This is a genomic window from Glycomyces endophyticus (genome assembly GCF_039531525.1).
Lineage (GTDB): Bacteria > Actinomycetota > Actinomycetes > Mycobacteriales > Micromonosporaceae > Glycomyces > Glycomyces endophyticus.
Genome location: NZ_BAAAQF010000015.1, coordinates 55740 through 170594 on the forward strand (window position 1 = coordinate 55740; position 114855 = coordinate 170594).

Genomic DNA, 114855 nt, shown 5'->3' on the forward strand with positions numbered 1-114855 from the left:
CTTGTCTGCGTCTACGGGGCGATCACCCGTTCGAAGGCGGCCTTAGTCTCGGCGAAGACCTCGGGGCCGGGGCGGGCCCACAGGGCGTCGTTGAAGAGTTCGACCTCGATGGGGCCGGTGAAGCCGGTGGCGTCGACCTCGGCGAGGTAGCGCCTGAAGTCGATGCAGCCGTCGCCGAGTTGGCCGCGGCCGGTGAGGACGCCGGCGGGGAGGGGGGTGACCCAGTCGGCGAACTGGAAGGAGGCGATGCGGCCTTCGGCGCCGGCGCGGGCGATGCCCTGCCAGACCTGGGGATCCCACCAGATGTGGTAGGTGTCGACCACGACGCCGACCGCTTCGGCGGGGAACGGGGCGGCGAGGTCGAGGGCTTCGGCCAGGGTCGCCACCACGCAGCGGTCGCTCGCGAACATGGGGTGGAGCGGTTCGATCGCGAGGGTGACGCCGCGTTCGAGGGCGTAGGGGGCGAGGAGCGACAGGGCCTCCGCGACGCCTTCCCGGGCCGAGTCGATCGTGCCGCCTGCGGGGATGCCGCCGGAGACGAGGACCAGCGTCGGGGCCCCCACGGTCGCGGCCTCGTCGATCGCCCGCCGGTTGTCGGCGATCGACTCGGGGGTCGGGTCGGTGAAGAAGCCCGCCCGGCAGAGGCTCGTGACCTCGACGCCGGCGTCCTTGACGAGTTTCGCGGTGGCGTCGACGCCCGCCTCCTGCAGCGGCTCCCGCCACAGGCCGATGCCGGCGCCGGCCCGCGCGCACGCCTCGACGGCTTCGCGCTGGTCCCAGAACTTCGCGGTGGCATGGTTGAAGGAGAAGCGGTTGAAAGAGGAGCGGTCGCGGCTTTTCATGCGAGGGTCCGGGGAGGCTGGCCCGCGGTCTTGAGGAGCGCGTTGAAGCGGTCGATCGCGAGGGGCTCGTCGGGGAAGAGCCCGACCTCCAGGGCCAGGTCGACGATCTGTCCGAAGTGCTCGATGGAGCGGGCCGACTCGAGGCCGCCGACCATCTTGAAGTGGTCCTGGTACCCCGAGAGCCACGCGAGGAACACGACGCCGGTCTTGTAGTTGAACGTCGGAGCCTCGAAGACCTTGCGCGCCAAGGGCACCGTCGGGTCGAGGATCGCGTGGAAGCCGGCCACGTCGCCCTCGTCGAGGCGCTTGGCGGCCTGCGAGGCGAGGGGGGCGAGCGGGTCGAAGACGCCCAGGAGGGCGTCGGAGTGGCCGAACTCGTCGCCCGCGATGAGTCGCGGGTAGTTGAAGTCGTCGCCGGTGTAGCAGCGGACGCCTTCGGGGAGCCTGCGGCGCAGCGCGATCTCGGCCTCGGCGTCGAGGAGGCTCATCTTGATGCCGTCGACTTTGGACGCGTTCTCGGCGATGATCTCGACGAACACGTCCGCGGCCTCGTCGAGGTCCGGAGTGCCCCAGTACCCTTCGAGCGCCGGGTCGAACATGGGGCCGAGCCAGTGCAGGATCGCCTTGCCGCTGACCTCGCCGAGCAGCTCGGCGTAGAGGGCCTTGTACTCGTCCGGGCCCTTCGCCGAGGCGGCCAGGGCCCTGGAGCACATGAGGATCGTGCCCGCGCCGGCGTCCTCGACCACCGCGAGCTGCTCGAGGTAGGCCGCGCGGATGTCCTCGATCGCGGCGGGGGCCGCGCCGATCTGGTCGGTGCCGACGCCGCACGCGAGGAGGTCGTCCGCGCCGGCGGCCGCGGCCGAGCGGCGGATGAGCTGCTTGGTGGCCTCCCAGTCGAGGCCCATGCCGCGCTGGGCGGTGTCCATGGCGTCGGCGACGCCGAGGCCGAGGTCCCACAGGTGGCGGCGGAACGCGATGGTGGCATCCCAGTCCACGGCCGCCGGGCGGCCCGGGCCGTTGTCGGCGAGGGGGTCCGCGACGACGTGCGCGGCGGAGTAGATGACGCGGGAGGTGAACTCGCGGGTCACAGGACCAGCTCCTCAAGCTCGATGCGGCGGCCCTCGCGCGCGGACCGGTAGCCGGCCTCGGCGAGCTGGACGCCGCGGGCGGCGGCCATGAAGTCATGGTGCCACGGCTCGTCGTCCACCACGTGGCGGAGGAACTCCTCCCACTGGAGTTTGAAGCCGTTGTCGAACACCTCGTTGTCGGGGACCTCGTGCCACTGCTGCCGGAAGGGGATCGGCTGGTCGATGTCGGGGTTCCAGACCGGCTTGGGGGTGTGCGCGCGGTGCTGGGCGCGGGCCTTGCGCAGGCCGGCGATGGCGGAGCCCTCGGTGCCGTCGACGTGGAACTCCACGAGCTCCTCGCGGTCGACGCGGGTGGCCCAGGAGGAGTTCATCTGGACGACGGTGCCGTCGACGAGCTCGAAGATCGCGTACGCGGCGTCGTCGGCGGTCGCGGCGTACGCCTTGCCGTGCTCGTCGAAGCGCTCGGGGATGTGGGTCGTGACGTGGGCGGTCACCGACTTGATCGGGGAGCCGAAGGTGCCTTCGAGCAGGTAGGACCAGTGCGGGAACATGTCCAGGACCATGCCGCCGCCGTCCTCGGCGCGGTAGTTCCAGGAGGGCCGCTGGGCCTCCTGCCAGTCGCCCTCGAAGACCCAGTAGCCGAACTCGCCGCGCACGGACAGGACCCGCCCGAAGAAGCGGGAGTCGACGAGGCGCTTGAGCTTGCGCAGGCCGGGCAGGTAGAGCTTGTCGGCGACGGCGCCGTTCTTAACGCCGGCGTCGCGGGCGGTGCGGGCGAGGGAGAGCGCGTCCTCGAGGCTGGTCGCGATCGGCTTCTCGGTGTACACGTGCTTGCCGGCCTTGATGGCGGCGTTGACGGCGGCGAGGCGGTGCCGGGTGGTGAGGGCGTCGAAGTAGACGTCGATCGACTCGTCGTTCAGGGCCTCGTCGAGGCTGGTCGTGACCTTGTCGAGGCCGTGGCGGCCGGCGACCGCGGCGAGCTTGTCGGCGCTGCGGCCGACCAGCGTCAGCTCGGGCCAGATGACGCTGCCGTCGGCGCGCTCGACGCCGCCCTGCTCGCGGATCGCCAGGAGCGAGCGCACGAGGTGCTGGCGGTACCCCATGCGCCCGGTCACCCCGTTGAGGGCGATGCCGACGGTGATTCTCTCTGCCATAGGGATGTGCTCCAGACGATAAGGCAAGCGCTTTCAAAGAGTCTTGTGAAGCATACAGCAAACCCGGTCGAATTTGAAAGCGGTCTCTACACAGATTTACACAAGTCGATACACCGCGTCCAGGCCCCGAGGCCCTGGACGGCAAGGGAGCCCGGTCCGTCCGGACCGGGCTCCCGCGCGTCGTGTCGAGGCGTGCCGCCTACAGGTACTGCTCGCTGATGTCGGTGACCTCTTCGGCCGGGGCCCAGATCTGGTACACCCCGTTGTCGTAGGGCTCCAGGCCCAGGGAGCGCGCCGTGTCGGCCCGCCCGCCCCGGTACTCGAGCCGGTACCAGTCGCCGGAGGCCCCGAGCAGCAGGAACGGCTCCCCGCGCCAGGTGCAGACCGTGCGCACGTAGAAGAAGTCCTCGAGCTCGCCGATCGGCACGCCGCGGCGGTACCGGCCCTCGGCGACCTGCACGAACCCGTCGCCGCCGGTCGGCGAGTAGAGCCGCACGTGGGCCCCGTCGGGGCTGGAGTCGTACTCGGCGCCCTTCCAGCGGGCGATGTAGCCGTCGCGCATCAGGCGTCCTTCCATTCACCGGTGCGGTGGTCGAGGACGGACGCGGCCCGGTCCTCGGGTGCGGGCCGCACCAGGTCGTAGTGGCCGTCGGCGTCGCCCCAGGCCTCGCCGAGGGCGCTGTCGTAGCCGCCCGCGGCGCTGTACCCGAAGGACTCGCCCATCGGGCCGGACGGCGGCGGGCCGACCGGGGGCGCGGGCGGCAGGGCCGGGGGCGCCTCGATGGCGGCCGGGCCGCCGAAGGCGCCGTCGACCGGCGTCCACTCGCGGGTGTCGGAGTCGTACAGGGCCAGCTCGGTGACCTCGCCGCGCGAGTCGATCCGGTAGATCTTGGCGCCGTGCGGGAGCCGCACCGAGTCGACCTTGTGCTCGGGGATGCGCTCGTCGGGCGACTCCGAGGGCGCGAAGCCGTCGCCGCGGAACGGGCCGGCCTCGACGACCGTGCCGCCGCGGGCCTCCGCGGTGGCGAAGTCGTTGCCGCCGATGGCGGTCGGGTACAGGTCGGTGCGGTACCCGGTCCAGCGGAGCACGTGCACCGAGTCGTCGGTGGGGCTGAAGTCCTCGCTGGAGCGGATGAGGCCCAGCGCGAGGTACAGCTGCGCGGGCGTGCGCAGGTGGTCCACGGCCGCCGCCGGGTGCACGAAGCCGCCGACGCGGTCGTAGCCGCGTTCGAGGTAGAACGGCACCTGGTGGTGCGGGATGGTCTTCTGCCACAGGACCGGCTGCACGCGGTGCGCGGGCGAGGCCGCGCGCGCGGCGGCGGCGTGGCGCTGCTCCATCTCGCGGGCGAACACGAGCAGGTCCTTGGCCTCGGCCCACTTCAGCAGCGGCTCGATCTCGGGACCGGACATGTTGGCGCCGACCTCGGTGCCGGGGTTGACGTACAGCGCGTAGTCCTGGCCCGGCCAGTGCTGGATGAGCCAGCCGAACGGGACGGTGGTGTGCGGGGTGTCCTCGCCCGAGCGCTCGGCCATGCGGGCCTCGGTGGTGTACACCGTGATCCCGATGTTGCCGTCGACGACGTCGCTGGCCCACCGGAACGCCGGGTCGCCCACGCGGATGTGGGCGGCGGCCGGGTCGCCGACGGGGAGGACCACGGCGGCGCACAGCAGGGTCTGGAGGAATCCGGCGGTGTCGCCGGTCGAGGCGGCCTCGGCCAGGAGCGGCTCGGCGGTCTCGCCGGTGAGCTCCACGGGGCGCGCGGCCGACTTCGCCTGCGGCGCGGGCTCGGCGGCGCCGCGGCGTCCGAACGCGCTCGACATCGACGCGAACGACTCGGCGGTGCGGGGCTCCTCCTCGGCGGCGGGCGTGCCGAACGCGTCGCCCGAGGAGTACGACTCCGCGTAGTCGACGGGCGCGGGCGCGCGGGTCGGCAGCGCCGCCGGCTCCGGCTGCTGGTCGCGCAGCCAGTCGGGGGCGTCGGGCCACTGGTCCTGCGGCGAGGGCCAGTTCGGCTCGGCCGGGAAGGCCTCGCCGCGCGGCTGCGAGGCGTAGCCCTGCGGCTGCGAGGACGCGAAGCCCTGCGGGGGCTGGGACGTCGCGAAGCCCTGCGGCTGCGACGGCTGGTAGCCCTGCTGGGGGGCGGCGAAGTCCTGCGGCTGGGAGCCGATGCCCTGGGGCTGCGAGAAGCCCTGCGGCTGCGAGAAGCTCCGCGGCTGGGACCCGAAGCTCCGCGGCTGCGAGCCGAAGCCCTGCTGCTGCGGCGTGAGGTCCTGCGGCGGCTGGAGCGGCGGCGCGGGCGGCTGCGACTGGAACTGGTCGCCGAAGCCCTGCGGCTCGACGTCCTCGCGCGGCGGCTGGCGCAGCGGCAGGCCGGCCTGGGTGGTCCCGCCGACCGTGGACCCGGAGGAGCCGTTCAGGTCCGAGGACCGGCGCGGCGCGGGCGGGACGTCGGGGACCGGCGGCGGCGGGGGCATGAAGCTCTCGCGCTGCGGGGGCGCGGCGGGCGCCAGCGGGTTCGCGAAGGGGTCCTGCCCCTCGGCGAACGGGTCGCTGCGCGTCGCGGCCGCGAAGCGGTCGTCGCGGTACGGCTCGGCGGCCGCCGGCTCCGGGTCGGCCGGGACGGTCGTCATCCCCTGGGCGACCTGGGAGACGAACCACGCCGGGAGGTATCCCTCGATCGGGAGGCCCGGGTTGACCGCGAGCCACCACTCGTCGTCCGGCCACGCCTCGGCGAGCGACTGGAACGTCACGCGCCGTGACGATCCGGCGTTGTCGCGCAAGCACACCTGGAGCGCGGACTCCGACGTGAAGGCGAGGATATGGGTGCGATCGTCCGTCGTCCACGTGGCCCACGTGTCCGCGCCCGTGCCGTTCACTCCCTCATAGGACAGTGGGAGCACGAGTTCGATCTGTGCCAGGATGCGGAAGTATCCGTCCTGGTCCTCGGCTCGCAGCGCTTCTCGGAGGCGGTGCTCGATCTCGTTACTGGGTTCCCACATCGATCCCACTCAGCCCTTCCCCCCTACCGGTCTTGGATGGGGCGGTGTCGAGCGAACGCGGCGTCCCCTCGCGATGGTCACCGTAACGCGAGGGCGTTGTCAAGCTTCGTTCAGTAGGCTGACAATAACGAAATCATAAAGGCGAACGCGTGTCATTCCCACGCTGTGGGCCTGTCGCTGTGTAACGATCCGGCTCTGATGGGGAACCGCGCTGCTCGATACACGATGGCCTGCGTCTGCTCGACGCTGTTGGCGCTCTTGCTGTCCGCTCCCACGGAGGCCGCCTCGCCGGTCCCGTGGCAGGTGTCGGCGGCGGGCGCGCCGCCGGCGTGGCCGGTCGCGGCCGGGGCGGGGGTGGTCGTCGCCGTGATCGACTCCGGCGTCGACGCCGACCATCCCGACCTCGCCGGCGCCGTCCTCCCCGGCCGCAGCTACGTCGACGCCGACCCCGGGACCGAGCCCCGGCTCCTGGCGCTCGGCTCCGACGGGGACCCGGTCTACGAGCGGGCCTTCGGGCAGGCCGACCCGGTCGGCCACGGCACCGCCGTCGCGAGCCTCATCGCGGGCCGCCCCGGCGGCGGCAGCCCGGGCATCGCCCCCGAGGCGGAGATCCTCCCGGTGCGCGTCCTGGACGACGAGAACCGGTACCACGACTCGGCGATGGTCGGCGCGGCCGTGCGCTGGGCCGTCGACAACGGCGCCGACGTCGTCAACCTGTCCCTCGGCGGCCACTACGACTCCGCGCCGTTCGCCGAGGCCCTCGCCTACGCCGAGCACCACGACGTGGTCGTGGTGGCCTGCACCGGGAACCGCAAGCGCGACGACGCGGATGAAGAGGTGTGGTTCCCCGCCCGCGTCGACACGGTGCTCGCCGTGACCGGCACCGACCGGGACGGCGAGCCCTGGCGCACCGCCGTCACCGGGGAGGGCACCGACCTGGCCGCGCCGGGCGCGGAGCTGACGGCCGCCGACGCCGCGGGCGGGCACCGGACCGTGACCGGCACGTCGTTCGCGTCGGCGATCGTCTCCGGCGCCGCGGCGCTGGTCCGCTCGGCGCACCCGGACTGGTCCGCCGCGCAGGTGCGCCGGGCCCTGGTGTCGACCGCGGCCCCCGGAGACGCCGACCTCGGGGCGGGGGTCGTCGACGCGGGCGCGGCCGTGCGCGCGGACGCGCCGGCGATCGAGGCCCCCGAGACCGTGCCGACGGTCTGGAGCGCCGCGGCCACGGCCGCGGGCGGCGGCCTGCTGGGACTGGGCGCGCTGCTCCTGCGAGGCCGCAGGCGCATCGCGGTGCGCCCGCGTACCATGGCGGGGTGACCGCCGCCGACGCCCGCTGGACGAACTGATGGCCCGCACCGCCCGCCGGGAAGGCGCCGAGAGCGGCCTCGCCAAGAAGCGCCGGGCCCGCAAGGTCGACCGCCTCCTCGCCGCGGCCCACCCGGACGCGCACTGCGAGCTCGACTACGCGAACCCGCTCCAGCTGGCGGTCGCCACGATCCTCTCGGCCCAGTGCACCGACGTCCGCGTCAACCTCACCACCCCGGCCCTGTTCGCGAAGTACCGCGACGCCGGCGACTACGCCGAGGCGAACCCCGAGGACGTCGAGGAGCTCATCCGCCCGACCGGGTTCTACCGCAACAAGACCCGCTCGATCATCGGCCTCGGCAAGGCCCTCGTGGCCGACCACGGCGGGGTCCTCCCGCAGGGCATGGACGAGCTCGTGCGACTCCCCGGGATCGGCCGCAAGACCGCGAACGTCATCCGCGGCAACGCCTTCGGCGTCCCGGGCATCACCGTCGACACCCACATGATCCGGATCACCAACCGGCTCAAGCTGGTCGACGGCAAGGACCCCGTGAAGCTCGAGTTCCAGCTCCAGAAGCTCATCGAGCCCCGGGAGTGGACCATGTTCTCCCACCGCATCATCTTCCACGGCCGCCGCGTCTGCATCGCCCGCAAACCCGCGTGCGGGGCGTGCACGCTCGCGGCGTACTGCCCGTCCTTCGGCGAAGGCCCCACCGACCCGGCCGAGGCCGCGAAGCTCCTCAAGGGCGACAACGTCGACGAGCTGATGCGGCTCGCGGGCGTCGAGCGCGCGGTCGGCGCGTGAGGCGGCTCCTCGCGGTCCTGCCGCTGCTGCTCCTCGCCGCCTGCACCGGCGCGCCCGCCGACTCCGGGCCCTCCGGCCCCGACGAGGCGGACTGGTCCGTGGCCTGCGCGCCCGGCGACGTCCCGATCGCCGGCATCGGCGAGCTCGAACTCGACTGCCTCGGCGACGGCGCCGCGACCGCCGTCGGCACCGCCGGGAGGCCCCTCGTGGTCGTCCTGTGGGCCAGCTGGTGCCTGCCGTGCCAGGACGAGGCCCCCGAGATCGAGGCGTTCTACCAGGCCAACCGCGACCAGGTCGACGTCCTCGGCGTCGACACCGCCGACACCGACTCCCGCGGCCGCTGGTTCGCCCACGACTTCGGCATGACCTACCCGTCCGTGGCCGACCCCGACGAGGCGCTCCGCACCGGCCTCGGCGTCCCGGCCCTCCCCGGCATCGCCCTCGTCGCCCCCGACGGCACGGTCGAGCGGCTCATCGTCGAGCCCGGCACCACCGCCGCGGGCCTCGCCGAGGCCGCCGGGGCCGCGTTCGGGCTGGAGCTGGCGTGACCGACTCCCCCGCCTGGTGGGGCCCGCTCCTCAAGGCCGCCGCCGAAGCCCAGGGCCCCGCGGCCGAGCGCGTCATCGCCGGCCACCTGCGCCCCTACGACGAGGAGGATGCCCGGACCGCCGCCGTCCTGGTCCTCCTGGACGACACCGGCGCCGGCCCCTCGGTCCTGCTCCAGCAGCGCGCCGCGACCCTGCGCCACCACCCCGGCGAGGTCGCGTTCCCCGGCGGCGCGGCCGACCCCGGCGACGCCGACGCGGCCGCCACGGCCCTCCGCGAGGCCGCCGAGGAACTCGCCGTCGACCCGGCCTCGGTCGCCGTGGGCGCGACCCTCCCGCCGCTGTGGATCCCCGTGTCCGGCTTCGCCGTCACGCCCGTGCTCGCCCTCTGGCGCCGCCCGCACACCGTCGCGCCCCAGGCCGCCTCCGAGGTCGCCGCCGCCCACCAGGTCCCTCTCGAAGTCCTCGCCGACCCCGCCTCGCGCGGCACCGTCGGCTACCCCTCGGGCCGCAGCGGCCCCGGCTTCCAGGTCGCTGGCGTGCCACTGATTTGGGGGTTCACCGCCGGGGTACTGTCGTGGCTACTGGACCTGGGCGGCTGGTCCCGCCCCTGGGACCGCAGCCGCACGATGGAACTCGAACGGCGCTAGCGGCTTTCGAGCGATTGCGGGGGTGGGGATGAGCGCGAGCGGCGCGGGGCTCCTGGTCGACGTCGTCATCGTGCTGCTGGCGCTCCTGTTCGCCATCAACGGCTTCCGGCAGGGGTTCATCCTCTCGGCCGCGACGTTCCTCGGCTTCCTCGGCGGCGCGGTCCTCGGCATCAACATCGCCCCGTGGGCCGCCGACTTCTACCGCGAGCCGATCGCGAAGCTCGTGGTCGCCCTCGTCGTCGTCTTCGCGCTCGCCCTCGGCGGGCAGGCCCTCATGACCGCCATCGGCTACCGCCTCCGCAAGAAGCTGCGGTCGAACGGCTCCCGGCGGCTCGACCACTACCTCGGCCCGGTCATCTCCGTCGTCGCGGTCCTGCTGGTGACGTGGATGGCCGCCGCGCCCCTGGCGAGCCTGCCGCTCCCGGCGATCTCGGCCGCGGTCCGCAACTCCAGCATCGTCGGCGGCATCGACGACAACATGCCCGAGGCCGTGCGCGGCGTCTACGACCGCCTCCGCGAGGAGCTGAACACCTCGGGGATGCCGAACATCTTCTACGGCATCGACCCGACCCAGGTCCGCGACGTCGACCCGCCCGACCCCGAGCTCGCCGCCTCCGAGGTCGTCGTGAACGCCGAGGACTCCGTCCTCAAGGTCCACGGCTCGGCCGGCTCCTGCGACCGCCAGATCGAGGGCTCCAGCTTCGTCTACGACGACGAGCTCGTCGTCACCAACGCGCACGTGGTCGCCGGGACCGACGACGTCCGCGTCGAGTCCGACGGCGACCTCCTCGAGGCCGAGGTGATCGTCTTCGAGCCCGAGAAGGACCTCGCGATCCTCCACGTCCCCGACCTCGACGCCGACCCGCTCCCGATCGAGTCCGCGACCGCGGCCTCCGGCGACGACGCGATCGTCCTCGGCTACCCCGGCGGCGGCCCCTACACGGCCACCGCCGCCCGCGTCCGCGAGGCGCGCATCGTGACCGGCCCCGACATCTACGACGACGGCACCGTCACCCGCGAGGTCTACCAGCTGTACGCCGAGATCATCGGCGGCAACTCCGGCGGCCCGCTCCTCAACCCCGAGGGCGAGGTGATCGGCGTGATCTTCGCGGCCGCCGTCGACGACCCCGAGACGGGGTACGCGCTCACGATGGACGAGTCGGCGGCCGTGCTCGACGCGGGCCGCTCCGCGAGCGGATCGGTGGGGACCGGTTCATGCACGTGACATGTGCGATCTTGGGGAATTTCGTCCTTGCCTGATGTTGGGCGTGACGTCACAATGCGGGTAGGCTATGTCGGTCGCCGTCGACGCATTCCGTTCATCGGAAGGATTCCCCTGCTGAAACGGCGAGGCGAGTCTCACCCGGTGACGCTCGGAACGGACGGAACGCATTCATTCGGGTACGAATGTCGATTCCGGCGGCACGGTGCGCATGTGGATTTACGGGGGTCTCGCTCCCGCAATGCGGACAAGAGGCATAGACTCAGTACTTGCACTAGCGGTGCGTTGAAGAAAGGTGCGAACGGACATGGAAGACGTATTGGCGAGAGCCGCCCTCTTCAAGGGGGTCGACCCTGAAGCTGTCGAGTCGCTCATCAAGGAGATGGAGTACGTCGACATCAACAAGGGCCAGACCGTCTTCACCGAGAACGAGCCGGGCGACAGTCTGTACATCGTCATGTCCGGGAAGGTGAAGCTCGGGCGCCGCTCCGCCGACGGCCGCCAGAACCTGATCGCGGTCATGGGCCCGTCCGACATGGTCGGCGAGCTCGCGCTCTTCGACCCCGGACCCCGCACCGCCACCGCCACCGCACTGACCGACACTCGCATGGCCCGCCTGTCCAAGACCGCGCTGCGGCCCTGGCTCGCGAACCGCCCCGAGATCGCCGAGCAGCTGCTCAGGGTGATAGCACGCCGGCTGCGTCGCACCAACGACTCCATGGCGGACCTCATCTTCACCGACGTGCCCGGCCGCGTGGCCAAGGCCCTGCTGCACATGGCGAGCCGCTTCGGCACCCGCGACGGCGGCGTCCTGCGCGTCACCCACGACCTCACCCAGGAGGAGCTGGCCCAGCTCGTCGGCGCCTCCCGCGAGACCGTGAACAAGGCCCTCGCCGACTTCGCCGGCCGCGGCTGGCTGCGCCTGGACGGCAAGAGCGTCATCATCATGGACCCGGAGCGCCTCGCGCGGCGGGCCCGCGTGTAACGCTTCCGGTCGAACTTCGGGGCCTCCGGCATCGCCGGGGGCCTTCGTCGTCCTCCAGGTAGTGCCCCTCATCACCTCCGGTAGCGCCCTTGGGCGAATGGACGCCCGCAGGTCCAGCCGTTTAGACTTCCCTAAACCATCCCGGAGTCTGACTGAAGGAGCGTTGTGGCAGGGCAACTGAACGTCGAAGTCGTGGCAGTCGACTCGAAGGTGTGGTCGGGCACGGCCAAGGCCGTCTACGCGCGCACCACCGAAGGCGAACTGGGCATCCTGCCCGGTCACCAGCCGCTCCTGGGCGAGCTGCGCCTCGACAGCACCGTCCGCGTCCAGCCGGTCGACGGCGGCGAGCTCGCCTGGAAGATCGAAGGCGGCTTCCTGTCGGTCACCACCGACGGCGTCACCATCCTCGCCGAGACCGCCGACGCGGTCGCCCCCGCTTCGGCATAGCCATGCTGAAGGCACTGCTGATCGTCGCCGCGCTGGCGGCGGCCGTCGCGGTGTTCCTGGTGCTGACGTACGTCCGGCGCTCGATCTTCTCCCGCTCCGGCTCGGTCGCCATGGCCGCCCGCCTCTCCAAGCACATGGAGGGCCGCGGCTGGGCCCCCGGCTTCGCGGTCTACGAGCGCGGCACGCTCCGCTGGTACCGGATGTTCTCCCTGGCGTTCGGGCCGCGCTACGCGCTCTCGCGCCACGACCTCCAGATCGCCGACCGCCGCGTGCCGGCCGGCCCGGAGGCGCAGATCTTCCCCCCGGAGGTCGCCATCCTCCGGTGCAAGAACTCCTCCGGCGAGGTCGAGCTCGCGATGACGACCTCGGCCGTCACCGGCTTCCTCAGCTGGCTCGAAGCCGCTCCCCCGGGGGCGGCTTTTTACAGCAAGAGCGACTGACGAGCGCCCGCCCCGGTCCCCCAGGGCGGGCGCTTCGCATCAGACCGGCTGCACCGACTGGGTGAACTGCGACTCGCCGTCGATGTCCTTGAGCGACACCGTCAGGACCTCGGTCTCGGCGTCGATGCGGACCTCGCCGAAGAACTGGTAGCCCACCGCCGGCGACGTGTTCGCGGCCGGCGGGGCCTTGACGAAGACCGCCTCGGGGCCGAACGTCGCGTCGAGCTGGTTGGGCCCGAACGCGCCCGCGTTCAGCGGCCCGGACACGAACTCCCAGAACGGGTCGAAGTCCTGGAACACGGCCCGGTCGGGGCTGTAGTGGTGCGCGGCGGTGTAGTGGACGTCCGCGGTCAGCCACACCATGTTCGCCACCTCCTCGCGCCTGCAGTACGACAGGAGGTCGGCGATCTCGGTCTCGCGGCCCATCGGCGCAGTACCAGTGCCCTCGGCGACGCCCTCCCACGCGCCCGCGCCGTCGCCGACGAGGAGCCCGATGGGGAGGTCCGCCGCGATCGCCTTCCACGTGGCCTTGGAGCGGCGCAGCTCGCGCTTGAGCCACGCGAGCTGCCGCTCGCCGAGGACCTGCCCGGTGGCGCCGTCGGCGTCGGGGTTGGCGCTCTTGTGGGTCCGCATGTCGAGCACGAACAGGTCCAGCAGGGGCCCGTACTCGATCTTGCGGTAGATGCGGCCCTCGGCGTCGAAGCCGCCGGGCGTGTACTCGGCGAACGCCTGGCGGGCCCGCGCGGCGAGCACGTCGACGTTCTTCTCGGTGTACTGCGGCAGGTCGAGGATCTCGCCGGGGTACCAGTTGTTGGTGACCTCGTGGTCGTCCCACTGGTTCACCATGGGCACGGTCGCGAGGTACGCGCGCAGGTTGTCGTCGAGGAGGTTGTACTTGAACTGGCCGCGGTACTCGTCGAGGGTCTCGGCGACCTTCGCCTTCTCCTCGACGACGGTGTTGCGCCAGGTGGTGCCGTCCGGCAGCGCCACGGTCTCCACCAGCGGCCCGTCCGCGTACACGAAGTCGCCCGAGCACAGGAAGAAGTCGGGCTCGGCGTCGGCCATGGCCTGGAAGATCCGGTAGCCGCCGAACTCGGGGTTGATCCCCCAGCCCTGCCCGGCGAGGTCGCCCGACCACTGGAAGACGACGTCGCGGCACTCGTCCGACGCGGTGGTGAACGACCCTTCGAGGGCCTCGGACGCACGCTCGCCCTCGGCGCGGACCCGGTAGTGGTACGTCGTCCCCGGCGCGAGCCCGCTCAGGCGCAGCTTCCCGGTGTAGTCGGAGGCCGAGGTGAGCGCGGGGCCCCGGAGCTCGCGGGCGTGCTTGAAGTCGGGGCGGGCGGCGAGTTCGACGCGCATCCGCGAGCCGCGGTCGGCCCGGGTCCACAGGACCGCGCCGCGCCCGGTCACGTCGCCGGACTGGACGCCGTGCGTGAGCCGCGGGCGGGACGACGCGTACGAGATGCCGGGCGTGCCCAGGAGGACGGCGCCTCCGGCTCCGGCGGCGAGCAGTTTCCTTCGGTCGATCGGCACGGGGGCCTCCAGTGTGCAAGGGGGTGTCGGCAGTCGACCCTCACGCTCGCAGACGCCGGTGGCACCGGAGTGGCCCGGAAGTGAACATCAGGGCCCCGCGCTCCGGACGGCCGCTGGGGCCGGGGTGTCTCCGGAGCGCGGGGCGGGAGGCCCTTCCGTCAGGCGCTGATGCGCGGGAAGGGCTTGGTGGAGAAGACCACTTCGACGGACACCTCGAAGTACTCGGCGAGCTTCAGCGCCAGGTACAGGCTGGGGCTGTACTCGCCCCGCTCGAGGTAGCCCACGGTCTGGTAGTGCACGCCGAGGGCCTCCGCGAGCTGGCGGCGCGAGACGCCCCGCTCCGCGCGCAGCATCGCGATCCGGTTGTAGACCTCGTCCCCGGCCATCGCGCGCTCACCAGTCCCTCTGCATGTCGGCGCGGCGTGCCGCCACCGCCGATCCCGACTCGCGCCGCGACATCCGCCGAAGCAGCCTGGGGGCCAGGGCCATCGAGACCACGGCCCAGAGCGCGAGCACGGCGAACATGGTAACGGTCCGCCACTCACCGCCGATCTCCACGGCCGCCATGGCGTCCGGGAGCAGCGCGTGCCGCATCCCCAGGCCCATCCAGTACATCGGGAAGACCTGCCCGACTCCCTGGAGCCAGCCCGGCAGCGCGGTGATCGGGTAGAAGATCCCCGAGATCGCGACCATGCCCATGATCGGGAACATCACCAGGCCCATGTTCTTGGGGTTGTCGAGCAGCGCCCCGAGGACCGCGCCGATCGGCAGGGTCGCGACGATGCCCATGAGCAGCACGGCGAGGAAGATCAGCCACCGGTCGGGGCTGCCGAACTCCAGCCCGTCGAACAGCGGCAGGCCGACGGCGAGCAGCGCGATCGCGGTGACGGCGATGAACATCGCGGTCGAGACGAGGTGGCCGACCAGGTAGCCGGTCATGCCGCCGGGCATCGACTTGGCGCGCAGGAGCGTGCCGTTGGTGCGGTCCATGGCGAGCGCGCCGACCATGCCGACGATCCCGCCGAAGACGACGTTCATGCCGATGAGGCTCGGCATGTTCATGGAGCCCAGGGAGACCGGGGCGCCCTCGAAGTCGGCCCGCTGCATGAACAGCAGGACGACGATGGCGATCGCGGTGGGCATGACGAAGCCCATCAGGTCGCCGATGCTGGTGAGCGAGACGCGGGTCTCGATGAGGGCCCGCTTCCAGCCGGTCCGGTACTCGTGGAGGGTGGTGCTGCCGCTCATCGGGTGGCCTCCTTGAAGGTGTCGACCGCGGTGTCCGCGTCGCCGGCCTCGAACCGGGCGACCAGCTCGAGGTAGGCGTCCTCCAGGCTCGCGCGGTGGATCTCCAGTTCGGAGACCGCGCCGTCGTCGGTGGCGAGGAGCTTGCGGACGAAGTCGGTGGCGTCGTCGGTCGGGTGGATCTGGAGGGCGCCGTCCTGGATCCACTTCACCTCGGCGGTGGTGGAGGCGGCGCGGGCGAGCTGGTCGGGCGAGCCGTCGGCGATGATGCGCCCGCCGGCGAGGATGAGGATGCGCTCGGCGAGCTTCTCGGCCTCGTCGAGGTCGTGGGTGGTGAGCAGGATGGTGGTGCCGTCGAGGTCGGTGAGCCGGTGGATGAGCTCGTGGAACTCGCGGCGGGCGTGCGGGTCGAACCCGGTGGTCGGCTCGTCGAGGAACAGGAGCTCGGGCCGGCCGATGATGCCGAGGGCGACGTCGAGGCGGCGGCGCTGGCCGCCGGAGAGCGTCCTGATGCGCTGGCCGGCCTGCTCGGCGAGGCCCACGAGCTCGAGGAGCTCGTCGGGGCCGTACGGCTCGGAGTAGGGCCGGTAGTAGTCGGCGAAGTGGGTGACGGCGTCGCGGACCTTCCACTTGCCGTTGTCGCGCCACTCCTGGAGGACGACGCCGAGCTTGGCCCGCCAGGCCTCGCCGCCGGTGGCGGGGTCGACGCCGAGGACCTCGACGCGGCCGTCGGAGCGGCCGCGGAAGCCCTCGAGGATCTCGATGGTGGTGGTCTTGCCGGCGCCGTTGGGGCCGAGCAGGGCGGTGACCCCGCCCGGGTGGACGGTGAGGTCGAGCCCCTTGAGCACGTCCTTGTCGCCGTAGCGCATCCGCAGGTCGGACACGGCGATCGCGGGCCCGTCGTGAGCCGGGGGGTGTCCCATGGTCATCTCCGTCGTAGTGTTCCCTTATCTGATAGCACTCATGCTACATCTCGTCGGAGACCTCCGCCAACCCGTATAAGACGAGGGGCCGTTCACAGCGTTGTGAACGGCCCCTCTGGTGCGAAGAGTGGAGTCTAGGTGCGCCGCTTCTCGCCGGAGCGGGCGAGGACGCGCTGGAGCAGGATGAACGCGAGCAGGAGCACGCCGACGACGATCTTGGCCCACCAGGAGTTGAGGTTCCCCTGGAAGGCGATGATCGTGGAGAGCAGGCCCATGACCATGACGCCGGCGACGGTGCCGAGCACGAAGCCCGCGCCGCCGGTGAGGAGCGTCCCGCCGATGACGACGGCCGCGATGGCGTCGAGTTCGAGCCCGACGCCGCGGAGCGGGTCGGCGCTCTTGGTGTAGAACGCCGAGACGACGCCGGCGAGGGCCGCGCAGAAGCCGCTGATCGCGTAGACCCCGACCTTGGTGCGCGCCACCGGCAGGCCCATGAGGAGCGCGGACTGCTCGTTGCCGCCGACGGCGTACACGCCGCGGCCGAACCGCGTGTAGTGCAGGACCACGAAGGCGATCGCGACGACGGCGAGGGCCAGGAACGACAGGTACGGGAGGCTGAAGCCGCCCTCGCGCGGGCTGCCGCCGAACTCGACGCGGGTCATGCCCCAGTCGAAGAACGCGACGTCGCGCATGGAGACGTCCTCGGCGGAGATCTGGAGCGTCAGGCCGCGGTACAGGAACAGCCCCACGAGGGTCGCGATGAACGGCTGCACGTCGAAGTAGTGGATGACGATCCCGGTGAGCGTCCCCGAGACCACGCCGAGCGCGAGGACGAGGCCGACGGCGAGGGGCGCGGAGACGCCCGCGTCGACGGTGAGCCAGGCGCACGCCATCGTCGAGAACGCCATGACCGAGCCGACGGACAGGTCGATGCCGCCGGAGAGGATCACGAACGTCATGCCGACGCCGATGATGAGCAGCCCGGCGTTGCCGATGAACAGGTCGGGGATGAGCTGCGGGTTGTCGAAGTTGCGGTAGTTCCCGAGGCCGCCGAGGTACATGAGCGCGAGGAGCGCGACGGTGGCGCCGATGGGGACGTAGCGGCCGAGGCCGTCGAGGGCGGCGGCCCTGGAAGGCCGCGCGGTCAGGGTCGGCGTGCTCATTTCGCGGCCTCCTGGACGGCGGCGGCGGGGGTGCGCCGCCGGAAGGGTTGCAGGGTGAAGGCCCGGAACTCGGGGCTCTGGAGGAGCGCGACGGCGAGGACCACGATGGCCTTGGCCGTGAACTGCCACTGGCTGGAGAGGCCCACGTTGATGATGGTCACCTCGAGGGTGCCGATGATGACGACGCCGATGGTGGTGCCCAGCAGGAAGAACCGGCCCCCGATGAGGGCGGTGCCGCCGATGACGACGGCGAGGATCGCGTCGAGCTCGATCCACAGGCCGCCGTTGTTGGCGTCGGCGCTGCCGAGGTTGGCGGCGCCGATGATGCCGGCGAGGCCGGCGCAGAGGCCGCACACGAGGTACACGAGGATCGTGATCCCCTTGGCGCGGATGCCGGCGAGGCGGCTGGCCTCGGGGTTGCCGCCGACGGACTCCAGGAGCAGCCCGAGGGCGGTCCGGCGGGTGAGGACCGCGAACGCGGCGAGGACGGCCGCGGCGATGACGATCGGCACGGGGATGGTGAGGATCGCGCCGCGGCCGAGCTCCACGAAGGGGCTGGTGTCGTTGACGTCGGGGATCTGGCCGCCGGTGATGAGCTGGGCGATGCCGCGCCCGGCGATCATGAGGATGAGGGTGGCGACGATCGGCTGGATGCCGAAGGCGGCCACCATGGTCCCGTTCCAGGCGCCGATGACGGCGGCGACCGCGAGGGCCGCGGCGACGGCGATGAGGACGGTCCCGAGGGCGTTCTCGTTCGGGCCGGAGATCCACTGGCAGGCGATGGCCGCGCCGATGGCGTAGACGGCGCCGACGGAGAGGTCGATGCCCTTGGTCGCGATGACGAGGGTCATGCCGAGCGCGATGACGAGCAGCGGCGCGCTGCGGCGCAGGATGTTCACGAACGCGCCGTTGAGGCGCCCGTCCTGGACGCCAGGGACGAGGAAGTCGAACCCGGTGATCGCCACGTTGACGACGATGAGGAGCACGAGGACGGCGAGCGGCCAGATCAGCCGCTTCAGGTACGGGCTCGCCCACCCGTCGCCCGCCGCCGCCCGAACTCGAGTGAGCACTGTGTTCATCGTTCTCCGCCCGCCACGATGGTGTCGACGATCCGCTCGGTGGTCATGTCGGCCTCGGCTTCCAGGGTGGCGATGAGGGCGCGGTCGCGCAGGACCGCGATCCGGTCGGAGAGGCGCGTGACCTCGTCGAGCTCGGCGGACACGAACACCACGGCCATGCCGCCGCCGGAGAGCTCGGCGACGAGGCGCTGGATGTCGGCCTTGGCGCCGACGTCGATGCCGCGGGTGGGCTCGTCGAGGATGAGGAGTTTCGGCTCGATGAGCATCCAGCGGGCGAGGAGCACCTTCTGCTGGTTGCCGCCGGAGAGGTGCTTGACGGGCATGTCGGGGTCGGCGGGGCGGATGCCGAGCTTGTCGATGAACTCGGCGACGAGCCGGGTCCGCTGCGCGGCCGGGATCGAGCGGACCCACCCGCGGGACGCCTGCATCGCCAGGATCATGTTCTCGGCGACGGTGAGCTCGCCGACGAGCCCTTCGGTCTTGCGGTTCTCGGGGCAGAACGCGATGCCGCGCCCGGCGGCGGTGCGCGGGTTGTGCCCGCCGACCCTGGCGCCCTCGAAGTCGAGCTCGCCGGCGTCGGCGCGGTCGGCCCCGGCGAGGAGCCGGGCGGTCTCGGTCCGGCCCGAGCCGAGGAGCCCGGCGAGGCCGACGACCTCGCCGCGGCGGACGGTGAGGTCGAACGGGGCGATGGAGCCCTTGCGGCCCAGGCCCTTCGCGTCGACCAGCGGGGCCTCGTCGGCCACGTGGTGCGCGGCGGCGGCCCGCTCGATCTGCTCCAGGGTCGCGGCCTCGCGGCCGAGCATGTGGCCGATGAGCTCGCTCTCGCCGAGGTCGGCCGTGGCCCACTCGCCGACGAGCCTCCCGTTGCGCAGCACGGTCATCCGGTCGCAGATCTCGTAGACCTGGTCGAGGAAGTGGGAGATGAACACCATGGCGGTGCCCTTCTCGGCGGCGAGCCGCCGCATGAGGCCGAGGAGCACGGCGACCTCGTCCCGGTCGAGCGAGGAGGTGGGCTCGTCGAGGATGAGGACCTTCGCGTCGATGTTCACGGCCCGGGCGATCGCCACCAGCTGCTGCATCGCGATCGAGTAGGCCGACAGGGGCGCGGCGACGTTGAGCTCGATCCCGAGGTCGTCCAGGAGGGCCTCGGCCCTGCGGCGCATGGCCCTGAAGTCGATGAACGGCCCGAGGCGCGGCTCGCGCCCGGCGAGGAGGTTCTCGGCCACCGACAGGTTCTCGGCGAGGTTGACCTCCTGGTAGACCGTGGAGATCCCGGCGGCCTGGGCGGCCTTCGGCCCGGAGAACCGCACGGCCCTGCCGTCGAGGAGGATCTCGCCGGCGTCGTGGCCGTGCACGCCGGTCAGCACTTTGATCAATGTGGACTTTCCGGCGCCGTTCTCCCCCATCACGGCGTGGATCTCGCCGGGTCTGAGGGTGAAGTCGACGCCGTCGAGGGCGCGGACGCCGGTGAAGTCCTTCACGATGCCGGTCATCGTCACCAGCGGCGCGCCGGGCGGAGCGGTGGACATGGGGGCTCGTCCTTCGTTCGGGGTGGGGACGGCGCCGCCGCCCGGGCCGCGCGGGCCCGGGCGGGAGGCACCGGTCTGGGGGCTAGAACTGGCGGTTCGGGAGCTCGGCCTCGAACTGGCTGGCGTCGAAGACGCCCTCCTCGACCGGCGTGAACTTCTCGACGGACTCGCCGTCGGCGACCTGGACGATGACGTCCATGAGCTGCTCGCCGAAGGCGGGGTTGCACTCGACGATGTAGTTGACCTTGCCGTCGACGCCGGCCTGGAACCCGGCCTTGGAGCCGTCGACGATGATGATCTGGATGTCGGTGCCGGGGGCCTTGCCGGCCTCCTCGATCGCCTGGATCGCGCCGAGGCCCATCTCGTCGTTGTGGGCGTAGAGGAGGTCGATGTCCTCCAGGCCGTAGGTGCTGATGAACGTCTCCATCACCGCCTTCCCCTCCTCCTTCGTGAAGTTCCCCGTCTGGGAGTCCACGATGGTGTAGGCCACGCCCTGCGTGTCGAGCTCGTCGAAGAACCCGGCCTTGCGGTCGTTGGCGGGCGCCGAACCGGTGGTGCCCTGGAGCTCCAGGATCCGGAAGTCGGTGTCGGCGGCGAAGGTGGTGGCCGCCCACGCGCCGGCGCTGTGGCCCTCGGCCACGAAGTCCGAGCCGAGGCGGGTGACGTACAGGTCCTCGTCCGCCTCCTCGATGCCGCGGTCCGCCAGGATCACCGGGATGCCGGCCTGCTCGGCCTCCTCGAGGACCTCGGTCCAGCCGGTCTCGACCACGGGTGCCAGGACGATGACGTCGACCTTCTGGGTGATGAAGGTGCGGATCGCGTCGATCTGCTTCTCCTGCTCCTGCTGCGCGTCGACGAACTTGAGCTCGGCGATGCGCTCGTCCGCGTCGGCCGCGGCCTTCACGGAGTCGGAGTTGGCGGTGCGCCAGGCGGACTCGGCGCCGACCTGGGCGAAGCCGACGAGCAGGCCGTCGCCGCCGCCGTCCCCGCCGGAGTCGTCACCGTCGCCGCACGCGGCGAGGGGGAGGAGGAAGACACCGGCACCGATGCCGGCAAGGGTCCTTCTTTTCACAGCGGGGGTCGCCTTTCGAACGGGGTGAACACGAGGCTTGTCGATATTTGCGCGCGTGCATGTTACCGCTCATATCCTGACTCGTGTTATCGCTCTCGTCAAGCACGTCACACCCCGTCGCGCCGTAACGATTTCACAACACGCCGCGAGTGCCCGCTCGGTAACCCCTGCGAGCCCCGCGGCGCCCAGAGCACGTCGCCGCCCGGATTCGCCTTGCGCGCCAGCACGAACAGCAGGTCCGAGAGCCGGTTCAGATAGGTCACGGGCACCGCGTGCGTCACGTCCGGTTCGGACTCCAGCAGCGCCCACACCGAGCGCTCCGCCCGCCGCGCGACCGTGCACGCCTGGTGCAGCAGCGCCGCACCCGGCGTCCCGCCCCGCAGGATGAACGACCGGAGGTGCTCCAGATCGGCGTTGCACTCGTCGATCCAGCCCTCCAGACGCACCACATAGGACTCGTCGATCCGCAGCGGCGGGTACTTCGGGTCCGCGGCCACCGGCGTCGACAGGTCCGCCCCGACGTCGAACAGGTCGTTCTGGACCGCGAGCAGGATCTCGGCCTCCCGCTCGCCGATCTCCCCGGTGTGGAGCGCGAGCGCCGACCCGATCACGGCGTTGGCCTCGTCCACGTCGCCGTACGCGGCGAGCCGCACATGGGTCTTGGGGACGCGGGTGAAGTCGGCGAGCCCGGTCGTGCCGTCGTCGCCCGTCTTGGTGTAGATCCTGGTGAGATTGACCGCCATACCCACGACCATATAGCCTCCCCCCATGACACAAGTCGCGGTAATCGGTTCAGGACTCATGGGTTCCGGGATCGCACAGGTCACAAGCCTCGGCGGTTCCGACGTCACGTTGATCGACACGGACGAGGGGGCGCTCGACCGGGCGCTGGCGGCGATCCGCTCCTCCCTCGACCGCTTCGTCGCCAAGGAGAAGACCACCGCGGAGGCCGCCGACGCGGCGCTCGCGCGGATCACGACCGCCACCGGCCTCGAGGCCGCCGCGGGCGCCGAGATCGCCGTCGAGGCGGTCTTCGAGCGCCTCCCGGTCAAGCAGGAGGTCTTCCGGCGCCTCTCCGGGATCGTCGCGCCCGAGACGGTGCTCGCCACGAACACCTCGGCCATCCCGATCACGGAGATCGCCGCGGCCGCGACCCACCCCGAGCGCGTGGTCGGCACCCACTTCTTCTCGCCGGTCCCGATGATGCAGCTGTGCGAGCTCGTGCGCGGCATCCACACGAGCGACGAGGCCCTCGCGAAGGCCCGCGCCTTCGCCGAGGCCGCGGGGAAGACCTGCGTGGTCGTCAACCGGGACGTCGCGGGCTTCGCGACCACCCGCCTGATCTGCGCGCTCATCAACGAGGCGGCCCGGCTCGTGGAGAACGGCGTCATCTCCGCCGAGGACCTCGACACGGCCTGCCGGCTCGGCTTCGGCCACCCGATGGGGCCGCTCGCCACCGCCGACCTCACCGGGATCGACGTCATCGCGCACGCCACCGAGAACATCTACGAGGACACCGCGGACCCGCAGTTCTTCCCGCCGGCGCTGCTGCGCCGGATGGTCGCCGCGGGCGAGATCGGCCGCAAGAGCGGCAAGGGGTTCTTCGACTACGAGGGGTTATCCACAGGGCTGTGGACGACCGCGGCCCGGTCCCTAGGACGCGGTCAGCGTCGCGCGGGCGGGTGCCAGCACCCGCTCGCCGGCGCTGGTCGCGGTGATCGCCAGCTCGACGGCACCGTCGGCGGCCTTCCGGACCTTGCCCTCGACCTCGACGGCCGTCCCGCCCGCGGGCACGACGACGGGCTTGGCGAAGCGGGCGGTGAAGTCGGTGAGGCGGGCGTCGATCCCGGCGTCGGCGACCCATTCGAGGATCGCGCGCGAGACGAGGCCCATCGTGTACATGCCGTGGGCGATCACGTCGGGGAGCCCGGCGGCCTTGGCCGCGGCCTCGTCGAGGTGGATCGGGTTGCGGTCGCCGGAGGCCTCGGCGTACGCGGCGAGGTTGGCGCGCTCCACGGGGTAGGAGGCGGTGAACACGGTCTCGCCGACGGCGAGGTCTGCGAGGCTCACTGGGGGTCTCCGGCGGGGTCGTCGGTCGCGGCGGCGACGAACAGGGTGGTCCACACCTCGGCGGCGAGGCCGTCCTGGGAGTCGACGGCGGTGCGGAGGGAGAGGAGGTCGTTCCCGGCGACGGTCTTGATCGACTCGATGGTCACCGTCACGGTGAGCACGTCACCGGCGCGGAGCTCCCGGTGGTACGCGAAACGCTGCTCGCGATGGAGGACGCGGCCCCAGTCGAGCCCGAAGTCGGGGTCGTCGATGAGCCGGTCCGCCGCGGGCAGCGTCAGCGAGATCAGGTAGGTAGGGGGTATCGCACCGGTGTCGGGGAGGCCGAGGGCCTCCGCGAAGCGGGTCACCGACGCGGCGGTGACCGCCACCGGTTCGGTGGTCGGCAAGGACCGGCCCACATACGAAGCGTCGAGCATGTACCGGGGCGGGGAAGACTAGCGGGTCTCTTTGTGGACCTGCGAGGTCTTGCAGCGCGGGCAGTACTTCTTGAGCTCGAGCCGGTCGGGGTTGTTCCGCCGGTTCTTCTTCGTGATGTAGTTGCGCTCCTTGCACTCCACGCACGCCATGGTGATCTTGGGGCGAACGTCGGTAGCCTTGGCCACGATGAGTGCCTTCCTCTAGCGGAACCCGCCGGTCGGCGGGTTCTCCCTGCAAAACAAAACGGCGACCAGCGTAACGCAGTGGTCGCCGATTGCCAAAAGTAGCGATGGGCAGGATCGAACTGCCGACACAACGATTATGAGTCGTTTGCTCTACCACTGAGCTACACCGCCGTGTGCTCACTGCCGCCAGATGGCTCTGGGTGAGCAGTACAACACCAGTCCGCTCTCGCTTCGAGGTGTTTCCGAGCCCCCTTACGGAATCGAACCGTAGACCTTCTCCTTACCATGGAGACGCTCTGCCGACTGAGCTAAGGGGGCGTTCGCGAGGCTTCCCTCGCGGCCTTGACAAGAGTACATGACGGCGCCCGAACCGCGGTACCGGGGCCCGCGTTGCGGTGCGGGCCACAGCGCCGGCTCAGACGACCCGCAGGCGTGCCTGGCCGCGGGTCCACCCCTGGCCGTCGAGCCACGCGGCGAAGCGGTCCGGCGGCAGCGGGCGGGAGAAGTAGTACCCCTGGCCGGCCTCGCAGTGGAGCTCGCGGAGCTGCTCGACGGTCTGGTGCGACTCGATGCCCTCGGCGACCACGTCGATCGCGAAGTGCCTCGCGAGGCCGAGGACGGCCTCCACGATCGCCTTGTCGTCGTCGTCGGTCGCCATGCCCTGGACGAAGCGGAGGTCGATCTTGATCTCCTGGACGGGCAGCCGCCGCAGGTACGCGAGCGAGGAGTACCCGGCGCCGAAGTCGTCCACGGACAGGCGCACGCCCATCTCGTGAAGCCGGTCGAGGGCGGGCGTGAGCCGCGGCTCGCCCGAGACCACGTCGTCCTCGGTGATCTCGAACGTCAGGCGCTCGGGCGGCACGCCGTGGCGCTCCAGGAGCGCCGCGACCCGGTCGGGGAACGCGGCGTCGGCGAGCGTGCGCGGCGACAGGTTGACCGACATCGGCAGCGGCCCGTCCTCCCCGGCCCACTCGGCCGAGCGGCGCAGGGCCTCGTCCAGGACGGTGTCGGTGAGCTGGCCGAGCTGCCCGGTGGACGCGGCGATCGGGATGAACTCCTCGGGCGCGACGGTCCCGTAGGTCGGGTGCGGCCACCGCACGAGCGCCTCGGCGCCGACGACGGCCCCGCCCGCGTCGAAGTCTCGGTCGAGCCGGACCTTCGGCTGGAAGTGCACTTCGAGCCGGCCGCGGTCGAGGGCCCGGCGCAGGTCGGCCGCGAGGCCGATGCGGCGGAGGCTCTCGGACTCGAGCCCGGCGTGGTAGAGCTGGACGCCGTCCGCGGCGGTCTTCGCCTGCCTGGTGGCGCCGTCGACGCGCTTGAGGAGCTCATCGGCGTCGGCCGCGAAGTCCGGGTGCGTGACCACGCCCACGGCCGCCGAGAGGCTGACGGCGACGCCGCCGACCTCGAACGGGCCCTGGATGCCGGCCCGCAGCCGCCGCGCGGTCTCCACCGCGGCCTCGGTCGACGCGAGGCGGGTCTGGAGGATGAACTCGTCGGAGTCGATCCGCCCGATGAACGACGCCGCCGGGGCCTGGTCCTTGAGGCGCCGCGCGATCTCGCGCAGCGCGGTGTCGCCGGCCTCGTGCCCGAGCGCGTCGTTGATCTCGTGGAGCGAGTCCACATCGAACATGAACACGGCCACGACCTCGTTCGGGACCGTGATCGACAGGGCCTCCTGGAGGGCCTGGAGCGAGCGCCTGCGGCTCGGCAGGCCCGTGAGCGGGTCGTGGTAGGCGTCGTACCGGAGCTGGTCGAGGAGCCGCTCGTTCTGGACGGCGATGCCGACGTTCGCGGCGATGGTCTCCATGAGCTGGAGGTCGACGGGGACGAAGTGCGAGATCTCGCCGCCGATGCGGTCGGACACCGAGAGGCAGCCGTAGACCTCGTCGCCCGAGCGGAGCGGCACCAGCATGGCCCCGCGCAGCCCGGCCTCCTCCAGCGCCGCCTTCTGCGCCTTGGTGCCGTTCCGGGAGCTCAGCAGCACCCCGGTCCCCGACTCCATGACGCCCCGCTGGAGGACGCTGGGGATCGGGTCGAGGTCGGTGAGGCCGGCGTCGTCGAGCCGGGAGGTGAGCCGGATCTCGGGGTACCGGCCCGACTTCGGCACCCACACGGTCGCGGACTCGGCGGTGAGGATGTCGCGCAGGCGGCCGAGCATCGCGTCGATGAGCCGGTTGGAGCTGACGGAGTCGACGACGAGCTGCGTGAAGTCGTTGAGCTCGCGCAGGACCTGCCGCTGGCGCCGCAGCGCCATGTAGCTGCGCGCCAGGTAGACGAAGCCGAGGACGACCAGCCCGATGAGCACCGCGGACCACAGGGTCGCGTCGAGCAGCACCACGAAGAGCACGCCGATGCAGGCCGCGAGCAGGGGCCCGATGAGGGTCACGAAGAACGCGATCCACGCCTTCGCCACGCTGTCCCAGCCGGAGAGCGAGTACAGCAGCGCGGAGATGAGGAGGGTGGTGAAGAGGCCGACCGTGACGATCGCGCCGAGCAGCACCAGCCAGGTGTACGGGTCGACCGGGTCGCCGACGCCGAGGACCTGGACGAAGATCACCGCGACCGCGGTGCCGGAGGTCGTGAGCCCGACGTTGAACAGCGGCTTGAGCACGCCGATGTCCTCGCGGAGGTACCGGCCCATGTAGTGCACGATCGAGACCGCGCACCGGGCGGCGATGACCCAGAACGGGTCGAGGTACATCAGGGCGACGACCAGCGGCACGTCGGTGAGGTTGAACGAGATCCGCAGTCCGCGCGCGTGGTGCTGGATCAGCAGGGTCTGCGAGATCCAGAACGCGGGGACGAAGACCAGGAGCTTGAGGATCGGGAAGTCGGGCGGGGGGCCGTACCACAGGAGTGATCCGGCCCCGAACGCCAGTACCAGGCTGGTGATGATCCACGGCAGGACGCGGTACAGCCCCGCGAACCGTGTCCTCGTCACCGCCGGGCTCCCGTCAGGAGACCGCCGAGGCGGCGCTCGTCACGCCACCTCGCCGGAGCTGCGGGTGGACATGAGCGGCTCGCCGTCGATGCCGGGGGACCCGACCTCGCCGGAGCTGCCGCCGTTCGAGGGGGAGACGAAGCCGACTTCGCCGGAGCTGCCGCCGCCGTTGGCGATGGTGACGGAGCCGACTTCGCCGGAGCTGCCGCCGTTCGCGCTGCCGACCTCGCCGGAGCTGCCTCCCGCGGCGGCGGCCGTGCCGGCCATCAGGCCCAGCAGGATGAGACCCGTGGCGACGGCGGCGCCGAGTTTCTTGAAGATGTGGGCCGGTTTCACAGGGCCTCCCGTGAGTGGTGGGTACGTGCTGTCAAGGGGACCAGTTGAGCCCATGGTGCCACAGTCGCGTCGCAGTAGGGAAGGCTTGCGACCGTGATTCTCGCGCTCTTTCCGGTTCAGCCCTACGTGCGAGTAGGGCCGGAGGCCATTGTCTCCGATGACCCGGGGGCGTTCGCTGACGGGTCGGCCGTTCGCAGCCCATGACACGGTGGACCGGTATAGGTTAGGCTTGCCTTACTCTCGAAGACGACCACATCTTGATAAGGAATGACGCCCATGTCTGCTGACACCGCCTCCGCGATGTCGTTCTCGGCCCGGATCCGCGAGGCATCGTGGTCGCGCCACCAGGGGCTCGACCCCTCCGCCGAAGCGGACGGCAAGCGCGAGCCGGGGCTGTTCGACCGCCTCTTCGACGGTTCGCTGTCCGAAGCGGACTACACCCGCTGGCACGCGCAGCAGTTCTTCGTCTACGAGGCGATCGAGGCCGCGGGCGACCGGCTCGCGGACGACCCGGTCGCGGGGCCGTTCGTCTTCGACGAACTCGCCCGCCTGGCGTCGATCGAGGCGGACCTGAAGTTCCTGATGGGGCCCAAGTGGCGCTCGGGGATCGAACCGCTCTCCTCCACCCGCGACTATGTGGACCGCATCACCGAGGCCGCCGCCGAGCCCGGCGGGTACATCGCCCACGCCTACACCCGCTACCTCGGCGACCTCTCCGGCGGCCAGGCGTTCGGGAAGGCCGCGCGCCGCAACTACGGCTTCGAGGACGACGGCGCGTCCTTCTACGTCTTCTCCGGCATCAAGGGCCCCAAGGCCTTCAAGGACGAGTACCGGTCCCGCCTCGACGCGGTCGACCTGCCCGAGGACGCCAAGGCCGCGCTCGTGGACGAGATCCTCCGCGCCTACGACCACAACGGCGCGGTCCTCTCGGAGCTGAGCGCGAACCTCGGGAGGAACCCGTTCGACCCCAAGGTCGTCGCCGCGATCTGCCACCACATGAACCACGACCACGCCGAGGACACGCTGGTCATCTGCCGCGGCGCCGGCGGGCGGCCGGAGGCGGCCTCGGCCCGCATGACCGGCTTCGACGGCGAGGGCGCGGACTTCGCGGCCGCCGTCGACGGCGGCGAGGTCGCGATCCGCGTCGCGTGGGCCCGCCCGCTCACCGAGCGCGCCGAGGTCCGCCCCGAGATCGTGCGGATCTTCACCGAATCGAAGGAACGGCTCGAGGCCTGACCCCTACCGTTTCCCTATTGTCCTGATTGTCGCGACACGCCGGGCGGTGACGAATCTCCCCCGCCCGGCGTCCGCGGCGCTACCGTGGGCCGGTTGCCAAGCTCACGGACGGCCCCCCGGAGCCCGCGCCAGACCGCGGCCCGCCGCCCCGCCCGATGAGTCAGTCCACGACCCGGGAGATTCGTTGTCCGACACCGGACCGGTGACCGCCGTGCCGATCAGGCGCCACGCCGCCCGGCCGCACCGCACGAGGGGCCAGCACCGCGCCTCGTGGGCCGCCGAACTCTCCCCGCTCCTGGCGGGGACCCAGCGCCGCTACACCGCCGTCGTCGGCTCGGCCGTCGCCGGCGCCTCCATCGTCGCGATGGCGACCGCCTCCGGGATGCCGTCGGGCGACGAGCCCGCCCCGTCGCGGGCCGTGAACGACATCGCCGCCCTCGCGGCCGAGGCGAGCGTCCCCGAGGGGACCGCCTCCGGCTCGGTCGAGGGCGCCGCCGCGTCCCCCGCGGCCGCGACCGCCGACGACGCCGCGCAGTCCTCGCGCGCGACCCCCGTGACCGCGCAGGACGCGCAGATCCAGTGGCGGCCGATGCTCGACCAGATCACCATCACGTCGCTGTTCGGCCAGCGCTGGGGCCGCAACCACAACGGGGTCGACTTCGACGCCGAGACCGGCGACGCGGTCTACGCCGCGTACCCCGGCACCGTCAAGCACGCGGGCTGGGAGTCCGGCTTCGGGAACCTCGTGATCATCGACCACGGGGACGGCGTCGAGACGTACTACGCCCACAACTCCGCGATCAGCGTCGGCCCCGGCGAGTGGGTCGACGCGGGGACCCACATCGCCGACGCCGGGAACACCGGCTTCTCGTTCGGCTCCCACGTCCACTTCGAGGTGCACGTGGACGGGCGGCCGGTCGAGCCGCTGAACTACCTCTCCGAGGCCGGGCTCGACCTCCGCTAGAGCTTCGTGACCGGCGCCAGCCGCAGGATCACCCATTTGGGCTCGCCGTCGCCGAAGTCGATGCGCGCCTGGGCCCGCGGGCCCGAGCCCTTGAGCTCGACCACCCGGCCGAGCCCGTACTTGTCGTGGGTGACCCGGTCGCCGACGTCGAGCACCGGCACGTCGCCGGAGTTGCGCATGACGATCGGCTGCCCGAACGAGGGCGACTTCGACTTGACGACGCGCGCGGGCGGCGGCGCGGACTCCGACCACTCGATGAGGTCGCCGGGGATCTCGGCGAGGAACCGGCTGGCGGCGTAGTACTCGGGCTGCCCGAACACGTTCCGGGTGCCGGCCCGCGTCAGGTGCAGGTGCTTGCGGGCGCGGGTGAGCCCCACGTACGCGAGGCGCCGCTCCTCCTCCAGGTCGCCCGGCTTGTTCATGGACCGCTCGTGCGGGAACAGGCCGTCGTCGAGGCCGGTGAGGAACACGGTGTCGAACTCCAGGCCCTTCGCGGTGTGCAGGGTCATGAGGGTGACGACCCCGCCCTCCTGCGACTCCGGGTCGGGGATCGAGTCGGCGTCGGAGACGAGCGCGACGTGCTCCAGGAAGGACGGCACGTCGGCCTCGAGGTCGGCCTCGTCGTCGTCGACGGTGCCGCGCACGACCTGCTCGGTGAACTCGTGGGCGACGGCGACGAGCTCCTGGAGGTTCTCGATGCGCCCCTCGTCCTGCGGGTCCTTGGACTGCTCGAGCCCTTCGAGGTACCCGGTGTCGGCGATGAGCCGGTCGAGGACCTCCTCGGGCGGCGCGGTCTTGGCGAGTTCGGTGGCGGCGTCGATGATCTCGCAGAACCGCCTGATCCCGGGCCGGGCCCGGGAGGAGATCCCGGCGGACTCGTCGGCGCGGTGGAGCGCCTCGGGGAACGAGATCCGCAGCCGCGCCGCGAGCGCCTCCACCTCGGCGACGGCGCGGTCGCCGACGCCGCGCTTGGGGTTGTTGACCACGCGCATCGCCGAGACGGTGTCGTCGGGGTTCGCGGTGAGCTTGAGGTACGCGAGCATGTCGCGGACCTCCTTGCGCTCGTAGAACCGGACGCCGCCGACGACCTTGTACGGGATGCCGCGGCGCACGAAGACCTCTTCGAACGCGCGGGACTGGGCGTTGGTGCGGTAGAAGATCGCGGTGTCGCCGAAGCTGGTGTCGCCGGCGTCGACGAGCTCGTCGATCCGCCCGGCGACCCAGGCCGCCTCGTCGTGCTCGTTGTCGCCGGTGTGGCCGAGGATGCGCCCGCCGGGGCCCTCGTCGCTCCACAGGCGCTTCTCGCGGCCGCGCTCGGTGTTGTTGCGGATGACCCCGTTGGCGGCGTCGAGGATCGTCTGCGTGGAGCGGTAGTTCTGCTCCAGCAGGATCGTCTTGGCGTCGGGGAAGTCCCGCTCGAACTCGATGATGTTGCGGATGGTGGCGCCGCGGAACGCGTAGATCGACTGGTCGGCGTCGCCGACGACGCACAGCTCGGCCCGGTCGTCGCCGGTGCCGACGAGTTCGCGCACGAGGGTGTACTGGGCGTGGTTGGTGTCCTGGTACTCGTCGACCATGACGTGCCGGAAGCGCATCCGGTACGACTTGGCGACCTCGGGGAAGGCCCGGAACAGGTGCACGGTGGACCCGATGATGTCGTCGAAGTCGACGGCCTGGGCGAGGCGCAGGCGCTCGTCGTACTGGGCGTACACGTCGGCGACGAGCTTGGTGCGGGCGTCGTCGGCGCTGGAGGCGGCCTGGTCGGGGCCGATGAGCTCGTTCTTGAGCCGGGAGATCTCGGCGGCGAGCCAGCGCGGGGAGTGCTTCTTGGAGTCGAGGCCGAGCTCCTTGACGATCTGGGTGAGCAGCCGGCGGGCGTCGTCGGTGTCGTAGATCGTGAAGCTCTGCTTCCAGCCGAGCCGGTGGGCCTCGCGGCGGAGGATGCGCAGGCATGCGGAGTGGAACGTGAGGACCCACATGGCGCGCGAGCGCGGGCCGATGAGGGCGTCGACGCGTTCGCGCATCTCGGCGGCGGCCTTGTTCGTGAAGGTGATCGCGAGGATCTCGCCGGGGTGCGCGCCGCGCTCGCCCAGGAGGTACGCGATGCGATGGGTGAGGACGCGCGTCTTGCCCGAACCGGCGCCCGCGACGATGAGCAGCGGGGACCCCGCGTGCTCGACGGCTTGGCGCTGCGGTTCGTTGAGGCCGGTCAGGAGGTCGTTCATCGCCGTCAATTATGCCGCGCCGGGTATGACACTCTTCGGCGCGGCCGTCACCCGTCCGTGTGCGCTAGAGCGGTCCGCGGCCGGCGCGGAGGACGAGCATGGCGATCTGGACGCCGTCCTCGCCGAGGGCGGTGCGGTACTTCTCGAGGATGGCGCGCTCGCGGTCGAGGACGAGGCGGGTGCCGCCGTTCGCCATGCGGATCTCGCCGATGCGCTTGGAGACGGCCGCGCGGCGGTTCCAGATGCGGATGAGCTCGTCGTCGAGCGTGTTGATCTCGGTGCGCAGGGCTTCGAGCTCGTCGGTCGTCACTTCGGTCTTGGCGGTCATCAGGGTCTCCTTGCGAGCGGATTCGGGTTCCGGTCCGGGCGGTCGGCCCTGAGCGTCAAAAAGGCCCCGGGCGGTTGTTCCGCCCGGGGCCTGTAGGTCTGTGTTCAGCGCGACGACCTACGGCTCGGACGGTTCCGGCCGTAGTAAAAGTAAAATCGCGCGCTCTGAGTCACGCCGCAAGTATGCCACACGCCCGCCGGTCGGACCAGCGGGCGTGTGGTGGTTATCGCAGTGTTCGCCTGGTGTTTAGGCGTCCGAGCCCCAGTCGGCGCGGGCGGCGCGGCGGCGCATGAGCACCATCGCGACGACGCCGGCGACCAGGACCGCGCCGCCGATGGAGGCGACGTAGGTCAGGCTGGAGCCGGTGACGGGGAGCTGCGGCTTGGGGGACTCGCTGGGGACCTCTTCGACGACGATCTCGAACTCGAGCTCGGCGGCGTACTCGGAGGTGTGCTCCTCGGCGAGGATGAGGCGCTGGCCCTCGACGTCGGCGCCCTCGGCGTCGACCGGCACGAAGGTGCGGCCGGCGGGGGTGGTCCAGGTGATCGTGTCGGTGGTCAGCGTGACCGTGCTGGAGGCCGCCTCGTCGAACTCGACGTAGAAGCCCTGGCCGTCGGCGAAGGAGGTGACGGCGTCGCCGTTCTCGTCGACGACGGTGGCGCCCTCGGGCTGGGAGAACTCCACGGAGGTGAAGTTGGTGGAGACGGTGAAGGGGCCGACCACGGTGCCGTCGGTGACGGCCTCGGAGTCGTCGACCTCGAAGTAGGGCTCGAAGTCGGGCTCCTCGACGGGCTCGGAGTTCGCGATCAGGTAGTCGTGGACCGCGAGGACCGCGGTGTCGACGCCGGCGTCGCCCTCAGTGGGGTCGGCGGCGGTGATCTCCCAGCCGTCGGTCAGCTCCCAGATGGCGGCCTGGGTGCCGGCGTAGGCGACCTGGTCGGCCGTGAACGGGTCGATGTTCTCGGCGGCGACGCCGGCGGCCTCGAGCAGTTCGGCGGCGTTGGCGCCGTTGTAGCCGTTGAGGAGGACGCCGAGCACGAGCGGGAGGTCCTCGACCGGGATGTCCTCCCAGGGGCGCTCCTCGTGGATCAGGCTGTCCTCGAGGCCCACCGTGATCTGGATGCAGTAGACGGTGCGGGTCTCGCCGTCACCGAGGTCCAGGCCGAGCATGACGGCGGTGGGGTCCTGGGTCTCGCCGTGCAGGCGGATCCCCGGCTCCTCGACGACGGTCCCGGAGGCTCCCGACGGGGTGGGTTCCTCGTCCTGCGCTTGGGCCGCGGCGACGCCGCTGAGTCCGAGCATGACGCCCGCCGCAGCGGCGACCGTCCCTTTCAGGGCTTTGCTCATCATTCGTTGAAGTCCCTTTGCTTTTCCGAGGGATTGACGCGTTGAATCTTCCTCACGACACGTTAGCGGCCCTCCGCCGGTTGCATCAGGGGGCACCACGTCGTTGAACTGGGGACCGGTTGCGGGGCAACGAAAGCGGCGCGACCTCGGAGAGGCGCGCCACTATAACGATTCGGTATCGACTGATGCGGTGCGGTGGGGACGGTGACGGGATCGCACTGCCGTGACACGAGTGGCCGGAACCGGGGCGGATCGCTTGCCCCGGTTCCGGCCGCACCATGCGCCGGGCGTGTTGCAGAACCGCGGAGCGCGCCCGGTCCGGACCGGCGAATCGGTCCGGAACGCTCCTGCGGCAGCGGGCGGGCCCGAGCCCGCCCGCGTCCGTGAGGTCTAGTGGGTCGTGCCGCTGCGGCGCTTGGCGAACGCGGTGGCGGTGAGGCCGCCGACGAGGAGCGCCAGGCCGGCCGCGAACGCGACGGTGAGGTTCGCGCCGGTCTCGGGGAGCTGCGCGCCGCCGCCGGACTCGGAGGGCCGGTCGGTGGGGGCGTCGAGCGCGAACTTCCACTCGGCGGGCACCTCGCCCTCGCGCGGCTCGGCGAGGATGAGCTTCTGGGAGTCGCCGGAGATCACCCGGTTGGCGGCGTCGCCCGAGAGGGACGCCTCGGTGGTGGCCAGGAAGACCCGTCCGACCGGGAGGTCGTACGCGGCCGTGCCGGTCACCGTGATCTCGCTGCTGTCCTCCTCCAGGACGATCCAGAACTCGTCGCCGTCCTCGAGGGACTCGACGGGGTCGCCGTTCGCCTGCTCCAGGCGGCCGCCCTCGGCTTCGAGCGCGACGGGCCCGGCGTTGGAGCGGACCGTGTACGGGCCGAACCGGCCGTCCTCGTAGCCCGCGTCCTCCTCGCCTTCGAGGTCGACGACGAACTCGGACGGGTCGGGCACGCGCCCGGTGTCCTCGGTGAGATGCTCGTAGACCTTGAGGACCGCCTCGTCCTCGCCGTCGTTGCCGCCCTTGACCGGGTTGTCGGTCAGCAGCTCCCAGTCGTCGGTGAAGTGCCAGACGGCGGCCTGGGTGCCCGCGTAGGCGACCTCGGCCGTCTCGGCGTCGGTCCAGTCCGGGTTCACCTCGCCGCCGGAGGCCTCGATGAGGTCCGCGGCGCCGATGTTCGGGTAGCCGTTGAACAGGACCCAGCGGACCGACTCGAGGTTCGCGACGCCCGACTCCTCCCAGTCGCCTTCGGCGTAAGGGCTCTCGGTGTCGAGCGGGGTGCGGATGTCGATGCAGTAGACCGTGTACGTCTCCTCGGAGCCGTCCGGCGTGAGTCCGAGGAGGTTGGCCCACACGTCGAAACGCTCCCCGTCGAGGCGGCCGCGGAGCTCCAGGCCCGGCTCGGCGGAGGGGACGCCCGTGATCGGCTCGGCCTCCTCCTGCGCGAACACCGGTCCTCCTGTGAGGACGGCTGCGAGCACCGCGGTCGCGGCGAGCGGAGTGCGGATCGTCTTGAGACTCATCGTGATTCGGTCCCCCTGGGAGTGGATGTGAGGTGTGAGGCCGCGGGAGGCTTCCTGACAAGAGGGGAAACGAGGGCCGCCCGCGCGGGGGCTCGGGCTCTCCCCCGAACGATGTGGAGAATCCTCCGAAAGTACGATCCCAAATCAGGGCAAGGGTCGCTTCCGGCACTCGCGCAACACGCGAGCGCGAGCCGGGACCACTCGCGGCGCGCTCTATAGTCGGAGTCATGCCGATCTCGAAAGCCGCCGCTCGCGGCATCACCGACGAATTCGCCCGGCGGAGGGGCCCCAAGACCGGGCTGGTCGTGGGCGCGTCCTGGGGGAACCCGGTGCTGACGGCCGCCCTCGAAGCGCTCATGCCCGCCGACCGGCTCACCGTCGTCGCCGACTCGCACTCCATTGAGGACCTTCGGGCGTCGCTCGCCGCCGAGGGCTCCTGGACCGCCGGCGGGGTCACCGCCGTCGCGTCCCTCCAGGAGGCCGCGCCCGCCGAGGAGGTCATGCTCGCCGGCCCCGTCACCGTCGAGGCCGAGGCGTTCATCGACGACATCGCGCTCCTGCGCGAGAAGGTCGCGCCCGGCGGGGTCCTCTCCTTCGCCGCCACCCTCACCGCGCCCGCCCGCGAGGAGATCGCCGAACTGGTCGCCGACTACGGCATCGGCACCGACCTGATCGTGCGCTCCCTGCCGCCCGTGCGCATCCACAAGCTCCGCATCGGCTCCGCCTCCAAGCACGAGGGCGAGCCGCGCGCGATCGCGCCCGCCGAGGACCTCGCCCCCGCCTGGCGCGCCTCCTCGGTCGCGGTCACCCCGAACCTGCACCTCGACTCCAACGGCGTCATCGCCGCCGGGCTCCTCTTCGGGACCGCCTGGGCCGCCAGGAAGATCCGGCCCTCCTCGAAGGCGTGGCTGCTGCCCGCACTCGCCGCCGTCCCGGTCGCCGCGTTCTTCCGCGACCCGCAGCGCGACGCCGACCTGCGCGGCGAGGACGACGAGCCGGAGGCGGTCACCGCCGCCTCCGACGGCCGCATCATGGCCGTCGAGACCGTCGTGGACGAGCGCTTCGGCGCCGCCACCGGCGCGGCCGGCGCCGAGTGGCTGCGGATCGCCGCGTACCTGTCCCTCACCGACGTGCACATCAACCGCTCGCCGGTCGCCGGCGAGGTCGTCGACGTGTTCACCGAGAAGGGCGGCTACTCGAAGGTCGGCACGGCCGAGGCCGAGCACAACGCCGCCTGCTACACCGTGCTCGCGACCCCCCGCGGGCGCGTCGTGATCGCCCAGCGCACCGGCGCGGTCCTGCGCCGCATCGTCAACCGCACCAAGCCCGGCGCGTCCGTCGCCAAGGGCGAGCGGTACGGCCTCATCCGCTTCGGCTCCCGCACCGACGTGTACCTGCCCGCGGGCGCCGCCGAGGCGGCGGTCGCCCCCGGCGAGCCGGTCCGCGCCGGCGAGACCGTGATCGCCCGCTGGCGGTAGCGCCCGTCCGAACGCGCCGGACCGGGGCTACGCCTGGGCGGCGAGGTTCTTCAGGTCCACGACCTGGAGGGCGTCCTCGACGGCCGCCGACAGCGGCAGGTCGTCGAGCGCGTCGGCGTTCCACCAGCGCGACTCGCTGGTGGAGCCCCCCGCGGCCTCCACGACCTGGGCGGCCGACGGGTCGGGCACCGTGGCCGAGTAGATCGCCCGCACCCCGTGCCAGTCGAGCGGGTACCCCTCGGGCCCGATGGCGCGGCGGTGCCGGAACGACGTGACGTTGAGCAGGGACCCGACCAGGGCCTCCTGACCGGTCTCCTCGTAGATCTCGCGCGCGACCGCGGCCTCCGGGGACTCCCCGAAGTCGACGCCGCCGCCGGGCAGGTGCCAGGTGCCGCCGCCGGGGTAGCCCTCGGCGATGCGGGCGAGCAGGATGCGGCCGTCGCCGTCGGCGACGACCCCGTACGCGCCGAAGCGCTGCCCGCGGCGCCGCCGGCCCTTCTTCGCCTTCGCGGGCGGGACGGGGCGGGTCTCCTGCGGGGCCTTGTCGACGCGCCCGGCGAGCCGGTCGTCGGCGAGCCCGAGGGCCGCCGAGACGAACGGCGAGTGGGGCTCGGCCGCGGCCCGCGCCGGGTCGACCCATTCGGCGGCCTCCCCGGAGAAGTCCGGGTCGGGCCCGCCGCTGACGCGGGCGCGGTAGAGGATCGCGTTCGTGTGGACCCCGCGCCGGGCGACGGCGACGGCCTCCAGGGGCGCGCCGACGCTCACCTCGAACCCGGTGTGCTCCCCCACGAGCCGCCCGGCGGCCCGCTTCGGGGGCTCGCCGTGGTCGATGACCCCGCCGGGCAGGTGCCAGGGGCCGGACTCCCGGCCCGCCCGCTTCCGTCGGGTCAGCAGGACCCGGCCGTTCTCGTCACGTACCTCCCCGTACGCAGCTATCCGGAATTGCATCCCTCAACTGTACGGCGTGTTCACGTGGGCACGGCGAAGCTTGCGAACGGTGCCCGGGGAGAGCTCACTCCCACTCGATGGTCCCCGGCGGCTTCGAGGTGACGTCGAGCACCACGCGGTTGATCTCGGCGACCTCGTTCGTGATCCTGGTGGAGATCCGCGCCAGCAGCTCGTACGGCAGGCGCGACCAGTCCGCGGTCATGGCGTCCTCGGACGAGACCGGGCGCAGGACCACCGGGTGGCCGTAGGTGCGGCCGTCGCCTTGGACGCCCACGGAGCGGACGTCGGCGAGGAGCACCACCGGGAACTGCCACACCGACCGGTCGAGGCCGGCGGCGGTCAGCTCGGCGCGGGCGATCGCGTCGGCCGACTTGAGGATGTCGAGGCGCTCGCGCGTGACCTCGCCGACGATGCGGATGCCCAGGCCGGGGCCGGGGAACGGGTGGCGCCACACCATGGCCTCGGGGAGGCCCAGCTCCAGGCCGATCGCGCGCACCTCGTCCTTGAAGAGGGTCCGCAGCGGCTCGACCAGCGCGAACTGGAGGTCGTCGGGGAGCCCGCCCACGTTGTGGTGGCTCTTGATGTTCGCGGTGCCGGTGCCGCCGCCGGACTCGACCACGTCCGGGTACAGCGTGCCCTGGACGAGGAAGTCGATGCCCTGCTCCTCGGCGATGCCGCGCGCGGCCGCCTCGAAGGTGCGGATGAACTCCCGGCCGATGATCTTGCGCTTCTCCTCGGGGTCCGTCACGCCCTTCAGGGCCGTGATGAACTGCTCCGCGACGTCCACGGTGCGCACGTCGATGCCGGTGAGCTGCGCGTAGTCCTTCTCGACCTGCTCGGCCTCGCCGGCCCGCAGCAGCCCGTGGTCGACGAACACGCACGTGAGCTGGTCCCCCACGGCGCGGTGCACGAGCGCCGCCGCCACCGAGGAGTCCACGCCGCCCGACAGCGCGCACAGCACGCGCTTGTCGCCGACCTGCGCCTTGATGGCCGCGACCTGCTCGTCGATGATCGCCGAGTTCGTCCAGTTCGGCGTGATGCCGGCGATGTCGTGCAGGAAGTGGCGGATGACGGCCTGGCCGTGCGGGGTGTGCGCGACCTCCGGGTGGTACTGGACGCCCGCGAGCCGCAGGTCCAGGTTCTCGAACGCCGCCACGGGCGCGCCCGAGGTCGTCGCGACCACGTCGAAGCCCGCGGGGGCCTCGGTCACGGAGTCGCCGTGGCTCATCCACACCGACTGGTGCTCGGGGAGGCCGTCGAGGAGCTTCGACGCGCACAGCACGTCGAGCTCGGTGCCGCCGTACTCCGACAGGCCCGTCTTGGCGACGGTGCCGCCCAGGGCCTTCGCCATCGCCTGGAACCCGTAGCAGATCCCCAGCACCGGCACGCCGGCCTTGAACAGCTCCGCGTCCACCTGCGGGGCGCCCTCGGCGTACACGCTCGAAGGACCGCCGGACAGGATGATCGCGGCGGGCTCCTTCGCGAGCATCTCCTCCGCGGGCATGGAGGAGGGGACGATCTCCGAGTAGACGTTGGCCTCCCGGACGCGGCGAGCGATGAGCTGCGCGTATTGGGCCCCGAAGTCGACCACCAGCACCGTTTGTCGCATGCCACCAGCGTAACCGGTAAGGGTGCTCACAGCCGTAGGCGCGGCTACCCTTTGGGCGTGCGCAACAACCCGGGTGTCGACGAGTCGTTCCGCCGGGTCGGCGACGACCTCAGGGCGTGGACCCCCGGCGAGGCCGCGCCTGTGCTCGCGGTGCGCGCGGCCTGCGGCATCGCGGTGGTGATGGCCGCCGTGGCGCTCCTGGACCACCCGGGCTGGGGCCAGGCCGCGTCCATGGGCGCGTGGCTGGGCGGCGTCGCCCTCCTCACCCCCGGCACCCGCACCGGCCCGTCGCTGCCGCTCCTCGTCGGGCTCGCGGGCGCGCTCGGGGTCGTGCTCGGCGCGATCGAGCAGCCGATCGTGCTGGTCGCCGCCGCGGCCGCCTATGCGTTCACGCTCACGTTCGTCGGCTCGGTGACGCACGTCGCGGGCGTGACGTTCACCGTCTCCGGCATCATGTTCTTCCTCGCCGAGCACATCACCACCGGCACCACCGTGGCGCTCGCGGCCGCCGCGGTCCTCGCCGGCGGGGTCCTCCAGGCGCTCATGGCGCTCCTGCCCCCGTACTTCCGGTGGGCCGAGGACCGCCGCACCCTCGCCGAGGCCTGGCTCGCGCTCGCCGCCGAGGCCGAGGCGCTCGCGTCGAACCCGAACGCGCCCTTCGACACCGAGTCCCTCCACGAGGCCGCCCGCGAGCTCGACCGGCGCCGGGTCCTGCCCGCCGCGATCCTGGAGGCCCGCCGCCAGATCTACGCCGTCTCCGCCGCGATCGGCCGCACCGCCTCCGCGCGCGCCCGCGCCGACGCCCAGGACCGCGACACCGTCGCGTTCTACTCCGAGGCCCTGGAGATGGCCGCCCGGCTCCTCACCCACTTCGCCGGGCGCATCACCGCCCGCCGCCCCGCCGACCTCGACTGGGACGACCTCCTCGCAGGCCTGTCCCAGAACCCCATGGCGACCGCCACCGGCACCATGCCCACCGAGATCGGCGGGCTCCTGCGCACCCTCCACGACACCGGCGGGTTCGCCGAGCGCATCACCGCGGGCGGCGACGCCGTCGTCGCCGACCCCGCGCTCGCGCACGTCTCCTCCACCGCCCGCCAGGCCCTCGGCCAGCTCCGCGCCCGCCTCCACCGCCGCGACCCCGTCATCCACCACGCACTGCGCCGCGCCGGCGTCATCGCGCTCGCCATGACCATCGGCCTGCTGTGGCCCACCGACCACGGCTACTGGATCCCCCTCACCGCGTGGCTGGTCCTCCAGGCGGACTTCTCGGGGACGCTCACCCGCGGCACCACGCGCGCGGTCGGCACCATCGGCGGCGTCCTCCTCGCCTCGCTGCTCGGGCTCGTGATCCCCGGCGACCAGGTGTGGATCAGCCTCACGATCCTCGCGTTCGCGCTCGTCGCCTACCTGCTGCGGCCGGTGTCGATGCTCGTGTTCGCGGCCGCCGTCTCCGGCTTCACCGTGTTCCAGATCGACCTCACCGGCGAGAACCCGCTGCTGGGCGCCCTCGACCGGGGCGTGTGCACCGTGGCGGGCGCGGCCCTCGCCATCGGCTTCTACGTGCTGGTCCCGACCTGGCAGACGCGCCGCCTCGGGGACCTCCTGGGCGACCTCGTCGACGCCTACCGGGACTACGCGCGGCTGGTGCTCGACCGGCAGGCCCACCCCGACGACTACGACCGCAAGACCATGCACGCCGCGATCGACCAGGTCAGGGCCCGCCGGGCCGCGCTCACGCAGGCCGCCGACCAGGCGAAGGCCGAGCCGATCGGCGGGCCGGGGCCGCTCTCGGGCGACGTGCTGGGCGCGGAGGCGGCGCTCTCGCGCGCCGCGCGGGCCCTGGTGGCGGTGAACGCGACCCTCGGCCGCGACGAAGAGGCGCCGGGGCTGGCGGGCGTCGACGACTTCGCCGACGCCCTCGACTCGGCGTACATGCGGCTGGCGGCGCTGGCGCGGAGCGCGGCGCCGCCGCGCGGGGTCGACCTGAGCGACGCGACCAAGCGCCTCGACCGGCGCCTCGGCGCGATCGAGGACCGCGAGACCCGCACGCGGCGGAACGTGCTCCGCTGGGAGTCGGACAACGTGGTGGACGCGCTCGACGACGCGGCGCTGGTGATGACCGGGTGGATCGACTAGAGGAGGGCGTCCCTGGCGGCCTGCACGGCCGCGTCGGCCCGCGCCCGGTGCGCGGGGTCGAGGGGTTCGAGCTCGATGAGGTCGAGGCCGACGACCTGGAGCTGGTCGGGGAGGCTCATGTCGTGGGGCAGGCGCGGCACGGGGCGCCGCGGGCGGTCCTCGGCGTCGGCGGCGATGTCGGCGAGGGCCTGGACGAGGCCGTGCATCGCGTCGGCCCGGGGACGCCAGCGAGCGGGCGACCAGTGGCGCGTGCCTTCGACGACGCGCCCGATCGCCCGCTCGAGTTCGGAGCTCAAGTCCGCTACTCGCCCTGGAAGTAGGACAGGAGGCGGAGCAGGTTCCAGTACAGGAAGATGAGGCCCGCGGTGAGGCCGAAGGCGCCGGCCCACGCGTACTTCTTCGGGGCGCCGTTCTGGGCGGACCACTCGATCATGTCGAAGTCGAGGATGAAGGAGAACGCGGCCCAGAGGGTGAGGGCGATCGCGATGATCCACTGGAGCGTCGTCGGGTCGCCGCCGGGGGTGGCGAACAGGCCGAGGTTGACGCTGAAGAGGCTCGCGACGAAGTTCACCAGGAGCAGGCCGGCGATGCCGAAGCCGGCGCCGACGATGACCTTGGTGAAGACCGGGGAGTTCTTGAGGATGCGGAACTTGTAGAGCGCCAGCATGCCGAAGAACACAAGGATGGTCGCGACGAGGGCGTTCACGACGATGCCCGAGAACTGGGCCTCCATGATCGCGCTGAACCCGCCGAGGACGAGGCCCTGCCCGATGCCGTACGCGAAGGCCACGAAGGGGTTCGTAACCGGCTTGAAGATCGAGAAGATGATGACGACGATGCTGACGAGGCCGCCGAGGGCCATGAGCATCCCGGCCGTGCCCACGGAGGAGGCGTCGCCGCTGCCGACCATGCCGTAGGTCAGGAGGGCGGCCACGAACGTCGCGCCGACGAGGGCGACGGTGCGGACGATGACGTCGTCGATGGTCATCGACTGGGCCTGGGGGGCCTGGGTCATCTGCCCGTAGGGGCCGTACGCGGCGCCCATGTGCTGCTGCTCGTTGTGTTGGGCCTTCGCCATGCTGCGAAGGGATGAGTTCCTGCTCTGCATTGCCATGACCTGAGGTCCTCCGTGAATGTTCAGGGTGGTACCAGACTATCCGGTAACCGCTTCGAATACGACAGCTGGCGGGGCCGTCAGGCGCCCGCCAGCTGTGAATCTATTCAGGATCGGCTACGAGACGATCGTGATCCGGCCGAGCTCGGGGGCCTGCAGCGGCGCCGCGGCCGTGCCGAACTCGGTGATGTAGTCCTCGAACGCGTCGACGTCGAGCTCGCCGAAGAGGCGGTTCTCGCCCTCGGCGAACGCGGCGAAGGAGTCGCCGCCGTCGGCGAGGAACGAGTTGACCGTGACCCGGTAGGTCTGGTCGGCGACGATCGGTTCGCCGTTCAGCGACAGCGAGTCGGCCACGATCTGGTCGGTGCCGGTCTTCGTCTTGTCCCACGTGTACGTGAAGCCCTCGGAGACCTGGAGCACGAGCGTCGTCGAGCGGCTCGCGCTCGGCAGCTGCTGCTGGAGCGCGGCGAGGATCTGCGCGCCGGTGAGGTCGAGCGTCACCACGTAGTTCGCGAACGGCTGCACGGTGAACACCTCGGCGTACGTGGCCTCGCCCGGCGTGCCCTGCGCGTACAGCAGGTCGGCCCTGACGCCGCCGGGGTTCATGAACGCGATCTCGGCGCCCCCGGTGTCGGCGCCGGCGGTGTTCCACAGCTGCGCGTCGGCGATGAGGCTCCCGAGCGGGAACTCCTCCGCCCTGGTGGCGCCGCGCTTGATGTCCTCGTCGATGTACCCGACGATCCGGTTCCCGGCCTCGGCCGCGAGCGGGCCGTACTCCTCCAGGATGTCGGTCTGGTCGCCGTCGGCCTCGACGTCGCGGGTGACGACGGTGTTGGAGCCGACCACGGTCGAGCGCACGATGTCCTTGGTGCGCTTGTCGTACGTCGCGTCGATCTCGGTGAACACGCGGCCGTAGTTCGACGCGGAGGTGACCAGGCGCGGGTTCCCGTTCGGATCGTCCACGGAGCAGACGTACTCCTGGTGGGTGTGGCCGGAGACGATGACGTCGACGAGCGGGGTCATGGTCTCGGCGATGTCGACGATCGGGCCGGACATGCCGGTCGCGGTGCCCGCGGCGGACTCGCAGTCGTGGCCGGTGTCCTCGGTGACGGGCACGCCGCCCTCGTGGAGGAGCACCACGATCGCGTTGACGCCCTTGCGCTTGAGCTCGCGGGCGTACTTGTTCGCGGTCTCGACCTCGTCCTTGAAGACCAGGCCCTCGATGCCGGACTGGGAGACGATCGAGCCGGTGCCCTCCAGGGTCATGCCGATGAAGCCGACCTTGACGCCGCCGCCGAAGTTCTTGATCCAGTACGGGTCGAGCACCGGCTTGCCGGTGGTCTCGTTCACGACGTTCGCGCCGAGGTAGGGGAAGTCGGCGCCCTCGAAGTCGTCGTCGCCCTCGATGATGCGGTTGAGCTCCTCGAACCCGGCGTCGAACTCGTGGTTGCCGACCGAGGAGACCTCGACGCCCATGGCGTTGAGCGACTCGATGGTCGGCTCGTCGTCGAAGACCGCGGACATGAACGGGCTCGCGCCGATGAGGTCGCCCGCGGCCACCGTCGTCGAGTAGCGCTCGCCCTCACGGGCCAGGTCGAGGTGGGTCGCGAGGTACTCGGCGCCGCCGACCGGCGCGGTGTGCCCGGGCCAGGTCAGGCTCGAGGAGGCCTCGATGTTGCCGTGGAAGTCGTTGATCGCCAGCAGCTGCAGGTCGACGTCGCGGCCGTGGCCGTGGCCGTTGCCGGGACCGAACGACCAGGCGCCGACCGCGAGCGTCGTCGCCGCGAGGGCGAGCGCCCCCGCGGCCGCGACCGCGCGGCGTTTGAAGTTGAACATGGCTCTCCGTACGGGGGTGGGGTCGATGGGCGGGGCGGACATCCCCTAGATCCAATCATGGGACGATTGCCCGCGAGTCAACGCAGCATAACGCCTTCGCGAAGGCCGGGCAACGGATCGCGGCCGTAGCACGTGGTCACCGTTCGCGCACCCTTCACTCCCGGTATCTGGGACCAATCGGTTGCGTTGCGCACCAACGGTTCATTACCGGCACGTAACCGTCGTACGTCCACTTTGCCGACCCTTGCCCCATGCGATAACGGTTGCTACAGTCACTGCGAGAACATTTCGCATATACAGCTTGTCACTTGGTGGGGACCGCCGCACCTGGTGCGGACATCGACGAGCGCACGCCCACAGGGGGGTTACCCGTTGACGACCGGCTACTTCACGACCGAAGAGCATGACACCCTCAGAGCACAGGTTCGGTCATTCGCCGAACGCGAAGTCCGCCCGCTCATCCCCGAAATGGAATCCCGCAAGACCGTCCACCACGAGCTCTCCCGCCTCATAGCCGCACAGGGCTGGCTCGGCGTCACCATACCCTCCGAGTACGGCGGAATGGGCATGGGCCACTTGGCGAAGACCGTCGTCATCGAGGAGCTCTCCCGGGTCTCCGGCGCGATGGGCGCCATGGTCCAGGCCTCCCAGCTCGGCGTCGCCAAGATCCTCCACTTCGGCTCCGACGAGCAGAAGAAGACCTGGCTGCCCAAGGTCGCCGACGGGACCTGCCTCCCCACCATCGCCGTCACCGAGACCGCCTCCGGCGGCCACGTCCTCGGCATGCGCGCCCGTGCCGTGCGCGACGGCGACGACTACATCCTCAACGGCCACAAGGTGTTCGTCGGCAACAGCCACGTCGGCGACCTCCACGGCGTGGTCGTGCGCACCGGCCTGGGCCCCAAGGGGCTCACGGCCTTCCTCGTCGAGCCGGACCGGCCCGGGTTCGCGCTGGCGCCGCAGCAGTCCACGATGGGCCTGCACGGCTTCAGCTTCGGCGAGCTGCTGTTCGAGAACTGCCGGGTGCCCGCCGCGAACCGGCTGGGCGACGAGGGGGACGGCCTCGCGGTCGCCTACTCGTCGTCGATCCTGTACGGGCGCGCCAACCTCACCGCCGTGTCGCTCGGCATCCACCAGGCGATCCTCGACGCCACCGTCGAATACGCCACCGAGCGCGAGCTCTACGGCAAGCCCATCGCCGAACTCGACAACATCAAGCAGAAGATCGGGCAGATCACCTCGCGGCTTATGACCGCCCGCATCACCGCCTACCACGCCGCCGACCTGCTCGACCAGGGCAAGCCCTGCGACATCGAGCTGATGAACGCCAAGCTCGTCAACGTCGAGTCCGCACTCGACTCGGCGCGCGAGGCCATGGAGATCCACGCGGCCATCGGCCTCACCACCGAGCGGCCGGTCGAGCGGTTCCTCCGGGACGCGTACCACATCTTCGCGCCCGCGGGGACCTCCGACGTGCAGCGGCTCCGCCTCGCGGAGGCGGCGATGGGACGGACCAGGGGCCAGTGGTCCGAGCGCGTCGCCGCGAACGGCGGCGCCGTCGCAGTGCACTAGCGCGCACCACCCGGAGGGATCGGCCGGGGCGGGACGCGGAAGAGGAGGCGGATACCGCCTCCTCTTTTCGTCTGCGCCGCTTGACTACCCCTGGAGCGGGTGCTCGCCGCCGTACGGGTCGCGCGGCTCGGTCCGCTCCCGGATGCGGTCCATCACCTTGGCCGCCATGCCCTTGATGATGTCCAGGCCCGGCCGCCCCCAGTCGTGCGTCTCGGTGTCGACCACGCAGACCGTCCCCAGGGTGTTCCCGTCGGCATCGATGAGCGGCGCCCCCAGGTAGGAGCGGATGCCGATCTTGTCGACCACCGGGTTCCCCGCGAACCGCGGGTAGTCGCACACGTCGCCGAGCACGAGCGCCTTGCCGCGGACCACGACGTGCGGGCAGTACCCGTGGTCGCGGTCCATCTCGCGGCCCACCTCGACCGCCTCGCCCGCGCCCGCGATGGCCTGGTTCCCGGCGTCGGCGTCCGGGGCCGCGAGGCCCGCGAAGTACTGCCGGTCCTGGTCGATGAAGTTCACCATCGCGTACGGCGCGCCGGTGAGCTCCGTGAGCTCCTTGGCGAGCGCGTCGAACTCGGGGTCCGGCAGGTCGCCGATGCCGAGGCGGCGCAGGCGTTCGACCCGTTCGGGGGCGCCCGGATCGTCGGGCGTGATCGTGAGACGGAACTCGTTCTCGGGCATGGACATTGCTGGCTCCTTTACCGGACGCTCGAAGCAGCGGCCGACATCAGGTGCTTGGTCAAGGTGACCAGCACCAAGGTTGCGGAACGTGGATCGCGTGCGTCGCAGCAGACGATCGGGATATTCGGTTTGAGGTCCAGAGCGGCCCTGACCTCCTCAGGCTCGTAGTGGAAGCCGGTGTCGAACTCGTTGACCGCCACGATGAAGGAGGTGCCCCGCCGCTCGAAGAAGTCGAGCGCCGGGAAGCAGTCCTCCAGGCGCCGCGTGTCCGCGAGCACGACCGCGCCGAAGGCCCCGTCCGACAGCTCGTTCCACATGAACCAGAACCGGTCCTGCCCGGGCGTGCCGAACAGGTACAGGATGTGCTCCTCGTCCAGGGTGATCCGGCCGAAGTCCAGGGCGACCGTCGTGGTCGTCTTGTCCCCCACGCCCGTGAGGTCGTCGGTTCCGATGGAGGCGGTCGTGATCGTCTCCTCGGTGCTCAGCGGCTCGATCTCCGAGACCGCTCCGACGAAGGTGGTCTTGCCGACCCCGAAGCCCCCGGCGACGAGCAGCTTGATGGCGGTGGGCAGGGCTGGTCGTTGTGCGGGCGCTCGGTCAGAGTCGCCGTTGTAGGCCATTGAGGAGTGCCTCCAATACGGTTCTGTCGGTGGGATCGACGGCGGGATCGGGTGAGTGGGCGGTGACGGCGCCGCAGTCCACGAGGTCGGACAGCAGCACCTTGATGACCATGGCGGGGAGCCGCAGGTGGGCCGAGACCTCCGCGACCGAGATGGGCTCCCGGCACAGGATCAGCGCCTCGGCGTGCTCGGCCTCCAGCTGCGAGGGACGCAGCCGGCCGGTGGAGCGGACCAGCGACAGCAGGTCCAGCCGCGCCGTGGGGGCGGTGCGCCCGTTGCTGACGGTGTACGGCCGGACCAGCGGCCCCGCGTCCTCGTCGAGCAGTGGCCGGTGCTCGGATTCGGCCATCAGCCGACCATTTCGCCGCTCGGTCTCCGCACCGGTGTCTCGAGGTACGGCCGCACGCTCTTGACCAGGATCGACATCTCGTACCCGAGGACCCCCGCGTCCGCCTCCCGCGCGGCCGTCACGGCCAGGACCGCTCCCTGCCCGGCGGTCGAGACGAACAGCAGCGTGTCGTCCAGCTCCGCCACCACCTGGCGGACCCCGCCGGCCGAGCCGAACTGCGCGCCCGCGCTGCGGGCCAGCGAGAACATCCCCGACGCGATGGCCGAGAGCTGGTCGGCCTGGTCGGTGCCCATGCCGTGGAACGCCTTCTTGATGCCGTCCGAGGACAGCAGGAGCGCGCTGCGGGTGTGCGGGACCTTCCTGATGAGGCCCGCCAGCAGCCAGCTGAGATCCGTGTGGGCGCCTGCCTCGTCGCCTGCCATTAGAACTCCTCATTCCTGTACGGAGAAACGGAATCTGTGGGGATCTGCGGACCGGCGTCCGCGCGCTGCCGGCCCTGCTGGAACGCCGCCATGAGGCCGGGGTCGTGGCCCTTCTCGGAACCGCGCGACGACGAGGCCGGGTCGTCCCGCAGCTGCGGTGCGAGGTGCGTCTGCTTGCTGCGCTTGGGCAGCGCGGGCCGCCCGTCGCCGGCCGGGGCCGCCGGCGCGCCGTACCCGTGCGGCCGGGGCGCCTCGATCGCCTGCATCTCCGCGGTCACCGGCAGGGCGCCGGTGTTCACCGAGGCCGGCGTGTAGGCCGGGACGTCGCGCCGCGACGGCTGCTGCGGGGCGCCGCCTGCCGAAGGCAGGGGGCGCAGCTGCACCGACGGCAGCTGCGGGGGCGTCTGGGCGCCCGGCTGGCGGACCGGCATGTTCGCCGCCGGGGCCGCCGGGAGCTCGCGGGTCGGCTCCTTCGGCGGGGGCGTGTCGTCGCCGAGGAGCTCCTCGGGGACGACCAGGATCGCCTGCGTGCCGCCGAAGATGTTCGACTGCAGCTGGACCGTCAGGGCGTGGCGCCGCGCCAGCGACGACACGACGTACAGGCCGATGCGGCCGTCCGCGAGCAGCTCGTCCAGGTTCACCCGGTCCGGCGTCGCGAGCATCGTGTTGTACCGGTTGCGCTCGTGGTTCTCCATGCCCAGGCCGCGGTCCTCCACCTCGACCGCGAGGCCGGTGCGGACCCGCTGGACCCGGATGAGCACCTGGGTGCCCGGGGCCGAGAACGTCGTCGCGTTCTCCACCAGCTCCGCGACCAGGTGGATGATGTCCGCGACCGCGTGGCCCTTGAGCGTGCCCTCGATGGGGCGCACCAGCTTCACGCGGGCGTACTGCTCGACCTCCGCGACGGCGCTGCGCAGCGCCTCGTACACGTTGACCGGACGCGACCACTGGCGGTGCGAGGTCGCCCCGCCGAGGACCGCCAGGTTCTCGGCGTGGCGGCGGATGCGCGTCGCCAGGTGGTCGACCGAGAACAGGCCCTTGAGCAGGTCCGGGTCCTCGACCTGGTTCTCCAGCTCGTCGAGCTGCTCGATCTCGCGGTGCACCAGCGACTGGAGCCGCCGGGCCAGGTTCACGAAGATCCCGACGCGCGAGTGCACGTCGACCGCGTCGATGGGACCGGAGGTCACCATCTGCTGCGGGAGCTGGACCGGGGCGTGCGCCGGAGCCTGGGGCGCCTGCGGGGCGACCGGGCGGACGCCGCGGGCCGCGACGGCCTCGGCCGCCGCCCGCAGGTGGCGGGCCTCGGCGGCGAGCAGGCGCAGGGCCTCCTCGGTGGAGGCGGCGCCGGCGCCGGGGTTGGGCAGGGGGACCGACCAGCGCTGGTCCTGCGGGAGTTCGCGCTGGAGGTCGTCGAGGATCTGCCAGACCTTGTAGTGGGTCTCCACCGTGGAGCGGCGGACGGTCTGGACCTGGCGGCTGAGGTCGGCCTCCGCCTTCGACGCGGCGCTCGACGCGAAGTACGCGACGATCACGACGAGGAGGAGTGCGGAGCCGACGACCGCCGAAACCATCCATCCTGGACGGTCGGCGCCGGTTGCGGCGAACATCGCCGCGACGCCCGCGCCGATCACCGCGACCGCAGCGGGCGGCAACAGCGCGATGCGCGTCAAACGGGGCTTGAGTTCCACCGGGGCGCCGGCCTCTTCGCCGGTGAAGCCTTGGGGCGCAGGCCCGGAGGGTTGAAAGGTATGAGTTGTGGACCGAGGTGTTTCGGGCATCGCCATCCTCACGACACTGGCCTATCGGCTTCCGCGATACCGGGAAGTGACAAAGTCGTTGCAGCAGAGAAGAAGGCGTCGCCCCCCACCGGCTGACTCGACTGAATGGTATCAGCGCTCAGTTCCCTGGATAGCATGGCGGCCCTGCGCGGTCAACCTGCGGATGCATTCTGGCGCAAGGCGAACGCAGCGTGATTGCGGTGGTCCCGCAGCAGCTCAACGGCCGTGCGGTCGCGGAGCGTGAGGACCTCCATAGGCGGCCGGCCGCGGCCTTTCCGTTCACCCGTTCGAGAAGTTCGCCGGAGTTGCTCGTTATTGCGACGTACGACACTCCGGGACCGGACGGTCCCACCCCGTCCGATCCCGTTGCCTCCCATTGTCGGCGCGCTGGCTCGTGCCCGAGACGGGACTTGAACCCGCAAGTCTCCCGACGGCCGGTTTTAAGCCGACTGTGTCTACCAGATTCCACCACTCGGGCCCGTATGCTGCCACGCTATCGGCTCCGGAGGGTTCGTGGATTCCACCGGTTTAGGGGTATACCGCCCCCACCTGCAGAGACGGCGAAGTGTCAGCATCCCGACACAAGGCAGGTTTTCCCAGCTGGCAGCACCTCGGCTTCATGCTCATCTGTCCACAAGGTTCAAGCGGCAACGACAAAAAGGTCATCTCTTTCGATGTCCCACTTGGGCTTTACGGCCACATGCGGTGCGGCGGGGGCGCCTCTATTAAGTCTCTTTAGGACTAACATTCACCCCTTAGAGTGATGACACCAACCCCACAACCTGCCACAATTGAACTACCGCACCAGAAGTCACAACAGGATACGAGCCCTGGAAGGAGGTGAGCCGACAATGATCTCCACCGTCATCGACCGAGACCACCAGGCCGCCCTCCACCGCTCCCGACTCGAATCCCTTGCCTCCCAAGCGCGCCTCCTCGAAGCGGCCACCCTCGGCGAAGTCATCGCCTACACCTCCGCCGGCCTGCACAAGACTTGCGACGGCTTCTCTGGCATCCGCGACTGGATCATGGAGTCCTTCGCCTTCAACGCCTCCAGTGCCGGACAGATGGCCTCGATCGCCAGGCTCGCTCCCAAGTACAAGCACCTCGCCGAGGCCGCCTTGTCCGGGAGGGCGAGCCTCGATGCCGTCGCCTATGCGATGCGGCGACTGGAGCGAGAGGGCCTGGCGGTCTACTCCAGGGTCCCGTATCCCTCTCCTGTCGAGTCCCCCTATGACTCCGCGGTCTCCTGCCGCACTCCCGAGGAGCTGATCCGGGAGTACTGCGTGCACGCGGCCCGCGGCGAACTGGCGGAGCACTTCGATCGGATCTGCGCCGAACTGTTCGACCAGCAGTCGCTCCTCGACGAGCTGAGCCAGCAGACGCTCGCCTGGATGGAGGTGACCGAGCGGCCCGACGGCATGTGGGACCTGGACGGTCGGCTCACCGGCGACACGGGCCGGCTGCTCAGCAACGCCTTGAAGACCGCGGTTCCTCCCCCTCGCCAGGACGAGGCCGATGCCGACGGCCTGCTCCCCTCCGCCTCGAGCCGGAACGCCGAGGCCCTGCACCAGATCGCCGCGGCCTACGGCACCGACCCCGAGGCCCCGAAGCGCCACGGCCACACGGCGACCCTCAACCTCACCTGCGACCTGGAGACCCTCCGCGACTCGAAGACCGGGCGACTCCCGATCCTCGACGGCCGCCCGGTCTCGGTCGCCAAGGCCCGCCTCCTCGCCTGCGAAGCCGGGATCATCCCCGCGGTCTTCGACTTCACCACCGGAGAGGCGATCGAACTGGGCCGCGAGAAGCGCCTCCCGAACACGGCCCTCCGCCACAAGCTCGAACTCGAGCAGCCGACCGGGTGCGCCTGGTCCGGATGCCGGGCCCCGATCAGTTGGGCCGAGGCCCATCACATCCGGCATTGGGCGGATGGCGGAGCGACGACCGCGGAGAACTTGATCCTCCTGTGCAGGTTCCATCACGGGAGGATTCATACGAACAAATGGGACATAGAGAAGACTGGGCCAGGCAAGGCGGTCATCAGGCACGCCAATGGCATCACTGACGCCGAATGGGAAGCGGATCTCCTGCGGGACTTGCCGAATGGGCATGATTCGTCTGAATGGTCCCCGACATTCAAACGAGAACTCACCGATCATGCGAACTGGTACGCGCAGAAGAACATGCGGGCGGCCATTGCCAACGCTAAAGAGAGGTTCAGAGTCAAGGCCTCCGAACCTGCACAGTCCGTGGAAGACCCGGGTGATCCGCCCTTCTGACCCCCGGCCCCGGTCGGGGCTTTGGCATGCCCGGACTTCTCCAACCCGCCGATCCGCCCCCGCCCGCGTACCCCGACGGGCCCCATGGCCGAAGTCCGGGCCTCAGTCCTCTCCCGCCTCTTTGTCGTTGCCTCAGCGCCTGCACCGGAGGCGGCCCCATGGCCGAAGTCCAAGCCCCACCCCTCCCCCACCTCGTTGTCTCGGCCTGAGCGACCGCACCAGACAGGACCAGAAGGACTCTCACCCCCCTCCTCCCGCTCTATCAACTTCCCGACATTGCCGACTTCAGTCCACTCCGGACCCGTTGAACTGCAAACATGAATCCGCATCTTCGGCACAACACAACAAAGGCGGACAAATGCGAAGAGTTCTTGCGGCTTCGGCCATGGCCCTGATTATCGGTGCAGGGTGGGCCGCCCCCGCGATGGCAGGAACCGGCGGCACGGAGGCGGTCGGCGACACGGCGGCCGACAAGGCGGCGTCGGATCGGATCGCCCCGGCCGACGCGCCTGAGAGCGTCGTCTGCCAGGCCGCATTCAGCCAGAACACCAAGGTCCGGGAGATCCCCTACGCGAACTCGACCGTCCTCGGCGAGGTCCTCGCCGGGAACTGGGCCGACGGCACCTGGTGCGTGCCCTTCACGACCGGCGGGAACCACAAGACCTGCGGGTCGTACTCGAACATCTGGGTCGCCGTCGACGTCGACGACACCTGGGGCTTCGCGCATGTCGGCTGCCTGAGCGACTACTGGAGCCACTAGGGCCCGTCCTGTGAATCCGGGCGGATGCACAGGACAGGCATGAGCCCGGGAGCACCGGCCCGGAAAGGAAGAGGGCGCCTCGCGCGGTGCGAGGGGGCCTCTCCGTTCGTACGGTGCTCCTAGACGAGCTGCTTCTTCTTGGCGAAGTGGCAGGCCGCGCGGGTCAGGCCGTCGTGGTCGGACCGCAGGAGCGGCTCGATCTCGATGCACTTGGCCTGGTCGGCGGAGGACAGCTCCTTGAACAGCGGGCAGCGCGTGCGGAACCGGCAGCCCGAAGGCGGGTTCGACGGGCTGGGGACGTCGCCCTGGAGGACGATCCGCTCGCGGGTCCGCTCCTTGCGCGGGTCCGGGAGCGGGATCGCCGACATGAGGGCCTGCGTGTACGGGTGGGCCGGACCGGCGAAGAGCTGGTCGGTGGTCCCCTCCTCCACGATCTTGCCCAGGTACATGACCGCGACCTTGTCCGCGATGTGGCGCACCACCGACAGGTCGTGCGACACGAACAGGTACGACAGGCCGAGCTCGTCCTGGAGGTCCTCGAGCAGGTTGATGACGCCGGCCTGGATCGACACGTCCAGGGCCGACACCGGCTCGTCCAGCATGAGCACGCGCGGCTGCAGCGCGAGCGCGCGGGCGATGCCGATGCGCTGGCGCTGACCGCCGGAGAACTCGTGCGGGTACCGGTTGCGGTGCTCGGGGTTCAGGCCGACGATCTCGATCAGGCTGTTGACCCGGTCGCGGCCGCCGTTCTTGAACAGGCCGTGCACGCGCAGCGGCTCGGCGATGATCTCGAAGACCGTCATGCGCGGGTCGAGCGAGGCCATCGGGTCCTGGAAGACCAGCTGGATGTCGCGCCTGATCGGACGCATCTGGTTGCGGGACAGCTTCGTCAGGTCCCGGCCCTCGTAGAGGATCTCACCCGACGTCGGCTCGATGAGGTTCATCATCAGCCGCGCCGTGGTGGACTTGCCGCAACCGGACTCGCCGACGAGGGCGAGCGTCTCGTTCGCGCCGATCTCCAGGCTCACCCCGGAGACGGCGTGGACCGCGCCCACCTTGCGCCGCAGGATCCCCTTGGAGCGGACGGGGAACTCCTTGACCAGGTTGTGCCCGGCGATGACCGGGTTCGCCGCGGTCTGCGGAGTGTCGAGCATGGCGTTCACTTGTCCTCCTCCTCTGCGATCGCAGCGGCTTCGGCTTCCACGGCTTCGACCTCGGCCTCGACCGACAGGTCGGTGGCGACGGGGGCGAAGACGTCGTCGGGGGCCTTGCCCTCCAACTGGTCCGAGAAGTGGCACGCGGCCACGTGGCCGGAACCGTTGATGGGCAGCAGGTCCGGTTCGACCTCGGAGCAGATGTCCTGGTGCATGGGGCACCGCGGCCGGAACGGGCAGCCCGGCGCCAGGTTCAGCATCGACGGCGGCGTCCCGTGGATGGGGGTGAGCCGCTGGTCGCGGCTCTCGTCCATGCGCGGGAGCGAGCCGATGAGGCCCAGCGTGTAGGGCATGCGCGGCTGGTAGAAGATCTCGTCGACCGAGCCGTGCTCGACGGGGCGGCCGGCGTACATGACCAGCACCTCGTCGGTGTGCCCGGCGATGACCCCGAGGTCGTGCGTGATCAGGATCAGCGCGGCGTTGACCTCTTCGCGGGCCTTCTCCAGGGCCTCCAGGACCTGCGCCTGGACGGTCACGTCGAGGGCCGTGGTGGGCTCGTCGGCGATGATGACGTCCGGGTTGTTGGCCATGGCGATCGCGATGACGACGCGCTGGCGCATGCCGCCCGACAGCTCGTGCGGGTAGGCGTCGACCCGCTGCTGCGGGTTCGGGATGCCGACCGAGTCGAGCAGGTCGATGCAGCGCTTGCGCGCCTCGGCCTTGGAGATGTCCGAGTAGTGCGTCCGGATCGCCTCGGCGAGCTGGAACCCGACGGTGTAGACCGGGTTGAGGCTCGTCAGCGGGTCCTGGAAGATCATCGAGATCTTCTTGCCGCGGATGCGGGAGAGCTCGGCGTCGCCGAGTCCGAGGAGCTCCTCGCCCTCGAGCTTGGCGGAGCCGGTGATCTGGGCGGTCTTGGGCAGGAGGCCCATGATCGCCATCGAGGTGACCGACTTGCCGGAGCCCGACTCGCCCACGATGCCGAGGCTCTGGCCGCGGCGGAGCTCGTAGGACACGCCGCGCACGGCGTGCACGAGCCCGTCCTCGGTCGGGAAGGACACGGCCAGGTCGTTGACCGACAGGACGGTGTCGCCCTTCGATCCGACGGTCCGCTTGTCCCCGTTGGTGGAGACCGAGATGTTCGACATGCCTATCGCCTCACCATCGTCTGTCGCGGGTCCATCGCGTCGCGCATGCCGTCGCCGATGAAGTTGATCGTCAGCGCGATGAGGATGATCATGACACCCGGGATGTAGAACAGGTACCAGTGCTCGTTGAACGCCGACGCGCCCGCGGCCTCGATGAGGAGGCCGAGCGAGGTGTCGGGGCTCTGGATGCCCAGGCCGAGGAACGACAGGGTCGTCTCGGAGAGGATGGCGAAGGCGATCTGGAGGGTCGCGGACACGATGATGACGCTCATCGTGTTCGGGATCAGGTGCTTGGTGATGATGTGCCAGTCGGAGCCGCCCGCGCTGCGCGCGGCCTCGATGAACTCCTTCTCGCGCAGGGACAGCACCTCGGCGCGCACGGCGCGCGCGATCGAGGTCCAGCCGAACACGGCGAGGATGATGGCCATGTGGTACCAGCGCACCGAGGTGTCGATGGCGCCGGCGAGCGCACCGGTGATCACCAGGAACGGGATCACGAACATGATGTCGAGGAAGCGCATGAGCACCGAGTCGACCCAGCCGCGGTAGAAGCCGGCGACGGCGCCGTAGAGCGCGCCGATGACCGTCGAGCCGATGGCGACGACGAGCGCGACGTTCAGGGACTGCTTGGTCGCCTGCATCATCGCGCCGAGCATGTCGCGCCCGGCCTTGTCGGTGCCGAACGGGTGGTCCAGGCTCGGGGCGGCCCACGAGGGGATCTCCGAGTGGATCTTGTAGTCCCACTTCCACAGGAAGGGGCCGAGGTACGCGAACAGCACGACCAGCACGAAGATCACCAGGCTGACGACGGCCGCGCGGTGGCGGAAGAAGCGGCGCCCGACCAGTTCCCACTGGCCGCGCTCCTTGCTGGTGATGGCCTCGGCGTCGAGGCGCGGGGCAGCGGAGTTACTCATAGCGGATCCTCGGGTCGAGCACGCCGTACAGGATGTCGGAGATCAGGACGCCGATCAGGACGACGACGCCGGAGATGAGCACGTAGGCCATGACGGCGAAGGTGTCGCCGGCGTTGATGGCGTTCAGCGAGTACACGCCGAGGCCGCGCCAGCCGAAGATGCTCTCCGTGACCATCGCGCCGCCCATGGCCCCGGAGAGGGCGAGGGGCGCGAAGGTGGCGACCGGGATGAGGGCGGTCCGCAGGGCGTGGCGCCGCATGACGGTGCCGTTGCGGACGCCCTTGGCCCGGGCGAGGCGCACGTAGTCGGAGTTCATGACCTCGAGCATGCTGGCGCGCTGGTAGCGGGAGATCGCGGCGTAGCCGCCGAGCATGAGCACCAGGGTGGGCACGATCAGGTAGGGCAGGGAGTCGACGAAGACCTCCCACCCGCTGCCCTGGAAGCCGGTCGTCCCGGACCCGTAGGTCTGGAAGATCGTGGAGCCGAGGATCTTGTTCAGCTGGACGGCGCCCTCCTTGAACAGGGAGCCCAGCCAGAAGATCGGCATCGCCAGGAACAGGAAGCCGAGGAAGGTCAGGATGTAGTCGGTCTTCGTATATTGCTTGACCGCGCTGACGACACCCGCGAGAATTGCGATGGCGATCGACGCGACGGTGGCGAAGAGGACCAGCCGGAGCGTGATCCAGAACCTGCTGGAGATCTCGGTGCCGATGTCCATGGCCGAGCCCTCGATGGAGGGGCCCCACTTGCCCTGGATCAGGCCGATGTCGTCGTTGGTGTCGCCGATCCCGGTGAGCCAGATCCAGTAGCGCTCGGGAACGGACCGGTCGTAGTACCAGGACGCCTCGAGGGCGTCGATGGTCGACTGGGGTACCGGCTCGCCGGTGGACTGCTCGATCTCGAAGACCCTGTCCTGTACCGGGTCGTTCGACAAGTCGACCAGGGCAAAGCACAGGATAGTGGCCCCCAGCAGCACCGGGATCATCATCAGGGTGCGCCGGATTATGAATACAACCATAATGCCTCGTTAACGGTTTCTCTGCTGTGGACCGGTCCGCCTGCCGACCGGCCCCGCCGCGCTGCCGCGCGGCTCCTCATTGGGCTCACTGACTCCCCATTCTGCGGCCTCGGCACAGCTCCCCGGGCACTTCCCCCGACTGAGCGGCGTTCTGTCGGAACGCCGCCCTGTCGGGATACTGCCCTGTCGGGACACTGCCCTGTCGGAACACTGCCGAGGCCCTGCCTGTGAGCGACTGGCACTTGCGGTAAATCTCTGCTTCCCGGCCGAGCCGGCGGGACCTCTGCGCCTGCGGCAGCGTCCCGCCTGGAGCGGACCGGCCTCACGCGTCTGGAATGGGCGACTTGAAGGTAAATATCACTCAGGAGGTAAAAACTACTCAGTGTCTGCCACACCCCATTCTGCGATGTTGTAGGCCGCTCGTTGCTGGGAAGCCCAATTGTCCCGGACGTTGACCAACCTATCGGAGACCATCACCATCACCGGTGCGTCGACGATCGGGAGGACGTAGGCGTCCTCGATGACGCGCTTCACGGCCTCGTTGGCGCGCGCGGCGGCCTCGTCCATGTCCAGGGTGCCGTTGATGTCCTCGATCAGCGCGTCCAGGTCCGGGTCCTCGAGGTGGCCGAAGTTCGAGCCGGACTCGGAAGACCAGTACTGGGAGGCGGAACCGACGAACAACGGGTCGGAGCTCCAGCCGAAGTTGATGATGTCGAAGTCCGCCTCGGCGAGCACCGAGCCGAGCGCGTCGGCCGGGATGGCCTTGAGCTCGACCTGGATGCCGAGGTCGGCGAGGGTGGCCGCGGTGAGCTCGCCGGTGATCTTGCGCGACTCGCGGGTCTCGAGGTAGCGGAAGTTCAGCTCGACCTGCTCGCCGTCGGGGGTGTGGAGGTTCCCGTCGGAGTCCCACGAGTAGCCGGCGCTCTCGAGGGTGGCGCGGGCCATCTCGATGTCGCCGGTGCCCTGCCCGGTCGCGGTGAGGTAGTCGGTGAAGTACTCCGAGCCGTTGCGGAACAGGTGGTTGTTCTTGCGCTCGATGTCGGACTGCACGAACGCGTAGGTGCGCTCGATGATGTTCTCGAGGTCGATGGCCTGGAAGACGGCCGTGCGCAGCACCTGGTCGGACAGGAACTCGTTGCGGGTGTTGAGGTCGATGTGCTCCCAGTTGGGGCCGCCGGCGACCGAGTAGGAGACGTTGTCGGCGGTCTCCAGCTGGGTGATCGCCTCGGAGGTGGCCGAGAACGGGGAGGAGCCGTCGATCTCGCCGTTGCGGAGGGAGGTCACGATGTTGTCGAGGCCCTCGATCACGCGGAAGGTGAGCTTGTCGAGGGTGACCTCGGTGTCGCCCGCCCAGTCCTCGTTCGGGGTGTAGATGACGTACTCGCCCATGGCGGCGTCGTCGATCTTGTAGGGGCCGGTCGTCCAGGTGGGGGCGGTCTCGGAGAAGTACAGCTCGGCCGCGGCCATGGCGGCGGGGTCGTTCTTCCAGTCGAAGCCCTGCTCCTCGGCGACGTGCGCGGGGAGGGAGAGGACCTCCTCGTAGCGCCACTCGGCGGAGTGGTACGAGTCGACGTAGGTGACGGTGACGGTGTTGCCGTCGCCCTCGATGCCGGCGACCTGGGAGCCGTACGTCGTGGTGGCCGGGGTGCAGCCGGCGCAGAGTTCCTCGTTGCCCGAGCGGGCGTACCAGTGGTAGATGAAGTCGTCGACGGTCACGTCGGTGCCGTCGCCCCAGTTCGCGCCCTCTTTGAGGGTGTACTCGACGCTGACGGGGCTCTCGCTCACGAGCTCGGGCTCGGCGGCGAAGAGGCCCTCGTTGACGATGAAGTCGCCGTTCTGGTCGAACTGGCCGGTGTAGGGCCAGCTGCCCGCGAGGGCGAGGCTCACGTACGCGTTGTTGCCGTCCGCGGTGTTCTGGTTCCAGCTGCTCCAGCCGGCGTCGATCGCCCACGTGACCTCGCCGCCGTCGGCGCGCTCACCTGAGTTGCAGGTGTCGGCGTCGGTGACGCAGTCGTCCAGGCTGGAAGAGACCGCATTCCCCTGCCCGCAGCCCGCCAGGGCCAGGGTGGTGCAGGCGAAGGCGGCGACGGCCGCCATGTGGTGTCGCTTCATGGTTCCTCTCGTGGGTTTGCGCCGCCGGACCGGACGGCGGGGAGGGCACCGTGGGGCGGTGTGCCTGCCGGGCCGAGTCGCCGTCGGGAGCGGTGGGGCTCCGTCGGGAGCCGCGAGGGCTCCGCCCGGGTCGTCCGGTGGCGGGCCGCTCGGAGGCGGCCAGTCCGGAGGCGACCCGGTCGGCGGGTCGGGTGACGCGAGGTACAGCCTTCCACGGGAATCGCAGGTTTCTTACAGCCGAACCAGAGATGAGCTTCGTTCGTTATGTTCCCGTGATGTTCATTCCCTGAATGGCTGCGAAAGGTGGGATTTTCACAGCCTGCCTGGGAAAACCCGTCGCGACGGTGAAACGGGTCCGGGAGCGCCGCGCCTCCGGATGCGGTACGTCGGAGGCGGGTTCGGGGTGCAGTGCGGGTCGTGCAATTCAGGTCGTGCAATTCAGGTGGTGCAGTGCCGGTGGTGCGAGGCTGATCGCGCACCGCGGACGCGGCGCGGTGCCCCGCGGGGCGCTCCGTCATGAGGCCGCCACGCAGCGGAGAGACGTCCAGAAATCAGACGAGCGGCGGAGCCCTTGAAGGGGCTCCGCCGCTTGGGCTCAGGGAACCCTTACTTCAGCTTCCACTCGCGGACGTTGAAGAGCGGGCCGGCCTGGGAGTAGCCGTTGGCCAGCGGGCCCTCGATGACCTGCGGGTTCCAGTAGATCGCCTGCGGCTCGTCGAAGACGGGCAGCGTGTAGGCGTCGGGGGCGACGAGCGCGTCGACGTCGTTGGCGAACTGGGCGGCCTCGTCGAGGTCGAAGGTCGAGCGGACCTTGGCGATCGCCTCGTCCGCGGCCGGGTTGTTGTACTTGCCGTAGTTCGAGCCCGAGGTGGACTCGAAGTACTGCGACGGCGCGACGGTGAACGCGGCGGAGCCGGACCAGCCGAAGATGACCAGGTCGAAGTCGCCCTCGGCGAGGACGTTGCCGAGCTCGCCGTCCGGGATCGCGACCAGTTCGAGCGCGATGCCGATCTGGGCCAGCTGCGCCTGCGCCAGCTCGGCGGCGAGCTTGCGGACCGGGTTGGTCTCGCCGTAGCGGACGTTGAAGGTCACCGCGGTGCCGTCGGCGTTGGTCAGGGTCTCGCCCTCGGCCGCACCGGTGTAGCCGGCGGCGGTGAGGATCGCCTGGGCGGCGGCGATGTCGCCGGAGCCCTGGCCCGTCGGGCCGATGTGGTCGACGAAGTACTTGTTGTCGTTCGCGAAGAAGTGGTTGAGCTTCTGCTCGACACCGGTCTCCGGGTAGTTCTTGTCGCAGATGTCCTGGCAGTTGATGGCCGTGAAGACGGCCTTGCGCAGCTCGACGTCGGCGAGGAACTCGTTCTGGACGTTCGAGTCGAAGTGGATCCAGATCGAGCCGGTGTAGGTCTCGAGGCCCATGTTCGGGTCCTCGGCGAGGAGGGCGTTCTGCTCCTCGGAGAACTCGCTCGGCCACGCGCCGTCGATGGTGCCCTGGCGCATCTCGGTGACGATGGCCTCGGTGCCCTCGATGACCCGGAGGGTGAGCTTCTTGATGGTCGGCTTGACCGAGCCCTGGTAGTTCTCGTTGATCTCGTACACGATGTACTCGCCGAGCTTGGCGTCGACGACCTTGTACGGGCCGGTGCCGATGAGGCCGGCGCCGTCCGCGGTCGGGGCGGTGGTCTCGAAGTACTGGATCGCGTCGCCCATGACCTCGGGGTCGGTCGCCCAGGCGGTGAAGCCGTTGGCCTCGGCCACGTGGCTGGGGAGGTAGACCGTGGAGGCGAACAGCCACTCGGGGTCGGAGTAGCCGTCGACGTAGGTCACGACGATGGAGCCGTCCTCGGCCTGCTCGATGGAGGCGATCTGCGAGCCCCAGTCGATGGAGGCCGGGAGGGCCTTCTCCTGGTTGGCGTGCTCGGCCTTGCCGGACATCGAGTACCACTGGAAGATGAAGTCCTCCACGCGGACCGGGCTGCCGTCCGACCACTGGGCGTTCTCATTCAGGACGTACTTGACCTGCATCGGCGCCTCGGAGACGAGCTCCGGCTCCGACGCGAAGAGCGCGTCGTCGTAGATGAAGTTCGCGTCGGCGTCGAAGTCGCCGGAACCGGCGGCCATCGGGACCATGGCCTGGTGGCCGTAGGAGTTGTTGCCGGCCTGCGTGTTCTCGTTCCAGGAGGCCCAGGCGGAGGAAATCGCCCAGATGGCCTCGGTCTTGCCCGAGCCGCCTTCTTCGCCTTCGTTACCGCCGCAAGCCGCCAGGGTGAGGGCGGCGGAACCGCCGATGGTCAGGCCGCCGAGAGCTCTACGAGTCAGAGCCATGAGTGTTTCTCCTCCAGATATCGATGCCGAGGGGCCTCCGGCTGGACGCGAAAGCGCCGATGCCGCGCGTCCGGACGAACGGTGGGGGAAGGCGTAGTTAGCCCTCGGCGGTGTTGTGACAAACACTGGCACAGACGTGAGCGGATTGACACGGCAGAGGGCCCAACTGGAGTTTATTCGTGATGCATTCGTGACTTTGCGCCCGCGCGCCTGTGGTCTGAATGGACCGTGGGGCCGATGTGGCATCGGCCCCACGGGGGAATTCAGTGAATTATCGGGACGGACTGCAGTGAATCGACGCCGGGAATCCGCGGGGATTCCGGGCCCGGTTCACCGCCCGTCCACGGACGCGGGCTCCGCTCGCGCGGCGGCGTCCGGTCCTACGGGGCCTGCCACTCGCGGACGTTCCACACCGGGCCGGCCTGGCTGGCCGGGTTCACCGGGTCGGTGAGGTCCACCAGCGTCGCGTTCCAGATGACCGACAGCGGGCTGGAGTACAGCGGCAGGGTGTACGCCTGCGCGACCGCCTGGGCGCTGATCTGGTTCGCGAACTCGGCCGACTCGGCCAGGTCGAACGTGCCGCGGACCTGCGGCAGCAGCTCGTTGATGACCGGGTCGTCGTACCCGCCGTAGTTCGAGGCCGAGTCCGTCGAGAAGTACTGGTTCGGGCCGGTGGTGAACGCCGGGCTGCCGACCCACGAGAACACGATCATGTCGAAGTCGGCGCTGGAGAGCGTCGCCGCGAAGTCCTCGTCGCCGAAGCCCTTCAACTCCAGGTCGACGCCGAGCGGCGCGAGCTGGGCCTGGATGACCTCGCCGGTGAGCTTGCGGATCTCGTTCGAGGTGGCGAAGCGGAAGTTGAAGACGACCTGCTCGCCGTCCTTCTCCAGCTTGCCGTCGCCGTTCCAGGTGTACCCGGCCGCGGTCAGGATGGCCTTGGCGCCGTCGACGTCGCCCTGGCCGTAGTTCGCCGGGGTCAGGTAGTCCTGGTAGTAGGGGCTGTCCTCGGTGAAGAAGTGGTTGCCCAGCCACGGCGCCTCGGTGCCGGGGAAGGCCCGCTCCTTGATCTCCGCGATGTTGATCGTGGTGAACACGGCCTTGCGCAGCTCGACGTCCTTGAGGAAGCCGTTGCGGACGTTGATGTCGAAGTGCGACCAGGTCGCGCCCGCGTACGTCTCGTACTTCCACTCCTCCGGGTTCTCGTCGAGCTCCTCGAGGATCTCGAGGGAGAAGTCGTTCGGCCAGCAGCCGGCGATCGTGCCCTGCCGCAGCTCGGTGACCTCGGCCTCGATGCCCGTGACCGGCTTCATCGTGAGCTTGGTGAACTTCGCCTTCTTCGAGCCCTGGTACTTCTCGTTGGGCTCGTAGACGATGTACTCGCCGAGCTTGTTGTCGACCGGCTTGTACGGGCCGCTGACGACGGTCCACAGGTTCTCGTTGAACCAGGTGATGGCGTCGCCCATGACCTCGGGGTCGGTCTGCCAGGCGGCGAAGCCGCCCTCCTCCTCCGCGTAGTGGCTCGGCAGGTAGACCCCGCCGGTGAACTGCCACTCCGGGTCGACGTTGCCCTCGGTGAAGGTGAAGACGATGACGCCCGGCTCGGTCTCCTCGATCGAGGCGACCGTGGAGCCCCAGGCGGTGCTCGCCGGGAGGGCCTTCTCCTGGTTGGCGTGCTCGGGCAGGCCCGAGACCGAGTACCACTGGAAGATGAAGTCCTCCAGGCGGATCGGCTTGCCGTCAGACCACTGGGCGCCCTCCTTGAGGGTCACCTGGATCTGCATCGGGGCCTCGCTGATCAGCTGCGGCTCGCCCTCGAAGATCGCGTCGTCGTAGAAGACGTTCCCTTCGGGGTCGAAGTCGTAGCCGTTCGCGCCGACCGAGATCATCGGGGTCATCGCGAGGTGGCCGGCCGAGTTGTTGCCGGTGCTCGTGTTCTCGTTCCAGGCTTCCCATGGGTACGCGATCGCCCAGACCAGCTCGCCGCTGGCCTCGCCGCCGTCCTCCTCGTTGCCGCCGCAGGCCGCCAGCATGAGTGCGGACGACCCGCCGATGGTCAGTCCGCCGAGTGCTCTACGGGTAAGAGCCATAGCTGTGTCTCCTCCATCAGGTCGGCCGAGGGGAGCGCCCGTCGCGGGCCCGGGGAGGCGCCGTCGCCGACCGGGTTCGCAGAGGGGGCGGACGGCCGCCTCGGCAGTACTGCGACAAACGGTGCCATGTCGACCGCGCGATGGGAACGACCCGGTACGGATTTGGCGGATCATTGTTACCCGACCGATACGCACGGAAGGGGCCGCCCGATCCCGGACGACCCCTTTGCTCGCTGCGGCTGCGCCTACGCGGGCTTCCAGTTCTGGACGTCCCAGAGCGGACCGGACTGGCTGTTGCCGTTCGGCGTCACCCCGGACAGCAGGTTCTGGTTGTAGATCGTCGACTGCGGCTCGTCGAGCAGCGGCAGCGTGAACGCGGCCGGCATGACCATGGCCTCGACGTCGTTCGCGAACCCGGCCGCGTCTTCCAGGGACGTCGTCGAGGTGACCTTGGCGATCGCCTCGTCGAGCCCGTCGAGCGCGTAGGAGCCGAAGTTCGAGCCCGAGTCCGAGCCGAAGTACTGGAACGGCGCGGTCGTGAACGCGGGCGTGCCCGACCAGCCGTAGACCACCAGGTCGAAGTCGGCCTCGGAGAGGACCGTGCCCAGCTGCCCGTCCGGGATCGCCGTGAGCTTCACGTCGATGCCGATCTCGGCGAGCTGCGACTGGACGACCTCGCCGATGAGCGTGCGGGTCGGGTCGCCCTCGCCGTAGCGGAAGGTCAGCGAGACCGCGTCGCCGTCGGGCGTGGTCAGCGTGTCGCCGGTGGTGTACCCGGCCGCCGCGAGCGCGGCGTTCGCGGCGTCGGCGTCGCCCGTGCCCTGCGGCGGGTCGGTCTGGCCGAGGAAGTCCTCGTGGAACTGGCTGGTCTGGCTGAAGAAGTGGTTCGTGCGCGCCGCGACCTCGGTGTCGGGGTACGCGCGGGAGATGAGCTCCGCGTTGTCGATCGCGGTGAACACGGCCTGGCGCAGGACCTGGTCGCCCAGGAACGCGTTCTTGGTGTTCGTGTCGATGTGGAGCCAGACGTTGCCCTCGTAGACCTCGGTCGCGATGGCGTCGTCGCCCTCGAGCTTGTCGAGCTCCTCCTGGCTGAACTCGCTGGGCCAGGAGCCGTCGATCTCGCCGTTGCGCAGGGCGGTGACGATCGAGTCGGTGCCCTCCACGACCCGGAGGGTCAGCTTGTCGAGCCCGGGGTCGACGCTGCCCTGGTAGTTGTCGTTGGGCTCGTAGATGACGTAGTCGCCGACGGCCGAGTCGGTGGGCGTGTACGGCCCGGCCGACCAGGTCGGCGCGGTGGTGCCGAGCCAGTCGGCGCTGGCGCCCATCTGGGCCGGGTCGGTCTGCCAGTTCTCGAAGCCGTTGGCCTCGATGATGTGGCTGGGCATGAGGTTCGGGAAGGCGAACTGCCACTCGGGGTTAAGGTAGCCGTCGATGTAGGTGACGGTGACGACGCCGTCGGCCTCGGTGACGGAGGCGACGTTGGCGCCCCAGTCGGTGGTGGCGGGCGCGCACTGCTCCTGGTTGCAGTAGTCGGCGTTGCCCGACATCTGGTACCAGATGTAGATGAAGTCCTCGGCCCGGATGGGCTCGCCGTCGGACCACTGGGCGTTCTCTTGGAGGGTGTAGGTGACCGTCAGCGGCGCCTCGGACGTGAGTTCGGGGAGCTTGGCGAGGACGCCGTCGTTGTAGACGAAGTCGCCGTCCGGGTTGAAGTCGCCGAAGGAGGCGGCCCCGGGGGTCAGCACCTGGTTGAGGTAGCTGTTGTTGCCCTCGCTCGTGTTCGGGTTCCACGAGTCCCAGCCCGAGCTGATCGCCCAGGTGACCTCGCCGTCGCCGCTGCCGCCGCCGTCGCTGCCGCCGCAGGCGCCGAGCGCCCCGGCCGCGAGCGCCGCCGCGCCGGCCACGGCCAGCGCGGTTGCCCTTGCAGGTCGCATATGACCACTCCCCGTGTATTGGATTGCCCAGTGTCCGCTGGAACTCGGTGATTCCGTTGTAGATCCCTTGTGGTCCGCTCGGTGGCGGACGCGACTGGATCATCGTTACACCTCGATGGCCCGATTTCGTGGAGTTTCAGGCAAAACGACAGGCCCGGCACCTGAATGCCGAGCCTGTTCGCGAGGCTTGTTCGGTTCTAGCCCTCCATCATGCCCGGACTCCTAGTCCGCCCTGATCCCCCACTCCGCCACCATGCCGAGCGAGGCCATGAGGGCAACTCAGCCCGGGCTCCTAGTCCGCCCTGATCCCCCACTCGGCGACGTTGTAGAGGGCGCGCTGCTGCGAGGCCCAGTTGTCGCGGACGTTGACGAGGTCCTCGGCGGTCATGATGGCGACGGGGGTGTCCACGGTGGGCAGGACGTAGGCGTCCTCGATGACGCGGGCGACGATCGCGTTGGCCTGTTCGACGGCCTTGTCGGGGTCGACCTCGGAGGCGAGGGCGGCGAGCATGGCGTCGAGTTCGGGGTCCGCGTTCCGGCCGTAGTTGGAGGCGGAGTCGGAGGCCCAGTACTGGTCGGCGCGGGAGACGAAAACGGGGGCGGAGGTCCAGCCGTAGTTGACCATGTCGAAGTCGGAGCTGGAGATGGTCGGGCCGAGGTCGGCGACGGCGAAGGGCTTGAGTTCGAGCTCGATGCCGATGTCGCCCAGGTTGAAGGCGACGAGGTCGGCCATGGTCTGGCGGTCGTCGCTGCCGTCGGCGTACCGGTAGTTGAACGCGACGCGCTCGCCGTCGGGGTCGTGGAGGCGGCCGTCGCCGTCCCAGGTGTACCCGGCCTGCTCGAGGGTGCTGCGGGCGAGCTCCATGTCGCCGGCGCCCTGGCCGGTGGCGGTGAGGTGGTCGGTGAACTGGGCGGAGTCGTTGCGGAAGAGGTGGTTGAGCTTGCGGGCGGCGTCGGACTGGACGTTCGCGTAGGTGCGGGAGATGAGCTCCTCGAGGTCGATGGCCTGGAAGACGGCGGTGCGGAGGGCGGGGTCCTGGAGGAACTCGTTCTGGGTGTTGAGGTCGATGTGGCCCCAGCCTGGTCCGGGGGCGATGTCGAAGGCGATCTCCTGGGCGGTGGCGAGGGTGGCGACGTTCTCGGCGCTGATGCCGTTGGGGCTGGCGCCGTCGATGGTGCCCTGGCGGAGTTCGGTGATGATCGAGTCGACGGAGTCGAAGGACTTGACGGTGAGCTTGTCGAGGGTGACCTCGGTGCTGCCGGCCCATTCGTCGTTGGGGGTGTAGACCGCGTACTCGCCGGTGGCGGCGTCGTCGACCTTGAAGGGGCCGGTGGACCAGGTGGGGACGGTGGCGGAGAAGTAGGCCTCGGCCGCGGCCATGGCGGCGGGGTCGTGCTCCCAGTCGAAGCCCTGCTCCTCGGCGATGTGCGCGGGGTTGGAGAGGACGGGCTCGTACTTCCACTCGGAGGAGGAGTAGCCGGGGCCGTAGGTGACGACGATCTTGTCGGCGGCGGCGCCGGCTTCGACGGACTCGACGCCGGCGGCGCTGGCGGCGGCGGGGGTGCAGCCCTGGCAGCGGGCTTCGCTGCCGGAGCGGGCGTACCAGTTGTAGACGAAGTCGTCGATGCCGATGCCGGTGCCGTCGCCCCAGGTGGCGTCGGGGTTGAGGGTGTACTCGACCTGCATGGGGTGCTCGCTGAGGAGGGTGGGTTCCTTGGCGAAGACGCCGTCGTTGAGGACGAAGTCGCCCTCCTGGTCGAACTGGCCGACCCAGGGCCAGTAGGGGGCGGTGATCTGGAGCGTGTAGACGGTGTACTCGGCGCTGAGGTTGGGGTTCCATCCGGTCCAGGAGCCGTCGATGCCCCAGGTGACCTCGCCGCCGTCGGCGCGTTCGCCGGAGTTGCACGTGACCGGGTCGGTCGCGCAGTGCTGGAAGCCGGGGTCGCCGGCGCCCTCTCCGCTTCCGCAGGCGGTGGTGCCGCCCGCGACCATGACCAGGGCGGCGGCCGTGCCGACGGCGCCGATCCCGGGGCGTCCTGCTCGCAACATCCCACTCCTCATGTTCGCTCGGCCGTTTCGCACGGCTCTAGGCGAATATGAGCAGGGCATGCCACCTCACCCCAAGTGTCCTCAATGACTGTCCATTGGGCACGGACCGGAGAGGTGCACCGGGGATCGCCGCAGGTGGGGGCGGTTGCGGGACGTTTCTGTAAGGGAACCATGGATATCATCGCTTTCAACGACATTCCCGGCGTTCACCCCGGCGCCCGATGATTGTGACCGAATCGGTATGAAACCGAGGGGCTGCGGTCGACCGGTGGAGGCCGCGGCGAGCGCGGTCTCCACCAGTGCAGCAGCTCAGGCGCGCATCTCGGCCGGGAGGTCCCTCGAATGGACGACGGTCAGCCGCGAGACCGCGCGGGTGAGCGCGACGTACAGGTGGCGCAGGCCGACGCCCTCGACCGTCGCTCCCCCGGTGGCGGGCGCCTCCACGATCTCGACCGGCTCGACGACCACGACGTGGTCGAACTCCAGTCCCTTCGCGAGGCTCGCGGCGACGAGCTCGACCCGTTCGGTCCCTTCGAGGAGCGGCCGCAGCTCGTCGGCGCGCGCGTCGGCGGCGATCACCCCGACCAGCCCCTCCTCGCGAAGCGCCGCGGCGACGGCGTCCTGGACGCCGGCCGCGAGGTCCGCGGCGGCGTGGTCCGCGGCGGCGTGGTCGGGGTCCGGGCCCGGGACGGCGATGAACTCGAGCGACCCGTCGGAGCGGATCGACCGCGCCGGCGCGACGCCCACGTTGAGATGCGGCAGGACCCGGTTGGCGAGTTCGATGATGACGGCCGGCACGCGGAACCCGGTGGTGAGCTCGGTGTGCTCGACAGGGTCGTGCCCGGCGTCGAGGCCCTTCCCCAGGTGCCGCATCTGGTCGTCCCACGAGGACGCGGCCCAGGGGGTGGTCCCCTGCGCGAGGTCGCCGAGGACGGTGACCGAGCCCTTCCCGGAGCGGCGGGCGATGGCCCGGCACTGCATCGGGGACAGGTCCTGCGCCTCGTCGATCACGATGTGCCCGAAGGAGGCCGAGGGTTCGCGGAGCTTCAGGTGGGACTCGACCTCGTCGGCGACGAGGAGGTCGGCGGCGCTCGGCTTCGCGGGCTTCCCGGTGAGCAGCGCGCTCTCCTCGTCGGTCAGGATCCCCCGGGTCGCCTCGGCGCGGAACGCCGCGTCGCCGTACAGCTTCTTCACCACGGTCTTCGTGTTGAGCTTGGGCCACAGGGCGTCCATGAACTTCTGGACCGCCTCGGTGCGCTTGATCCGGGTGGCCCACTTCGAGTCCGGGGAGTGGCCGGAGCGGATCTCGGCCTGGCGGCGCGCGCCCTGCACGATCGCGTCCTCGACGGCCTTGCGTCCGGCGGTGTAGGTGCGGGTGTGCTTGCGGGCGCTGGTGACCGCCTCGTCGAGGTACCGGTGGCCGAGCCGCCAGCGCCAGCCGCCGTCGGCGATGAGCAGCCCTTCGTCGGGGGCCGTGCCCGTGGCCTTCCGCAGCGCGTCGGCGGTGGTCCCGATGTGGCCCCAGACCGCGCGCTCGACGACGAGGGCGATGCGCTCGTCGTGCTTGACGAGGGCGGCCTCGTGGGTGTCGGTCGCGAGCGCGGTGTGGGCGCCGGTGAGCTGCTGGACCGTGGTCTGCCACACCGAGGTCTCGCCGAGGGTCGGGAGGACCCCGGAGATGTAGGAGAGGAAGCCCTCGTTGGGGCCGACGATGAGGACGCCGGACCTGGTGAGCTTCCCGGTGTAGTTGTAGAGGAGCCAGGCGGCGCGGTGGAGGCCGACGGCGGTCTTGCCGGTGCCGGGCGCGCCCTGGACGCAGAGGTTCGTGGCGGCATCGCGGCGGATGAGCTCGTCCTGGTCGGGCTGGATGGTGGCGACGATGTCGCGCATCGGGCCGGTGCGGGGCCGCTCGATCTCGGCCATGAGGATGTCCGAGGCGAGGCTGTCGGAGGAGGCCTGCTCGCCGAGGAGGAGGTTCTCGTCCTCGAACCCGGTGAGCCGGGCGCCCTGGAAGCCGAAGCGGCGGCGCTTGGCGAGGCCGCGGCGGTCGTGGACGGAGGCGCGGTAGTACTGCTCGGCGAGGGGCGCGCGCCAGTCGAGGACGAGCGGGTCGTTGTGCTCGTCGCGGATGTGGCGGCGTCCGATGTGGAAGTCCTCGCCGGGTGCCCCGGGCGGGGCGTCCATCCAGATGCGGCCGAAGAACAGGGCGATGTCGCGGTCGGTGAGGTCGGCCAGGCGCGGGACGGTGTAGTTGGCCATGGCCCAGCCGAAGTGCTGGTCCGAGCCGATGTCGCCGAGGCCGAGGTTCTTCCCGGACTCGTCGACCTCGCCGGCGTAGGTGCGGTGGATGGACTCGGTGAGGTCGCGCATGGCGGCCATGGAGGCGCGGACGCGCTCGTGGTGGGCGATCTCCGCCTGGAGTTCGGCTTCTGACACAGGAGTCTCCCCGGTGGATTTGTCAGACGGTGCTGCTGCCGGCCGGTGCTCGCACCCGGCAGCGCCGCTGCCGGATGGCGCCCTCGTCGGGCAGTGCTCTGGTGCGCCGCGCACCGCGCGGCGTATGCCTGAAAGGCGAACCGTCGACCCTACCGGGGTCAGGACCGGGCGGGCAATCGAATTAGCGCACGCCCGGCGGCTTCACACCGGCCGGGAGGCCGAACCGCGAACGGGACGCGACCGCTACCGCACCCCCAGCGGCTTCACATCCACCAAGAGACCACACCGCAACGGGACGCGACCGCTACCGCACCCCCAGCGGCTTCACGTCCACCAGCAGTCCGTCGTCGCGGTGGAGGACCCAGCCGCCGCCGGGGAGGAGGTCGTCGGCGGGCTCCTGGGAGTGGAAGGCCAGGTCGTGGCCGTCGAGGGCCGCGACGGCGACGAGCAGGGCGGCGAGCACGGGGCCCTCGGCGCAGACGACGGCGGTCCGCCGCGGGTCGGGCAGGGCCCGCAGGGCGCGGGCGCCGATCCAGACGGCGGCGTTCACGGGCGAGAGCTTCGGGGCGTCGGGGGCGAGGTCGGGGCAGACGGCGCTCTGGAGGTCGAGGCGGCTGGCGAGCGGCCCGAGGGTCTCGGCGCAGGCGCTGCCGGGCCCGCTCAGCAGGGAGGTCGGGTTGTACAGCTGGAGGAAGTCGGCGAGGGCCCAGGCCCGGCGCGACTGGGCGTCGGTGAGCCGGTCGGCGGCGGCGTCGGCGACGTGGCGCAGCAGGATCAGCGCGGACAGCATCAGCGGCCCCCTGCGGGGCGGGCGGGCGCGACACGGCATCGAGTCGGCCGGGCGTGGGCAACCGGGAGACGCATATTGAAGATGCTTCATCCACAGATGAACGACAGTTGAACCCGTAGTTTGCGCGGAGGTGAACAGTCCGCAGCGGAGCGGATTAGAGACGGCGCGGGCTAGGGGCAGTGCGGCCGCGCGGGCCCGTCCCGGCCCCGGCGCGGCGCCGTCAACGAGAGCGGCCCGGCCCGCTCGCAAGCGGTGCCGGTCCCCGCTCAGGGCTGGTAGCGCAGGTCCTCGTACTCCTCGTGGCGCTGCATCCAGCGGTCCACGAACGGGCAGGTCGGGTACGCCTTGGCGCCCTTGGCCCGCAGGTCGTCGAGCGCGTGCCGGACCAGCCGGTCGCCCCAGCCCTGCCCGCGCAGCGACCGGTCGACCTCCGTGTGCGGCAGCACCGTGAAGTCCTCCCGCACCAGGTACTCGAGGTACCCGAGCACGGCCCCCGCGTCGTCCCGCAGCTCGTACCGCTGCTCATCGCCGTTCTCGACCACAGAAAGATCCGCCATGGCGCAACCATATCCGGCCGGGGGCGCCCGGAGCCCGGCTAGACGGCGCTCGTCACTCCCGCCCGCCCCGGAAGCAGCACCGAGGCGAGGACGCCCGCGAGGCAGACGACCGCCGCCGCGGTGAAGACGTCGGCGTACTGGGCGGCGAGGGCCCGGTCCAGGGCTTCGAGGTAGACGGCCTGGCGCTCCAGGAACTCCGCTTCGGGCACGCCGAACGGGAGCGGGGTGTCGAGGTCGGCCGTGGACTCCTGGAAGCGGTGGAGGCTCCAGGAGGTGAGGGCCGCGACGCCGATGAGCATGCCCATCATGCGGGCGACGACGGCGAACGCGGCGGCCGTGCCGTGCCGGTCCTCGGGGACGGTCCGCAGGGCCGCCGAGGACAGCGGCGCGATGGTGAGGCCGAGGGCGAGCCCGGCGCACGCGAGGCCGGCCTCCGGGCGCGGGTCGGCGTCGCCGACGGTCCGGGCGATCCACGCGAACGCGGCTGCGGCGGCGGCGAACCCGGCGATCGACGGGACGCGCTCGCCGAGTCGCGCGGCGACGGCCCCGCCCGCGAGCGCGCCCAGCGGGAGGCCGACCAGGAACCACATGAGCAGGAGCGCGCCGCCCGCGGAGTCGAGGCCGAGGAGGGTCTGGGCGAGCAGTTGCGTGTCGACGAGGGTGACCATGAGGACCGCGCCCGCGGCGGCGCCGGCGACGAGGCTCGCCGCGTACGGCGTCCAGCGGACCCCGTCGGGGTCGAGGAGGCGCACACGGGATCGGCGCTGCTGGAACGCGAAGAGGACGAGCACGGCGAGGCCCGCGCCGATGGTCGCGGGGCCCCAGGCGGGGAGGACCGCGTCCTCGGGCTCGGGGTTGTACAGGCCGACGGTGAACAGCGCCAGGGCGACGGCGAGGAGCCCGCCGCCGAGGAAGTCGATGCGGGCGTCCTTGCGGGGCCGCTCCGAGGGGAGCGCGAAGTGGACGGCCAGGGCGGCGAGGAGCGCGAGCGGGAGGTTGATCCAGAAGATGCCGCGCCAGCCGACGAGGGCCGCGATGCCCGCGCCCGCAAGAGGACCGAGAACAGCGCCGAGCTCCTGGGCGGCCCCGACCCAGCCGAGGACGACGGCGCGGCGCCTGGCGGTGAACAGGTCGGCGGCGAGCGCCATCGTCACCGGCAGGAGCGCGCCGCCCGCGAGGCCCTGGAGGGCGCGGCCGGCGACGAGCGGGGCGAGGTCCTGGGAGACGGCGCTGACGACCGAGCCGATCGCGAAGGCGGCCAGGCACACGTGGATGACGATGCGCCGCCCGAACCGGTCCGAGACGCGCCCGAGCAGCGGCATCCCGGCGATGTAGCCGAGGAGGTAGCCGGTGACCAGGGGCGTGGCGCGTTCGAGGTGGTTCACGGGGATGTCGAGGTCGCCGATCATGTCGACCAGGACGCTGACGAGGACGTACGCGTCGATCGACCCGAGCAGCACGGCCGCCCCGGCGGCCCCGACGGCGAGTCGCCGCCGCTCGGGCTTCACCGGGGGCCGCGCGGGCGGGGGCGCCGCCTCAGCGGGCACCGGGGTCTCAGGGGGCAACGATCTCGACCGGCTCGTCGTACTCGTCGAAGGTCATGGTCACCGTGGCGTCCCCTTGAGCGAACTCGGCTTTGACGACGCGCAGGTGCTCCTGGTCGAGCCAGACGGTGGCGGTGTTCCAGTCGCCCGCGGCGGGCAGGAACTCGGCGAACGCGGCCGGTTCGAAGACGACCTCGTAGCGGTAGGCGTCGACGCCGTCGACGGTCTCGGTGTCCTCGGGGGTGGCGGACTCGACCGCCTCCAGGAGCGCGGCGATGCCTCGGTCGGGGTCGAGGAGGACCGTGGGGTCGTACGGGAGCATCTCGTCTCCGACGGGGATCTCCTGGTAGCCGCCGGTGAGGCCCTTGACGTAGGCGCGCTCGCCGATGATCGTGTACTCGACCTCGAGGTCCATGCCGAGTGCGGTGATCGTGCCGGTCCCCTCGGCGGAGCCGTCCGCGGTGACGACGCCGTCGGCGCTCTTGACCGCGAGGCCCTCGACGTCGCCGTCGACGGCGAGTTCGAAGTGGACCGATTCGACTTCGGCCATGGCCGCCGCGGCGCTGGGCATCGCCTCGTCTGCGGCGGGCAGGTCGTCGGCGCCGCCGGAGCAGGCGGCCAGCAGCGCGCCGGCGGCGAGCGCGGCGAGGGCGGCGCGGGAGGGGCCGATCAGGGGGCGTTTCGATCGCATGCGCCGATCCTATGCCCCCGGGGCTCCCGCCGGGAGACGGAAAAGACCGCCCGCGGACGCGGGCGGTCTCCGGGGAGCCCCGGCGGTCGGGTTGCCGGGGTTCCGGTCCGGGGGTCAGGCGCAGGCGACGGTCGGCCAGTTCCAGTTGCCGTTGGCCTGGACGGTCAGGCCGAAGGTGTTGCCGGCGCCGTTGGGGGTGGCGACGAGCTGCTGCGCGGACGGGTAGGAGGCGTTGCAGTTCCAGGTCGCGATGACCTTCGCGGGCGAGGGGATGTTCAGCGTGGTGCGCCAGTCGGACTTGCCCGAGACGGTCACGTTGAGGTTGTACCGGTCGCTCCACCGCTGCCCGGCGGAGAGCGTCGCGGTGCAGGCGCCGCCGCCACCGCCCCCGCCGCCACCGCCGGTGCTGCCGAGGGTGATGTTGGAGTTGCCGCTGGACTGGTAGCCCTCGGTCGCCATGATCATGTAGTAGGCGAAGCTGCCGAGGTTCATGCCGGCGCGGGCCCACGCGTCGAAGTGCTCGCCGGTGTTGATGGTCCCGGAGGTGCGGTTCCCCTGGCGGACGCTCCAGTACTGCTGGAAGGTCCTGGTGCCCTCCACCGACGGGGCGTTGGTGCGCGTCGACTGGCCGAGCCAGTAGGTGCCGCCGCTGGTGTTGAGCGTGCCGCGGTTCGTGGCGCCGCTGCTGGGGTTGTAGGGGCCGTGCGATTCGACGATGTAGTACTCCACCAGCGGGTTCGTGGTCCAGCCGTAGAGCGCGAGGTATCCGTTGCTGCCGTGGTTGACCGAGCCGTTGTACGTCACGGTGCGGCGCCCGCCGTTGGCCCAGCCCTTGCCGCCGACCCAGTTGTTGGCGCCGTTCCACGTGGAGCTGTAGTTGCCGCCCGCGCCGAGGGTCATCGAGGCCCGGCCCTGGGTGTCGGTCCAGAACGAGTAGTAGTAGCCGTCGTGCGTGCCCTCCTGGTTGGTGGTGATGACCTGCTGCGCCTGGGCCGCACTGGGGAGGAGCAGCCCGGTGGCCCCGAGCGCGAGCGCGCCCGTGCCGCCGAGCAGCAGGTTCCGCCTGCTGAAGAGGCTGGGGGGCGGGTTGTACTTCATCCTGACTCCTAGGAAGGGTGCCGGCGGCCCGTACGCAGACCGCATCGAGATGCGTCTATTTCTCGATCAACCTATCGTGGCCCGCGTCCCAGAACGTGTCAATGACTTCCGGAAAACTATCGGAACTTTTCGGCCTGGATCTTCCAGAAATCGGTACCGTCATCACAGCTCATGTGTGAATCTGAACGAGAACCCTCGAAATTCTCCATCGACAACCCTGAATTTGCAGCCGCGCAGAGCTGCACAACTTCCGGAAGTTTCAGAACCCGAACGCACGCACGAAGCAGGCTCCCGCGAAGACGAAGGAAGGCCGCCCGCTGAAGCGGACGGCCCTCGATGCTGGTGCCCCCGGCAGGATTCGAACCTGCGACACCTGGTCCCGGAAACCAGTGCTCTATCCACTGAGCTACGGAGGCATGTCTTGCGACGGTCCGCGCGAGCGGACTGACCGATGCTATCAGCACCGGAGACGGGGGTCGAACGCGGTTTGCCCGGCGAGGATCACACCTCCGCCGCGTCCTGCGATTCGGCCCGTGGAGTGTCGGGGGGCGGGCATAGTCTGACTCCGCTGAAACCTCCGAGCCTAGCGGACACGCTGCGGTTTCGTGGAGGGAATCACCGACGAAACACATCATCTTGGGGAGCCCCCAAGCCCCGACCACAACATGTATGATTCCCCTCTGTCAGGTCGGTGCTGTCGCAACCCATTCCCACCGCGTGGGGACGGCGGCGCCGCCGTGCCGCCAAGCACTCACAACCGTGCGGTCCCCAAGCAGGCCGCACATCACGAGGGGATGCAGAGATGACCGGGCTCGCCACCACGCCATCCGCCACCACCACCGCTCCGCAGCAGCGGGGTCCCGAGCAGGGGCCCGTCGCGCGGATCGCCGAGCGCATCCGGGTCCACGCCGCGGGACTGCCCGACGTGGACGCCGAGAAGGTCATCGCCCAGATCGAGGCCGGACTCTGGCCGGGCGCGACCGAGACGGCCCTGCGCGAGCGCGCCGTCGAGATCACCTCGTCGAGCGTCGCCTCCGAGCCGACCTACTCCAAGCTCGCGGCCCGCCTCCTCGCCGAGCACATCGCCGAGGAGACCGCGGGCGAGGGCGTCACCTCGTTCACCACGTCGATCGCGGCCAGCCGCGACAACGGGCTCCTCGCCGACGACCTGGTCGCGTTCGTGGAGGCCAACGCCGCCGCGCTCGACGCCGTCATCGACGACGCCGCCGACGACCGCTTCGAGTACTTCGGCCTGCGCACCGTCTACGACCGGTACCTGCTGCGCCACCCCGAGCACCGCACCGTGCTCGAACGCCCCCAGTACTTCATGCTCCGCGTCGCGTGCGGGCTGAGCCAGTCCGTGGAGGAGGCCGCCGAACTCTACCGGCTCATGTCGGCGCTCGCGTACCTGCCGTCCTCGCCGACCCTGTTCAACTCCGGCACCCGCCGCGCCCAGCTGTCCTCGTGCTTCCTGCTCGACTCCCCGAAGGACGAGCTCGACTCGATCTACGAGCGCTACAGCCAGGTCGCGCGCCTGTCGAAGTACGCCGGCGGCATCGGCATCGCCTGGTCGCGCGTGCGCTCGCGCGGCTCGCTCATCCGCGGCACCAACGGGCACTCGAACGGCATCGTGCCGTGGCTGCGGACCCTCGACTCGTCGGTGGCCGCGGTGAACCAGGGCGGCCGCCGCAAGGGCGCCGCGTGCGTGTACCTCGCGACCTGGCACGCCGACATCGAGGAGTTCCTGGAGCTGCGCGACAACACCGGCGACGTCGAGCGCCGCACGCACAACCTCAACCTCGCCAACTGGATCCCCGACGAGTTCATGCGCCGCGTGGAGTCCGACGGGCAGTGGTCCCTGTTCGACCCCAAGGAGACCCCCGAGCTCGTCGACCTGTGGGGCGACGCGTTCGACGAGGCGTACCGCGCCGCCGAGGCCGCCGGGAAGGCCCGCAAGACCATCGCCGCCCGCGAGCTGTACGGCCGCATGATGCGGACCCTCGCTCAGACCGGCAACGGCTGGATCACCTTCTCCGACACCGCGAACCGGACCTCGAACCAGACCGCGCGCAAAGAGAACGTCATCCACCTGTCGAACCTGTGCACCGAGATCCTCGAGGTGACCAGCGACTCCGAAACCGCCGTCTGCAACCTCGGCTCGGTGAACCTCGCCGAGCACTCCTCGCCCGAGGGCTTCGACTTCGAGCGCCTGGAGACCACGGTCCGCAGCGCCGTCAAGTTCCTCGACCGCACCATCGACCTCGGCTTCTACCCGACCGCCGAGGCCGAGAAGGCCAACCGCAAGTGGCGCCCGATCGGCCTGGGCTGCATGGGCCTCGCCGACGTGTTCTTCAAGCTGAAGCTCGCGTTCGACTCCGAGGAGGCGCTCGCCCTCTCGACCGCGATCGCCGAGCGGATCGCCCTGGTGGCGTTCGAGACCTCGACCGGCCTCGCCGAGGAGCTCGGGGCGCACCCGAACTTCGCCGAGACCCGCGCCGCCGACGGCGTGCTCCACATCGACCACTACCCGAACGCGCGCGTCACGCTCACCGAGCGCTGGGACGCCGTGCGGGCCCGCATCGCCGAGCACGGCCTGCGCAACTCGCTCATGATCGCGATCGCGCCGACCGCCACGATCGCGTCGATCGCCGGCTGCGCCGAGTGCATCGAGCCGGTCGTCTCCAACGTGTTCAAGCGCGAGACCCTGTCGGGCGAGTTCCTCCAGGTCAACCGCCACCTGATCGCCGAGCTCAAGGAGCGCGGCATCTGGAGCGAGCAGGTCCGCCAGGCCATCGTCGTCGCCGAGGGCTCCGTGCAGGGCATCGCGGCGATCCCGGCCGACCTCCAGGAGCGGTACCGCACCGCCTGGGAGCTGCCGCAGCGCGCCCTGATCGACCTCGCGGCGGCCCGCACGCCGTTCATCGACCAGGCCCAGTCGCTCAACCTGTTCCAGGCCAGCCCGACCATCGGCAAGCTCTCGTCGATGTACCGGTACGCGTGGCAGCAGGGCCTCAAGACCACCTACTACCTGCGCAGCCGTCCCGCGACGCGCATCAACCAGACGACGGTCAGCGCCCAGGCCTCCGAGCCGGTCGCGCCGACCGAACTCGAAGTGATCCCGGCCGACATCGCGTGCTCCCTGGAGAACCCGGAGAGCTGCGAGGCCTGCCAGTAGGACCCCGGGCGGGGCGCACCGGCGCCCCGCCCGCCCCACCGCCCCTCCACACGCCCCGGCCCCGCCGAGAGACTTCGAACTGCCCTGCACCCCTGAGCGAACCGACTAGCGAGAGGACCCGCCCATGCTGCTCGACCCAGGTATGGACCTGACACTGCGACCGATGAAGTACCCGGACTTCTACGACCAGTACCGGGCCGCCATCAAGAACACCTGGACCGTGGAGGAGGTCGACCTCGCCTCCGACCTGACGGACCTGGCGAAGTTCACCCCGCAGGAGCAGCACCTCATCCACCGCCTCGTGGCGTTCTTCGCCACCGGCGACACGATCGTCGCGAACAACCTGGTGCTCAACCTGTACCAGCACGTCAACTCCCCCGAAGGGCGCCTCTACCTCTCGCGCCAGCTCTTCGAGGAGGCCGTGCACGTGCAGTTCTACCTGACGCTGCTCGACACGTACCTGCCCGACCCGGACGAGCGCACGAAGGCGTTCGACGCGGTCAACAACATCCCCTCGATCAAGCGCAAGGCCGACTTCTGCTTCAAGTGGATCGACGAGGTCTTCGACATGCAGGAGCTGAAGACGGCGGAGCACCGCCGCAAGTTCCTGCTCAACCTCATCTGCTTCGCCGCGTGCATCGAGGGCCTGTTCTTCTACGGCGCCTTCGCGTACGTGTACTGGCTGCGCAGCCGCGGCCTCCTCGACGGCCTCGCCACCGGCACCAACTGGGTGTTCCGCGACGAGTCCTGCCACATGAACTTCGCGTTCAGCGTGGTCGACATCGTCCGCCAGGAGGAGCCGGAGCTGTTCGACGAGCAGATGCGGCAGCAGGTCACCGACATGCTGGAGGAGGCCGTGGAGGCCGAGCTCCAGTTCGCCGAGGACCTCATCGGCGAGGGCATGCCCGGCATGACCGTCAAGGACATGAAGTCGTACCTGGAGTACGCCGCCGACCAGCGCCTCGTGCGCCTCGGCATGCCGAAGAAGTGGGGCTCGGAGAACCCGTTCCCGTTCATGGCGCTCCAGGACGTGCAGGAGCTGACGAACTTCTTCGAGCGCAGGCCGACCGCCTACCAAGTGGCCGTGGAGGGCAAGGTCGACCTCGACGAGGAGTTCTGATCCCGGGCCGCGCAGTGTCTCCCGTGCGCGGCCGCAGCGAAGGGCCTGGCGCCGATGCGCCGGGCCCTTCGTCTTCGGGTCGGTGTGCCGGGGGCCGCTCCTGGTGGGGCGGGCGCCGCCCCGGTGCGGGGATGCCGCTCCGGGGGTCGGTCAGCCGGCGGCCCGGGCGAACGTCGAGCCGGAGGCCTCCGTGCCGTCGCTGAGCTGGGCGACGCACAGGAACGTGCCGTCGCCGGGGAGGTACACGTCGGTGGTCCAGTCGACCGCGTCGCCGGAGACGAGCTGCGAGAGCGGTCCGCCGTCGGCCTGGCCGTTCACGCACGCGGCCGCGACGGTCGCGTCGGCGCGGGCGGCCTCGGCGTCGGCCACGCCCTCGGGGAGCTGCCCGGTCGCGTACGCCTCCCACAGGTGGGCGGAGTCGCATGCGATGGAACCGAACTCGGCGTCGAAGCAGGCGGGCTCGGTGACGCAGCCGGCGCCTTCGACGGTGAGCGCGCAGGAGGAGACGTAGTCCTCGGCCATGGACTGCGCGGCCAGGTCGGTCGGCTCGTCGCCGCCGCCGAAGAGCCACACGCCGCCGGCGATGAGGAGGCCGAGGATGACCAGGCCGACCGCGCCCATGCCGATGAGGCGGCCGATACCGGAGCCGGTGTCGCCTTCTTGGAGGCGGCGCTCGCGGCGGGTCAGGCCGGTCTCGTTGCGCGCGACCGGGACGGGCAGGCGCGCGTCGCGCTCGTCCTTGCTGTAGGCCTCCCAGCGGGCCGTCTCGTTCCCGAGGCCGCCCGAGTGCGCCTGGGGCCCTGCGGGGCTCACCGGGGGGCTCACGGGCGGGCTGGGGACGCGCGCGGCGCCGGCGGTCGAGCGGGCCGGACGGACCGCGGCGGAGCGGGAGGTCCGGTCCGGCGCGGCGGCGGGGGCGCTCTGGCGGGGGCCGGACGGCGCGAGGTTGGCCGTCTCCGGGTCGTCGGCGCGGCCGCGGCGCTTGGCGGGGGCCAGGCGGAGCGTCTGGGGCGAGTCCGGCATGCCGTTCAGGTCGGCGTAGCCGGGAGCGGGCGCGGCGAGGTTCGCCGGCTCGCGGAACTCGGTCGGCGGCGAGGTGTACGCGCCGTAGAGGCCCTGGGACGCGGGCGAAGGCGCGTGCGGCAGGTCGTCGGTGATGCGCGGGATGATCCCGGTGGAGGCCTCGGGGATGCTCGCGAGGAACTCGCGGAACTCGACCGCGGTCGGGCGCCCGTCGGGGTTGTTGATGAGCGCGGTGCGCAGCATCTCGAGCAGCAGGGGCGATATGCCGGGGATCGCCGGGATCGGCTGGTCGAACAGGGCCGCGACCTCGTTGATGTCGAGGACCCCGTCGGCGGGGAAGCGCGGCGGGTTGCCGCTGAGCATCGCGTACAGCGTGGCCGCGAGGGAGTAGACGTCGGCGCTGGGGCCGGCGTGCTGCATGCGGAACACTTCGATGGGCGCGTACGCGGGGGTCGCCATCATCGAGAACCGTTCGCCCGGACGGGGGACGGGGATGAGGCTGGAGAGCCCGAAGTCGGCGAGCACGGCGTGGCCGTGGTGGTCGATCAGGAGGTTCGCGGGCTTGATGTCGCGGTGGACGATCCCGGCCTCGTGCGCCGCGGCGAGGGCGTCGGCGATGCGGATGCCGATCTCGATGGTGCGGTGCGGCGGGATGGTCGTGTGGCGGTCCAGCAGGTCGGCGACGGACCCGCGGCAGCGCTCCATGACGACGTACGGGTTGGCCTGGTGGGTGAGGCCGGCGGAGAGCATCTTGACCACGCAGGGGTGGTCGGAGAGGCGTCCGGCGGTCTGGACCTCGTGGCGGAACCGCTCGCGGGAGGCGTCGTCGGTGAGGGGCCGGGCCTCGATCTTCACCGCGACCTCGGAGCCGTCGTCGAAGCGCGTGGCGCTGAAGACGGTCGAGTAGGCGCCGCGGTCGATCTCGCTGAAGCCGGTGAGCCGCTCGATGCCGTGCAGGAGGGCTTCGGGGTCGGCCTCGGGCCTGGCTCTCGGCGGGGAGAGGGGAGCGGTTGGAGCACCGTAGGACGACATGGTGTCCACTGGAAACTTCCTCCGTTCTCGGCCGGCGTGCAAGCCGAAGCATCACTCGGTGTCGAGCCTGTTCAGGTCGTCGTGCGCGGGTCAGCGCCGGGGAGCGCGCCGCTGCGTTGCGAGTACGACTCGGGCCTGGGGGATCCGAGTCATGGGACCTATCGGATAACGGTACGGCAACGCGCCCACGTTTCTGTATACCCCTAGACGAAGAGCCAGCGATAACTGGCCGAACGGATGATATGTCGCTTCCCGAGGGCGAAGTGCCGGTGGCGCATAGTGAACGCATCCCCCGTGTAGCGCGCGGGAGGACGGGTGTTCCGGCGGTCGCCGCGGGGGCATCCGTCCGCCCGTCGCGTCCCCCGCCCGCGGCGGCCACGGGGCTCCTGTGACCGGTGGAGCGGACGCGTTCGGTGCGGCGCATGCGGTTCAGGCTCCCGCCACGCGGGTGCCGTCGAGGCTCCCGGTCCCGACCTCGGGCGCGGTGCCGATCGGAGCGGCACCCGACTGCACAGCATCTGCCCGGGTGCCCTCGCACTCGTCGCCGAATCCCGTTGCGGCGTCGAGGTAGTGCGCGGCCCACGCGGTGGCCTCGGGGTCTTCGCCGAAGGACTTCAGCGCGATCGCGGCCCACTTCGCGGCCTCGTCGGGGCGGCCGTCCTCGTCGAGCAGGAGCGCGTAGCGGGCCACGATGGCCCGGCGCGGCCGGCCCAGGGACGGCTCGTCGTAATGAGCCGCAACGGTTTCGAGCATCCGCAGCGCCTCGGCGCGGTCGCCCTTGGCGGCGCGCACGTCGGCCAGGAGCGCGGTGTTGGCCGCGCGGCCGGGTTCGAGCACGTCGTCAGTGACGAGGGCGAGGGCCTCCTCGGCGGCGGCCTCCGCGGTGGCGGGGTCGCCCGCTTCGAGGGCGCAGCGGCCCCGCAGGTTGTGCGCCAGGCTGATGAGGAGCGGGTGGCCGGTCTTCGCGCCGTACTCCTCCGCGCCCGCGGCGAGGTCCAGGGCGTGGTCGAGCGCGCCGATCGAGCGGGCGGCCAGGGCCCGCACGTACTTCGCGAACCCGCGGCCCCAGTCGTCGTCGATCCGCTCGAAGTCGCGGAACGACTTGCGCGCCAGCGCGTCGGCGCCCTCGGGGTGGCCGAGCCCGATCTGGGCGGCGGCGCCGATGGCGCGCAGGAGCCCGACGGCGAACACGTCGCCCGAGCGCTCGCCGATCGGCATGAACACGTCCGAGAGGCGCTTCGCCTCGGTGAAGCGGCCGGCCATGAGGAGCGCGAACGCGGAGACGCCGCGGACCCAGGCCCGGCCGACCAGGTCCATCTGGCGCGCGAAGGCCTTGGCGGCCTCGCGGAGGACCTCGTCGGCGCCGTCGAAGTCGCCGCGGGCCACCAGGACCCAGGCGCGGTGCTGGAGGGCCCAGGCGAGGCGCTTGTCGTCGCCGACGCCGTACGCGACGTCGTAGGCGTCGAGGAAGCGGGCCTCTGCCTCGGACATGTGCCCGGCGAGGAAGTCGAGGAGGCCGATGCGGCACTGGGCGTCGCAGCGGGGGCCGGCGAGGCCCTCGCGGCGCGAGAGCGCCAGCGCGGCGGTCCAGGCCCCGCGGGCCTCGGCGAGCTCGCCCTTGTAGCGGTGGAGGCGCCCGCGCAGGAGCAGCAGCTGGGCCACGAGCTCGGAGGCGTCCTCGGGGAAGTCGTCGCCGAACAGGCGCGGGGACGGGTGGTCGTCGTGGTCGTCGCCGTGCGCGTGGTCGTCGTGGTCCTCGGCGGGGATGAGGCCGATGTCGATGGCGAGGCCCTCGATCTCGGCCTCGGCCTCGACGGTGCGGCCGAGGCGGGTGAGGGCGCGGCCGCGCAGGAGGCGGTCGTCGGAGGAGAGCGTGGCGATGCGCTCGACGCCGTTGAGCAGGGCGACGGCGCGCTCGGGCTCGGAGGCGTCCATGGCGCGGTCGGCCTGCTTGCGGACGGCGTCGACCGCGAGCGGGAGGACGTTCCAGACCTCGTCGATCGCCTCGATCTCGACCTCGCGGGCGAGGGTGACGGCCTGCTCGGCGTGGAAGACCACGAGGTCGTCGGCGCTCTGGCCTTCGAGCTCGGTGTCGGCGGCCCAGCGGGCGATCTCGGCGTGCGCGTGCGCGGCGTCGGCCTTGCCGATGGGCGCGTAGGCGGCCTGGCGCAGCAGCGGCGTCACGAAGCGGTAGCCGCCGTAGGAGCGGCGGCGCAGCATGCGGCGGTCGAGGAGCTCCTGGAGCGCGAGGTCGAACTCGCCGGGGACCTCCTTCTCGAGGAGCTGCGTGGCCTCGGGCGGCACGGCGTCGCCGAAGATCGACGCGGCGCGCAGGAGGGCCCTGGCGGCCGGCGTCAGGGCGTCGATGCGGGCGCCGAGGACCTGCGCGAGGTCGCGCGAGAGGACCTTTCCGGTGAGCGACCCGGCGGCGAGCCGCCACTGGTCGCCGGCGCCGGTGAGGAGGCCCTGCTCGGTGAGGAGCGTGACGAGTTCGGCGAGGTAGTACGGGTTGCCCTGGGCGAAGCCGAGGAGGCGGTCCTCGTCGGGCTTCGGGAGGCGGCCGCCGCCGATGAACTCGCGCAGCAGGCGCGCGGCGTCGGCGCCGGCGAGCGGCGGCAGCGGGTGGACCTCGGCCTCGGAGATGCGCGTCAGGACCCCGGAGGACCGGGTGAGCTCGGGGCGGCCGTAGAGGAGCACGAGCACGGGGCCGTGGATCTTCGCGAGCGCGACGCCGAGGGCGTCGATGCCGTCCTTGGAGGCGGTGTGCAGGTCGTCGATGATGAGCACGAGCGGCCCGTGCGTCGACATGTGCGTGATGAGCTCGGCGACGGCCTCGGGGATCGTGTACGCGTCGGACTGCTGCCCGGTGAACCCGCCGACCCGGTCGGCCGCGCCGGGGCGGCCGTGGCCGAGGAGGCCGAGCAGGAGCGTGATGTTCAGGCGGCACTCGCCGTGGTCGGGGTGCCCGTCGGCGATCCGCCGGAGCTTGGCCTCGGCGGTGGCCCGGTCGTCGTCGAAGCGCAGGCCGGCGGCCTTGCGCACGAGGTCGGCGAGCGGCCCGAACCGGCGGGCCTCCCCGTAGGGCGCGACCCGGACGGTGAGCACGCGGGCGCCGCGCTCGGTGGCGAGGGTGCGGACCTCGCGGCCGAAGCGGGTCTTGCCCATGCCGGCCTCGGCGGTGTGGATGAGGACCAGCGGCTCGCCGCGGTCGATGACGGCCTCCAGGCGTCCCGTCACGCGCCCGATCTCGGCGTCGCGGCCGATGAACGGGGCGGTGTCGCCGAGGCTGGCGCGCGTCCCTGGCTCGTCTTCGAGGCCCAGGAGCTGGAACACCTCGACGGGCTCGCGCTTGCCCTTGAGGCGCACGGGCGTGAGCCGCCGCCAGGAGGCGGCGTGCTTCGTGGCGCGCATGGTCTCCTCGCCGGCCCAGATGGTGCCGATGGAGGCGATCGCGCAGATGCGCGCGGCGGTGTTCACGGTGTCGCCGATGACGGTGTACTCGAGGTTCGCCTGCATCCCGGCCACGACGAGCCCGGACCGGAGCCCGATGCGCAGGCCGATGGGGAGGCCCCCGCCGGACTCGGCCTTCAGGAGCCTGCGGACGCGCTTCTGCATGGCCTGTGCGGCGCGCACGGCCCGCTCGGCGTCGTCCTCGTGTGAGAGGGGCGCGCCGAAGACGGCCATGATGCCGTCGCCGGTGAGCTTGTCGACGTGCCCGCCGAACTCGTTGACGGCGTTCACGCACTCCGCGAGCAGCCGGTCCGTGACGGACGAGACCCGCTCGGGGTCGAGGCTCTCGGACCAGGTGGTGAAGTCGGAGAGGTCGCCGAAGAGCACCGTGACATAGCGCCGCTCCGTCTGGGGAGCGGTCGCCTCGGGTGACAGGGGCGCGCCGCAGTTGTGGCAGTAGCGCGCGCCCGGCACAGTGGGCACGGAACAGAACGGGCAGGTCACAGCAGCACCAACGTCATGGCAGGGCTGTGTTGTTCCCCACTCCTTGTGGGAACGGGGCCGATCGTGCGATTCACGGTGGCAAGGATACGTGGCCTAGCTGACAGATACCTGTGTGCGGAGGCACAAATCCCCGACAAGCGGACCAACCCCTCCCCCGTTTTCGCCGACCCCCACCCGAACGGCTGATCTGGGTACGATCATCCCGCCGGCACCTCCTTTCACCTCTTCACCACTCCTCATCACCAAGGGTGCTGAACGCGCCGGGGCCCGGGCGCTCCTGCGTCCGGGCCCCGAGTCGGCTTGGTGTTAGGCGGTGACCAGGCTGGCCTTCTGGAACTCCTTGACCGAGGTGTAGCCGGTCTTGGCCATGGCCCGGCGGAGGCCTCCGAAGAGGTTCTGGGAGCCGTCGGAGGAGTTGGAGGGGCCGTAGAGGATGGCCTCGAGGTCGGGGACCTCGACGTCGCCGGAGTCGCCGGGGCGGAAGCGGCCGCGGGGCAGCTTCGGGTGGGAGGCGGCGGAGTGCCACCAGGCGCCGGCGGCCGGGGACTCGGCGGCGTCGGCGAGGATCGAGCCGAGCATGACGGCGTCGGCGCCGCAGGCGACGGCCTTCGCGATCGCGCCCGAGTTGGTGATCTCGCCGTCGGCGATGAGGTGCACGTAGCGACCGCCGGTCTCGTCGAGGTAGTCGCGGCGGGCCGCGGCGGCCTCGACGACGGCGGAGGCCATCGGCACGTCGATGCCGAGGACGGTGTCGGTGGTCGACCAGTCGTCGGAGCCGACGCCGACGATGACGCCCGCCGCGCCGGTGCGCATCAGGTGCATGGCGGTCTTGTAGTTCGTGGCCCCGCCCACGACGACCGGGATGTCGAGGTCCGCGATGAACTGCTTCAGGTTCAGGACGTCGCCGCCGGAGGAGACGTGCTCCGCCGAGACGATGGTGCCCTGGATGACCAGCAGGTCCACGCCGGCCTCGACCGCGAGCGGCGCGAGCTCGGCCGTGTGCTGCGGGCTGAACCGGATCGCCGTGGTGATCCCGCCGGCGCGGATCTCGGCGATCCGCTCGGCGATGAGCTCGGGCTTCACCGGCTCGGCGTAGATCTCCTGGAGGCGCTCGATGGCGTTCTCCGCAGGCGTGTCGGCGAGCTCCTTGAGCAGCGACGTCGGGTCGACGTAGCGGCACCAGAGCCCCTCGCCGTTCAGGACGCCGAGGCCGCCGAGGCGGCCCATCTCGATCACGGACGCGGGGCTCATCGTCGCGTCGGACGGATGCCCCACCGCCGGGATCTCGAACCGGTAGGCGTCGAGCTGCCATTCGGTGGAGACATCGTCGATGTCCCTGGTGCGCCGGGTCGGCACGAGCGCCACTTCGGACAGCCGCCAGCCGCGCGCCACGATCTTGCCGGGGCCGATCTCGACCAATTCCCGCACAGTCTCTCCTCCTACCGGGCCCGACTACCGCGTGTGGTAGTTGGGCGCTTCCACGGTCATCTGGATGTCGTGCGGGTGGCTCTCCTTGAGTCCCGCAGCGGTGATCCGGACCAGACGCCCGCGCTCATGCATCCCCTCGATGGTACCGGCCCCGGTGTAGCCCATCGCGATGCGCAGACCGCCGACCAGCTGGTAGACCACCTGTGCGAGGGTGCCGCGATAGGGGACCTGGCCCTCGACGCCCTCGGGGACGAGCTTGTCGTTGGAGTCGACCGCGTCCTGGAAGTAGCGGTCCTTGGAGTAGGACTTCGCCTGGCCGCGGGACTGCATGGCCCCCAGGGAGCCCATGCCGCGGTAGGACTTGAACTGCTTGCCGTTCATGTAGATCAGCTCGCCGGGGCTCTCGGCGCAGCCGGCGAACAGCTGTCCCATCATGACGGTGGAGGCGCCGGCGACGATGGCCTTGGCGATGTCGCCGGAGTACTGGATGCCGCCGTCGGCGATGACGGGGACGCCGCGCTCGCGGGCGACGCGGACGGTGTCCATGATCGCGGAGACCTGGGGCGCGCCCACGCCCGCGACGACGCGGGTGGTGCAGATCGCGCCGGGCCCGACGCCGACCTTGATGCCGTCGACGCCCGCCTCGATCATCGCGGCGGCCGCGCCGGCGGTGACGATGTTGCCGCCGATGATGTCGACCTTGTGGCCGAAGTCCTTGGAGATCGAGGCGATCATGTCGAGCACGCCGCGGGAGTGCCCGTGGGAGGAGTCGACCACGAGGAGGTCGACGCCAGCCTCGACGAGCTGCCCGGCGCGCGCGTACTGGTCCTCGCCGACGCCGATGGCGCCGCCGACGCGGAGGCGCCCGGAGCCGTCCTTCGACGCGTTCGGGAACTCCTCGCGCTTGGCGAAGTCCTTGACGGTGATGAGGCCGCGCAGGTAGCCGTCGGCGTCGACGATCGGGAGCTTCTCGATCTTGTGCCGCTTGAGCAGTTCGAGCGCCTCGTCCTGCGAGACGCCCTCGGGCGCGGTGACCAGGTTCTCTCTGGTCATGACGGTGGCGACCTTCACGGAGTGGTCGGTCTCGAAGCGCATGTCGCGGTTGGTGATGATGCCGACGAGCTTGCCCTTCTCGTCGGTGACCGGGAGGCCGGAGATGCGGTACCGGCCGCAGAGCTTGTCGACCTGCCCGAGGGTGTCCTCGGGCGAGCACGTGACCGGGTCGGCGACCATGCCGGACTCGGAGCGCTTGACGAGGTCCACCTGCTGGGCCTGCTCCTCCGCGGGGAGGTTGCGGTGGAGGATGCCGAGGCCGCCGAGGCGGGCCATGGCGATCGCCATGCGGGCCTCGGTGACGGTGTCCATCGGCGCGGTCAGGAGCGGCACCGAGATGCGGATGTTGCGGGTGAGCTGGGAGGAGGTGTCGACCCCCGCCGGAACGACGTCGGACTCGCCGGGCAGCAGCAGCACGTCGTCATAGGTGAGGCCGAGCGGAATGGCGCCGGCCGAGCCCATGGGCACCGTGGTGCCTCCGACACGCTCGCCGGCAGCGCCTTCGAGCCCTTGATTTCCGAAATCCCCTGAGAACGCCATGGGCCAATGGTAGTGCCGTAACGTGCGTCGCCCCGCGTCGCACACGTCCCCTGGGGTGTGATTCACGGCGAAGACCTGGGCGTCCTGTCAGCGGATGACAGGACGGCCCCGCGGACGGTGTCCTCGGGGCCGCTGAGAGTGAACAGGGGTCGGTCGGGGGCTACTCGAAGAGGTCGCCCGCCTCCTCGGAGATGGTGTCGACCACGTCGCTGTCGGCGACCGCGTCCCACGCCTCGCCGGCGCCGTCGCTGACGTCCTCCCACACCTCGGTGGCGTCGATGTCGGTGACGATGTCCGACACGCCGTCCACCAGGTCGTCGAAGACCTCTTCCACGTTCTCGCCGAAGTTGTCGTCCATGTGCCCGTCTCCTCGCATCCGTCGGGGTTACCTGCGGCCCATGCTAACGAGCGCCGGGGCACGTGTCAGCACCCGATTGCGATGGTGGCACGCATCCGGGAGTCCCGCGCCGCTCACCCGGCGTCGTCGTCACAGGGCGTTAGGCTGGAAGCGTGTATGAGGAGCCTCGCGACCCGTTCGCCGACGATCCCGACCACGCGGAGGCGCTCGCCCCGTTCGAACCCGAACTGGACGAGGACGACCGCGCCGACCTCCTCGAAGACCTCCATGAACTGGAGATGTTCGAGAAGGTGCTGCAGCCGCAGGGCCTTCGGGGGGTGGTCGTCGACTGCGCCGACTGCGACGAACCGCACTACTTCACGTGGGGCCTGCTCATGGCGAACCTCCGCGGCCTTTTGGAGGCCAACTGCGCGCAGGTCCACGAGCCGGCCTTCGATCCCGACCCGGCACACTATGTGACCTGGGACTACGCCCGCGGGTTCTCGGACTGCTGGCTGAAGACGCACGGCGAGGACACGGTCTTAGGGGCGGGCGCGGTCTTAGAAGCGGGCACGGCCTTAAAAGCAGGCACGGCCCTGGGAGCAGCGGCGTTCCAGGAGCGACGGCGTCCTCGGGGCGGCCGCAGCTCAGGCCGCGCCCTCCGCCACCGCCGTCTTCGCCCGCTCCTCGGCGCGCGGCGCCGGGGTGCGCGCGGCCTCTCTCGCCCGCAGCACGTCGAGGCGCTCGGCGGCGAGGATCGCCCGCGTGAGGCCGGCGCGCACGTACGGGGCGTCGGTGCCGGTGTTCTTGAAGTACCAGATGCCGATGTTGATGAGCCCGATCGCGATGGCGTACATGAGCTCGTCCTGCAGCAGGTCGCTGTAGAGGAAGACCCCGACGATGACCACCGGCAGCGCGTACAGCCACGCCGCGGGGGCCCACGCCGCGAGGCGCTCCAGGGTCGGGATCTCGCCCTTGGGGACCGTCGAGAGGCCCCGCCCGCCGTTCCAGGCGCGCGCCCGCGCGTTCGCGTCGCGCGCGAACCACAGGCAGGCGGAGATCATCGTCGCCACGGTGATGATCCCCAGCGGGCAGCAGATCACCCACCACTTGCGCTGCACCAGGGTCGGCAGCAGGATGTACACGGTCGGGAAGACCGCCGCGGCCCGCATCATGAACGCGGCGGCCGCGGTGCGCGCACCGACCCAGCCGCGTCGGCGGAACGCCGAGCGGGGCGTCATGTCGGCGAAGATGTTCATGTACAGGCGCATGCCCGGCAGCGCGTACGTGATACCGACGATCCGCACCGGCAGGTTGTCCCACGCGTCCGGGATCGGGTAGTCCGCGGCCCGCACGTCGTCGAGGACGGGGATGCCGTCCCCCGATCGGTTGAAGATCGCGTTGCCGTACTCGACCCACTTCGCCTGCCAGAACAGGTCGAGGTCCCGCGACCACCAGGTGAGCACGAGCGCGAGCGTCACCCACGACATCCACGAGCACGCGATGGCCCAGCGCTTGAGGCCCTTCGCCTGCCGCAGGTGGTGGGCCTGCATCGGGCGCAGCGCGCCGTCGGCGGCTTCGGCCTGGCGGCGGCGGACCTTCCAGATCTTGCGCTGGCGCTCGACGGCGCCCGCGCCGGGGAGGGCGTTCTTGACGCGCTGGTAGCGGCTCGCGAACCGGTCGGGCTCGGCCGCTTCGAGGACCTCGATCTCGCGCGCGAAGAGGTCGCGGATCTCGGTGAAGCGGCCGGCGCTGGTGGCGGCGTCGGTGTCGGCTTCGAGGCCGCAGACGACGAGCCGCTGGCTCGGGTCGGCGTCGACGAGGTCTTCGAGGAGGCGCGCGAGGCCGATGGAGGCGACGTAGAACTGGTCGGGGACGGTGCCGGGGGCGCTGTGGGGGATGCCGCCGATCGCGATGAGCACCATGCCGACCGAGTACAGGTCGGCGTTGTGGCCGCCGCTCCCCTTGGCCTTGACCTCCGGTGCGACGTAGACGGACTCGCGGGACTCGGCGCCGACGAGCGTGCGGGTGTGGAGGAAGTTGACGCCGAGGTCGATGAGGCGGATCTCGGGCGAGCCGACGCCGTCGTCCTGCACGATGATGTTGGAGGGCGTGAGGTCGTTGTGGTGGCCGACCTTCTCGGCGAGTTCGGCCATCGCGTCGAGGAGCGCGGTGCCGAGGACGCGGAGCTGCCGCACGTCGACGGGGCGCACGATCTCGGAGCGGGGCTCCCTGCGGCCCTTGGCGATCTCGCGGAGGTGGTCGGCGAGGGTGACGCCCTTGACGAAGTCCATGAGGACCCAGCTGGAGTGGCTGGCCCACACGGTGACCAGCGTGGAGCCCTCGGGGCGGACGCCGCCGAACTCGTGCTGGTAGTCCTTGGTGGCCTTGACGATCGCGGGGATGCGCAGATACGGGTAGATGAGGCATTTGAGGGCGTAGTGGGAGGCGCGGCCGGCGGGCGGGGCGATCGAGTCGACGGTGACGATGACGGAGGTCGTGCCGTGGCGGTGGAACCGCATGGTGGCGAAGTCGATCGTGTTCCAGGCGCGCTCGGCCTCGTCCCCTTCGGCGGGCGCGTAGAGGCGCTCGACTGCCCGCTGCACGCGCGGGTCGGCGACGAGCGCGCCGCACAGCTCGTCGGGCGAGGCGCCGGCGATCTCGCCGTGCTCGTAGGCCTCCCCGTGGTAGCGCATCCGGTCGGAGCGGTGCATGGAGATGAGCGTGAGCAAGAGGAACCCGAGGAAGCCGGCGGTCTCGGGGGTCACCGGCCCGTCGGCGCCGGGCTCGGACCACCAGGCCCAGAGCGCGTCCATCTGGACGTGGCGCTCGACGGCGAAGCGGTCGGCGTAGGCGCGCTCGTCCAGGGGCACGTCGAGGAGGGCGGCGCGCCAGTCCTCGGCGTCCCACCGGTCGATCTCGCGCACGGCGTCGCGGTGCTCGGCGCGCCCGGTGAGGTGGGCGCAGGCGGCGGTGAGGACGTCAACCGATGCGTCGGCCATCGGCGGTCCTCACGGTGGTGATGCGGGGCACGGACCGGAAGGAGCCGTCGCGGAGCTCCTGGACCGGGACGCCCTGGACGGCGGCGGCCATGACGGCGTGGGCCTCGCGGGCGGCGGTGACGAGCGCGTCGCGGGACTTGGTGCCGTTGGCGACCTCGCGCATCCACGGCAGCGGCGCGAGGTCGAGGACCTGGACGCCGTCGCCTGGGGCGATCATCCAGCGCTGCAGCCGCCGCCGCTGCTCGCGGTAGCGGGCCTGGGAGACGGCGTAGGCCTTGCCGAGGCCCCGGCGGAGGCGTTCGAGGTAGGCCACGGAGTAGCGGCGGCCGGGGGTCAGGCGCGGGGGCGGGGGCTTGATCGGCTTGGTGCTCAGGGAGAGCACGTGGGTGCAGCCGTCCTCTATGGCGGCGAGGTGCGGGTGGGCGGTGAGCACGCCGCCGTCGAGCACGCGCTCGCCGCGGAAGACGCCGGCGCCGGGGACGGCCACGGGCATCCAGCAGCTCGCCCTGAGCGCCGACTTCAGGTCCTCTCTGGACTCGAACTCGTGGGGGCCGATGGCGGCGAGGGAGTCGACCTCGCTGATGACGACGTGGAGTTCGACGGGGCTCTTGAGGACCCGTTCGAAGTCGAGGGGCTTGACGGTCTCCAGGACCTCGCCGAAGGCGTAGTCGAGGTTGAGGACGGGCCGGCCGGTGAACATCTGCCGCAGGTCCACGAACCGGTTGGTGGCGAGGTCGTCGAAGTAGATCGTGAGCGGGTACCAGCAGTCGCCGCCGGCGAGGAAGTACGCGGCGTTGATCGCGCCCGAGGAGGTGGCGTACACGGCGTCGAACGCGCCCCGCAGGCCCAGGTCGTCGAGGGCCACGAGCATCGCGGCGGAGGTGACGCCGCGCATCCCGCCGCCTTCGACGGCGAGGCCGAGCTTGCAGCCGTCGGGGCGCGCGCCGGGCGCGGTGCCCGCGCGGGCCCGCAGGAGTTCGAGGACGGGGTGGTCGTCGCTCCAGTACCGGTCGGCGTCGTGGGCATACGGATCGGACAATTCGCCTCGCTCGGGGGGTGTCGGGGAGCGGCGGAATCGGATTGTCCTCAGCGTAGCGGTTTCGCGCGCATTGCGCTGTCCTCCGTTGTCAGCGCGTGCGGTCGAGGAGGACGCCGGCGCGAATAACGGCCGCGACCGGGGCACTCTGGAGCACGGCCTCGTCGGCGGTCGGGGCATCGAGGACGACGAGATCGGCTGCCGCGCCCGGGAAGGGCCCGTGGACGGGCAGGCCGAGGATGCGGGCCGGGTTCGCGGTGATCGCGTCGATGAGGACCGCGCGGTCGGCGGCGGTGGCGGCGCGGAAGAGCAGGCCCGCGAGCCACGCGGCCTGGAGCTGGCTGCCGTTGCCGTAGGGCGCGAACGGGTTGCAGAGGTTGTTGTTGGTGATCGCAACCGTGACGCCGGCGCGGGCGGCGCGCAGGATCGGGGCTACCGGGCGGGTCGCGTGGCCGGCGCTGGCGTCGCGGGCGTGCCCGGCCAGGTAGAGGTCGGTGGCGGGCATGACAGCGAGCGCGATCCCGGCGTCGGCGAGGGCGTCGAAGGCCCGGTCGGCGGTGTCGGGGTCCATGGCGGCGAGGGTGGTGACGTGGCCGATGGCGACGCGGCCCTGCATGCCGGCGGCGCGGGTGCGCTCGACGACGAGGCCGATGAGCGAGGCGTCGGGGTCGTCGCCGAAGTCGAGGTGGAGGTCGACGGGGGCGCCGTGGGCTTGGGCGAGGTCGAAGACGACGTCGAGGTGGGCGGCCGGGTCGGTGTCGACGTACGGGCAGCCGCCGACGACGTCGGCGCCGGAGGCCATGGCGCCCTTGAGGAGTTCGCGGTTGCCGGGGAGTTCGAGGCCGCGCTGGGGGAAGGCGGTGAGCTGGAGGTCGATGCGGCCGGCGTTGCGGGCGGCGAGGTCGGCGTGGAGGTCCATGAGGTCGAGGCCGACAGCCGGGTCGAGTTCGACCATGGCGCGGGCGGCGAGGGTGCCGTTGCGCACCAGCGTGTCGACGGCGCGCTGCGCGCCGGCGCGGACGACGTCGGGCCCGAGGCGGGGCCGGAGCCTCGCCACGGTCGCGATGGCGTCGTTCAGGTCGGCGGTGGGTTCGGCGCCTTCGGCCGCGAGTTCGCGGGCGATCGGGTCGAGGAGGAAGGCCTTGTCGAGGTGCACGTGCGCGTCGACGAAGGCGGGCAGCACGACACGGCCGGCGGCATCAAGAACGGCGGTGTCGGGGACGGCGGTGTCGGGGCCGACGGTATGGGGAACGGCCGGGCCGGCCTTGGCGGGGCCGCCGGACGCGGAGAAGTCCGCGGAGACGCGGTGCGCGGCAGATCCGCTCACAGCCAGAATGTCCACAGTGCCCGGAGGCGCGGCCCGGCCGACCCGGTCCCCGTTGAGGATCAGGTCGGCCGGGCCGCCGGGGAGGCTCGCCCCGGTGATGGCGTCGAGGCGGGTCACTGGAGTCCGATGGCGGGGTCGATGAACTCGTTGGTGACGATGTCGTCGGCGGCGATCCCAGCGGGGATCGTCTCGCCGTAGCCCTCGAAGATGGGGAGGACCGCGGCGATGACGCGGTCGACGCGCTCGGTGTCGAAGTTGCCGAGGGTGGCGTCGGGGCCGTTGGAGACGATGCCCTCGGCGAGCTGGACCTCGACGGAGTCCGCGTTGCCCTCCAAGGTGATCGGGGGCCCGTCGGGGATGGTCTCGGCGATGCGGAGGATCGCCTCGTTGACCGGCTCGGGGTCGGTCACGTAGTCGATCTGGGCCTGCTGGAGCATCGGCACCAGCTCGGTGAGGCACGGCGCGAGCTCCTCGAGCTCGCCCGAGCGCACCGACCACGCGTGCTGGTAGATCTCGTACCCGGCGTCGTCGATCATGAGGTAGTCGGTGGGCTTCATCCAGCCCTCGACGTCGTGCTCCCAGCGGTAGGGCTCGTTGGAGACGTACCCCTGCTGCATGACCGCGCCGCCCTCGGCGACGAAGCGGCTCGGGGTGCCGTCGAAGGACGCGTCGGCCTGCGACGGGTCGACATACCCCTGGGCGATCAGGTAGTCCATGAAGACCTTGCCCTCGGTGTAGACGATCGGGGCGCCGGTGGCCTTGACGTCGTCCCAGGACTCGACGTCGTATGTGGCGGGGTCGAACATGACGATCTGCGGGGTGATCTCCAGGGAGGCGAACACGCCGGTGACGGGGAACTCGGCGTTGGCGCGCACGGCGTCGTCGGTCGGGACGAAGCCGAGGGTGATCTCGGGGTCCTGGTACATCTGCGCGGGCACGGGCTGGCCGCCGAGGAAGGGGCCGCCGAGGCGGACCTCGACGTTGACGCCGGTGTCGCCGAGCGGGCCGGTGTACGCGCCCTTCGCGACGTCGACGGTCCCGTCGGGGCCGACGAGCTGGAAGGCGGCGGCGCGCTCGGGGGTGGCGAACCAGTCGGTCTGAATGACGATCGTGGCGGGGCAGATGTCGGCGAGCACGCCTTCGCCGGTGGGGGCGGGCACGTCGGTGGCGGTGGCGGTGCAGGCGGCGAGGAGGCTCGCGCCGGTCGCGACCGCCGCGGCGGCGGTGAGTCTGCGGTGCATGGGATCTCCTTGAGCGGGGGTCGGGCGTGTCGGTGTGCGGGGTCGGTGAGGGGCGCGCTCGCGGCGGTGGGAGGGCGCGCGGGGTGGGTCGGGTCGCCGGGTTCGGCGGGGTTCACGCCGGGTCCGGCGGGGTGCAGCGGAGCGGCGTTCGGTGGCGAGGGTCGCTATCGCTTGCCGTGCATGCGGTCGACGCGTCCGGCGAGGAGGTCGAACGCCCAGAACAGGCACAGGCCCACGAGCGACGACAGGAGCAGGGCGGTCAGGAGCTCCTCGGTGGCGAGGCGCTGGCGGTAGACGTCGATCATGCGGCCGACGCCCGGGACCCCTTGGCGGAAGAAGAAGTCGGCGACGATGGAGCCGATCACGGCCTGGCCGCCGGAGATCTTGAACCCGGAGATCATCGCGGGCAGGGCGGCGGGCAGTTGGAGCTTCAGGAGGCGCTGCAGGCGGTTCGCGCCGTGGAGCGTGAACAGGTCGTGCTCGGCGGGGGCCACGGACTTGAGGCCGAAGAGGGTGTTGGTGATGACCGGGAACAGGGAGACCATCACGCAGACGATGACGCGGGACCCGAACTCGTAGCCGAACCAGAACCCGAAGAGCGGCACCACGGCGAGGATCGGCACGGTCTGGAGCACGACCGCGTACGGGTAGAGGGAGAACTCGGCCCAGCGGGCCTGGCTCATGACGACCGCGAACACGGTCCCGAGCACGATCGCGATGACGAGTCCGCACAGGGCGACCTGCACGGTGTTCCACAGGGCGGTGAGGATCTCGGTGCGCGCCACGGGGTCGAGGAGCCCTTGGGCGATGACGGCCTCGGGCGAGGGCAGCAGGAACCGGGAGGCCTCGGGGACGAGGAGGTGGCTGGCGGCGGCCCAGGCCGCGATCACGAGGACGAAGACGGCGATCGGCGCGGCGACGCGGACCGGGGCGGTCGTGAAGGGCCACGCGCGGCGCGGGCGCCGGGGCGCCTCGGTCGCGGCGTCCCGGACGGGGGCTTCGAGGGTGGCGGTCATGCGGCGGCCTCCTGCTTGGCGCCGCGCAGGGCGGCCGAGACCTCGGCGGCGATGTCGGCGAACGCCGCGGTGTAGCGGAGTTCGGGGTCGCGCGGAAAGTCGAACGGGACGGGTATGTTCGCGGCGACGACGCCGGGCCGCCCGGTGAGGACCACGACGCGGGTCGACATGAACACCGACTCGGGGACCGAGTGGGTGACGAAGACGCCCGCGAAGCCGTCGCGCGAGAAGAGGGTGCCGACCTCGGAGTTCAGGTGCTGGCGGGTGATCTCGTCGAGGGCGCCGAACGGCTCGTCGAAGAGGAACAGCTCGGGGCGCATGGTGAGGGCGCGGGCGATGGAGGCGCGCATGCGCATCCCGCCGGAGAGCTGGGAGGGGCGGTGCTTCTCGAAGCCCGCCAGGCCGACCCGGGCGATGGCGTCGGCGGCCGCTTCGCGCCGCTCGGCCTTGGGGACGCCGGCGAGTTCGGCGGGGAGCTCGACGTTGCGGGCGACCGTGCGCCAGGGCAGGAGCGTCGACTCCTGGAAGACGTACCCGAGGCGGCGGGTGCCGACCTCGACCGATCCGGCGGTGGCGGTCTCGAACCCGGCGGCGAGCCGGAGCATCGTGGACTTGCCGCAGCCGGAGGGGCCGACGAGGGAGACGAACTCGCCGGGGCGAATCTCCAGGTCGATGCCGTCGAGCGCGCGGGTGCCGTTCGCGAAGGTCAGCGAGGTCCCGCGGAAGGCGAGGGCCGGGTCGATGCTCATCGCGACCGCCTCAGGCAGTCGTATACATGACCCGGCGCCACGCCGTGTCCGGAGTTGAGCCGTGCGTTCATGGCTCAATTTCTATCGGTATACCATTGCGGGCCGTGATCGGACCGGTTACGCCGAGATTTCGTATACGATCACTCGCGGATCATGGGCTGTGCGGAGCACTGAGGACGCCGTCGCGGGCGACGACCGCGCCGCCCTTGACGACGAGGCGCCGCGGCGGCACGCCGACCACGGCTTCCGCTGGGGCCGAGGCGTTCACGGCCAGCAGGTCGGCATTGCATCCGACCGCGAGGCCGTACCGCTCGAGCCCGAGGACGGCCGCGCCGCCGTGGGTCCCGGCCGCGAGGGCGAGCTCGATCTCGGGGTCGGACATAAGCCGGTCGCGGAAGGACACCTGGTTGACGCGGCGCAGCATGTCGCCGTCGCCGTACGGCGTCCACAGGTCGCGGATGCCGTCGTTGCCGATCGCCAGGCGCGCGCCGGCCTCGGCCATGAGCCGCACCGGGACGACGGGCGCGCCGCCGACGGCGCAGGTGATCATCGCGACCCCCGCCTCGGCGAGCGCGTCGGCGATGCGGCGCTGGTGGTCGGGTTCGAGGCCGCCCATGGCGTACGCGTGGCTGATGGCGACGCGCCCGGCCATCCCGGTGGCCTTGGTGCGCTCGATGATGAGCTCGTACTCCCACGCGCCCAGGAGGCCCTGGTCGTGGAGGTGCACGTCGATCTTGGCGCCGTGGCGCTCCGCGAGGTCGAAGAGGAGGTCGAGCTGGCCGGCGGGGTCGCGGTCGAACCCGGCCGGGTCGAGGCCGCCGACGACCTCGACGCCGTCCCGCAGGGCCGCTTCGAGGAGCGCGGGGACGCCGGGCCGGGTGAGCAGGCCGCCCTGGGGGAAGGCGACGAGTTCGACGTCGACGCGGCCTGCGAGGCGGGCCGCGGCCTCCCGCACGGCCTCGACGCCGCCGAGGCCCACCTCGGGGTCGATGTCGATGTGGCTGCGCACGACCGAGGTCCCGGCGGCGACCATCGCGGACAGCAGGTTCGCGGCGTAGTCGGGGCTGGGCACGCCGAGCTCGGCGCGGCGGCCCTCGCCGTTGCGGATGCGCCCTTCGAGGGTGCGGCCGCCGGTGTTGGGGACCCACGGCCCGCCGAACATGGTCTTGTCGAGATGGCAGTGGGCGTCGACGAGGCCGGGGAGGACGATGGCGCCTTCGAGGTCGATGACGGTGGCGCTGTCGAGGTCGATGACCTGGGCGCCTTCGGCTTCCAGGTCCGGGGCGACCGCGGCGATGCGGCCGTCGGCGATCGCGATGTCGGCGGGCGCGAGCGGCTCGCCGGGGGTCCAGGGGCGGCCGCCCTTGAGGAGGAGGTCGGTCATGGGGTCGTTCCTTTCCGGGGAGGACCGGCTCCGCGTCGGCCGCCGGGGCGGGCGGGCGGAGGACGCGGTCCTCTCCGCAATAGGGTGGATCGCTGTCAGGTATCGCTGTCAGGTGAGGAGCATCGCGGTTCCGGCGGCGGTGCCGAAGGCGATGACGAGGACGCGGAAGGCGATGGGCTTGAGCCGGTCGGCGAGTTTCGCGCCCGCGATCCCGCCGAGGAGGCAGGCGGGCGCGAGGACGAGGACGGCGAGCCACTGGACCGGGCCGAAGATCGCGACGGAGATCATCGCGGTGGTCCCGGCGGTCAGGGTGAGCAGGGCCTTGAGGCCGTTGAGGCGCCCGATGGCGGCGTCGAGGCCGAGCGCGAGCGCGGTGAGGAACACGATCCCCATGCCGCCGTTGAAGTACGCGCCGTACGCGCCGCCGATGAACACGCCGCAGTACAGCAGCGGCGCGGAGGCGCCGCCGCTCGCGGCGAGGCGCCGGGTGATGAGCGGCTGGAACGCGAACAGGGCCGTGGCCGAGAGGATCAGGAACGGCACCAGCGCGGTGAAGACCTCAGGCGGGGCCGCGAGCAGGGCCACCGTGCCGGTGACCGCGCCGACGGCGGCGAGCGCGACCAGGCGCGGCAGGAGCGGGCGGAACGACGGCAGGTGCGAGCGCAGCGCCACCGCGTTGCCGATGTAGCCGGGCCACACCGAGACCGCGTTCGTGACGGTGGCCGCGACCGGCGGCATGCCGATGGCCAGGAGCGCCGGGAACGTCAGGAGGCTCCCGCCCCCGGCGAGCGCATTGCAGACGCCCGCGCCGAAACCGGCGGCGACGAGCAGGGCGAGATGCTGAGGGTCCATGGAGTCCTTCCGGGAGGCACGGCGGACCCAATCGTATACAACGGTTCGCGAGGGTGGTAGCGAGGCGGCCCGGCAGCGTTCGCGAATCTCCTTCTAGCGCTACGGTCCGGGCCGTATAGACCATCCCTAGCCCCCACCCACCCAGAGGGGACCGTAGCCGCCAGCATTGCCGACGGGTCCGACAAGAACACCGCCAACCGGCCCCGATGTCACCCGATCGGGTCGCCGGCCTCCGTCCGCACCCGCCTGCGGTACGCGGTGGTGGCCCGGAGGATGTGCTGGCCGAGCAGGGCCGACGCGCGGTCGGCGTCGCCCGCCGACAGGGCCGCGAGGATCTCCTCGTGCTCGCGCCACGAGTCCTCCGCGCGGAGCGTCAGCCCCACCGCGTAGACCCACGCGATCTTCTGGCTGAGCTGGCGGATCATCTGCCCCAGGACCTCGGAGCCGGAGGCCTCGGCGATCACCTCGTGGAAGCGCGAGTTCAGGCGCGGGACCTCCTCCAGGCGGCCGTCGCGCACCGCGTCCCAGCCCAGGCTCACCAGCTCCTTCAGGCGCCCCAGCTGCTCGGGCGTGCGGTTGCGGGCCGCGCGGGCCGCGCACATCGGCTCGATCACCGAGCGCAGCTCCAGCAGGTCCTCCGCCTCCGCCTCGCTCAGCTCCCTGACGAACACGCCCACATAGGGTTTGGCCTCGACGAACCCCTCCGCCTCCAGCACCCGCAGCGCCTCGCGCACCGGCACGCGGGAGACGCCGTACCGCGCCGCCAGCGCGTCCTCGGTCAACCGCTCACCGGGTGCGAACACGCCCCGGATGATGTCCTCGCGGACGGCCCGCACCGCCTCCTGCGGAGCGCGCCGCGGCCCCTTGTCGCCAGCCATGAGATCCTCCACTACGATCAGGCCCACCATTCTCGTATACACTCCCTCGCCCCCGGAACGCGGTGCCTCCTCATGACGCTCCTCCAGCCGCTCGCCGCCTGCGGCCGCGCCGACCACTACCTGCCCTCCCGGCCCGAGACCGTGAACTGGGGGCTGCTGCCGAACGCCGCCAGCGCGCCGGTCCTGCGGATGCGGTCGGGCCAGACCGTGTGCGTCGACACCGTCAGCCACGAAGGACTCCTCGAGGACCAGGGCGGCGACCCGAAGGCGTTCTTCGGCGCCAACGGGATCGGCGAGGTCCTGGAGGACGCCGCGCTGATCGCCCGCGAGTGCGTCCGCGGCCCCGGCGCCGGGCCGCACGTCGTCACCGGTCCCGTGCACGTCGAGGGCGCCGAGCCCGGCGACGTGCTCGAGGTCGAGGTGCTGGAGCTGGAGCGGCGCGCCCCGTACGGTGTGGTCAGCAACCGGCACGGGCGCGGCGCGCTCGCCGGGGAGTACCCGCTCGGCGAGGAGAACGTCTCCGTCGTCGCGACGGTCGACGGGGCCGGGCGCGGCGTGATCCCCGCCGGCGACGGCAGGTCGCTGCGGTTCCCGCTCGCCCCGTTCCTCGGGATCATGGGCACCGCGCCCGCGACCGAGGCGCCCGTGCACTCCGTGCCGCCCGGCCCGCACGGCGGGAACCTCGACATCCGGCTCCTCGGCGCCGGATCGAAGCTGTACCTGCCGGTCGCGGTGCCCGGCGCGTCGTTCTCGACCGGCGACCCGCACTTCTCGCAGGGCGACGGCGAGGTCGCGCTCACCGCGTTCGAGGCGCCCCTGCGCGCGACCCTGCGGCTGACGGTCCACGCCGACCCCGCTGTGAGGAGACTCGCCGCGGCCCTTGGCGGGCCGTACGCCGAGACCGGGGAACACTGGATCACGACAGGGCTCGACGAGGACCTGGACGAGGCGGTCCGCAAGGCGACGCGGGCCGCGCTGGCGTTCCTGCGGGAGCGGCACGGCCTGCCCGGGCCCGTCGCCCTCGCGTACCTGAGCGCGGCGGTCGACGTGCGGATCTCGCAGGTCGTCGACCTCGTCAAGGGCGCCCACGTCACGCTGCCGAAGGACCTCGACCTCACCGCCGACCCCCGCCGCCCGCAAGGAGACTGAAGCGCCATGACCGACCCGTTCATCGCCCTCGTGGAGGACCTCGGCGGCCCCGGGCCGCTCGAAGGCCTGCGCCTGGCCGTCAAAGACCTGTTCGACCTGGCCGGGACGGCCACGGGCGCGGGCAATCCGCGCTGGCTGGAGACGCATGCGCCCGCGGAGGCCGACGCCGAGGCGGTCGCGCTGCTGCGCGGCGCGGGCGCGCGGGTGGTCGGCAAGGCGATCACCGACGAGCTCGCGTGGAGCCTCAACGGCTCGAACTTCCACTACGGCACGCCGGAGAACCCCGCGGCGCCCGGGCGCGTGCCCGGCGGGTCGTCGTCGGGCTCGGCGTCCGCGGTCGCCTTGGGGCTCGCGGACATCGGGCTCGGCACCGACACCGGCGGGTCGATCCGGGTGCCGGCGTCGTACTGCGGGCTGTACGGGCTGCGGCCCACGCACGGGCGGGTGAGCCTCGAGGGCGTCGTCCCGCTCGCGCCCACGTTCGACACCGCCGGCGTGCTGGCGCGGGACGCGCATACGCTGCGCCTCGCGATGGCGGTGCTCCTCGGCGAGCCCGAGGAGGCGCACGCGCCCGTCACGAGGCTGCTCGCGCCGCGCGACATCTGGGACGAGCTGCCCGCGGCGACCCGCGACGCCGTGATGCCCGCCGTCGAGGCGCTCGGCCTCGAGGTGGACACCACGCCGTTCTTCGACGACCCGCACTTCGGGCTCGAGCACGACGGCGCCGCGGGCGGTGTCACGCCCCTCGAGTCGGCGCGCCGGGCCTACGCGGCGCTCCAGGCATGGGAGGCGTGGCAGGCGCACGGCGCGTGGATCGAGGCGTCCCGGCCCGAGTTCGAGCCGGGTGTCAAGGCGCGCTTCGCGAACGCGTCGAAGCTCGTCGGCGCCGACGTCACGGGGGCGCAGCGGGTCCGCAGCGGCGTGGTGGCGCTCGTCAGGGATCGGCTCCCCGAGGGCACCGCGCTGGCGATCCCCGCCGCGCCCGGCCCCGCGCCGCTGGTCGGTGAGGAGCCGGATCGCGAGGCCATCGTGCGGTTGACGTGCATCGCAGGGCTGTCCGGTGCGCCCGGGCTCGCCCTGCCCGCCGGCACGGTCGAAGACCTGCCGGTCGGGCTGCAGCTCGTCGCCGCTCCGGGAAGCGACGAGGTCCTGCTGGCGCTGGCCGGTTCCCACTGACCGGTGCGCCTGGTCGCGAGGTGGCGGACCGCGCTGTATCCCGTCCTGCCAGGCGGGACTCGCGTCGGTCCACAGTGGATGCGGGCTAGCAGACGAGTCCCGAGCGGAAGGCCTCGGCCACCGCGTGGGCCCGGTCGCGGGCGCCGAGCTTGCGGAACATGCGCCGCGCGTGCGTCTTGACGGTGTCCTCCGAGACGAACAGGTCGCGGCCGATCTCGGCGTTGGACTTGCCCTCGCTCATGCCCCGCAGGACCTGGAGCTCGCGCTCGGTGAGCTTCATCCCCTGGAGCGTCGAGCGCTGCCGGGGGACGGCCTCGGTGACGCGCTGGAGCGTCGGCGAGGCGAACATGATCGCCTGCGCGAGCGCGACCAGGAGGTCGTCTGAGTTGTTGGACGGCGTGCGGATCACGCCCCGGGCCCCGGCGGCCACCACCATCGCGGCGGTACGGGGGTCCGCCGCGCCGGACAGCAGGACCCCGGTGCGGGGCGAACGGGCGCGGACGGTCTTGACGAACTTGACCGGGTCCGGGGCGGCGAGCGCCACGTCCACGAGCACCACGTCCACCTGGCGGCGGCCGAGCTCGAGGAACAGCTCGGGCGATCCCTCGACCGACTTGACCGCCTGCGCCAGGCCCATGCGGGTCGCGCAGGCCGAGATCTTCTGTCCGGCTTGAGGAGTCTTAACACAGACCAGTACGGTTCTCACTTTGTTCTACCTTTCGGTGCGGTAGGCCGTGCGTGTCTCTCTAGAGCCACCACGCAGGCGGTCCGCCGCCATGACGCGAGTTCGCGCGAATTTTTCGAGTGACTTTTCGAGGTTTCCGGGAAGAGGCGTGGACGCATGGTGTTCGGGTTCGCTGACGCGAAGACCTCGACCCTGATGGGAAACTGGGGGCATGACACAGCGAAGAGGCGGACGACAGCACCGGGCCGAGTCCCGCGATTTTGGTGATCATCGTTCACATCCACCTCGCCATGACCTGTCTAACGAACTAACGGCCCTGGAAGGTACGAGTTACGGCCGATATAAATCCTTGCGTGGCAAATGGTGGACAGGCCCGGCGATTCTCGACATTTCGCGGGTGCAATCGGATCCGTTCGCCCCGCCGAGCCGGATCGAGCTCCGCTTCGACGCCGAGTCGGCGGACCTGATGCCGGAGTGGCACGCCACCCCCGAGCGGCGCCGGGCCGTCGCGGTGCTCCTCGCGAAGCGGTTCAGGAAGGCGTGCCCGACAAGGGACCTGCGCATCGACGCCGGCGGCCAGGAGATCCTGCGCCGGTCCTCGTGCGAGGTCGGCGAGGACGGCTCGGTCGTGTTCCGGCTCGGCGCGCAGCTCCCGGGCCACGGGCGGCGCATCGCCGGGCGCCAGGCCGCGCGGCTGCTGTGCGAGGACCTGCCCGACGCCGCCGACGAGGCGCTCGCCGTGGGCGAGGAGGAGGCCGCGGCGTGGACGCGGCACGCCGACGACGTCGCGGCGCTGCGGGAGGCCGTCGCCGCGCAGGGCCTGGTGGCGTTCGTCGCCGACGGCGCGATGCTCGCACGGAAGTCCGGTGTGGACGATCGGCCGATGGCGTCCGGGGTGCCGTTCCGCTCCCCGGACTCCCTCGCGGTCGAGGTGGAGCTGCCGCACGCGGGGACCTTGCGCGGCATGGGGATCGGGCCGGGCGTGACCCTCATCGTCGGCGGCGGGTTCCACGGCAAGTCGACCCTGCTGCGGGCCTTGGAGGCCGGGGTGTGGGACCACGTGCCGGGCGACGGGCGGGACTTCGTGGTCGCCGACCGGAGCGCGGTCAAGATCCGCGCCGAGGACGGCCGGGCCGTCACGGGCGTCGACGTCCACGCGTTCGTCGACCACCTGCCGTCGGGCGACGACACGCGGCGGTTCTCGACCGAGAACGCCTCCGGCTCGACCTCCCAGGCGGCGGCGGTCGTCGAGTCCCTCGAAGCGGGCGCGCGGGTCCTGCTCATCGACGAGGACACGGCCGCGACGAACCTGATGATCCGCGACGCGCGGATGCAGGAGCTCGTCGCGAAGGACCGCGAGCCGCTCACGCCGCTGGTCGACGTGGTGCGGTCGATGGCCGACGACCACGGCGTCGCGGTCGTGCTGGTCATGGGCGGCTCCGGCGACTACATGGACGTGGCCGACCGGGTGGTCCTCATGGACGCGTACGTCCCCGAGGACGTGACCGAGCGGGCGAAGGCCCTGGCGGCCAAGCCGACCGGGCGGAAGGTCGAGGCCGAGGGGTTCCGGATGCCGCGGGCTCGCGTGGTCGACGCCCGGTCGGTGTCATCGGAGTCGCGCGGGAAGCAGAAGATCCGCGCGGGCGGGACCGACGGACTGCGGTTCGGGGAGTCCGAGATCGACGTGCGCGCGGTCGAGCAGATCACCGACCCGTCGATGACCGCCGGGATCGGGCTCGCGCTGGAGGCCGCCGTGCAGGCGGGCTGGATCGACGGGACGTCCACGGTGGCCGAGGCCCTGGACCGGTTCGACGAGGCGATGGCGGCCGGCGGGGAGGCGGCGCTGCTGCGGATCAGGGACGCGGACTTCGCGATTCCGCGGCGGTTCGAGGTGGCCGCCGCGCTCAACCGGATGCGGGAGCTGCGGGTGCGAGCCGAACCATCAGAATTACGGCGTAAAAGTGCCTTCGCGGCTCCGATCCCCAAAGGCCGCGAAGGCACTTGAACTCTATCGGTTTCCCGACAGCTCCGCGACAAACTGTCGGGATGTTGACACTTGCGGTTCTCCGGTGCCGCACGGGCCGCCCCGGACGCCGCCTGGCATGCCGAAGGGCCGCCGACGATGTCGGCGCCCCTCGGTCCGTGCTGTTGCCGCTCAGGCGGTCCCGGGTCTAGTGGGAGTGCGAGTGGCCGCCGTGGGAGTGGGAGTGGCCGTGCCCGGCCTCCTCCTCTTCCTCCGGCTTGTCCACGATCGTCACCTCGGTGGTGAGCGCGAGGCCCACGATCGAGGCGGCGTTCAGCAGCGCGTTGCGGGTGACCTTCACCGGGTCGAGGATGCCGGCCGAGACCAGGTCCTCGTAGACGTCGGTGGCGGCGTTCCAGCCCTCGCGCCAGCCCTTGCCGGCGACGTTGTTGACGACCACGTCGCCCGACTCGCCCGCGTTCAGGGCGATGCGGCGCAGCGGCTCGGAGAGCGAGGACTCGACGATCTTGAGGCCGACGCGGGCCTCCGGGTCGTCCAGCTCGATCTTCTCCAGGACGCTGATCGCGTGGACCAGGGCGGCGCCGCCGCCGGCGACGATGCCCTCCTCCACCGCGGCCTTGGTCGCGTTGACGGCGTCCTCGATGCGGTGCTTGCGCTCCTTCAGCTCGACCTCGGTGGCCGCGCCGACCTGGATGACGGCGACGCCGCCGGAGAGCTTCGCGAGGCGCTCCTCCAGCTTCTCGCGGTCCCAGGAGGACTCGGTGGTGGAGGCCTGCTGCTTGATCTGCGCGATGCGGGCGTCGACCTCGTCCCGCTCGCCGGCGCCGTCCACGATCGTGGTGGCGTCCTTCGAGACGGTGACGCGGCGGGCGCGGCCCAGGTGCGACAGGTCGGCGGCCTTGAGCTCCAGGCCGATCTCCGAGGAGACGACCTCGGCGCCCGTGAGGGTCGCGATGTCGCCCAGGACGGCCTTGCGGCGGTCGCCGAAGGCCGGGGCCTTGACGGCGCACACGCGCAGCGTGCCGCGGAGCGCGTTCACCGTCAGGGTCGCGAGGGCCTGGCCCTCGACGTCCTCGGCGATGATGAGGAGCGGCTTCGAGGTCTCGACGACCTTCTCCAGCACCGGGAGCAGCTCCTCGATGGAGCTGATCTTGGCATTGGTGATGAGGATGTACGGGTCCTCGAAGACCGTGGAGCGCGAGTCCTGGTCGGTGATGAAGTTCGGGGAGATGAAGCCCTTGTCGAACTGCATGCCCTCGGTCACCTCGAGCACGGTCTCCAGCGTGGAGCCGTCCTCGACGGAGATGACGCCCTCGGCGCCGACCGCGTCCATGGCCTTGGCGATGAGCTCGCCGATCTCCGGGTCCTGCGCCGAGACCGCCGCGACCTGCGCGATGTGCTCGTGGTCGGAGATCTCGATGGCCTGGCGGAGCAGCTCGTCGGACACGGCGGTCGCCGCGGCCTCGATGCCCTTGCGGATCGCGATCGGGTTGGCCCCCGACGTGACCGCTTTGATGCCCGCGCGGCTCATCTTCTGCGCCAGGACCGTGGCGGTGGTGGTGCCGTCGCCCGCGACGTCGTTCGTCTTGGTCGCGACCTCCTTCACCAGCTGCGCGCCCAGGTTGGCGTACGGGTCGGAGAGCTCGATCTCCTTGGCGATGGTGACGCCGTCGTTGGTGATGAGGGGCGCGCCGAACGAGCGCTGGAGGACCACGTTGCGGCCCTTCGGGCCGAGCGTGACCTTGACGGTGTCGGCGAGCTGGTCGATGCCGCTCAGCAGGTTCTGGCGCGCGTCCTCGGCGAAGTTGAGAATCTTCGGCATGGGTTCCCTTTCCTAGGAACACGAACGGGCCCTGGCTGGGCGGACTCACTGGTCGTAAGCGCCGTGACCGAGGGCCCTGGACGCGTCTACTGCTCGACGACCGCGAGGACGTCGCGCGAGGACAGGACGAGGTACTCCTCGCCGTTGTACTTGACCTCGGTGCCGCCGTACTTGGAGTAGATGACCACGTCGCCGACCTTGACGTCGATCGGGAGGCGGTTGCCCTTGTCGTCGAAGGCGCCCGGGCCGACGGCCAGAACGGTGCCCTCCTGGGGCTTCTCCTTGGCGGTGTCCGGGATGACCAGGCCAGAGGCGGTGGTGGTCTCGGCCTCGTTCGCCTGGACCACGATGCGGTCGCCCAGCGGCTTGATGGCAGCCTTGCTCACTTGGATTCTCCAAACGCGTGTTCACTACGGATGTCCGCCACGACAGCGCGGGTCTCGTCGTCGCGGGTGCCGAGGCACCGGCCCGTGGCTGGCACTCTCGCGGAGAGAGTGCCAAGCCGATCATAGCGCTTAGCAATCTCGCCTTGCGAGTGCTAAGGCAGAGGTTAGTTCGCGCAGGTGGGGGCGTCAACAGCGGGTCTCGAAGGTCATACCATTGTCCGCGTGCGAACCAGCCTGCTCGAAGCCCTCACCGCCGACCCCGGCCTCCAGGAGCGCGCCGCCGCGGCCCTCGACCGCGACGGCGACCGGGCCCCGCTGACCCTGCGGAAGGCCGGGATCGACCCCGACCTGGCCGCCGCGGCGCTCACCCTCGCGGACCTCCGCCGGCACGCCCGGACCAAGTTCGGCGACCGGGCCGACCGGCTGTACTTCACGCGGGCGGGCCTGGAGCAGGCCACGCGGTGGCCCGTCGCGGTGCGCCGCGCGGCGCGGTTCGCGGCGGCCGCGGACCGGGTCGCGGACCTGTGCTGCGGGCTCGGGACGGAAGCGCTGGCGTTCGCGGAGGCGGGCCTGGAGGTCGCGGCGGTCGACATGAGCGAGGAGACGGCCGCGTACGCGCGGGCGAACGCGGCGGCCGCGGGGCTGCGGGTCGACGTGCGGGTGGGCGACGCCATGGCGTTCCCGGTGTCCGGCGCGGCCTTCGCCGACCCGGCGCGCCGCTCAGGGGCCGGAAGGAACTTCAACCCGGCCGACTACTCGCCGCCCCTGGACGACCTGCTGCGGCACTTGTCGGGCGCCCGCTTCGCGGCGGTGAAGCTCGGCCCGGGGATCGGCCACGACTGGATCCCCGACGGCGCCGAGGCGGAATGGGTCTCGGTCGACCGCGACGTGGTCGAGGCGTGCCTGTGGCTCGGCGAGGCCGCGCAGGTGAAGCGCCGCGCGAGCCTGTGCAAGGCGGGCGAGTGGCACGAGCTGACCGGCAGCGGCGAGGAGCGGGCCGAGGTGGGCGAAGTGGCCGACTACCTCTACGAACCGGACGGCGCGGTGATCCGGGCGGGCCTGGTGGCCGAGCTGGCCGAGCGGTTGAACGCCCACACGGCGAGCGAGCAGATCGCCTTCCTCTACGGCGACGGCCTGATCGAGACCCCGTTCGCCCGGGCCTGGAAGGTCGAAGCGGTCTGGCCCCTCCACCCCAAGAAGCTCAAGGCCCTCCTCGCCGACCGCGGCATCGGCCGCCTCACGATCAAGCAGCGCGGCACCGGCATCGACCCCGCGGCCCTCCGAAAGCAGCTCAAGCTCAAGGGCGACGCCGAGGCCACCCTGGTCGCGACCCGCATAGGCGAGGCCCACGCGGCGATCCTGTGCGCCGAGGTCTAAGCGGTCGCCGGCGGTCTGCTCCTCCGAAGGTCCGGAATCAGGCGATCTGGTACCGGTGGTCTTCGATGCGAATGGCGATCTCGGCCATCGGGGTGTCCGTCATCAACGCGATCGCTTCACGCGCCATCTCCTCGACCTCGACGAGATCCCGGCCCTGGGTGAACACGCCCGGCACTTCGGGAACCTCCACCGGGAACCACTCCCCGTCCTTCGGACCGACTATCGCGGCGTAAGCCTTCACTCAGGCGGCCTGGAGATTGTTGCTCCCGCGGAATTCGAAGGTGATGTCGATCGGAGCGTCGGCATCGAGGCCATCGAGTTCCAGGTAGTCCCGCACCACCGCTTCGGCGTCTTCGACGCCTTCTGACTGCGTGACTCCGACACCCTGGATGTGCAGCTCCCAGCCCTGCGTCCAGGCTTTCGCCGTGACCTTGTAGGTCATCGCAACCATCCCTTCGGAAGACATTCAAGGCGCCTGGCCAGATCGGACACCACGCCCGGCGAGATCTCGCGGTGCCTCGGCAGGTTCGCCGTGTGAGCGCCGCACGGGCAGTCCCATTTCTCGTGCGGGCCGCGCCCCGAGTCTGGTCTCGGTTTACATCCCGCCCATCGCAGCAGCCGCTCGATGTCTCGCCGTTTCATGCTCTTGGTCAAGGCAACTCTACCTCTGACCAGTGCTTTGCGACATCACTGAACACATCCGACCGCCCTTCGTCAACCACTGCTGAATCTTGCTCACCAGTGGTAACCGAGGCAGCCCCTGCCGAGAAACGGGTGACGACCGAGAATCCGTTCGATTGTCGCGTTCGTTACACCCAGCGAAGCGCGGAACTCCACATACTGCGAGGGGGTGGCTCAGTCGAGCTTGGCGATGAGGTCGACCTCTACGAGCTGGTCGGGGTAGCCGAGGGCGGTGACGCCGGTGACGGTGCTGGCGGCCTTGAAGGCCGGGCCGAGGGCGGGGTGCTCGGCGAGGCGGTGCCAGGCGCCGCCGACGACGCTGCTCTCGCTGCTCACCACGTAGACCACGGACCGCACGACGTCCTCCGGGCGCGCTCCGGCGGCGGCCAGCGCCGCGAGGCAGTTGGCGGCGGTCTGCTCGATCTGGGCGCCGAGGTCGCCGACGCCGACGACCTGCTCGTGGGCGTCCACCGGGCACTGCCCGGCGAGGAAGGCGAGGCGGCCGGCCTCGACGATCGTCACGTGGTCGTAGCCGCCGGTCGGGTGGAGTTCGCTCATGCGCCGAGGCTAGGGCGGGTGCCGGTGGGGCGCAAGCGCTATTCGGGGCGGGCGATGCGCTCGCGGAGGTTCGCGTCCTTCTCGGCGACCATGCGTTCGAGGTCGGCCTGATAGGCGGTGATCTTGTCGCGCAGGGCCGGTTCGGTGGCGCCGAGGATGCGGACGGCGAGGAGGCCGGCGTTCTTGGCGCCCGCGATGGAGACGGTGGCGACGGGGATGCCCGCGGGCATCTGGACGATCGACATGAGGGAGTCCATGCCGTCGAGGTGCTTGAGGGGCACGGGGACGCCGATGACGGGCAGGGGCGTCGCGGAGGCGACCATGCCGGGCAGGTGGGCGGCGCCGCCGGCGCCGGCGATGATGACCTGGAGGCCGCGGGAGGCCGCGGCGCCGGCGTACTCGATCATGCCGTGCGGGGTGCGGTGGGCGGAGACCACGCGGACCTCGTAGGGGACGCCGAAGTCGGCGAGGGCCGCGGTCGCGGGCTCCATGGTGGGCCAGTCGGAGTCCGACCCCATGATGACGCCGACGCGGGGCTGCTGGTCTGCCATTACTCGCCTTCCTGGAGCCACTGGGCGGCCCGCAGGGCGCGGCGCCGCAGGAGGTCGGGGTCGTCGCCGCGGACGGTGACGTGCCCGATCTTGCGGCCGGGTCGGACCGCCTTGCCGTAGAGGTGGACGTGCGCGCCGGGGTCCTCGGCGAGGAGGTGCTGGAGGCGCTCGTCGAGGCGGGGCCCGCCGGGTTCGCCGCCGAGGACGTTCGCCATGACGGTGCAGGGCGCGACGGTCGCGGTGGAGCCGAGCGGGTAGTCGAGGACGGCCCGCAGGTGCTGCTCGAACTGGCTGGTCTCGGCGCCTTCGATGGTCCAGTGGCCGGAGTTGTGGGCGCGCATCGCGAGTTCGTTCACGAAGAGGCCGTGCGAGGTCTGGAAGAGCTCGACGGCGAGCATGCCGACGACGCCGAGTTCGGCGGCGACCGTGGTGGCGATGTGCCGGGCCTGCTCGGCGACGGCGGGGTCGAGGTGCGGGGCGGGCGCGAGGACCTCGGTGCAGATGCCGCCGGTCTGGACGGTCTCGACCACGGGGTAGACGGCGGTCTCGCCGCGCGGGGAGCGGGCGATCTGGACCGCGAGTTCGCGCTGGAGGGCCATGCGCTCCTCGGCGATGAGGCGGAGGCCGGAGGCGAGGACGGCCTCGGCGTCGCCGGGGGTGTCGCACATCCACACGCCCTTGCCGTCGTAGCCGCCGGTGGCGGCTTTGAGGACGCAGGGGAGGCCGAAGGCCTCGACGTCGGCGATGGAGTCGACGGGGGCCCAGCGGGGCTGCGGGAGGCCGAGGTCGGCGAGGCGGGTGCGCATGGCCTGCTTGTCCTGGGCGTACAGGAGGGCCTCGGGGCGGGGCTGCACGTCGACGCCTTCGGCGACGAGGGCGCGGAGGGCGTCCTGGGGGACGTGCTCGTGGTCGAAGGTGACCACGGTGCAGCCCTTGGCGAAGCCGCGGAGGTCCTCGACGTCGCGGTAGTCGCCGAGCACGGTCGCGGTGGCGACGGCGGCGGCGCTCTCGGCCGGGTCCCCGGCGAGGACCTTGAGGCTCTGCCCGAGGGCGATGGCGGCTTGATGGGTCATGCGGGCCAGCTGGCCGGCGCCGATCATGCCCACGGTCGGGAGTTGGGTCGCGGCATCCACGGCGAGAGCGTAACCCGGCCCCGGAACCGGGGGCCGCAGGTTCGAACCGGGCGTGACCTGCGCCCTTGCCTCCGAACAGAGGTGGTGTCAGCCGGTGATGGGATGTTCGGCGACTTCCATGAGTTGGTCGGGGGCGACGCCGAGTGCGCCGCAGAGGGCCATGATGGTGAAGAACGCCGGTGTGGCGATGCGGCCGGTCTCGATCTTGCGCAGCGTCTCGGGCGAGATGCCGGCCTCGGCGGCGACGTCCAGGAGGCTGCGCGGGCCGCGGGCCGCGCGCAGCGCGCGGCCGAGCGCGCGACCTCGGTCGTGCTCGTCGGGCCTCAGCGGCGGTCGGATCATACCGGTATGATAGTACCGGTATACAAATACCGGAACTGCTGAACACCGAACACCGTCTGAGAGGCCGTCCATGATCGAGCTGTACTCCCCCGCCGAGATCGAGGCGATGCGCCCCGCGGGCCGCTTCGTGGCCGCGACCCTCACCGAGCTCGCGCGCGTCGCCGAGGTCGGCATGAACCTGCTCGAACTCGACGACCTGGTCGCCCGCCGCATCAAGGAGGCCGGGGCGGTCTCCTGCTACGTCGACTACCACCCGTCGTTCGGCGCGAGCCCCTTTGGGAAGGTCCTGTGCACCTCCGTGAACGACGCGGTCCTGCACGGCCTCCCCCACGACTACAAGCTCGAGGACGGGGACCTGGTCAGCTTCGACTTCGCCGCCGAGGTCGACGGCTGGGTCGCCGACTCGGCGCTGTCGGTCGTCGTGGGCGCCGCGAAGGACGAGGACCTGCGCCTCATCGACACCACGACGCGGGCGCTGGAGGCCGGGATCGGCGCGGCCCTGGCCGGGAACAAGATCGGGGACATCGGGCACGCCATCGCGACGGTCGCGCGCGGCGACGGCCTGAGCGTGAACACCCAGTTCGGCGGGCACGGCGTGGGCCGGACCATGCACGGCGACCCGCACGTCCCCAACGACGGCCGCCCGGGCCGGGGCATGAAGCTGCGGCCGGGCCTGGTCATCGCGATCGAGCCGTGGTTCCTCCAGACCACCGACGAGATCGTCTACGACCCCGACGGGTGGACCCTGCGCAGCGCCGACGGCTCCCGCGGCGCGCACATGGAGCACACCGTGGCGATCACCGAGGACGGGCCGGTCATCCTCACGGCCAGGGACTAGCGCCGGACCGGGCGCGGGCCGGGTCCGGGCGGCGCCCGGCCCGGTCAGGTCGCGGGGCGCTCGGCCTCGGCGCGCTTGAGGCGCTCCATGCGGTCGATCATGCGCTCGGAGACGACCTCCTCGGCGGTGACGGCGTACCCGTAGTGGTCGCGCCAGTCGCCGTCGATGTACAGGTAGCGCTTGTGGAGGCCCTCCCGGCGCAGGCCGAGCTTCTCGGCGACCCGGTTCGAGGGGCCGTTCTCGGGCCGGATGTTGACCTCGATGCGGTGCAGGCGGCCGACGGTGAGGGCGTGGTCGACGACGAGCGCGAGCGCGGTCGCGGTGATGTTCCTCCCGGCGTGGCCGCGGTCGATCCAGTAGCCGGCGTACGCGGAGCCGAACGCGCGGCGCACGATGTTGCCGACGGTGAGCCCGCCGACGAGCCGGCCGTCCCAGCAGACCGCGAGGGGCCAGCTGGTGCCGTCCTTGACGGAGCGCTTGAGGCCGCGCAGCATGGCGCGGAACGCGGCGGGCGAGTGGGCCTCGTGCCAGGTGGTGCCGGTGCCGGGCTCCCAGGGGGCGAGCCAGGCTTCGTTGGCGCGCCGCAGTTCGGCCCAGCGGTTGGCGTCGGAGCGTCGGAAGGGCCGGACGCTGACCTCGTCGTGATCGAGGTGCACCGGCCATCCGGGGTTGGAAAGGGTCATCGGTCTCGGTCCAGCTGCGGTAGTGGGACGGTCCTCGTGGGCCGTCCGAGTCCAGGGAAGTGGCGAGGGCCCGGATGCGGGGCATCCGGACGGGTCCGGGGAGGCGAGCGTAGCGATCGTGGGGCGGGGCGACGGGCGCGGGTCATCGGTTCCTGTCCAGCAGGAGCACGTCCACCGTGGACCCGGCGGGCACCCGGGTCGCGTTCTCGCCGATCGTCATCAGCCCGGTGGCCTCGGCGAGTCCGGAGAGCGTGTACGAGGTCGAGCCCAGCGGTGCGACGGTGTAGCCGCCGCCGCGGCGCTCGGCGACGCGGACGGGACGGAACTCCCGCAGGCCGCTCGGTGAGGATACGGGCTCGGTCAGGTTGGCGCGCACGCTGGGCCGGAACACGGGCTCGGCGCCGGCGAGCCGCTGGATGAGCGGCCGGGCGATCACCTCGAAGGCGATGGTCGCGGCGACGGGGTCGCCGGGGAGGCACACCACCGGGACCTCCTCGGGGCCGATCGTGCCGAACCCCATGGTCTCGCAGAGGTACACGGCGATCGGCGAGAAGTCGACCGCGCCGTCGCGGGAGAACGTGCGCCGCACCATGTCGCCGGGGCCGGTGCCGGTGCCGCCGGTGGTGATGACGAGGTCGGCGCGCAGGATCTGGTCGTCGAGGACCGAGCGCAGCGCGTCGGGCTCGTCGTCGCAGATGCCGACGCGGTACGCGTGCGCGCCCGCCTCGGAGGCCGCGGCGGTGACCAGGTGCGAGTTCACGTCGATGAGCTGGCCGGGCTGCGAGGGCCGGCCGGTGTCGACGAGCTCGTCGCCGGTGGCGATGACGACGACGCGCGGCGTCGGGCGCACCACGACGTCGGCGATGCCGGCGGCCGCGAGGAGCCCCACGAGCTGCGGCGTGACGCGGCGGCCCTCGTGGGCGAGGATCTCACCCGAGGACCGCTCGGATCCCATGCGGCGCACGCCGTGTCCGCGGCGCGGCACCTGGCGGACGTCGACCGTCGCCATGCCCTCGTCCGTCCACGCCAGCGGCACCACGATGTCGGCGCCGACCGGGAGCGCGGCCCCGGCGGCGACCGAGAAGCACGTGCCGGTGACGAGCCGGACCGGCCGCCACGACGACGCGGCGAGGTCGCCGAGGACCTTCAGGCCCACGCCCCGCTCGGGGCTCGCGCCCGCGATGTCGTCGGCGTTGCAGGCGTAGCCGTCGATGGCGGCGTAGTCGAAGGCGGGCAGCGGTCCGGGGTTGACCGCGTTCTCGGCGAGGACCGACCCGGTGGACTGGGTCATGTCGATGTCGACCGGGGGCAGCGGTCGGACGAGCGCCAGCGCCTTCGACAGGAAGTCGGCCAGTGGCGTCGCGTCGCCGGTCCCCATCGCTCCTCATCCCCCCGTCGGTCAGTTGCTCACCTGCGCCGCCTGGCGGCGGTGCAGTCAGTCCAGTGTCGCACTGAATTCGCGCAGCCAGGCGTTGAAGCCGGGCAAGTCGTGGCGCCGGGTGGCGAGCTCGACGAGGGTCTGGAGGTACTCGACGGGCTGCCCGGTGTCGTAGCGGCGGCCCCGGAGGATGACGGCGTGGACGGGCGTTCCGTTGGCGCGCATGGCGTCCATGGCGTCGGTGAGTTGGATTTCGCCGCCGCTGCCGGGCTTGGTGCGGTCGAGGTACGGGAAGATCGCGCCGGGGAGCACGTAGCGTCCGATGAGGATGAGGTTCGACGGCGCGTCCTCGCGGGCGGGCTTCTCGACGAGGCCGGTGACGGCGACGACGTCGGGCGTGTCGGTGGCCTCGACGGAGGCGACGCCGTACCGGGAGACCTCCTCCTCGGGGACCTCGATGAGCGCGAGGACGATGCCGCCGGTCTCCGCCTGGAGGTCGATCATGCGCGGCAGGAGCTTGTCGTCGACCTCGTAGAACTCGTCGCCGAGGAGGACCGCGAACGGCTCCTCGCCGACGTGGGAGGCGGCGCGGCCCACGGCGTGGCCGAGTCCCTTGGGGCGGCCCTGGCGGATGGTGTGGATCTCGGCGATGCGCTCGGGGGCCTTGACGGCGTCGATGAGATCGTCCTTGCCCTTCTCGGCGAGCGCGTCCTCCAGGTCGGGGCGGGTGTCGAAGTAGTCGACGATGGGGCCCTTGCCGCGCGCGGTGATGAGGGTGACGTCGTCGAGCCCGGCGGCGGCGGCCTCCTCCACGATGTACTGGAGGACCGGCTTGTCGACGATGGGGAGGAGCTCCTTCGGGACCGCCTTGGTCACCGGCAGGAAGCGGGTGGCGTTGCCTGCCACGGGAATGACGGCTTTCGTGGCGCGA

97 protein-coding genes, 4 tRNA genes and 2 pseudogenes (2 of these 103 running past the window's edge) are annotated in these 114855 nt (G+C 71.2%); 25 read left to right on the top strand and 78 right to left on the bottom strand.

Translation table 11 applies throughout. The features are described from left to right. Window positions 1-46, top strand: the end of a protein-coding gene (locus tag ABD419_RS17655; RefSeq protein WP_344489202.1) for a DUF397 domain-containing protein. It extends 236 nt beyond the left edge of the window; only the last 46 of its 282 coding nucleotides appear in the window; its start codon lies off the left edge, out of view; its stop codon occupies window positions 44-46. On the opposite strand, the gene ABD419_RS17660 is transcribed toward ABD419_RS17655, so the two are convergent. From ABD419_RS17660 to ABD419_RS17680, 5 genes are all read right to left on the bottom strand, one after another. Next, window positions 12-842, bottom strand: a complete 831-nt coding sequence (locus ABD419_RS17660; RefSeq protein WP_344488834.1) for a sugar phosphate isomerase/epimerase family protein — start codon at window positions 840-842, stop codon at window positions 12-14. The two genes, ABD419_RS17655 and ABD419_RS17660, sit on opposite strands and share 35 nt — an antisense overlap. Next, complete coding sequence (locus ABD419_RS17665) at window positions 839-1930, bottom strand: dihydrodipicolinate synthase family protein (protein ID WP_344488837.1); 1092 nt, start codon at window positions 1928-1930, stop codon at window positions 839-841. The genes ABD419_RS17660 and ABD419_RS17665 overlap by 4 nt, the downstream gene beginning before the upstream one ends. Next, window positions 1927-3084, bottom strand: a complete 1158-nt coding sequence (locus ABD419_RS17670) for a Gfo/Idh/MocA family protein (protein WP_344488840.1) — start codon at window positions 3082-3084, stop codon at window positions 1927-1929. Before ABD419_RS17670 ends, ABD419_RS17665 begins: the two co-directional genes overlap by 4 nt. Window positions 3085-3283: 199 nt before the next feature. Next, window positions 3284-3649 (bottom strand): hypothetical protein, encoded by a 366-nt coding sequence (locus ABD419_RS17675; RefSeq protein WP_344489205.1) that lies wholly within the window; start codon window positions 3647-3649, stop codon window positions 3284-3286. Then, on the bottom strand, window positions 3646-6084 hold the full coding sequence (locus tag ABD419_RS17680; protein WP_344488843.1) for an SseB family protein: 2439 nt from the start codon (window positions 6082-6084) through the stop codon (window positions 3646-3648). Before ABD419_RS17680 ends, ABD419_RS17675 begins: the two co-directional genes overlap by 4 nt. Before the next feature lie 249 nt (window positions 6085-6333). On the opposite strand from ABD419_RS17680, the gene ABD419_RS17685 reads away from it, so the two are divergent. From ABD419_RS17685 to ABD419_RS17720, 8 genes are all read left to right on the top strand, one after another. Next, complete coding sequence (locus ABD419_RS17685) at window positions 6334-7401, top strand: S8 family serine peptidase (RefSeq protein WP_344488846.1); 1068 nt, start codon at window positions 6334-6336, stop codon at window positions 7399-7401. A 28-nt stretch (window positions 7402-7429) separates the two neighbouring features. Next, window positions 7430-8194 carry an endonuclease III gene (nth, locus tag ABD419_RS17690; RefSeq protein WP_344488849.1) on the top strand — a complete coding sequence of 255 codons (765 nt, stop codon included), beginning with the start codon at window positions 7430-7432 and terminating at the stop codon, window positions 8192-8194. Then, window positions 8191-8742, top strand: a complete 552-nt coding sequence (locus tag ABD419_RS17695; RefSeq protein WP_344488852.1) for a TlpA family protein disulfide reductase — start codon at window positions 8191-8193, stop codon at window positions 8740-8742. The genes nth and ABD419_RS17695 overlap by 4 nt, the downstream gene beginning before the upstream one ends. After that, window positions 8739-9389 carry an NUDIX hydrolase gene (locus tag ABD419_RS17700; RefSeq protein WP_425556104.1) on the top strand — a complete coding sequence of 217 codons (651 nt, stop codon included), beginning with the start codon at window positions 8739-8741 and terminating at the stop codon, window positions 9387-9389. Before ABD419_RS17695 ends, ABD419_RS17700 begins: the two co-directional genes overlap by 4 nt. A gap of 28 nt (window positions 9390-9417) precedes the next feature. After that, the gene (locus ABD419_RS17705; protein WP_344488855.1) at window positions 9418-10614 is read left to right on the top strand and encodes a MarP family serine protease; all 1197 of its coding nucleotides are present in this window, start codon (window positions 9418-9420) and stop codon (window positions 10612-10614) included. Between the two features lie 304 nt (window positions 10615-10918). Next, window positions 10919-11596 carry a Crp/Fnr family transcriptional regulator gene (locus ABD419_RS17710; RefSeq protein ID WP_091052475.1) on the top strand — a complete coding sequence of 226 codons (678 nt, stop codon included), beginning with the start codon at window positions 10919-10921 and terminating at the stop codon, window positions 11594-11596. A 165-nt stretch (window positions 11597-11761) separates the two neighbouring features. After that, entirely contained in the window at window positions 11762-12043 is a 282-nt protein-coding gene (locus ABD419_RS17715) for a F0F1 ATP synthase subunit epsilon (protein WP_344488862.1), read from the top strand. 2 nt (window positions 12044-12045) lie between these two features. Then, on the top strand, window positions 12046-12483 hold the full coding sequence (locus ABD419_RS17720; RefSeq protein WP_344488865.1) for a DUF2550 domain-containing protein: 438 nt from the start codon (window positions 12046-12048) through the stop codon (window positions 12481-12483). A 39-nt stretch (window positions 12484-12522) separates the two neighbouring features. Here ABD419_RS17720 and ABD419_RS17725 read toward each other — a convergent pair whose 3' ends face one another. The 9 genes from ABD419_RS17725 to ABD419_RS17765 form a co-directional block, all read right to left on the bottom strand. Next, a complete protein-coding gene (locus ABD419_RS17725; protein WP_344488868.1) occupies window positions 12523-14019 on the bottom strand; it encodes an alkaline phosphatase D family protein in 1497 nt (498 codons plus the stop codon). Window positions 14020-14177: 158 nt separating this feature from the next. Further along, window positions 14178-14405 (bottom strand): helix-turn-helix transcriptional regulator, encoded by a 228-nt coding sequence (locus tag ABD419_RS17730; protein ID WP_344488871.1) that lies wholly within the window; start codon window positions 14403-14405, stop codon window positions 14178-14180. A 7-nt stretch (window positions 14406-14412) separates the two neighbouring features. After that, on the bottom strand, window positions 14413-15267 hold the full coding sequence (locus ABD419_RS17735) for an ABC transporter permease (RefSeq protein ID WP_344488874.1): 855 nt from the start codon (window positions 15265-15267) through the stop codon (window positions 14413-14415). After that, window positions 15264-16193 carry an ABC transporter ATP-binding protein gene (locus ABD419_RS17740; protein WP_344488877.1) on the bottom strand — a complete coding sequence of 310 codons (930 nt, stop codon included), beginning with the start codon at window positions 16191-16193 and terminating at the stop codon, window positions 15264-15266. Before ABD419_RS17740 ends, ABD419_RS17735 begins: the two co-directional genes overlap by 4 nt. A gap of 128 nt (window positions 16194-16321) precedes the next feature. Next, entirely contained in the window at window positions 16322-17350 is a 1029-nt protein-coding gene (locus tag ABD419_RS17745; protein ID WP_344488880.1) for an ABC transporter permease subunit, read from the bottom strand. Next, on the bottom strand, window positions 17347-18429 hold the full coding sequence (locus ABD419_RS17750; protein ID WP_425556106.1) for an ABC transporter permease: 1083 nt from the start codon (window positions 18427-18429) through the stop codon (window positions 17347-17349). The genes ABD419_RS17745 and ABD419_RS17750 overlap by 4 nt, the downstream gene beginning before the upstream one ends. Beyond that, the gene (locus tag ABD419_RS17755) at window positions 18426-19958 is read right to left on the bottom strand and encodes a sugar ABC transporter ATP-binding protein (RefSeq protein ID WP_344488886.1); all 1533 of its coding nucleotides are present in this window, start codon (window positions 19956-19958) and stop codon (window positions 18426-18428) included. Before ABD419_RS17755 ends, ABD419_RS17750 begins: the two co-directional genes overlap by 4 nt. Window positions 19959-20040: 82 nt before the next feature. Continuing rightward, window positions 20041-21030 (bottom strand): ABC transporter substrate-binding protein, encoded by a 990-nt coding sequence (locus ABD419_RS17760; protein ID WP_344488889.1) that lies wholly within the window; start codon window positions 21028-21030, stop codon window positions 20041-20043. 107 nt (window positions 21031-21137) lie between these two features. After that, window positions 21138-21773 (bottom strand): cob(I)yrinic acid a,c-diamide adenosyltransferase, encoded by a 636-nt coding sequence (locus ABD419_RS17765; protein ID WP_344488892.1) that lies wholly within the window; start codon window positions 21771-21773, stop codon window positions 21138-21140. 25 nt (window positions 21774-21798) lie between these two features. Between ABD419_RS17765 and ABD419_RS17770 the strand changes: the two are divergent. After that, window positions 21799-22641, top strand: a pseudogene (locus tag ABD419_RS17770) (3-hydroxyacyl-CoA dehydrogenase family protein); the annotation flags it as partial. Window positions 22642-22683: 42 nt separating this feature from the next. On the opposite strand, the gene ABD419_RS17775 reads toward ABD419_RS17770, so the two are convergent. From ABD419_RS17775 to ABD419_RS17805, 7 genes are all read right to left on the bottom strand, one after another. After that, a complete protein-coding gene (locus ABD419_RS17775; RefSeq protein WP_344488895.1) occupies window positions 22684-23100 on the bottom strand; it encodes a MaoC/PaaZ C-terminal domain-containing protein in 417 nt (138 codons plus the stop codon). After that, complete coding sequence (locus tag ABD419_RS17780; RefSeq protein WP_344488898.1) at window positions 23097-23486, bottom strand: FAS1-like dehydratase domain-containing protein; 390 nt, start codon at window positions 23484-23486, stop codon at window positions 23097-23099. Before ABD419_RS17780 ends, ABD419_RS17775 begins: the two co-directional genes overlap by 4 nt. Window positions 23487-23534: 48 nt before the next feature. Then, a complete protein-coding gene (gene rpmG, locus ABD419_RS17785; protein WP_091052442.1) occupies window positions 23535-23705 on the bottom strand; it encodes a 50S ribosomal protein L33 in 171 nt (56 codons plus the stop codon). A 96-nt stretch (window positions 23706-23801) separates the two neighbouring features. Next, window positions 23802-23873: transfer RNA gene (locus tag ABD419_RS17790), tRNA-Met, on the bottom strand. Between the two features lie 74 nt (window positions 23874-23947). Beyond that, window positions 23948-24020 (bottom strand) — tRNA-Thr (locus ABD419_RS17795). 97 nt (window positions 24021-24117) lie between these two features. Beyond that, window positions 24118-26643, bottom strand: a complete 2526-nt coding sequence (locus ABD419_RS17800; protein ID WP_344488901.1) for a putative bifunctional diguanylate cyclase/phosphodiesterase — start codon at window positions 26641-26643, stop codon at window positions 24118-24120. Window positions 26644-26682: 39 nt separating this feature from the next. Next, a complete protein-coding gene (locus ABD419_RS17805) occupies window positions 26683-26979 on the bottom strand; it encodes a hypothetical protein (protein ID WP_344488904.1) in 297 nt (98 codons plus the stop codon). A 276-nt stretch (window positions 26980-27255) separates the two neighbouring features. Between ABD419_RS17805 and ABD419_RS17810 the strand changes: the two genes are divergently transcribed. Both ABD419_RS17810 and ABD419_RS17815 read left to right on the top strand, forming a co-directional pair. Next, window positions 27256-28215: a biliverdin-producing heme oxygenase gene (locus tag ABD419_RS17810; protein ID WP_344488907.1), complete on the top strand. Its 960-nt coding sequence runs from the start codon at window positions 27256-27258 to the stop codon at window positions 28213-28215. A 184-nt stretch (window positions 28216-28399) separates the two neighbouring features. Next, window positions 28400-29179, top strand: coding sequence for a M23 family metallopeptidase (locus tag ABD419_RS17815; protein WP_344488910.1), 780 nt, complete (start codon window positions 28400-28402; stop codon window positions 29177-29179). On the opposite strand, the gene pcrA is transcribed toward ABD419_RS17815, so the two are convergent. From pcrA to ABD419_RS17835, 4 genes are all read right to left on the bottom strand, one after another. Next, window positions 29176-31404, bottom strand: a complete 2229-nt coding sequence (pcrA, locus tag ABD419_RS17820) for a DNA helicase PcrA (protein ID WP_344488913.1) — start codon at window positions 31402-31404, stop codon at window positions 29176-29178. The two genes, ABD419_RS17815 and pcrA, sit on opposite strands and share 4 nt — an antisense overlap. A gap of 64 nt (window positions 31405-31468) precedes the next feature. Further along, window positions 31469-31840: a chorismate mutase gene (locus ABD419_RS17825; protein WP_344489214.1), complete on the bottom strand. Its 372-nt coding sequence runs from the start codon at window positions 31838-31840 to the stop codon at window positions 31469-31471. Window positions 31841-31978: 138 nt separating this feature from the next. Next, window positions 31979-33079: a Cys-Gln thioester bond-forming surface protein gene (locus ABD419_RS17830; protein WP_344488916.1), complete on the bottom strand. Its 1101-nt coding sequence runs from the start codon at window positions 33077-33079 to the stop codon at window positions 31979-31981. Window positions 33080-33469: 390 nt separating this feature from the next. Further along, window positions 33470-34591, bottom strand: a complete 1122-nt coding sequence (locus ABD419_RS17835) for a Cys-Gln thioester bond-forming surface protein (protein WP_344488919.1) — start codon at window positions 34589-34591, stop codon at window positions 33470-33472. 227 nt (window positions 34592-34818) lie between these two features. Here ABD419_RS17835 and ABD419_RS17840 point away from each other — a divergent pair, with 227 nt between their 5' ends. Beyond that, the gene (locus tag ABD419_RS17840; RefSeq protein WP_344488922.1) at window positions 34819-36069 is read left to right on the top strand and encodes a phosphatidylserine decarboxylase; all 1251 of its coding nucleotides are present in this window, start codon (window positions 34819-34821) and stop codon (window positions 36067-36069) included. 27 nt (window positions 36070-36096) lie between these two features. On the opposite strand, the gene ABD419_RS17845 is transcribed toward ABD419_RS17840, so the two are convergent. After that, entirely contained in the window at window positions 36097-37017 is a 921-nt protein-coding gene (locus ABD419_RS17845) for an NUDIX hydrolase (protein ID WP_344488925.1), read from the bottom strand. Between the two features lie 64 nt (window positions 37018-37081). Then, window positions 37082-38626 carry a glutamine-hydrolyzing GMP synthase gene (gene guaA, locus ABD419_RS17850; RefSeq protein ID WP_344488928.1) on the bottom strand — a complete coding sequence of 515 codons (1545 nt, stop codon included), beginning with the start codon at window positions 38624-38626 and terminating at the stop codon, window positions 37082-37084. Window positions 38627-38683: 57 nt separating this feature from the next. Between guaA and ABD419_RS17855 the strand changes: the two genes are divergently transcribed. Beyond that, window positions 38684-40765, top strand: coding sequence for an FUSC family protein (locus tag ABD419_RS17855; RefSeq protein ID WP_344488931.1), 2082 nt, complete (start codon window positions 38684-38686; stop codon window positions 40763-40765). Here the strand turns inward: ABD419_RS17855 and ABD419_RS17860 are convergent. The 3 genes from ABD419_RS17860 to ABD419_RS17870 form a co-directional block, all read right to left on the bottom strand. Then, entirely contained in the window at window positions 40762-41061 is a 300-nt protein-coding gene (locus tag ABD419_RS17860; RefSeq protein WP_344488934.1) for a hypothetical protein, read from the bottom strand. The genes ABD419_RS17855 and ABD419_RS17860 overlap by 4 nt on opposite strands. A 5-nt stretch (window positions 41062-41066) precedes the next feature. Next, window positions 41067-41843, bottom strand: coding sequence for a Bax inhibitor-1/YccA family protein (locus ABD419_RS17865; RefSeq protein ID WP_344488937.1), 777 nt, complete (start codon window positions 41841-41843; stop codon window positions 41067-41069). Window positions 41844-41996: 153 nt separating this feature from the next. After that, window positions 41997-43715 carry a bifunctional metallophosphatase/5'-nucleotidase gene (locus ABD419_RS17870; RefSeq protein ID WP_344488940.1) on the bottom strand — a complete coding sequence of 573 codons (1719 nt, stop codon included), beginning with the start codon at window positions 43713-43715 and terminating at the stop codon, window positions 41997-41999. Window positions 43716-44087: 372 nt separating this feature from the next. Between ABD419_RS17870 and ABD419_RS17875 the strand changes: the two genes are divergently transcribed. Continuing rightward, a complete protein-coding gene (locus tag ABD419_RS17875; protein WP_344488942.1) occupies window positions 44088-45287 on the top strand; it encodes an acyl-CoA dehydrogenase family protein in 1200 nt (399 codons plus the stop codon). Between the two features lie 84 nt (window positions 45288-45371). Here the strand turns inward: ABD419_RS17875 and ABD419_RS17880 are convergent, their stop codons facing one another. The 6 genes from ABD419_RS17880 to ABD419_RS17905 form a co-directional block, all read right to left on the bottom strand. Further along, window positions 45372-45974, bottom strand: a complete 603-nt coding sequence (locus tag ABD419_RS17880; RefSeq protein ID WP_344488944.1) for a GAF domain-containing protein — start codon at window positions 45972-45974, stop codon at window positions 45372-45374. Between the two features lie 11 nt (window positions 45975-45985). Then, a complete protein-coding gene (locus ABD419_RS17885; protein ID WP_344488946.1) occupies window positions 45986-46588 on the bottom strand; it encodes a GTP-binding protein in 603 nt (200 codons plus the stop codon). Further along, window positions 46566-46937 (bottom strand): DUF742 domain-containing protein, encoded by a 372-nt coding sequence (locus ABD419_RS17890; RefSeq protein WP_344488948.1) that lies wholly within the window; start codon window positions 46935-46937, stop codon window positions 46566-46568. Before ABD419_RS17890 ends, ABD419_RS17885 begins: the two co-directional genes overlap by 23 nt. After that, entirely contained in the window at window positions 46937-47359 is a 423-nt protein-coding gene (locus tag ABD419_RS17895) for a roadblock/LC7 domain-containing protein (RefSeq protein WP_344488951.1), read from the bottom strand. Before ABD419_RS17895 ends, ABD419_RS17890 begins: the two co-directional genes overlap by 1 nt. Beyond that, the gene (locus ABD419_RS17900) at window positions 47359-49047 is read right to left on the bottom strand and encodes a sensor histidine kinase (RefSeq protein ID WP_344488954.1); all 1689 of its coding nucleotides are present in this window, start codon (window positions 49045-49047) and stop codon (window positions 47359-47361) included. Before ABD419_RS17900 ends, ABD419_RS17895 begins: the two co-directional genes overlap by 1 nt. A gap of 485 nt (window positions 49048-49532) precedes the next feature. After that, window positions 49533-49615: transfer RNA gene (locus ABD419_RS17905), tRNA-Leu, on the bottom strand. A 373-nt stretch (window positions 49616-49988) separates the two neighbouring features. On the opposite strand from ABD419_RS17905, the gene ABD419_RS17910 reads away from it, so the two are divergent. Together ABD419_RS17910 and ABD419_RS17915 are read left to right on the top strand one after the other, a co-directional pair. Further along, window positions 49989-51419, top strand: coding sequence for an HNH endonuclease signature motif containing protein (locus tag ABD419_RS17910; RefSeq protein ID WP_344488956.1), 1431 nt, complete (start codon window positions 49989-49991; stop codon window positions 51417-51419). A gap of 424 nt (window positions 51420-51843) precedes the next feature. Further along, window positions 51844-52179, top strand: coding sequence for a hypothetical protein (locus ABD419_RS17915; RefSeq protein ID WP_344488959.1), 336 nt, complete (start codon window positions 51844-51846; stop codon window positions 52177-52179). 119 nt (window positions 52180-52298) lie between these two features. Here the strand turns inward: ABD419_RS17915 and ABD419_RS17920 are convergent, their stop codons facing one another. The 16 genes from ABD419_RS17920 to ABD419_RS17995 all read right to left on the bottom strand — a co-directional run bounded on the left by ABD419_RS17920 (window position 52299) and on the right by ABD419_RS17995 (window position 74450). Next, complete coding sequence (locus ABD419_RS17920; RefSeq protein ID WP_344489217.1) at window positions 52299-53333, bottom strand: ABC transporter ATP-binding protein; 1035 nt, start codon at window positions 53331-53333, stop codon at window positions 52299-52301. 5 nt (window positions 53334-53338) lie between these two features. Continuing rightward, the gene (locus ABD419_RS17925; protein ID WP_344488962.1) at window positions 53339-54481 is read right to left on the bottom strand and encodes an ABC transporter ATP-binding protein; all 1143 of its coding nucleotides are present in this window, start codon (window positions 54479-54481) and stop codon (window positions 53339-53341) included. Between the two features lie 2 nt (window positions 54482-54483). Continuing rightward, window positions 54484-55395 carry an ABC transporter permease gene (locus ABD419_RS17930; RefSeq protein ID WP_344488965.1) on the bottom strand — a complete coding sequence of 304 codons (912 nt, stop codon included), beginning with the start codon at window positions 55393-55395 and terminating at the stop codon, window positions 54484-54486. Next, on the bottom strand, window positions 55388-56413 hold the full coding sequence (locus ABD419_RS17935; RefSeq protein ID WP_344488968.1) for an ABC transporter permease: 1026 nt from the start codon (window positions 56411-56413) through the stop codon (window positions 55388-55390). The genes ABD419_RS17930 and ABD419_RS17935 overlap by 8 nt, the downstream gene beginning before the upstream one ends. 375 nt (window positions 56414-56788) lie before the next feature. Next, window positions 56789-58525, bottom strand: coding sequence for an ABC transporter family substrate-binding protein (locus ABD419_RS17940; protein WP_344488971.1), 1737 nt, complete (start codon window positions 58523-58525; stop codon window positions 56789-56791). 606 nt (window positions 58526-59131) lie between these two features. Then, window positions 59132-60847 carry an ABC transporter substrate-binding protein gene (locus tag ABD419_RS17945; RefSeq protein WP_344488974.1) on the bottom strand — a complete coding sequence of 572 codons (1716 nt, stop codon included), beginning with the start codon at window positions 60845-60847 and terminating at the stop codon, window positions 59132-59134. Between the two features lie 380 nt (window positions 60848-61227). After that, a complete protein-coding gene (locus ABD419_RS17950; protein WP_344488977.1) occupies window positions 61228-62934 on the bottom strand; it encodes an ABC transporter substrate-binding protein in 1707 nt (568 codons plus the stop codon). 245 nt (window positions 62935-63179) lie between these two features. Further along, window positions 63180-64868 carry an ABC transporter family substrate-binding protein gene (locus ABD419_RS17955; RefSeq protein ID WP_344488980.1) on the bottom strand — a complete coding sequence of 563 codons (1689 nt, stop codon included), beginning with the start codon at window positions 64866-64868 and terminating at the stop codon, window positions 63180-63182. Between the two features lie 292 nt (window positions 64869-65160). Next, complete coding sequence (locus tag ABD419_RS17960; RefSeq protein ID WP_344488983.1) at window positions 65161-66918, bottom strand: ABC transporter family substrate-binding protein; 1758 nt, start codon at window positions 66916-66918, stop codon at window positions 65161-65163. Window positions 66919-67227: 309 nt separating this feature from the next. Beyond that, window positions 67228-69297 (bottom strand): HelD family protein, encoded by a 2070-nt coding sequence (locus tag ABD419_RS17965; RefSeq protein ID WP_425556112.1) that lies wholly within the window; start codon window positions 69295-69297, stop codon window positions 67228-67230. 361 nt (window positions 69298-69658) lie between these two features. Further along, on the bottom strand, window positions 69659-70144 hold the full coding sequence (locus ABD419_RS17970; protein WP_344488989.1) for a hypothetical protein: 486 nt from the start codon (window positions 70142-70144) through the stop codon (window positions 69659-69661). A gap of 266 nt (window positions 70145-70410) precedes the next feature. Continuing rightward, on the bottom strand, window positions 70411-70701 hold the full coding sequence (locus ABD419_RS17975) for a GNAT family N-acetyltransferase (protein ID WP_344488992.1): 291 nt from the start codon (window positions 70699-70701) through the stop codon (window positions 70411-70413). A gap of 38 nt (window positions 70702-70739) precedes the next feature. Then, on the bottom strand, window positions 70740-72248 hold the full coding sequence (locus ABD419_RS17980) for an MFS transporter (RefSeq protein WP_344488995.1): 1509 nt from the start codon (window positions 72246-72248) through the stop codon (window positions 70740-70742). Window positions 72249-72255: 7 nt separating this feature from the next. Next, window positions 72256-72936, bottom strand: coding sequence for an LppX_LprAFG lipoprotein (locus ABD419_RS17985; RefSeq protein ID WP_344488998.1), 681 nt, complete (start codon window positions 72934-72936; stop codon window positions 72256-72258). A gap of 114 nt (window positions 72937-73050) precedes the next feature. After that, the gene (locus ABD419_RS17990; protein ID WP_344489000.1) at window positions 73051-74034 is read right to left on the bottom strand and encodes a glycoside hydrolase family 11 protein; all 984 of its coding nucleotides are present in this window, start codon (window positions 74032-74034) and stop codon (window positions 73051-73053) included. A gap of 340 nt (window positions 74035-74374) precedes the next feature. Next, window positions 74375-74450 (bottom strand) — tRNA-Arg (locus ABD419_RS17995). A 386-nt stretch (window positions 74451-74836) separates the two neighbouring features. On the opposite strand from ABD419_RS17995, the gene ABD419_RS18000 reads away from it, so the two are divergent. Both ABD419_RS18000 and ABD419_RS18005 read left to right on the top strand, forming a co-directional pair. Beyond that, entirely contained in the window at window positions 74837-77209 is a 2373-nt protein-coding gene (locus ABD419_RS18000) for a ribonucleoside-diphosphate reductase subunit alpha (RefSeq protein WP_344489003.1), read from the top strand. Between the two features lie 124 nt (window positions 77210-77333). Further along, window positions 77334-78329, top strand: coding sequence for a ribonucleotide-diphosphate reductase subunit beta (locus tag ABD419_RS18005; protein ID WP_344489006.1), 996 nt, complete (start codon window positions 77334-77336; stop codon window positions 78327-78329). Window positions 78330-78479: 150 nt separating this feature from the next. Here the strand turns inward: ABD419_RS18005 and ABD419_RS18010 are convergent, their stop codons facing one another. From ABD419_RS18010 to ABD419_RS18030, 5 genes are all read right to left on the bottom strand, one after another. Further along, window positions 78480-80384: a protein kinase domain-containing protein gene (locus ABD419_RS18010; RefSeq protein WP_344489220.1), complete on the bottom strand. Its 1905-nt coding sequence runs from the start codon at window positions 80382-80384 to the stop codon at window positions 78480-78482. 429 nt (window positions 80385-80813) lie between these two features. After that, window positions 80814-84317 carry an adenylate/guanylate cyclase domain-containing protein gene (locus tag ABD419_RS18015; RefSeq protein WP_344489009.1) on the bottom strand — a complete coding sequence of 1168 codons (3504 nt, stop codon included), beginning with the start codon at window positions 84315-84317 and terminating at the stop codon, window positions 80814-80816. A gap of 327 nt (window positions 84318-84644) precedes the next feature. Next, window positions 84645-85766, bottom strand: coding sequence for a GuaB3 family IMP dehydrogenase-related protein (locus ABD419_RS18020; protein WP_344489012.1), 1122 nt, complete (start codon window positions 85764-85766; stop codon window positions 84645-84647). A 24-nt stretch (window positions 85767-85790) separates the two neighbouring features. After that, window positions 85791-87281: an IMP dehydrogenase gene (guaB, locus tag ABD419_RS18025; RefSeq protein ID WP_344489223.1), complete on the bottom strand. Its 1491-nt coding sequence runs from the start codon at window positions 87279-87281 to the stop codon at window positions 85791-85793. A 238-nt stretch (window positions 87282-87519) separates the two neighbouring features. After that, on the bottom strand, window positions 87520-87717 hold the full coding sequence (locus tag ABD419_RS18030) for a hypothetical protein (protein WP_344489014.1): 198 nt from the start codon (window positions 87715-87717) through the stop codon (window positions 87520-87522). Between the two features lie 152 nt (window positions 87718-87869). On the opposite strand from ABD419_RS18030, the pseudogene ABD419_RS18035 reads away from it, so the two are divergent. Further along, window positions 87870-88151: pseudogene (locus ABD419_RS18035) on the top strand (DUF5319 family protein); the annotation flags it as partial. A 192-nt stretch (window positions 88152-88343) separates the two neighbouring features. Here the strand turns inward: ABD419_RS18035 and ABD419_RS18040 are convergent. The 9 genes from ABD419_RS18040 to ABD419_RS18080 form a co-directional block, all read right to left on the bottom strand. Next, on the bottom strand, window positions 88344-90698 hold the full coding sequence (locus tag ABD419_RS18040; protein WP_344489016.1) for a protein kinase domain-containing protein: 2355 nt from the start codon (window positions 90696-90698) through the stop codon (window positions 88344-88346). After that, window positions 90679-91737: a patatin-like phospholipase family protein gene (locus tag ABD419_RS18045; RefSeq protein WP_344489019.1), complete on the bottom strand. Its 1059-nt coding sequence runs from the start codon at window positions 91735-91737 to the stop codon at window positions 90679-90681. Before ABD419_RS18045 ends, ABD419_RS18040 begins: the two co-directional genes overlap by 20 nt. A gap of 88 nt (window positions 91738-91825) precedes the next feature. Continuing rightward, window positions 91826-93178, bottom strand: coding sequence for an amidohydrolase family protein (locus ABD419_RS18050; protein WP_344489021.1), 1353 nt, complete (start codon window positions 93176-93178; stop codon window positions 91826-91828). Beyond that, the gene (locus ABD419_RS18055) at window positions 93175-94302 is read right to left on the bottom strand and encodes an ABC transporter substrate-binding protein (protein WP_344489024.1); all 1128 of its coding nucleotides are present in this window, start codon (window positions 94300-94302) and stop codon (window positions 93175-93177) included. Before ABD419_RS18055 ends, ABD419_RS18050 begins: the two co-directional genes overlap by 4 nt. 164 nt (window positions 94303-94466) lie before the next feature. Then, a complete protein-coding gene (locus ABD419_RS18060; RefSeq protein WP_344489027.1) occupies window positions 94467-95318 on the bottom strand; it encodes an ABC transporter permease in 852 nt (283 codons plus the stop codon). Next, entirely contained in the window at window positions 95315-96067 is a 753-nt protein-coding gene (locus ABD419_RS18065; protein WP_344489030.1) for an ABC transporter ATP-binding protein, read from the bottom strand. Before ABD419_RS18065 ends, ABD419_RS18060 begins: the two co-directional genes overlap by 4 nt. Window positions 96068-96218: 151 nt before the next feature. Then, on the bottom strand, window positions 96219-97451 hold the full coding sequence (locus tag ABD419_RS18070) for an amidohydrolase (protein WP_344489033.1): 1233 nt from the start codon (window positions 97449-97451) through the stop codon (window positions 96219-96221). A 108-nt stretch (window positions 97452-97559) separates the two neighbouring features. Further along, window positions 97560-98303: a sulfite exporter TauE/SafE family protein gene (locus ABD419_RS18075; RefSeq protein WP_344489036.1), complete on the bottom strand. Its 744-nt coding sequence runs from the start codon at window positions 98301-98303 to the stop codon at window positions 97560-97562. A 209-nt stretch (window positions 98304-98512) separates the two neighbouring features. Further along, window positions 98513-99181 (bottom strand): GntR family transcriptional regulator, encoded by a 669-nt coding sequence (locus tag ABD419_RS18080; protein ID WP_344489039.1) that lies wholly within the window; start codon window positions 99179-99181, stop codon window positions 98513-98515. 72 nt (window positions 99182-99253) lie between these two features. On the opposite strand from ABD419_RS18080, the gene ABD419_RS18085 reads away from it, so the two are divergent. Next, complete coding sequence (locus tag ABD419_RS18085; protein WP_344489042.1) at window positions 99254-100330, top strand: acetamidase/formamidase family protein; 1077 nt, start codon at window positions 99254-99256, stop codon at window positions 100328-100330. Between the two features lie 6 nt (window positions 100331-100336). Beyond that, window positions 100337-101506 (top strand): amidase, encoded by a 1170-nt coding sequence (locus ABD419_RS18090; protein WP_344489045.1) that lies wholly within the window; start codon window positions 100337-100339, stop codon window positions 101504-101506. Between the two features lie 85 nt (window positions 101507-101591). Here the strand turns inward: ABD419_RS18090 and ABD419_RS18095 are convergent, their stop codons facing one another. Further along, window positions 101592-102212 carry a response regulator transcription factor gene (locus tag ABD419_RS18095; RefSeq protein ID WP_112135091.1) on the bottom strand — a complete coding sequence of 207 codons (621 nt, stop codon included), beginning with the start codon at window positions 102210-102212 and terminating at the stop codon, window positions 101592-101594. Between the two features lie 190 nt (window positions 102213-102402). On the opposite strand from ABD419_RS18095, the gene ABD419_RS18100 reads away from it, so the two are divergent. Continuing rightward, the gene (locus ABD419_RS18100; RefSeq protein ID WP_344489049.1) at window positions 102403-104196 is read left to right on the top strand and encodes a P-loop domain-containing protein; all 1794 of its coding nucleotides are present in this window, start codon (window positions 102403-102405) and stop codon (window positions 104194-104196) included. A gap of 166 nt (window positions 104197-104362) precedes the next feature. Here ABD419_RS18100 and groL read toward each other — a convergent pair whose 3' ends face one another. Beyond that, window positions 104363-105997: a chaperonin GroEL gene (groL, locus tag ABD419_RS18105; protein ID WP_344489051.1), complete on the bottom strand. Its 1635-nt coding sequence runs from the start codon at window positions 105995-105997 to the stop codon at window positions 104363-104365. A gap of 86 nt (window positions 105998-106083) precedes the next feature. Continuing rightward, the gene (gene groES / locus ABD419_RS18110) at window positions 106084-106383 is read right to left on the bottom strand and encodes a co-chaperone GroES (RefSeq protein WP_228092650.1); all 300 of its coding nucleotides are present in this window, start codon (window positions 106381-106383) and stop codon (window positions 106084-106086) included. A gap of 222 nt (window positions 106384-106605) precedes the next feature. Between groES and ABD419_RS18115 the strand changes: the two genes are divergently transcribed. After that, window positions 106606-107760 (top strand): class I SAM-dependent methyltransferase, encoded by a 1155-nt coding sequence (locus tag ABD419_RS18115; RefSeq protein WP_344489053.1) that lies wholly within the window; start codon window positions 106606-106608, stop codon window positions 107758-107760. Between the two features lie 37 nt (window positions 107761-107797). On the opposite strand, the gene ABD419_RS18120 is transcribed toward ABD419_RS18115, so the two are convergent. From ABD419_RS18120 to ABD419_RS18145, 6 genes are all read right to left on the bottom strand, one after another. Continuing rightward, on the bottom strand, window positions 107798-108001 hold the full coding sequence (locus ABD419_RS18120) for a type II toxin-antitoxin system HicB family antitoxin (protein WP_344489055.1): 204 nt from the start codon (window positions 107999-108001) through the stop codon (window positions 107798-107800). Continuing rightward, window positions 108002-108202 carry a hypothetical protein gene (locus tag ABD419_RS18125; protein ID WP_344489058.1) on the bottom strand — a complete coding sequence of 67 codons (201 nt, stop codon included), beginning with the start codon at window positions 108200-108202 and terminating at the stop codon, window positions 108002-108004. It abuts the gene before it with no gap. Window positions 108203-108615: 413 nt separating this feature from the next. Then, a complete protein-coding gene (locus ABD419_RS18130; protein WP_344489061.1) occupies window positions 108616-108999 on the bottom strand; it encodes a Rid family hydrolase in 384 nt (127 codons plus the stop codon). A 38-nt stretch (window positions 109000-109037) separates the two neighbouring features. Next, window positions 109038-109550, bottom strand: coding sequence for a 5-(carboxyamino)imidazole ribonucleotide mutase (gene purE, locus ABD419_RS18135; protein WP_344489064.1), 513 nt, complete (start codon window positions 109548-109550; stop codon window positions 109038-109040). Then, a complete protein-coding gene (locus ABD419_RS18140; RefSeq protein ID WP_344489068.1) occupies window positions 109550-110683 on the bottom strand; it encodes a 5-(carboxyamino)imidazole ribonucleotide synthase in 1134 nt (377 codons plus the stop codon). The genes purE and ABD419_RS18140 overlap by 1 nt, the downstream gene beginning before the upstream one ends. Before the next feature lie 87 nt (window positions 110684-110770). Further along, complete coding sequence (locus tag ABD419_RS18145) at window positions 110771-111025, bottom strand: helix-turn-helix domain-containing protein (RefSeq protein WP_344489070.1); 255 nt, start codon at window positions 111023-111025, stop codon at window positions 110771-110773. 70 nt (window positions 111026-111095) lie between these two features. Here ABD419_RS18145 and map point away from each other — a divergent pair, with 70 nt between their 5' ends. Next, complete coding sequence (gene map, locus ABD419_RS18150) at window positions 111096-111863, top strand: type I methionyl aminopeptidase (RefSeq protein ID WP_344489073.1); 768 nt, start codon at window positions 111096-111098, stop codon at window positions 111861-111863. A 44-nt stretch (window positions 111864-111907) separates the two neighbouring features. Here the strand turns inward: map and ABD419_RS18155 are convergent, their stop codons facing one another. The 3 genes from ABD419_RS18155 to ABD419_RS18165 all read right to left on the bottom strand — a co-directional run. Continuing rightward, on the bottom strand, window positions 111908-112546 hold the full coding sequence (locus ABD419_RS18155; RefSeq protein ID WP_344489076.1) for a GNAT family N-acetyltransferase: 639 nt from the start codon (window positions 112544-112546) through the stop codon (window positions 111908-111910). Window positions 112547-112688: 142 nt separating this feature from the next. Continuing rightward, complete coding sequence (locus ABD419_RS18160; RefSeq protein WP_344489079.1) at window positions 112689-113924, bottom strand: molybdopterin molybdotransferase MoeA; 1236 nt, start codon at window positions 113922-113924, stop codon at window positions 112689-112691. A gap of 57 nt (window positions 113925-113981) precedes the next feature. Beyond that, on the bottom strand, window positions 113982-114855 hold the 3' portion of the coding sequence (locus tag ABD419_RS18165) for a UTP--glucose-1-phosphate uridylyltransferase (RefSeq protein ID WP_344489082.1). Its footprint extends 17 nt past the window's final position; 874 of the gene's 891 nt are visible here — the last part of the coding sequence; the start codon falls outside the window, past its right edge; its stop codon occupies window positions 113982-113984.

Excerpts from the sequence above, each read along its gene's own strand:
- ABD419_RS17660 (WP_344488834.1), bottom strand. The coding sequence starts at position 842 with ATGAAAAGCCGCGACCGCTCCTCTTTCAACCGCTTCTCCTTCAACCAT.
- ABD419_RS17670 (WP_344488840.1), bottom strand. The coding sequence starts at position 3,084 with ATGGCAGAGAGAATCACCGTCGGCATCGCCCTCAACGGGGTGACCGGG.
- ABD419_RS17680 (WP_344488843.1), bottom strand. The coding sequence starts at position 6,084 with ATGTGGGAACCCAGTAACGAGATCGAGCACCGCCTCCGAGAAGCGCTG.
- nth (WP_344488849.1), top strand. The coding sequence starts at position 7,430 with ATGGCCCGCACCGCCCGCCGGGAAGGCGCCGAGAGCGGCCTCGCCAAG.
- ABD419_RS17705 (WP_344488855.1), top strand. The coding sequence starts at position 9,418 with ATGAGCGCGAGCGGCGCGGGGCTCCTGGTCGACGTCGTCATCGTGCTG.
- ABD419_RS17710 (WP_091052475.1), top strand. The coding sequence starts at position 10,919 with ATGGAAGACGTATTGGCGAGAGCCGCCCTCTTCAAGGGGGTCGACCCT.
- ABD419_RS17720 (WP_344488865.1), top strand. The coding sequence starts at position 12,046 with ATGCTGAAGGCACTGCTGATCGTCGCCGCGCTGGCGGCGGCCGTCGCG.
- ABD419_RS17730 (WP_344488871.1), bottom strand. The coding sequence starts at position 14,405 with ATGGCCGGGGACGAGGTCTACAACCGGATCGCGATGCTGCGCGCGGAG.
- ABD419_RS17735 (WP_344488874.1), bottom strand. The coding sequence starts at position 15,267 with ATGAGCGGCAGCACCACCCTCCACGAGTACCGGACCGGCTGGAAGCGG.
- ABD419_RS17740 (WP_344488877.1), bottom strand. The coding sequence starts at position 16,193 with ATGACCATGGGACACCCCCCGGCTCACGACGGGCCCGCGATCGCCGTG.
- ABD419_RS17745 (WP_344488880.1), bottom strand. The coding sequence starts at position 17,350 with ATGAGCACGCCGACCCTGACCGCGCGGCCTTCCAGGGCCGCCGCCCTC.
- ABD419_RS17750 (WP_425556106.1), bottom strand. The coding sequence starts at position 18,429 with ATGAACACAGTGCTCACTCGAGTTCGGGCGGCGGCGGGCGACGGGTGG.
- ABD419_RS17755 (WP_344488886.1), bottom strand. The coding sequence starts at position 19,958 with ATGTCCACCGCTCCGCCCGGCGCGCCGCTGGTGACGATGACCGGCATC.
- ABD419_RS17765 (WP_344488892.1), bottom strand. The coding sequence starts at position 21,773 with ATGGCGGTCAATCTCACCAGGATCTACACCAAGACGGGCGACGACGGC.
- ABD419_RS17810 (WP_344488907.1), top strand. The coding sequence starts at position 27,256 with ATGTCTGCTGACACCGCCTCCGCGATGTCGTTCTCGGCCCGGATCCGC.
- pcrA (WP_344488913.1), bottom strand. The coding sequence starts at position 31,404 with ATGAACGACCTCCTGACCGGCCTCAACGAACCGCAGCGCCAAGCCGTC.
- ABD419_RS17830 (WP_344488916.1), bottom strand. The coding sequence starts at position 33,079 with ATGAGCAAAGCCCTGAAAGGGACGGTCGCCGCTGCGGCGGGCGTCATG.
- ABD419_RS17835 (WP_344488919.1), bottom strand. The coding sequence starts at position 34,591 with ATGAGTCTCAAGACGATCCGCACTCCGCTCGCCGCGACCGCGGTGCTC.
- ABD419_RS17840 (WP_344488922.1), top strand. The coding sequence starts at position 34,819 with ATGCCGATCTCGAAAGCCGCCGCTCGCGGCATCACCGACGAATTCGCC.
- ABD419_RS17845 (WP_344488925.1), bottom strand. The coding sequence starts at position 37,017 with ATGCAATTCCGGATAGCTGCGTACGGGGAGGTACGTGACGAGAACGGC.
- guaA (WP_344488928.1), bottom strand. The coding sequence starts at position 38,626 with ATGCGACAAACGGTGCTGGTGGTCGACTTCGGGGCCCAATACGCGCAG.
- ABD419_RS17865 (WP_344488937.1), bottom strand. The coding sequence starts at position 41,843 with ATGGCGAAGGCCCAACACAACGAGCAGCAGCACATGGGCGCCGCGTAC.
- ABD419_RS17870 (WP_344488940.1), bottom strand. The coding sequence starts at position 43,715 with ATGTTCAACTTCAAACGCCGCGCGGTCGCGGCCGCGGGGGCGCTCGCC.
- ABD419_RS17880 (WP_344488944.1), bottom strand. The coding sequence starts at position 45,974 with ATGTCCATGCCCGAGAACGAGTTCCGTCTCACGATCACGCCCGACGAT.
- ABD419_RS17885 (WP_344488946.1), bottom strand. The coding sequence starts at position 46,588 with ATGGCCTACAACGGCGACTCTGACCGAGCGCCCGCACAACGACCAGCC.
- ABD419_RS17890 (WP_344488948.1), bottom strand. The coding sequence starts at position 46,937 with ATGGCCGAATCCGAGCACCGGCCACTGCTCGACGAGGACGCGGGGCCG.
- ABD419_RS17895 (WP_344488951.1), bottom strand. The coding sequence starts at position 47,359 with ATGGCAGGCGACGAGGCAGGCGCCCACACGGATCTCAGCTGGCTGCTG.
- ABD419_RS17910 (WP_344488956.1), top strand. The coding sequence starts at position 49,989 with ATGATCTCCACCGTCATCGACCGAGACCACCAGGCCGCCCTCCACCGC.
- ABD419_RS17915 (WP_344488959.1), top strand. The coding sequence starts at position 51,844 with ATGGCAGGAACCGGCGGCACGGAGGCGGTCGGCGACACGGCGGCCGAC.
- ABD419_RS17920 (WP_344489217.1), bottom strand. The coding sequence starts at position 53,333 with ATGCTCGACACTCCGCAGACCGCGGCGAACCCGGTCATCGCCGGGCAC.
- ABD419_RS17925 (WP_344488962.1), bottom strand. The coding sequence starts at position 54,481 with ATGTCGAACATCTCGGTCTCCACCAACGGGGACAAGCGGACCGTCGGA.
- ABD419_RS17930 (WP_344488965.1), bottom strand. The coding sequence starts at position 55,395 with ATGAGTAACTCCGCTGCCCCGCGCCTCGACGCCGAGGCCATCACCAGC.
- ABD419_RS17935 (WP_344488968.1), bottom strand. The coding sequence starts at position 56,413 with ATGGTTGTATTCATAATCCGGCGCACCCTGATGATGATCCCGGTGCTG.
- ABD419_RS17940 (WP_344488971.1), bottom strand. The coding sequence starts at position 58,525 with ATGAAGCGACACCACATGGCGGCCGTCGCCGCCTTCGCCTGCACCACC.
- ABD419_RS17945 (WP_344488974.1), bottom strand. The coding sequence starts at position 60,847 with ATGGCTCTGACTCGTAGAGCTCTCGGCGGCCTGACCATCGGCGGTTCC.
- ABD419_RS17950 (WP_344488977.1), bottom strand. The coding sequence starts at position 62,934 with ATGGCTCTTACCCGTAGAGCACTCGGCGGACTGACCATCGGCGGGTCG.
- ABD419_RS17955 (WP_344488980.1), bottom strand. The coding sequence starts at position 64,868 with ATGCGACCTGCAAGGGCAACCGCGCTGGCCGTGGCCGGCGCGGCGGCG.
- ABD419_RS17960 (WP_344488983.1), bottom strand. The coding sequence starts at position 66,918 with ATGTTGCGAGCAGGACGCCCCGGGATCGGCGCCGTCGGCACGGCCGCC.
- ABD419_RS17965 (WP_425556112.1), bottom strand. The coding sequence starts at position 69,297 with ATGGCCGCCATGCGCGACCTCACCGAGTCCATCCACCGCACCTACGCC.
- ABD419_RS17970 (WP_344488989.1), bottom strand. The coding sequence starts at position 70,144 with ATGCTGTCCGCGCTGATCCTGCTGCGCCACGTCGCCGACGCCGCCGCC.
- ABD419_RS17975 (WP_344488992.1), bottom strand. The coding sequence starts at position 70,701 with ATGGCGGATCTTTCTGTGGTCGAGAACGGCGATGAGCAGCGGTACGAG.
- ABD419_RS17985 (WP_344488998.1), bottom strand. The coding sequence starts at position 72,936 with ATGCGATCGAAACGCCCCCTGATCGGCCCCTCCCGCGCCGCCCTCGCC.
- ABD419_RS17990 (WP_344489000.1), bottom strand. The coding sequence starts at position 74,034 with ATGAAGTACAACCCGCCCCCCAGCCTCTTCAGCAGGCGGAACCTGCTG.
- ABD419_RS18000 (WP_344489003.1), top strand. The coding sequence starts at position 74,837 with ATGACCGGGCTCGCCACCACGCCATCCGCCACCACCACCGCTCCGCAG.
- ABD419_RS18005 (WP_344489006.1), top strand. The coding sequence starts at position 77,334 with ATGCTGCTCGACCCAGGTATGGACCTGACACTGCGACCGATGAAGTAC.
- ABD419_RS18010 (WP_344489220.1), bottom strand. The coding sequence starts at position 80,384 with ATGTCGTCCTACGGTGCTCCAACCGCTCCCCTCTCCCCGCCGAGAGCC.
- guaB (WP_344489223.1), bottom strand. The coding sequence starts at position 87,281 with ATGGGCTCGGCCGGCGCCATTCCGCTCGGCCTCACCTATGACGACGTG.
- ABD419_RS18030 (WP_344489014.1), bottom strand. The coding sequence starts at position 87,717 with ATGGACGACAACTTCGGCGAGAACGTGGAAGAGGTCTTCGACGACCTG.
- ABD419_RS18040 (WP_344489016.1), bottom strand. The coding sequence starts at position 90,698 with ATGGCCGACGCATCGGTTGACGTCCTCACCGCCGCCTGCGCCCACCTC.
- ABD419_RS18055 (WP_344489024.1), bottom strand. The coding sequence starts at position 94,302 with ATGCACCGCAGACTCACCGCCGCCGCGGCGGTCGCGACCGGCGCGAGC.
- ABD419_RS18060 (WP_344489027.1), bottom strand. The coding sequence starts at position 95,318 with ATGACCGCCACCCTCGAAGCCCCCGTCCGGGACGCCGCGACCGAGGCG.
- ABD419_RS18065 (WP_344489030.1), bottom strand. The coding sequence starts at position 96,067 with ATGAGCATCGACCCGGCCCTCGCCTTCCGCGGGACCTCGCTGACCTTC.
- ABD419_RS18070 (WP_344489033.1), bottom strand. The coding sequence starts at position 97,451 with ATGACCGACCTCCTCCTCAAGGGCGGCCGCCCCTGGACCCCCGGCGAG.
- ABD419_RS18075 (WP_344489036.1), bottom strand. The coding sequence starts at position 98,303 with ATGGACCCTCAGCATCTCGCCCTGCTCGTCGCCGCCGGTTTCGGCGCG.
- ABD419_RS18080 (WP_344489039.1), bottom strand. The coding sequence starts at position 99,181 with ATGGCTGGCGACAAGGGGCCGCGGCGCGCTCCGCAGGAGGCGGTGCGG.
- ABD419_RS18085 (WP_344489042.1), top strand. The coding sequence starts at position 99,254 with ATGACGCTCCTCCAGCCGCTCGCCGCCTGCGGCCGCGCCGACCACTAC.
- ABD419_RS18090 (WP_344489045.1), top strand. The coding sequence starts at position 100,337 with ATGACCGACCCGTTCATCGCCCTCGTGGAGGACCTCGGCGGCCCCGGG.
- ABD419_RS18100 (WP_344489049.1), top strand. The coding sequence starts at position 102,403 with ATGACACAGCGAAGAGGCGGACGACAGCACCGGGCCGAGTCCCGCGAT.
- groL (WP_344489051.1), bottom strand. The coding sequence starts at position 105,997 with ATGCCGAAGATTCTCAACTTCGCCGAGGACGCGCGCCAGAACCTGCTG.
- ABD419_RS18125 (WP_344489058.1), bottom strand. The coding sequence starts at position 108,202 with ATGACCTACAAGGTCACGGCGAAAGCCTGGACGCAGGGCTGGGAGCTG.
- ABD419_RS18130 (WP_344489061.1), bottom strand. The coding sequence starts at position 108,999 with ATGAGCGAACTCCACCCGACCGGCGGCTACGACCACGTGACGATCGTC.
- purE (WP_344489064.1), bottom strand. The coding sequence starts at position 109,550 with ATGGCAGACCAGCAGCCCCGCGTCGGCGTCATCATGGGGTCGGACTCC.
- ABD419_RS18145 (WP_344489070.1), bottom strand. The coding sequence starts at position 111,025 with ATGATCCGACCGCCGCTGAGGCCCGACGAGCACGACCGAGGTCGCGCG.
- map (WP_344489073.1), top strand. The coding sequence starts at position 111,096 with ATGATCGAGCTGTACTCCCCCGCCGAGATCGAGGCGATGCGCCCCGCG.
- ABD419_RS18155 (WP_344489076.1), bottom strand. The coding sequence starts at position 112,546 with ATGACCCTTTCCAACCCCGGATGGCCGGTGCACCTCGATCACGACGAG.
- ABD419_RS18160 (WP_344489079.1), bottom strand. The coding sequence starts at position 113,924 with ATGGGGACCGGCGACGCGACGCCACTGGCCGACTTCCTGTCGAAGGCG.